This is a genomic window from Olleya sp. KJ81-1 (genome assembly GCF_055808135.1).
Genome location: NZ_CM147854.1, coordinates 412,672 through 528,014, shown reverse-complemented (window position 1 = coordinate 528,014; position 115,343 = coordinate 412,672). Strand labels below are relative to the sequence as shown.

The window sequence follows — 115,343 nt, the reverse complement described above, 5'->3', positions numbered from 1 at the left end:
GTTTCTATCCTTAACGCAGCTTATTAGTTATTGAATTGTAATTTTTGCACCATTAAATAGTTTTCCTTCAGCAGAAACAATGTATGCTTCGTTTGCATTTAAACCAGATAAAACTTCTACTTGATCCCCAAAAGTTCTGCCTAAACGCAACCATCGTAATAATGCGGTATTGCTTTGGCTTACTGTATAGACACCAGATAATTGCCCATTAGTTACAATAGCATCTTTAGGTATTAAAACCATTGATGACGTAGCTTTTCTTTCCACAGGAAATTGAACTGTTGTAAACATCCCTGATAAAATATTAGCTTCTGTTTTATCTAAATCTATTTTTACTAAATATTGCCCTCCCGTATTTTTAGCTGAAGTGCTGACCTCTTTTACTTTCCCTTTCAACGTTTTATTTATGGATTTTACTAAAACATCCACTGTAGTTCCGGATTTAATCTCTGAAATTTCAGTTTCAGGCACCATTGCCATGACTTCAAAATTTCCAGGTGTTTCTATACTTATTAATGGCACACCAGGATTTGCCATATTACCAGCTTCTACATTTTTACTAGTTACTGTTCCGCTAAAAGGTGCAGTAATATTACTGTATGCAAACTGTGCATTTATTTCGTTTTTCATTTGATTGGCACCTTCTACTCTAGCTTTCGCCATTTCGTAATTAGCAGTCATATCATCCATTTCCTTTTGAGATGCACTATTGTCTGCAAACAAGTTTTTAAAACGATTGTAATCTTTTTGCGCATTATTTAAAGCTGCATTAGCTTCGGTTATTCCTGCATTTATTTGAGCTTTCTTGGCTTGTAAATCGCTATTATTAATAGATACTAATAATTGTCCTTTACGGACTTTATCACCAACGTTAACATGTACTTTATTAACATAACCCATCATTCTAGTACTTAAATCTGCACTATTTGTCGCTTGTATTTTTCCGCTAACAGATAAAAAAGGACTGTTACTGTTTGCTGCTACTTGACTAGTTTTAACGCTAATTGCTGGCGTATTATCTACAACAGGTTTTTTGTCTTCGCTTCCACAACTTGCTACTAATAGCGCTACAGAAAGTGTTAGGATTGTATATATGTTTTTCATGGTTATTATTTTTTATTTAGGACACTTCGACAAGCTCAGTGTGACATTTTTTATAATTAAAAACTCTCGGAAATCAATCTAGATTCTTAGTTCTATATTCTTGTATCTTTTTTATTCTTTAGTTAAAAATTGCAAGTATGCTTGTGTGTAATTGTATTCAAAAATAGTTTGATAGTATTCCAATTGTTTTTGTGCATATTGCGTTTCGGCTAATAATAAATCAGACGTTTTTTCTAAACCTTCTTTAAATCTGTTGGTTCTTATACGTAAAGATTCTTCAGATTGTTGTAATGCTAAAGTTGTTAATTTCAACTTATTGTCAGCATCTATAAAGGCGCGTTTCGCTTTATTTAATTCTAAATTACTTTGTGATACATATTGCTTGTATTCTAATTTAGATTTTTCGAATTCCGATTTACTTTTTTGCGCTTTTCCAATACGTTTAGAGCCTTGAAATATATCCCAACTTAATTGTGCACCGAATAAGTATCCATTAGAACCGCCTTGAAAAATTTTATCGTCATACAACTCATAACTCCCAAACGCATTTAAACTTGGTAAAAACGCCATTTTATCAGCTTTATTCATCGCTTCATAAGCGTTTGAGGCCAATTGCATAGCTTTAATATCCGATCTATTTTCAGACACTGCTTTGTCTTCCATTGTAAATGTGCCAATGGTTAAATCGTCACTTGGCATATACACAACATAAGCCTCATCATTCATTAAAAAAGACAAATAATTAGATGCATTTTGCACATTACTTTTAGCGGTTTGTAATTGGTTTTGAACCTCAGTAACACGGACTTCAACATTTAACACATCTGCACGTTGTAAATACCCTTGTTTAAAGCTATCGTCAGCTAGTTTCTTATTCGCATTTGCTGCGTCCAAAGCTTTCTCTAAAACACTTACTGCTTTATAGGCTAATTGTAATTGCATATAAGCTTTATCTACTTCAAAAGCTAAATAATCCTGTGTGCGTTCTGTTTTTAAAGACATGGCTTCCATTTTAGATTTAGCAGCCTTACGTTGGTAAATACCGTCTAAATTTAGTAATGGTTGTTGGATTTCGAACTTGGTGGCATAGTTTTCAATTTGAGAAGGATCGTTTAACAACGCTGGATTAAAATCGTTTTGAGTTAAAATCTCCTGATTTAATTTACTTCCAAAAGCCATTAATGGATTAGTAGTCGCCATAGCTGTGTGACTTGCTGTAATATTTGGTAAAAACACAGCATTGGTTTGTCTATAATCTGCTCTGGCTTGTTTAAAATCTTCTTCAGAAATTTTTATGCTTGTATTGCGTTCTGACACTTTAGACAAAACATCAGATTTTGCAATAGGAACCACTTGTTGCGCTTGAACAGAAAGTGTTAACCCTAACAATAATAATGGTATATAAATGTGTTTTTTCATCAATTATTAATTTACAGTACAAATGTACATTACATAAATAGCCTAGTCGGTAACATAAGTTACCAAACCAAATGCAACATAAAACCGAAGTCTTGTTATAAATAAATTAGTATCTCTTACTTTTGCATGCTATATGGATTCATTAACACAAATAGTATTAGGAGCAGCTGTAGGCGAAGCTGTTTTAGGAAAAAAAGTTGGAAACAAAGCCATGCTTTATGGTGCTATTGCAGGAACCATTCCTGATTTAGATGTTTTAGCCTCCTTTTTTACGGACAATGTCACTGCGCTTTATGTACATCGTGGTTTTACACATTCTATTGTGTTTTCACTACTTTTTGCGCCCATTTTTGCATGGATTGTCACACGGTACGAAACTTATAAAAACTTTAAAAACTGGACTTGGTTATTCTTTTTAGCATTTGTAACCCATCCTATATTAGATGCTCACACCACTTGGGGAACGCAACTGTTTTGGCCTTTTGATTTACGATTAGCTTTTAAAAACATATTTGTAGTTGACCCATTGTACACAGTTCCTTTTCTGATATTTTTAATTTTAGCAATGCGTCAAAAACGTACCACTGCAAAACGACGTTTTTATAACAATATGGGATTAATTATAAGTACAACTTACTTAGCCATTACGCTACTTTTAAAATGGGCAGCTTACACAACATTTGAATCTGCTTTAAAAGAACAAAACATTGCTTATTTAGATATTGACACTAGACCATCTGCATTAAACACGATACTTTGGAGTGCTAATGTGCAAACTGAAGATGCTTATTTATTGGGGAATTATTCGTTTTTTGATAGCCAACCCATCACTTTTGAAAGCTATCCAAAAAACCACGACTTATTAGGTAGTCTTGTTGAAGATAAAAGTGTCAAGCAAATGATTGCCATAACAGAAGGTTGGTACACCATTACTAAAACAGAAAACACCCTTTATTTTAATGATTTACGTTTTGGATTATTAAGTTTAAAACCAAAATCAGAAAACTTTGTTTTTAAATACAAGTTAGAAGTTGATCCTTTTGGAAAGGTTTCATTTATTGAAGCTCCAAAAGATTCTAATGACGGTAAAAAATTGCTATCAGAACTTTGGCAACGTGTGAAAGGGAATTAATTTCGACTAAATAAAATTTTAAATATTTTAGAAAACTAAACTTAAAAATCATGGACATTACTGCTGCGTATACGGATCTATATCAAATAACAATGGCGCAAGTCTATTTTGTGACCAAACCAAATGGTAAAGCGGTGTTTGACTATTATTACCGTCGTAATCCTTTTGATAATGGCTATGCGATATTTACTGGATTAGAGGATGTTTTAGATATATTGGAGTCGCTTAAATTTTCAGAGTCTGATATTTCATATCTAAAACAAAAAGGATTTGAAAACGAATTTTTAGAGTATTTAAAAAACTTTAGTTTTAAAGGTAGTATCCGCTCTAGTAAAGAAGGTGATATTGTATTTCCTAACCGTCCTATTTTGCAAGTTGAAGCTAATATTATTGAAGCCCAAATTATAGAAACCCTTTTGCTTAATATTTTAAACTTTCAAACCTTAATTGCAACCAAAGCGAGCAGAATACGCTATAGCGCTAAAGATGCTATTTTGCTAGATATGGGATTACGTCGTGCCCATGCCACAGGTGGTTATTATGCGTCTAGAGCTGCTGCTATTGGTGGATTTGATAGTACAAGTAATGTGAAAGCTGCCGAAGATTATAATATTGCGTCTACAGGAACTATGGCACATTCGTTTATACAAAGTTATGATAATGAGCTAGATGCTTTTAGAGATTTTGCACAAGTACGACCTAAAAACTGTGTGCTTTTAATAGACACTTATAACACTCTAAAATTAGGACTTCCAAATGCGATTACAGTTGCTAAAGAAATGGAAGAAAAAGGTGAGAAACTTTTCGGAATCCGATTAGACAGTGGTGATTTAGCCTATTTATCTAAAAAAGCAAGAGCCATATTAGACGCTGCAGATTTAACCTATGTGAAAATTGTAGTGTCTAATCAGTTAGACGAATTTGTTATAAAAAGTTTAAAAGAACAACAGGCGCCAATTGACGTTTTTGGCGTAGGTACTAATTTGGTTACAGGACGACCAGATGCTGCGTTAGATGGTGTTTATAAATTATCTGAATATAATGGTGCTCCAAGAATTAAACTCTCTGAAAACATTATAAAAGTATCGTTACCGTTTAAAAAGCAAGTGTATCGTATGACTGATGCGGATGGGCTATTTTATGGTGCAGATGCTGTTGCTATGTATACTGAAGGTGAAATTGATCACATGGAACACCCATTTGATATTACTAAGCAAATAGATATTAGTGCACTAAAAAAAGAACCATTATTAGAGTTAGTCATGGAACATGGAAAACGTGTGGTACCTGCAAGAACGGTTACTGAAATTGCAGAATACTCGCAATCGCGTTTGGCGCAACTTCCTGATGAATATAAGCGTTTTCAAAACCCGCATACCTATAAAGTTGGATTGAGTAGTCAACTTAAAAAGGAACGAAATGATCTAATAAACAAGCATAAAAATTAAATTTACAACACGTCTTAAAAGCTCTAGCCTATTATATTAAAATAGTCAAACTATGAAAACACTTTTAGTCATTGATGTACAAAACGATTTTATGCCTGGAGGATCACTTCCTGTTCCTGATGGCAATACAATTGTACCTGTAATAAATAGCATACAAGATAAATTCGAATTGATTGTAGCAACACAAGATTGGCACCCAATAGCACATTCTAGCTTTGCTGTAAACCATGAAGGAAAATCTGATTTTGATAGTATTGAGTGGCGTGGACAAATGCAAACCTTATGGCCTAAACATTGTGTACAAGGCACTAAAGGTGCCCAATTACACTCTGAGTTAGACACCACAAAGTACGAGGCCATTTTTAGAAAAGGTACAGATATTAATATTGACAGTTATAGCGCCTTTTTTGATAATAACCATTTAAAATCAACTGGATTAGCTAGTTATTTAAAAGAAAAAGGAACTACAAAACTGTATTTTTGCGGTCTTGCATCAGATATTTGCGTTTACTTTTCTATTCGTGATGCTGTAAAAGCAGGGTTTGAATGCTATTTTATTGAAGATGCTTCAAAAGCTTTAAATACAAAAACTTTTGAAGCTATTAAAACTGAAATGATTGCTATGGGTGTACATATTATAACATCTAAATCACTAAAATAGCAATACATTTTGTACAGTAAAAGTCATTTAGCTTCTTGTACCACCATGTCCTCCTGCTACCACAACCATTATTTTTATACTTAAATAGATGAATTTAAAAAACTGGATGATTGGATTCATCATTTTAAATCTTTGATATTTTGATATTCTTTCTGTCATTTTGATAATTATTAAATTCTTGTAAAATTTTCATGATATCCTAAATTTCTCTTTGGTCTTTCAGGATAAAAAATTCATATCAATTAAAAATTAAGCGCGCTGTTTATTCCGGAATCAACCACCAAAATGGTCGCATTTTAGCTTTATAGATAAAAGCATAATGCAATGCTAGTTTTAACCAATGACCTGCTAAACCTATTTGCCCAAAGGTTTTTCCAAGTTGTCTACCTTGGGTTTTTGGATATTTCTCATAATCTGGAACAATTGGATACGTTGTAATACTTACTCCGCTTCCGGATAACATTCCGTAACCTGCTGAAGCTATACATGCTGCTCCCATATTACCTAAACTGCCTTTGTGATGTAAAGATTCTTTTCCACTTTTTATAGAATCTATAATATTATCTGCCACCAATTTTGCGGTAATACCTGATGGCATTCCGGTACGTGGTGGTGCTGGTGCAATTACAGTCCCATTTTTACTAGTTCTTGGTTTAGAAATGGCATGTGGTGGTGCAAATGCAATACCTGGAGCAAAAATGTTTTTATAACTCGGGTTTTGATACGTTTCTGGCCAATCTTTTACTGACCATTGTTCATATGGTTTTGGCGTGTAATCGGCATCAACAATCATAAAACCTTTGAAGAGCTTTTCTGTGATATCGTTTTCATTTTTATCATAGGCTTTAAACCCATGACCAGAAAACGAAGGAATTAACATTGCAAAATCATAAGTTTCTACTTTATATTCGCCTTCTAAATTTTCGTAATGCGCTATACCGTCTTCAATTTTGTTTACGCCTGCTCCAAGAATCCATTTGATGTCTCGGTCTTCAAAAACCATTTCGACCATTTCATGAGATTTCATGGTCATACTACCATAACTTAATAACATACCATCCATACCAAAATCGCCTAGTTGGTATTCGTTAGAAATCCAAGTGACTTCTGCCATGTCACGCACGTTATGCTTACGTAATTCTTGCTCAACATTTAAAATATATTCAAAAGCAGCACCTTGACAAGTCGATTTTGCATGTCCTGTACCGATTAAAATTTTAGCTTTTTTACCCGCTTTCATTTCTTGAATTAATGCTTTCAAACCTACCCAAGCATGATCTGCATGAGAGAATGTACACACTGAATACGCTTTGTTTTTACCAGGAATTAAACCCTCTGTAGCTTCAAAGTTTAATTTTGGACCCGTAGCATTAATTAAATAATCGTAGGTTATCTTTTCTTTTTGACCTTTATTGGTTCCTGCTACATATTCAGATAAAACATAAGGTTTTTCTTCTGTTTTATCTCCTTCAGGGAAAAAAGAAATCGCTTTGGCTTGTTTATATCCAATACCTTTCTTTTTATACAAAGGTGCTAATGGAAAGTAAATTTTTTCTGATTTCATTTTACCAATTCCTACCCAAATATTTGAAGGGACCCATTGGTAATTACTGTTAGGAGATACTACAATTACTTCATGATTTTTTGGCAGTTTTCTACGTAAATGAGTTGCTGCAACATGACCAGAAATACCGGCTCCTAAAATGACGATTTTAGACATAAACTGTTAATTTTTAATAAAGATATTACATCCTTAAAATCTGTACAGCTACTTATGTTACATAACTAATAACTAGTATCATCCAACTTAACTTTACCATGAAATGTTTTATATAAAAACAAGAAATAACCTGCTAATAATGGTGCTCCAATAGCTACAATGGTTAACATTATGCCTAAGGATTTTTGAGATGAAGCTGCATTATATATAGTTACACTGTATTTAGGATCTATAGTAGAAGGCAATAGTACTGGGTATAACTGAAACGCAACTAACATTAATAAAAAAGCCATAGTTAATGATGAAAAAACTAAAGCATTAGCGTATTTTTTCTTAGACACCAATCTAGGCACATTAGCTACTGCTAAAAATGCTAAAATAGGTAGTACAAAAAATACTGGATTTTCTTTAAATTTATCTGTAACTCCGTGTAAAAAAGTCAATGTATATAAAGATGTTACTGCAAAACTTATAATAAAGAAAATCATACCTTTTTTTAACAAAAAAGTTAATCTAGCATGCAAACGCCCTTCCGTTTTAAGTAATAAAAAAATAGCACCTTGTGTCATAAAAATAGACAATGTTGTAAACCCAACCATGATAGCATAAGGACTTAAAAAAGAGAAAAAAATACCACCTTTATAGGTTAGGTTTTCTCCTAATTCAAAACCTTGTAAAACATTTCCTAAAACGACACCTAATAAAAAAGCTATTAACGTGTTGGAAACAAAATAAATAATATCCCAGGTTTTTCGCCACCAAGTCATTTCTTCAGCACTTCTAAATTTTATTGCAGAAGATCTTAACACTAATAACATTAGAAATAACATAAAAGGAATATACATTGCGGACAACATAGTGGCATACATTACAGGAAAACCTGCAAATAAAGCACCTCCACCAATAATTAACCACACTTGATTTGCATCCCACAATGGACCAATAGCATTAATTGCAATACGACGACTTAAATCTTTTTTTAAAAATAAATGCCAAGCACCAGCACCATAATCAAAACCTTCTAAAATAGCATAACCCGAAAATAATAAGCCGACAACTAAATACCAAAGTGTTGGATAATCTATACCTAATATTGTTTCCATAGTTTTTTTATTAAACGTATTTTAAAAATTCATCAGGATTTTTAGCTTCATCATAAGGACCATGCTTTATCTTTTTATTGACAGAATAAAGGAATAATAAAAACAATATAGCATAGACTACTAAAAATAAAATTAAAGAGAATAAAATTTGATTAGAAGACACTTCTTGCGAAAATCCTTCATTAGTTCTTAAATGTCCATAAACAATCCATGGTTGTCGACCCATCTCTGCAGCAAACCATCCGACTTGATTGGCTATTTGTGGTAGTAATACCGAAAGTGCAAAGATTTTTAATAACCATCGTTTTTCAAACAATGTACCTTTCCACCATAAAAACGACGCATATAATGTTAACCCGATTAAAAACATTCCAATAGAAATCATAATATGATAAAATTGAAACACTGCATTAACTTGACCTGGTCTATCCTCTTCTGGAAAAGCATTTAATCCTGTAATTGGAGCTTCAAAATCTTGATGTACTAAAAACGATAATCCTCCTGGTATACCAATACCTGTAACCTCTTGAGTTTTATCATTAACCCAACCAAACAAATATAAATCAGCAGGTGCAGATTTGTCATAATGCCCTTCCATAGCAGCTAATTTTGCTGGCTGATTTACCGCTACTCCATCTGCCGAACTATGTCCTGAAAGTAATTGAGTTAACGAAACAATAGTTGCTAATCCCAAAGCAATTTTAAATGCTTTTTTTGAAATTTCTACATATCGACCATTAAGTAAATAGTAAGCATGCACACTCAAGACTAAAAAGGCACCTGCTAAAAATGCACCTTGCCAAACATGAATAATCCTATCTACACTAGATGGATTAAAAACCATTGCCCAAAAGTCTGTTACTTCTGCTCTAGCATTAAATCCCTCTCCTACAATATGATAACCAGCAGGTGTTTGCTGCCAACTATTAGCTACAACAATCCAAACTGCCGAAAACATGGAACCAAGAAAAACACCGATTGTAGATATAAAATGTACTTTAGGAGACACTCGGTTCCATCCAAAAATTAACACTCCCAAAAAGGCACTTTCCAACCCAAATGCAAATAAGCCTTCTGCTGCTAAAGCGCTTCCAAAAATATCACCAACATATCTTGAATATACTGCCCAATTGGTACCAAACTCAAACTCCATAATAATACCAGTTGCGACACCAATACCAAAAGTTATAGCAAAGATTTTTAACCAAAAGCGAGTTAATACTTCGTAATGCTTATTTCCTGTTTTAAGATATAATCCTTCCATAATCACCATAATTAGACCTATACCAATACTTAATGGAGGATAGATATAATGAAAGGCAATGGTGAAGGCAAATTGAATTCTGGCTAAAATTTCGGTATCCATAGCATGCTTATTTTAATACAAAAATACGACACAACGCTTAAACGCTGTGTAACTTTTATTACAAAAAAGCCTCAAAAAAGAGGCTTTTCAAAATTAATGTGTGTTATCTATTTTTAAGTTGTAAATGTTTTAACAGCATCACTTAAATCATATACAGGAACTGTTTTAGTTATATTAGAAATAATACTACTTCCTGCTGCGCTTCTGTAACCTCCTGCGCAATGCACCACAATAGGTTTATCCGTAGGAATTTGACTTTTAGAGGCTCTTAATTGATTTAAAGGAATTGAAATCGCAGTTTCAAAAATCTTACCTTCTGCTACCTCGCTTGCATTACGGATATCAATAATAGTATATTGATTTGGGTGTTTTTTAAAATCTTCAATATCTAACACTTTAAATGTTTCAAAGGTATTGGCACCTAACGTAACAATCGATTTGATTTGCTTTTCATAACCTATTTTAGCAATACGACTAAGTATTGTTTTTCTGTCGTTAATTGAGTTAATTACTAAATGAAACGCTTCATTAGGAGCAACGATAGAACCTAACCAAGTTTCTACTTTATCATCTTCCGTTTCTGCAATAATATTAATACTTCCTTTTAAGTGATTCTCTTTAAATTGTGATGCGCTTCTAACATCAATAATCAGACTGTCATCATTAATAAAATTGGTTATCCCGAATAAAAAAGGTATGCCACAAAATGTAGATTCAAAATTATCTGCACCTGTTTTGTTTATATCAACATTAAATCCAAAATAGGCAGGAATAAAAGGCTGATCCTTTAAAATATGATTCACAAATTGATCTTCAGTTAAATCTTTAAATGCCCAATTTTCAGTACGTTCTCTTCCTAAAGTGCTTGATGCATCTGTACTCATGTTTTTACCACATAACGATCCTGCACCATGCGCTGGATAAACAGTTGTTGTGTCTGGTAAATGATTAAATTTATGACGCATAGTATGATACATACTTTTAGCTAACTCCTCTCTTTTAGCTTTTATGTTACCTGCTTTTTCACGCAAATCTGGTCTTCCAACATCACCAATAAATAAGGTGTCTCCAGAAAACATCGCATAATTATTATCTGCATCATTAGCAATAATTGTAATACTATCTGGCGAGTGACCTGGCGAATTAATAGCCGAGAAAGTTACCGTTCCTAAATTAAGAGTATCTCCATCATCAAATGTTTGATGCGGATAATTAGCGCCAACCAATTTACTTACATAAATTTTTGCACCAGTTTCCTTATGTATTTGCAAATGACTACTCACAAAATCGGCATGTGGATGTGTTTCAAAAACAGCAATAATTTTAGCATTATGTTTTTCTGCTAAATCGTAATACAGTTTTACATCTCTTGATGGATCTACAAGTGCCATTTTACCATCACTAATTATTGCATAAGAATAGTGAGCTAATGGCTTATCTTCAAATTGTTTAATAATCATGATTTTTTTATTTAGATATTAAAATACAAAAAAGAGCCTTAATAAGAGGCTCTTTTTATAGGTAATTAGCTTACTTTTTTAAGATTGAATCCAATACTAAATCCTTATCTAATTTTTTAGTACAGAAAAACCAATCTTTACAGTCTAAATCCTCAGTAGAGGTCATACGCTCTTCTGCGACACCACAAGATCCAGCTGGAGATACAATTACATCGTCACCAGGATTCCAATCTGCTGGAGTAGCTACATTAAACTTGTCTGATGTTTGCATTGCAATTAAGGCTCTGTATAACTCATCAAAATTACGTCCTAAACTTAATGGATAGTAAATAATAGCTCTAACTGTTTCGTTTGGATCTACAAAAAAGACCGCTCTAACCGCTTGTGTTTTGCTTTCACCTGGTTGAATCATACCATATTTTTTGGCTACTTCCATGGAAATGTCTTCGATTAAAGGAAATTTAACTTCTATGTTTTTCATTCCGTTAAATTCAATTTTATCTTTAATCGTTCTTAACCATGCAATATGACTATATAAACCATCAATTGACAAACCGATAAGACTACAATTTGCTTTTTCAAATTTTTTTCTAAATGTGCAAATGTCATAAACTCAGACGTACAAACAGGCGTAAAATCTGCTGGATGACTAAATAATATAGACCATTTACCTTTATAATCCGATGGGTAATTAATATCTCCTTGTGTTGTTACTGCTGTAAACTCTGGTGCTTTATCACCAATTCTTGGCATTGCAAATGTTTCTTGTGGTGTTGTTTCTAAAGTATTCATAATATATAGATTTTTAAATTATTTATACTGTAAAATTACTTTACAAGGCTGTGGCTATGTGTAACATTTGTCACTTAAACAATACCTAAAGCTTATACCAAAATAAGATTTAGCTATAAACGTAAAATCTACGGTAATGTAACAAATGTCACCTTTTATGATAGTCTGTTATTTTATTTTTACACTAATGAAAATGAGTACGTATATATTCGCTTTAAGTGTAACCATTCTTATACTATTTAATAGTACAAGAGTATCCTTAACTTATGCCTATTATAAACTAGATCCTTTGGGTTTTATTGAGACTTTATGTGTTAATAAAGATAAACCTGAGTTACAATGTAATGGTAAATGTCATTTGAATAAGGTTTCAAAATCACTAGATAAAGATCAAGATACACCAGAAAATGTAGTTAATTTTAAAGAGCTTCTTTTATTTACGCTAACCATAGAAAAATTAGCATTCAAACCAATAAACGATCTAAAAAAACAAAACACTTCGATTTACAAAAACCTATATAGTTATAACAATATCAACGATTGTTTCCATCCTCCACAGGTATAATTTAACTTTTAAAATTGGTAGTTAATCTACCCCAAACATTTAAGTTAAATATAATATTACTATATATGAAAACAATAAATAGTGTGTTTTTATGCATACTTGTTTCAGCTATGTCTTTTGGTCAAAATGAGACTAAAAAAGACACTACAAATCAAAAAATAAACAAATTAGACGAAGTTATTGTTACAGGAAAATTAAACCAAGATCCTGTATTAACAGTTGTTGCCAATAATTATGACAAAGCTATTGTGCAACCCAAAAATGTTGCAGATTTATTTAACAACATCAATGGATTTTCAGTAATTAAACGAGGTAATTATGCTATAGATCCTTCTTTTAGAGCTTCACAATATGAGCAATTAAATATTCAGTATGATGGCGGAACCAAAGCAATGCATGCTTGCCCAAATAGAATGGATCCCATAACGACACATATTATTCCTGAAGAAATTTCTAAAATTGAAATTATTAAAGGACCATATACCGTACGTTATGGTGCTACTTTTGGAGGTATTATAAATCTAGTAACGCAAAAACCAGATTATGAAGATTATGGTTTACACGGAAAAATATCTGGTGGTTATGAAAGTAACGGAAACGCTTTAGTCAATTTAGTACAATTACAATACATTCAAGAAAAATATGATATTGTTGCTAATGCTGGCTATAGAGATTTCGGGAATTATAAAGATGGAAATGGTGTAGAAATACCGTCATCATTTAGAAGTACTGATTATGGAATAAAATTAGGGTATAATATTACAGAAGATCAACGTTTACAAGCCCATTGGAGGCAGTCTTTTGGTCGTGATGTCTTACATGCAGCTTTACCAATGGATACAGAATTTGATAACAGTAGCATTTTGTCTTTAGACTATAAATTGGATAATATAGGCGTTATAGCTAAGTCCTTAACCGCTAAAGTATACTACAGTTATGTGGATCACTTAATGACCAATAACAATAGACCGTCGTTTATGATGATGGAAGCATCATCTGCTGTAAACGCGACAACTGCAGGTGGTAAATTAGAATTAAACTGGAAACCACTTAAAAAATTAAATGTATTTACTGGACTAGATGCTATGCATATTGCTAGAGATGGAGGAAGAACAAGAACCGTTAAAGTTATGAATGGAAACATGCTAACAACACCCATAACGTTTAATGATAAGGTGTGGCAAGACTCATACATTGCAGATTTAGGAGTATTTACAGAAGCCAAATACTCTATAAATCCCAAAACAGTTGTAACAGCAGGTGTGCGTTATGATAATGTCACCTCAGATATTCAAGATCCAGAACCCGATTTTGAAGCTTTATATGATTTAAAAAAACGTACTGAACATAATATAAGCGGAACATTGTCTATTAAAAAGAAAGTAACGGACAACTTTACTTTAGAAGCTGCATATGGTCGTGGTGTGCGATCTGCCAATATGATCGAGCGTTTTATTAACCATTTTACTGTTGGACAAGACCCTTATGAATATGTAGGAAATCCTAATTTGAAAGCAGAAGTAAACAATCAATTTGAAATTGGATTTAAAGGTAAGCAACCCTTAAAAAATGGTTTTAATAGCTTTAAATACGAAACCTCTTTTTATTATTCCTTTTTTGAAAACTATATTGTTGGTGTTATAGATCCAACATTAACAAGAAAATTTAATCCAACTTCAGACCCAACCAATGTTAAAGTCTTTCAAAATATAAACGAAGCTTATAAAACTGGTTTTGAAGCTATGGCTGAAATCGAATTTTTAAATGATTATTACTTTAAAACTGAATTTGCTTATGTCTATGCTAAAAACAAAGATTTAGCAGAATCATTACCTTTAACACCTCCATTTAATACACGCATGGTTTTAGGTTTTAAGAAAGATAAATTTTGGGGAAATGCACAATATAACATCGTATCCAAACAAGATAATATTTCTAGAAGTTTTGGTGAAACCGAAACGGATGGATATCAAACTTTAGATATCAGATTTGGAGTAAATCCTGTTAAGAATATAACTTTAGGTGTTGCTGTAATTAATGCTTTTGATGAAGCTTATAATAACCATTTAAACTTTTCATTTACTAATCAGGAAGATTTTGGAAGAACACCAATAACAGAGCCTGGACGTAACTTTTCTGCTTTTTTACAGTATAAGTTTTAAAACAAAAAAAGTGTAAACAAAAAAGAAGGAGCCCATTTAATATGTGCTCCTTCTTTTTATTTATAAATATAACTAGACCTTATCTTTCTTTTGCTTCGTCATCTTTTCTGTCACTACTAGACATTGATTTTACTAAAAAACCAATAAGTAATAAACAAATTACTCCAAAAATAGCAATCATTACTACTCCGTTACTCCAACTATATAATGCGATGTTTTGAGAAATCATAATTTTAAAATTTTAGTATTTATCGTAAAGCACAAATTTACTGTTGTTGTTTAATATTTAATATGACAATTATCAGTTTTAAATAAGGTTTATAATTTTTATTTTTTCTGAATAACAAAAAACAATTCTTTTCCCGCTCTTGGCTTTATAGAGTTATAAGAGTCATCCATTATTTTTATATTAAAATAAGGTTTAAAATAGCCTAAATACTCTTTTTTACTACCTCCAAAAGGTGGATGAGTTGTATTTAAAGTCGCATCAAATAATAAGCCTGCAACTTTACCATTTACATTTAAAATGTCTGAAGCATTTTTAGCATAATCGGCTCTTAGGCTAGGATTAATTGCACAAAAAAAGTTTGCTCTATAATTAGATCAAACGTCATATTTAAATCAAAAAAATTATTTAAAATTAAATTTGATGATGGAAAATCAGGTACTCTAGCTATTAAGTTATCTAAAGCTGTTTGAGATAAATCAACAACATATACGTTTTTAAACCCTTTATTAAAAAGATATTCTGCCTCATAACTATTACCACCACCAGGAATTAAAATTTTTAAATCCAAATTGGTTAACTGATCAAAATAGGCTTTTAATGGCGGAGAAACAGCTCCTAAATCCCAACCAATATCATTAGATTTGTATCTATTATCCCAAAAATTTGCGCTTAAATCCATTAGTATGTTGCTGTAATAACATCAATCAATTCGTTTTTTTGTAGCACGCCAGATTGTCTCCAAACTTGTTTTCCTTTTTTGAATAACAATAACGTTGGCACACCTCTAACTTGATATTTAGATGCTAATTCTTGATTTTTATCTACATCAATTTTTATAATAGACACACGGTCTTTTAAGTTGTCTTTTACATCCTTTAAAATCGGACTCATAGTTTTACAAGGTCCACACCACTCTGCAAAAAAATCTACTAATACAGGTTGGTCTTGATTAATTATTTCTGAAAATTTACTCATTTATTGACATTATTTATTTATCAAAACTAATATTCCAAATACCTCTAACCTGATTTATAGAGTAACCTATTGCCTTATCCTTAGGGTATAAATTAGCAAGACTATTTAAGGTTGGTCTATTAATATCTTGATTTGGTTTACCATGACATTGCAAGCACATTGTATTTGTTGTAATTGGGTAATACACATGTACTTTATCGTCTAATAGATCAACTATTGGTTTTGGTTCAATATTATTTTTGATGTCGTTTTTAAAAGAATTAATATACGTCAATTCTTTATTATTTGCTAAATTATTTTGATTTCTTGGTTTGTCGGAAACTCTTTTTATGGATGCATTATGTATTACAGACATGCTATCTGTTAAAGGGTAAGCCTTTTCATTACAAAACGCCAAAGCTTCTAACGTCCCTTTTTTCTGGATAGTTCCCATTAAATTTTTACCCAAAACTGCTTTTGTTGATAAGGCATATTTTAATCCACGTTCTGCGTATGGTAAATCTTCAAAATTTGTTTCAGCCTGTTGTTTGTGCATACCATTTCCTTGTCCTTTTCCTTGTCCTTTATGGTTACCTTTTTCTTCATTAAAATGCTTTTCAAACCATTCTGGTTGATCAATATCATAATCAAACATATAATCTGCTATTTTAGCAATTGTCTCTTCTGGAAATGCTTGCTTTGGCATAACACCAAAACGTTTTACTGCTCCATGCATTTTAGCATCTTGTGCATTGGGATTTTTAATCCATGATTGTATATCTGCTATAAACTCTTCTTTTGTTGTATTGTCATCAATGTAATGCTTTTTAATAGCAATCATTGGTGGTCCAATCCTATCAGCTTGACTAGCTGATGGACTATGACATGTGTAACAGTTAGTTTCCATTAGCTTTTTTCCAGGATGCTTATTCGCTTCCATTTGAGTGTCAAAAGCAGATAGCTTTTTGTTTTTAGAATTGTTGCAGCTAACCAAAACCAACGATAATACTATAAGTAAGTAAACCTTTTTCATAACTATAATTTATTTAGATAGCTTACCAGTTGCACAACTAACAAAGGATTTAGCTTTAGAAACTAAGTTATTATCATCATCTATTGCTGGATAACCTAACGTTTTAAGGCGCTCTTTTACTGCTATAGCTTCCGTTTGGTTATTGTGATTAAACGTTACTATACTATTATCAACATCTATTGTAATCTCAGAGATATTTTCTAGTTCTGCTAATTTTGTAGTGATGGTGTTTGCACAACCACCACATTTTAAATTTTGTACTGTTATTGAAGTGTTCATTTTTTATATTATTTTAAATTTTGGTAAAATGTGTTCGCTAAAATGCTGGGTTCAATTTTAATATAAATTTGAGGTTTTGTAAAACTATTTCGCCGTAAGGCAAACCATTATATTAATAGATAAAGTTACCACAATATATACACCTGAACGGTAACTAATGTTACACAAAAAAGCGCGTATTACAATAATGCAATACGCGCCTTTACTAATAAAATTAATTATAATACTATTTTAATGTTGTAGGACAAACAAAATCTGTTCTTGGTATATCTGTCTTTTTAATGGCACCATAACCACCTGCTACATCTATTAAATTGTGGATACCTCTGCTTTTTAATATTGAAGCTGCAATTACAGATCTGTAACCACCAGCACAATGAATATAAAACGGTTTATCTTCTGGAAACTCGCTTAAATGACTGTTAATATTATCTAAAGCAGTATGTATAGCTCCATCGACATGCTCGGCAGTAAATTCGCCATCTTTTCTAACATCAAAAATCACGTCTTTATTGTCTTCGTATCGTTTTGCAAACTCTTCTGCAGAGATTGATGTTAAGGTGTCGTAGTCCATTCCTGCGTTTTTCCAAGCCTCAAAACTACCGTCTAAATACCCAATTACATTGTCAAAACCAACACGTGACAAACGTGTGATTACCTCTTCTTCTCTTCCTTCTGGAATGACCAATAAAATTGGTTGACTAACATCTGCAATTAATGCACCAACCCAAGGAGCAAATCCACCATCAATACCAATAAATATAGAACGTGGAATGTGTCCATTTACAAATTCTGATTGATTACGTACGTCTAAAACAATAGCTTCAGTCTCGTTAGCTGCTGCTTCAAAAGCCTTTGGTGTTAATGGTTTTTGAGATTTAGTCATTACTTTATCAAAGCTTTCATAACCTTTAATATTCATCATAACATTTTGAGGAAAATACGCTGGTGGTTCTGATAAACCATCTAATAATTCAGCAATAAATTCGTCTTTAGTCATGTCTGCACGCAAAGCGTAATTGACTTTTTTCTGATTTCCTAAAGTATCTGTAGTTTCTTTACTCATGTTTTTACCACAAGCTGAACCTGCACCATGATTAGGATACACTATTAAGTTGTCACTTAATGGCATTATTTTATTACGAAGTGAATCGAATAAATATCCTGCCAGTTTTTCTTGTGTTAAATCCGAAGCTATTTTTTGTGCTAAATCAGGACGACCAACATCGCCTATAAAAAGCGTATCTCCTGTAACTATACCATGTTCTTTACCATTTTGATCAATAACAAGGTATGTTGTACTTTCCATTGTATGACCTGGAGTGTGGATAGCTTTAATCTTGTAGTCTCCAACTTCAAATATTTGACCATCTGTTGCTATAACCGCATCATAAGATGGTTGTGCTGTAGGTCCAAATACGATTTGAGCACCTGTTTTTTCTTTTAAATCCAAATGTCCAGACACAAAATCTGCATGAAAATGCGTTTCAAAAATGTACTTTATTTTTGCGTTGTCTTTTTGTGCTCTTTTAATATATGGTTGCACTTCCCTTAATGGATCAATAATTGCTGCTTCTCCATTACTTTCTATATAATATGCTGCATGTGCTAAGCAACCTGTATAAATCTGCTCTATCTTCATTTTCAATTCTATTTTATGTTTTTGTAAAATGTGTTCGCCTTAATGGCTCGGTTCATTTTCAATTCTATTTTATGTTTTTGTAAAATGTGTTCGCCTTAATGGCTCGGTTCATTTTCAATTCTATTTTATGTTTTTGTAAAATGTGTTCGCCCTAATGGCTCGGTTCATTTTTAAATCTATTTTTCTTACTAAAAGAAATTCGCCGTAAGGCTAAAAAATCTTATTTAATTATTCAAATTTACTAATGTTTTTAAATTTTTACAGCAACTTTAGTTACATAATTAAAAAACTAACTCCTTTAAAATTATATAAATTGACATTACTAATACAAACCATCCAAAACTTTTTTTAAGTTTTTTACTAGAAATATATTTAGAAAAATAGCCTCCTACTAAAATACCAATTATTGTTAAAGTGGTAAATGATAGTAGAAATACCCAATCAATATCTAGGGTTTGCATATCTCCAGAAAAACCTATTAGCGAGTTTATTGCGACTATAATTAAGGATGTCCCTACTGCTTTTTTCATGTCTAATCCAGCCCACAATACTAGTGCTGGAACATATAAAAATCCTCCTCCTGCACCAATTAATCCTGTAATAACACCAATTATCACACCTTGTATAAATGTCTTGTAATAAGGTTGTGAGGTAGCGGTTGATTTTGTGTTTTGTTTAGTTTTAATCATTGAAAAAGCTGCCAAAAACATGATTATTGCAAAAAATATCATGATAGCCATATCCTTGGTCAAACTAAATGTACCAATAGATACTATAGTTTCTGGTATTGCTGGTACTACAAAACGTCTAGAAATATAAACAGCAATAAATGATGGAAAAGAAAACGCTAAACCTGTTTTAAAATCTACTAATCCTTCGCGATGCTTTTGAAAAACACCTACTAATGACGACGATCCAACGACAAATAAGGAATATGCTGTAGCAATTACTGGATTATAAGCCAAAAAATAAACTAATAATGGAACGGTTAGAATAGATCCACCTCCTCCAATTAGTCCTAATACTGCTCCAATTAAAAAAGCTGCTAAATATGTTATTACTTGTATAAAATCCATAATTTAATAATCTTATACAAACTTAAAATTTATATAGGAGATGGTTTGTAACAGTTGTTACGCTTATAAATCTAAAACCTTAATATTGTTTCTGTGCAATTCAATTTTACCATCAATTTCTAGTGTTTTTAGTAATCTTGAAATTACCACACGCGACGTATGCAAATCTCTAGCAATTTGTTGATGTGTCACATGGATTAACTCGTTATGATTGACCATTGCTTTGTCTTTTAGGTATTTAAATAAACGCTCGTCCATTTTTAAAAAAGCTATGGTGTCTATAGCTTCTAGCAACTCTGACATACGATTATGATAACTTTGTAAGACAAATTTTTGCCAAGTCTTATATTTACCTAACCACTCTTCCATTTTAGCAACAGGTATCATTATTAACTTAGTATCTGTTTCTGCTATGGCTCTGATTTCGCTTTTAGAATTTCCTAAACAACAAGATAATGTCATTGCACACGTATCTCCTTGCTCTATAAAATAAAGGATTAACTCATCACCATCTTCATCTTCTCTTAAAATTTTAATCGCTCCACTAACTAAAAGTGGCATTGTTTTTATGTAGTCACCAATTTCAATTAATTTAAATCCTTCAGGAATATCTTTATAAGTACCAACATTATTAATTTCTTGAATTAATTCATCTTCAAATAAATATCCGTAATGCTGTTGTAACTCTTCTAACATGGTTTGTTTTTTGTAATTGTAAAGTTAACTAATTTGAATTAATTTAACTTTGTTTTGGTTGTTGAAAACATAACGACAACATCTTATATAACTCAGGATGCTTTTGTTTAAATAACTTAGGACGTTCAAAAAAATACTCGGAAGCTACAGCAAAAAACTCAGCTTGACTTGTTCCTCCATACTTTCTAATATCAGAAGTATCGTTATTTATGTTTTCCATTTCGGTATGCATTAACTCTAACCAAGGTTGTATATATTCTTTACCTAAAAAATATTCAGGCACACCATCCGTTTCTCCATCCATTTTATCCAATAAATGGACAAATTCATGGACAGGTGTATTATGCTTATCTGTTTTATTATTAAAGGCTAAACGAATTGCTTTTTTGGATAAAATCATTTGTTTTTCATACCTACCTGTACCTACCATTCCTAAAATTTTTCTGTTTTTATCGATATCAGAAAATTGCAAATCTTCATTAAAACTGTCTGGATACACTATAATACCTGATAGGTTATTATAACTCCATTCTTTAAATCCAAAAACAGGAATAATAGCACTAGACGCAATTAGTAATTTATCAGTTTCATCAATTGTTGTATTTACACCATCAATATTTATTTCGGTTAAAAAAAGCGCTATTCGTTTTTTAAACACGTCTTGATTTGCTTTAGATAACTTTTTATAAAATAAAACCTTTTCTAATAGTATGGCGTGCCAATGTTTTGGAATTTGTTTTACTGTCCTTGGCCTCATTAGCACAAAAGCGTAAACTATAAACCCAATAAAAATTATAAAAACAATGGTGTAAATCATATTTTAAAAGTGTTGTCGCAAAATATTGTAATTATAATAGACTAAAAAATATATCTATGGTAAAAAACCACATATTAAGTATCTTCGCAAAAAACAAAACGTATGTTAAAAGCTGTGTTATTTGATATGGATGGTGTTATTGTTGACACCGAACCTTTACATAAAAAAGCCTACTTTAAAATGTTTGATCATTTTAAAATTGAAGTATCAGAGGCGTTGTATGAGTCTACTACAGGACAATCTACAATTAATGTTTGTAAACGTATGTGTGACCTATTTAAACTAGACAATGCGCCTGAGGAGTTAGTGCAATATAAACGTGATATATTTGTAAATCTTTTTCATAGTGATCCAAGTTTACAACTTATTGATGGTGTGTTGGATATAATACAAGACTATCATAGTAATGGATTAACCTTAGTTTTAGCTTCTTCGGCATCTATGCTAACTATAAATAATGTTTTTAAACGTTTTGATTTAGACCAATATTTTAAAGCTAAAATAAGTGGTGCAGAATTAAAAGCCTCAAAACCACATCCCGAAATATTTGAAAAAGCAGCACAATTAGCTGGTCATTTACAGCAACACTGTATAGTTATTGAAGACTCTACCAATGGTATTAAAGCAGCAAAAGCTGCAGGAAGCTATTGTATTGGTTATGATAGTTTTCATTCTAAAAACCAAGATTATACACAAGCAGATTTAGTTGTATCTCACTTTAAGGACATAAAGTATAACAAAATATACAATATTCTAAACTAAAACTAAAGCTTTACGACCTGTATGACATATGTCATATTTTAAAAGGCACAAGCCCATTAACTTTGACTTATCAAATAGTTAAAATATGTGCTTGTCTTTAGTTAATAAATATAATGTTGCTGGACCTAGATATACTAGTTATCCTACTGTTCCTTATTGGGATTTAGATACTTTTTCATTAAAAGAATGGAAACTAAGCCTTAAAAAAGCTTTTGACGAAAGCAACAGTACTGAAGGTATTAGCTTATACATACACTTACCTTTTTGCGAGAGTCTTTGTACGTTTTGCGGTTGTAATAAACGTATCACTAAACGTCATGATGTAGAGTTACCTTATATAAATGCAGTTTTAAAAGAATGGCAATTATACTGTGATTTATTGGGCGATAAACCTGTAATTAAAGAGCTGCATCTTGGTGGTGGAACACCTACTTTTTTTGATTCTGAAAATTTAAAAATTTTAATCAATGGTATTAAATACAAAGCTAAACTAGCAGATAATTACGAGTTTAGTTTTGAAGGTCACCCTAACAATACCACAAAAACACATTTACAAACGTTATTTGATTTAGGATTTAGACGTGTCAGTTTTGGAGTGCAAGACTACAACCCTATTGTACAAAAAGCCATACACAGATTTCAACCCTTTGAAAACGTAAAAAAAGTTACAGAATTAGCCAGAACAATAGGTTACACCTCTATTGGTCATGACATTATATTTGGTTTACCTTTTCAAACGGAAGCACATGTCGAAGACACCATAAAAAAACAAAACAATTATTGCCAGATCGTATTGCTTTTTATAGTTACGCACATGTCCCTTGGATAAAAGGAAATGGACAAAGAGGTTATAAAGACAGTGATTTACCAACACCAAGTATAAAACAAAACCAATATCAATTAGGTAAAAAACTATTAGCACAAGCAGGATATCATGATATTGGAATGGATCATTTTGCACTTAAAACAGATGGTTTGTATCAAGCAAGTCAAACCGAAACTATGCATCGCAATTTTATGGGTTATACAGCCTCAAAAACTAAAGTGATGATAGGGTTAGGTGTCTCATCTATTAGTGACAGTTGGTATGCTTTTGCACAAAACGTAAAAGGTATCGAAGAATATTATCATTTAATTGAAAACAACAGTATTCCTGTTTTTAGAGGACACATGTTATCCTCTGAAGATTTAATTATTAGACAGCACATTTTAAATTTAATGTGCCACTTTAAAACCAATTGGATGGCTAATAATTTATATTTTGAAGACATACCAGAAGTCCTATTAAAGCTTAAAGAAATGCAAGACGATGGTTTATTAAACATAGAATTAAATCAAATTTTTATTACAGAAAAAGGAAAACCGTTTGTTAGAAATATATGTATGGCTTTTGATTTGCTTTTACAGCGAAACAAACCAGAAACGCAATTATTTTCCATGACCATTTAGACTGTTAATTAATTTATAAAAGCTCGATAATTACCAACACAATCGATAACTTTAAAACATAAAACACAACCTTTAAAACTATCAATATGAAAAAAATAATAGTACCAGTAGACTTCTCTGAACATTCAAAATATGCTTTAGAATCAGCAGCTATATTGGCAAAAAAATATAATGCAGAAATATTTGCATTACACATGTTAGAAATTTCTGAAACCATCTTAACCCAAGGTGAAGCTGATATCCAATCAGAAACTATTTTCTTTTTAAAATTAGCCGAAAATAGATTTACAGAATTTTTAGATCAAGACTTTTTAAAAGATGTAAAAGTAACACCTGTAGTTAAACACTTTAAAGTTTTTAGTGAAGTAAACGATGTCGCTAAAGAACATAATGCAGACTTAATAGTTATGGGTTCTCATGGTAGTAGTGGTTTAAAAGAAATTTTTGTGGGCTCAAATACCGAAAAAGTAGTACGTCATGCAGAAATACCTGTACTTGTTGTTAAAAACAAACCAACAACTTTAAGTTTTGATAATGTTGTATTTGCTTCAGATTTTTCTGATGGAACAGTCACTCCGTATTTAAATGCTTCTAAGTTATTTGAAACTTTAGGTTCAAACTTACATTTAGTATATATCAATACTCCAGGAGATAACTTTAGTAGCACCTCTGAAATGGAAAAAACGGTTGCTAACTTTTTACAAAAAGCAGATGGTAATTTAGATAAATTATCAGAAGTACAGTTTATATCTGATTACTCAGTAGAAAAAGGAGTCTTAAATTACGCAAATGTTTCTGGTGCAGACGCTATAGCTGTTGCTACACATGGTCGTACTGGATTTACACACTTTTTATCAGGAAGTATCTCTGAAGACATTGCAAATCATGCTGCATTGCCTGTAGTCACTTTCCGTATTAAATAAATATTTTTTTTAGTTAGTTATATTAAGGGTATTAAAATGAATTATCATTTTAATACCCTTTTTTTGTAAAACTAATATATATCATATCCTATAAGATTTATATCAAATATCTTTAAGTAAACCTAAAACTTAAGGATATGAAACATATCTTACTACCTACTGATTTTTCTGATAATTCATGGAGTGCTATAGTTTACGCTGTAAAATTGTATAAATACGAAGTTTGTACATTTTACTTATTACATGCTAATCCGTTAACTGCATCTTCCCTATCCAATTTGTCAGATGTATATTTAAAAAACACCATACAGCAGTGTAAACGACAACTAGAAGAAGTTAAAGACCAAATAGAATCTAGTGATGCAAATGCTAATCACAGCTTTAAGACTGTTCTAAAATTAATTGATTTACAAGTTGCAGTAAAAGCACATATTGCAGAAAACCCAATAGACTTAATTATCATGGGTACAAAAGGTGCTTCAAGAAACAAACAACTGTTTTTTGGTAGTAATACAACGCGATTAGTTAACACCATTAAAGTATGCCCAATTTTAATTATACCTGATCAATATGATTATAAACCCTTAAAACAAATCGTTTTCTCTACAGATTTAAATAGGTTTTATACCGATTTAGAAATTAAAACTATCAATGATTTTACTTACGACAACAATGCCACCTTAAGGGTTGTAAACATTCAGGTTAATGATAACTTGGCACCTTTACAACAATATAATTTATCCATATTAAAAAAAGGACTTCAAGGTTTTAAAACGCATTACCATTCGGTACCCAATTATAACAAAAAAGCTGAGATCATAAATACATTTATACAAGATTTAAATATCGACTTACTTATTATGGTCAATTATAAACATAGTATAATGGAACGTTTTTTAAACGAACCTGTTATAAAAAAAATAGGCTTTAATCCCTCTATTCCTTTTTTAGTTATTCCAGATAACCAATAAAATATGACAAGACAAGACCTTTATATAAAAAAATCCTCCGGAGAACACGTTAAGTTTTCTATAGATAAACTTAAAAATTCTTTAATAAAATCTGGAGCAGACAAAGCATTAGCCCAAAAAATCACATCAAATGTTAGAGATGAGTTATACCAAGGGATATCTACTAAAGAAATTTACAATCGTGCTTTTGCTATGCTTAAGGCGACCAAAAGTCACTTGGCGTCTAAATACAAATTAAAAAAAGCTATTTATGAGTTAGGCCCTACGGGATTTCCGTTTGAACGTTATGTAGCAGCCATTTTAGAAGCCTCAGGTTATACAACTAAAGTTGGCGAGATTATTAATGGAAAATGTGTGAAGCATGAGGTCGATATTTTGGCAACAAAAGCCAATAATACTGTACTTGTCGAGTGCAAATTTCATGGTGAAGCTGGATTAAATTGCAATGTAAAAATACCGTTGTATATCTATTCTAGATTTCAGGATATTCAACTTAACTGGAATATCAAATATCACTCAAACACAACTATGACACAAGGTTGGGTAGTCACAAACACAAGATTTACAGAGGATGCAAAAACATATGGTAATTGTATTGGTTTACACTTATTAAGCTGGGATTACCCTTTAAATAATGGGTTAAAAGAGCGTATCGATCAATTAAAACTTTACCCTATTACAACATCCACATTATTAACTAAAAGAGAAAAACAGTTTTTATTAAACAGAGAGGTTGTCCTTTGCAAAGATTTATTAAATGACGCCTTTTATTTAGATCATTTAGGCGTCTCTGAAATACGTAAAAAAGAATTTTAAACGAAATTAAGTTACTATGTAATACCAAATAAAGCTATGAATAATCACGTTAACATTACCTTTTTAGGAGGAGCAAAAACAGTAACTGGATCCAAATATTTAATTGAAGCTTTTAAAACTTCAATATTAATAGATTGTGGATTGTTTCAAGGCTTAAAAGATTTACGACTTTTAAATTGGCAACCACTACCAATAGATGTGGCTTCCATACAAACTATATTATTAACTCATGGACATCTAGACCATGTTGGTTATTTACCTAGACTAATAAAACAAGGGTTTAAAGGCACTATAATTGGTACTGCTCCAACTTTGGCTATAGCCAAAATTATTTTAAAAGATAGCGCAAAAATAAACGAAGAAGAAGCCAAAAAGGCTAATGCAGAAAACTACACTAAACATAATCCAGCACTACCTTTTTATACGCAAAAAGAGGTAGAACAAATTGTGGCTAAATTTGAGGTACAAACCCAAGACAAATGGATTAGTATTAATAATCACATATCCTTTAGGTTTAATTATAATGGTCATATAATAGGTTCAACATTTATAGAATTAGATATTGATGGAAAACGCTTTGTATTTTCTGGAGATATAGGTAAAACAAATGATTATTTACTTAGCGACCCAAAACGTCCTGATAATGCAGACTATTTATTTATAGAAAGTACTTATGGAGATAAACTACATCCTAAAGAGGCTATTGAAGAAAAACTAACTGACATAATCAAACAAACCATAAACGATAGAGGTAATTTAATTATCCCAAGTTTTGCGGTTGAACGTTTACAGATGTTAATGTTTATTTTATTTAAATTATATCAAAAAAATAAAATTCCAAACATTCCAATATTTGTAGATAGCCCAATGGGAAACAATGTGTTAGAGGTTTTTAAAAAATTTCCAAAGTGGCATAAATTGTCAGCATCAGATTATGAGGCTATGTGTAATCATATTAATATTATTACCTCTTATGCAGATACCTGGAAAACCATAGATGATCCACGCTCTAAAATAATTATAGCAGGAAGTGGTATGGTAACAGGAGGACGCGTATTAACTTATTTGCAACAATTAATAGATCATGACAACACCACCATTTTACTTGTAGGTTACCAAGCAGAAGGTACCAGAGGACGCTTATTAAAAGAAGGCACACATGAGGTTAAATTTTATGGTAAATATTACCCTGTTAAAGCAAAAGTAAAACATATTGATAGTTTGTCTGCTCATGCAGATCAATCAGGTTTATTGGATTGGCTAAGTGCTATTAAAAATACACCAAAAGCCATTTATTTAGTCCATGGAGAGGCAACTGCACAACAAGCCTTTCATGTTAAATTAAAAGATATTTATGGATGGGACAGTTATTGTCCAGCGTTAAATGAAGTGATTAAAATAAAATTGTAAGCTGTTAGTTACATGATATATATCATAGTTTAAGACTAACAATAATAGTACCTTTAACTATAGAAAATAATAACTGAGTAGTAAGAGATTGCAATAATTAATACCACGACACGCTATTAATCAACAACAAAAATTATTTTTTTGTTAAACGGTTTACTAAGTCAAAGTAATACCAAAAAGTGGTACGTAAAGTTGTAATCAATAAACAGGAAGTTGACAATGTTATACTTCCTGTTTTTTTTAAAACAATAATTAAATTATGAAATCAGAAAAGAAAACCAAAATTGTAGAATGGTATAGTGCTGAAAGAATGCATAACATGTCTAAAACATGGTTATCAGAACTTAACTTTATAAAGGATGAACAAATCTTTTTAGAAGAATTACTGACCGATTATACACATAAAATAATTGAGGCAGAAATATTAGATAGAGCCAAAATAGTAACCACTGCTTTACTTAGAACTACCAGAGGTAATCAACTACTTATTAACGACTTAACAAAGCATGAAAAAGAATTAAGTTTAATGGTGGACGGTAAGGATGAAATAGAAAAAGAAGAACAATATAAAGAAGACCATAGAACGTTGACTAAGACACTGAGTTCCTTTTTTTACGACTATAAAGCGGTTAAGTTTGAAGTTTTTGAATTGGTAAAAAGACTAATGAAAACAGACAAAGACGAACACTTATTAAATAAATAATATGAAAAAAACATTACTTATATTATTACTTATATCTCTATATGCATGTGATAGCACGCAATTAAGAGAGCGTTGGATTAGTCCAGACGTCAACGATTACACATTACAAAAAGTTTTTATTGTGGCATTATCAAACAATCAAACTGCTAAATCACAATTTGAAAAAAATTACAAAAACAATTAATCGCTAGAGGGATTGATGCTTCTGTTAGCTTAGATAAGTTTGAAGCAGATTTTTTAGAATCAGAAAAAACTGATGCAGAATTAAAAGTGTTAGAAAATCAATTAATTGAGGAAGGTTTTGATGCTGTAATTTTTACTAAAGTAGCCGGAATAAAAAACAAAATTCAATACAAGAAAGACTATTCTAATTTTGATAAAAATCACAAAAAATTTAATGACGATTTTTTAATGTATCAAGATCAGGTTTTTAATCCGGATGCTTATAAAGAATATCAAGTGTATAATGCCGAAACGTCTGTGTATTGTCTATGTCCTACAAAAGACCGCACACTAATATGGAAAGGATATATTGACATTGTAGATCCAGAAAACATTGACCAAACAGTAAATGATTACTCTAAACTATTAACATTAGTCTTAGAAAACGATGGTATTATTCCTGAAATAGAATAAATACTTTTTAAACACACGCCTATTATTAGTCGTGTAATACAAATAAAGGAACACTAGCTATTTTACTATGTTTTGTTATTGGAGATCCCATAAACAAACGTTCTAAAAAGCTAGTTTTTTGTATTATAAACACTTCAAAGTCTATGGTGTTAGTTTGCAAATAAGTATCCACTACATGATGCATAGGTACACTAATAACTTGATGATAAATAAAATTATTTGTGTGCAATAGTTCGTTTAATAATTTCAAATCTTCTTGGTCTGAAGTTGCAGTTTCGGTTATTCGTAAAACATGATATTTGCTTGTACTCTTGTCCACTAGGTTCACGATTTGTTGCACTCTTTTTTCGTTTAAAACATCCTTATCATCTAACGGAAGTAAAACCGTTTCTGGTTTAGTAAACTTAAAGTGTTTAGGCACAACTAATGTTGGACAAGATACATTACGTATAACATGTAATGTATGACTTCCAAAAACAACCTCATCTGCTCCAGTCACACCATTTGTTCCCATTACGACTAAATCTATAGCGTTTTGTGTGATTATTTGATTGACTGCATCTGTAAATACATCGTAATCAATATGAGTTAAAAATGCGTGTCTATCGTTTTTATATTTTAAATGAAGTGCTGTAGCTAAATCCTCTAAATCTTCTTTAGGTGACTTTACTATGGAAGCATATAAGTTGGCATTACCAGTAGTCATTAAATCTGCAGATGTAAATGCTGATGCTTTATGTATATATACTAAATGAAACTGTGCGGTTTTAGATTTCAGTAATTGTAATGTATAATCTATAGCATTTTTTGAGCTTTCTGAAAAGTCTGTAAGTAATAAAACATTCTGCATTATAAAACTGATATTAAATTAATTAGCGTATTGTAATTTACAAAATAATAGTTAATATTATTTATGAAATTAAGTTTAAGTTGGCTTGGCTTTATTTCCGCGAAAGCGATAAATTTAAACGTTTTATTAATGGCAATCAATTGCACTATTAACCATCTGTACCACTGGACTTGGAGAGATATATGGAATACCTAATCCTAGTCCACGCAAAATAAATAAAGCACCAATTACTATTACAAATACTGGAATTGCTTTTTGGATGCGTTGTTTGACTTGTGCGTTTAAAAATTTACCTAAATAAATTGCTGTAGTCATTAATGGGATGGTACCTAAACCAAAAAAAGCCATGTACAAACTGCCTTGCCAAGCATTACCTGCAGCTATGGCTCCAAAAACTGCCATATATACTAAACCACATGGTAAAAAACCATTTAAAAATCCTATGGTTAAAAAGGTGTCTGCTGTTTTCTTTTTTAAGGCTTGACCCATTTGTTTTTTTACAAAGCCAACTGCTTTATAAATAGGCTTAACTATATAATTTTGTCCTAATTTTTTATAGGGAAAAAGGATTACCACTATCATTAAAACTCCTATTACGATAGATAATTTTTGTTGTAATCCAAAAATATATAAGCTTTTACCAATGACACCAAATATTAAACCAATGATGCTATAAGCTAATATACGTCCAAAATGATAAGCCGTAATTTGAGTTATTTTTTTAAAAGAATTACTTCTATCTACAGGCAGCATAAAAGCAATAGGACCACACATACCTACGCAGTGAAAACTTCCTAATAAACCAAATATGAGCGCTGTAAGTAACATTAATACAAGACGTCTTGTTTATACATGTAATTTGTACCTTTGTAATTCCAATCTATTTTAATGTTCCAACGACCATCTAACATACGTTTGTCAGGTATGAGCAAATTGTGATTAGACAACAAAATTGTGGTTTCGAAATCTAGTTGTTTGTTAGATGGTCTATATAGGAACACTTTACCTTTAATATTACTAAAGTCTAACTCTGAAGGAAAACTAATTAGCATACCTTCTGGTGTTTTTTTCCAGGTTATTTTAGAGTCAAGCTCTTTAGATTTTTTCTCTTTATTAATATCGTTTTGATACTCTAATTCTTGTTTGTAGTAATTATCATTAACCAAATCATGATCCAGATTTTTATCTGTATTCATGGCTATAACAAAATACATTATAAAGCTTATAAATAGTATAAATGCTATCACTACTCCTGTTCCCCAATTTAATTTCATTTTCTAATCTGTTTAATTGTAGCTTCTAGGTCCTAAGAAGTTAACTGTTGTAGTTTCGATTAATTTTGTATCACTATACACCTCTATGGTTAGCTTAGTTTTATCCTCTTTTAAAGCACTTTGATCAAGCTCTATAAATAAAGTTCCTTCAGCCAAACCTTGTGCTGGTACTAAAAAGCTGTTATCTGTAGATACTAACTTAATGGTTCCTTTATACTTTTTAAGTTTAAAGTTTACATTATCAATAGCCTGAGTTGTTTTATTTACAAGTTTATAGGTAAAAACATTACTTATTATATTATCAGCTTTATGCTCGAATAATTGACCTGGCAGCCTTAAAACACGTGCTTCTACATCGTTTCGTAACTGTAACATTGCAATTAAAACACCTGTTAATATAAATAAGACAACAACATAGGCTTTAAGTCTTAATGTAAATTTAAAAGGTTCTTTCTTTTCAATATTATTTTCACTTGCATAACGTATAAGTCCTTTAGGCAAGCCTACTTTTTCCATTATATCATCACACTCGTCTATACAAGCGGTACAGTTTACACACTCTAATTGTGTACCGTTTCTAATATCAATTCCTGTTGGACATACATGTACACATTGCATACAATCGATACAGTCTCCATGACCAAGTGCTTCTCTATCTTCGTTTTTTCTAAACTTTTTACGTCCATTCTCACCTTCTCCACGTTTATGGTCATAGGCAACAATAATAGATTGATTGTCTAATAATACACCTTGTAAACGTCCATAAGGACAAGCGATTATACAAACTTGCTCTCTAAACCAAGAAAATACAAAGTAAAATAATCCTGTAAAAATTAGCAACGGAAATAAAGTACTTAAATGCTTAAATGGTCCTTCTGTTATGTAATTTAATAGCTTATCACTACCTATTAAATAAGCTAAAAAGACATTAGCTATTAAAAAAGAAATGATAACAAAAATGGTATGTTTTAAAACACGTTTTCTGATTTTTTCTGGTGTCCATTTGGTTCTCTTTAATTTCATTTGAGCACCTCTGTCACCATCAATCCAGTATTCGATACGTCTAAAAACCATTTCTAAAAATGGTTTGTGGACAAATCCATCCACAAAATATACGACCAAATGCAACTGTAAATACAGTAATGAAGATAACACCAATAATCATTGAGATTACAAATAGGTGAAAATCTTGAGGCCAAAACGGAAAACCAAAAATATTAAAACGTCTTTCTAATACATTAAATAGTAAAAACTGGTTACCATTAATTTTAACAAATGGAGCTGCAAATAAAAAGGCTAAAAGAACATAACTTACTATTTTCCTATAATCGTAAAACTTTCCGCTTGGCTTTTTTGGAAATACCCAAGCACGTTTACCGTCTTCGTTTATAGTTGCTATTGAGTCTCTAAAACTCTCGTTATCTGGAGCTTCCATTGTATATGTATTAATTGTTCATTGAAACAGATTTCTCTACTTCTAAAACGTCTGTATCTTTTATTTCTGTTGGTATTTGCAAATCTTCTGCACCTTCTGGTTGCCAAAGATCACCTTCTGCCTCTTTAGGATTAGCAGGCGTTGTACCTTGTAAAGACAACACATAACTTGCTACTTGTGCCATTTCTACTGGTTTTAAATCTTTTTTCCAAGACACCATACCTTTACCAGAACGTCCACCTTCAGAGATTGTCTGGAATACATTTTTTATGCTTCCACCCAAAATCCAATGCTTATCTGTTAGGTTTGGTCCAATTCCTCCTCCACCATCTGCCATGTGACAAGCGATACAGTTTTCTGTAAATATTTTTTTACCGTTTTGTAAGTCTAAAGCATCTGTTAATAAAACTACTGAATTAACATCCACTAAGTTTTTAGCAGTTTTTTTGTATGCTTCAATTTCAATTTTTGCTTGTGCATACTCATTATCTAACTCTTCATATTGTGTGTCTGATGATCCTGTAACATGAAAATTAAACAAGTAGATTACAGCAAATACCATAGATGCGTACCATGAGTATAACCACCATGGTGGTAAGTTATTATCTAGCTCTTTAATACCATCGTAGTTATGGTCTAAAATAATTTCGTGCTCTTCCTCGATTGGTTTTTCATCACCTTTAAGTTTAGCATAAACAGCCTTTAACTTAGTAAATTGAGGGACTTTAGTTTGACTAGCTATATAGCGTTGTTTACCTGCTTCATCTAAACTTTGAAATAGTACGTTTTCAATAGAGCCTACAATCCCTTCTATTGCAATTAGTATCACTAAAACAAGTAATAAAAATAACATGATTATTGGATACTCTAAAAAAGCTGGTTTGTCTCCTGAGTCTACAAAAAACTCTACTAATCCAAAAATAATAAAGAATACAGCTGGTACTCTGACGTATGATGGAATTAAATGTCTCATAATTCGGTTTCGTTTTGGTTATCTAAGTCTAATGGTAAATTACTTACAGTGGTGATGTAGTCTTTTTTAGCGGTAATTACCCACCAAAAAAGGACTACAAAAAAACCAAAGAATATAAGTAATGAAAATATTGGATATATCTCTACACCTGCAATACTGTCTAAATGATTTTTTACAAATTTTAACATGACGTTCTATTTTTGTACTGTTGTTTCTTCTACTGTGTCTACTTTTATATCTGTACCTAAACGTTGTAAGTAAGCTATAACAGCTACAATTTCACGATTACGCATTTCAACAAAATCTGCTCCTCCGTTTTTCTTGCTATCTTCATAAGCTTTTGCAAAATCAGGATCACTATAAAGATTTTTTTCAATTTGCGTTCCTTGTTCTAACATTTGCGCTTGTGCATTTGCAATATCTTCTTCTGTATATGGTACACCTAGTTTTACCATAACTTCCATCTTAGCCTCAATTTGAGACTTATCTAAAGTGTTGTCAATTAGCCATTTGTAAGCTGGCATAATAGAACCTGAAGAGGTACTTTGTGGATCATACATATGGTTAAAGTGCCAGTTGTCGTTATACTTACCTCCTACTCGATGTAAATCTGGACCTGTACGCTTACTTCCCCATAAAAATGGATGGTCATATACAAACTCTCCTGCTTTACTATATTCTCCGTATCGCTCTACTTCACTTCTAAATGGTCTAACCATTTGTGAGTGACATCCAACACAACCTTCACGTATATATATATCACGACCTTCTAACTCTAATGGAGAGTATGGTTTAACACTACTAATAGTTGGTATATTAGATTTAACCATAATTGTTGGTACAATTTGTACAATACCTCCAATTAAAATAGCGATAGTTGCTCCAATAGTTAATCTTATTGGCTTACGCTCTAACCATGTGTGCCATCCTTCTCCAGATACACGTTTTTTAGATACACGTTGTAACGCAGCAGCTTCTGCTAATTCATCCTCAACAATACTACCTTTTCTAATAGTTGCAATAACGTTAAAGACTAAGATTAACATTCCTGTTAAGTATAGCGTACCACCTATTGCACGCATCCAATACATTGGTATAATCTCTGATACAGTTTCTAAAAAGTTACCATATTTTAAGTTTCCATCAGGATTAAACTGCTTCCACATACTAGCTTGTGTAAAACCTGCTACATACATTGGTAAGGCATACATAATAATACCTAAAGTTCCTATCCAAAAATGTAGATTTGCTAATGCTAATGAGTATAATTTTGTTTTAAATAATTTTGGTACTAAATAGTAAATCATACCAAATGTTAAAAACCCATTCCACGCTAATGCTCCAACGTGCACGTGTGCAATAATCCAATCTGTAAAGTGTGCAATTGCATTTACGTTTTTAAGGGATAACATTGGACCTTCAAATGTTGCCATACCATAACCAGTAATTGCAACAACCATAAATTTAAGTACTGGATCAACACGTACTTTATCCCAAGCACCACGAAGCGTTAATAATCCGTTTATCATTCCTCCCCAAGAAGGCATTAATAACATTACAGAAAATGCAACTCCTAAATTTTGAGCCCATTCTGGTAACGCTGTATATAATAAATGGTGTGGTCCAGCCCAAATGTATATAAAGATTAACGACCAAAAGTGTACAATAGATAGTCTGTATGAATACACAGGTCTATTAGCAGCTTTAGGTACAAAGTAATACATCAAACCTAAAAACGGTGTTGTTAAGAAAAAGGCAACCGCATTATGTCCATACCACCATTGTACTAAGGCATCTTGTACACCTGCGTAAACCGAGTAACTCTTCATACCAGTTAAACTAACAGGTAACTCTAAACTATTAAAAATATGTAATACTGCAACAGTAACAAACGTAGCGATGTAAAACCAGATAGCAACATATAAGTGACGTTGACGACGCTTTAACATTGTACCAATAAGGTTTGCACCAAAAGCAACCCAAATTAAGGCAATAGCAATATCAAAAGGCCATTCTAACTCGGCATACTCTTTAGATGTCGAATAACCTAAAGGTAACGTAATGGCAGCTCCAACAATTATTAATTGCCATCCCCAAAAATTAATATTACTTAACAAGTCGCTAAACATTCTAGCTTTAAGTAAACGTTGTGTCGAGTAATACACTCCTGCAAATATAGCGTTACCCACAAACGCGAAAATCACCGCATTGGTGTGTAATGGTCTTAAACGACCAAAGCTAAGCCATGAAATCCCATCTGTCATATTTGGGAATAAAAACATAAACGCTAAAAGGAGTCCTACAAGCATACCAACAACTCCCCAGAGTATAGTAGCGTAAAGAAACTTTTTAACAATCTTGTTATCGTAATAAAATTGCTGCATTTCCATAATTAATTGTGATTAGTCTTATTTTTGATTTTAGTTTTTTTATTGTTTTAACTGGCGTTTTAACCAATTCGTCTTCAAAAAGCATTCTTACAGATGGTGTGTAACCATCATCAAATTGTCCATTTTTAACAGCCATTATAAACGCTGTAAAAAACACAATCGCGATAATTATGCTTACTGTTAGTAAAATATATATAACACTCATACCTATTAGAAGTTATGCTACAAAAGTAATTTAGTAGGCTTGTTTAAAAGATGACATTTATCATGTTTAACCAAGTTTTGAACTTAATTTCAAAAATTTTTTAAGATTTTATTAAGATTTTTTTCGCTTTCGCGGAAAACTTGCAACACGTAATAACACTAAGCAAAAAATTGAAATAAACTTTACTTTATTTTACGTCCAATCCAATTGGTTGCAAGTGTTGTAAATAGGACTATACTAATCGAGCTTAAAGGCATTAAAATAGCTGCAATTACAGGAGCTAGCTGTCCTGTTACTGCAAAATACAAACCAATAACATTGTAGAATAATGATAATAAAAAACTCCATTTTATAATCTTTATAGCACTTTTAGAAGCCTTTATATATTGATACAATTGGTTAAACTTTGTAGCATCCAATATAGCATCACAAGCAGGAGAAAACACATTAACATTTTCTGAAATCGCGATACCAACATTACTTTGTGCCAAAGCACCTGCATCGTTTAAACCGTCTCCAACCATTAGTACTTTTGCACCTTCGGATTGATGGTATTTAATATACTCTAACTTATCATCTGGCTTCTGATTAAATAGCATTTTTGTTTTAGCAGGCAATAGTTTTTTAAGGTTTTCTAATTCACCTTCATTATCTCCAGACAAGATGACCAAATCAAAGTGCTTTTTAAGTTTGTTAAACAACTTAGACAAGCCTTTACGGTAACTATTATAAAATGTATATTTTCCTTTGTAACCTTTATTTGTACTAATATGTACTGCAGTATTTAAAACTGTACTATCGTTGTTAAAACCTACAAATTTAGCCGAACCTATTTTTATATTTTGGGTCGCATGAGACGCCTCAATACCTTGCCCTAAATGTTCTTCAAAATAATCTAAGGTTACAATATCATTATCTTTTAAAATATCATACAACCCTCTACTTAAAGGATGGTTTGAGCCTCTTAAGGTATTTTTCAATAATACTTCCTCATCTAAACTTAATGGCACACCTTCATATTTTGCATCACTTTTTTTATTAGACGTGATGGTTCCTGTTTTATCAAAAATAACAGTATCGATATGTGCTAACTGTTCTAAAACAGAAGCGTTTTTAAGATAAAATTTCTTTTTTCCAAAAATGCGTAACAAATTACCAAAAGTAAAAGGAGCTGCTAAAGCAATTGCACATGGACAAGCTATAATTAATACTGCTGTAAAGACATTTAAAGCTTTACTGCTATCCGCAAACATCCAATATGCAGTAGCTATAAAGGCAATACTTAAAACAGCAATTGTAAAACGTTTACTAATCGCATTGGTTAGGGTTGTAAAACCATCTTCCTTATTTTTACTAAAAACATCGTTACTCCATAATTGTGTCAAGTAACTTTGTTCTACAGATTTTATGGCCTCCATTTCTATGACGCCAGAGGTTTGTTTACCTCCAGCAAATAACTTGTCGCCAGAAATTTTCTTAACCGTTTCAGACTCACCTGTTACAAAGCTGTAATCTATTCTTGCGTTTCCGTTAATTAGTATACCATCGACAGGAATTAACTCGTGATTTCTAATTAATAATCGGTCTCCTTTTTTTATGTCATATACCTGAACTGGCACTTCTTCATTATTAAAAATTTTAGTAACTGCTATTGGAAAATACGATTTGTAATCGCGCTCAAAAGACAAAAACGAATAGGTTTTTTGCTGAAAAAACTTTCCTAATAATAAAAAGAAAACTAATCCTGTTAAACTATCAAAAAAACCAGAACCTATGTCAAAAATGATTTCGGAAGTACTTCTTAAAAACAAAACAACAACACCTAATGCAATAGGAATATCTATATTTAATATTCTTGTTTTGATGGCTTTAAAAGCCGAAATAAAATAATCTTGAGCTGCATAAAACACGACTGGTAATGAAAAAGCAAACATAATCCATCTAAAGACATGCTTGTATTGCTCCAACCAAAACTCATTTACCTCAAAATATTCAGGAAATGATAGAAACATCACATTTCCAAAAGCAAAACCTGCAACACCTAATTTATAAATTAAACTACGATTGACGTTTTCTTGTCCTGTTTTATAATCGTCCAAACTAATGTAAGGCTCATATCCAACAGAGCTTAATAGAAGGACCAATTGTTTTAGTGAAAATGCTGTGGTATTATATGAAACGCGTACTGTTTTTTTACCAAAATTGACTTGTGATAAAGAAATTGCTGGATTAAGTTTATTAAGATTTTCTAAAATCCATATACACGAACTGCAATGAATATGCGGAATATAAAGTGTAACTATTTGAGTTTTACCATCGTCAAACGCTACTAACTTTTCTATAATTTTATCTTGCGATAAAAAATCGTACTTCCCTTCTATCTCCTTTGGTATTGCTCCTGGAGACGATTGCAAGTCGTAGTAACACGTTAAGTCGCTTTCGGACAGTATTTCATAAACTGTTTTACAACCTTGACAACAAAAGGGTTTATCCTCTATTAGTATTGTTGTATCTGTACAATTATCGCCACAATGATAACATACTTTTGATTCCATAATTTGCTCTTTTACCTGTAACAAAGGTTACACTTTGACATCAATTATTATATGATATTTGTCATATCAGGTATTGTATACTTTTGGTATACTGCAACAAAATTAGGTATGAGTAAATGTGAACAATGTATTGTCAGGCAATTTAATAGTTTAAACACACTAACTAGAGATGAATTGGTGCGAGTATCTGCTTGCAAAACTGGACGAGTAGTAAAAAAAGGTGACATAATTTTTAGAGAAGGCGAAGCTTTAAATGGCATATATTGCATTAGGGAAGGCGTTTGTAAACTGACTAAATTAAGTGAAAATGGTAAAGATCAAGTCGTCAAATTATCTGTAAAAGGTGGTATGATGGGACAACGTTCCTTGGTTAGTAATGAAAGTTCAAACTTAACTGCTGTTGCCTTAAATGATATGCAAATTTGTTTTATACCCAAACAAGAAATATTAGAGGATTTACAGAAAAATGTAAACTTTTCTATGGATCTTTTAAAACGAATGGCTCAGGATTTAAGAGATGCAGATGATAGTCTTGTGGATATGGCCCAAAAAACAGTAAAGCAACGTTTAGCTGAAACTTTATTGTACGTAAAAAACAAATTTGATAATGATGCAGATGGTTATTTAGCCTTAACGCTATCTAGAGATGATTATGCCAGTATTGTTGGTACAGCAACAGAAAGTGCTATTAGGATTTTGTCTCAATTTAAAAAGGAAGGTATAATTAGTACTAAAGGAAAACAAATCAAAATTGAAGATGAGCAGGCTTTAAAACGTGTGGAGTAAAATAAAAATCAAATTATAAAAAAAGGATGTCAATAATGACATCCTTTTTTTATTTAAGGTAATTTAAACTATCAATCTAATATTATTTTATTTTAAACCTGAAACCTTTACATAATCAATAATAAACTCTTGTGGAAAAATGGAATCATCCACTTCTGGACCTCCAAAGTTACCTCCAATTGCAAGGTTTATTATTAAGTAAAAAGGTTTATCAAAAGGCCAGGTTTTTTCGTTTTTAATTTCTGGTGAAAAGGTGTACACTAAATTATCATCTATATAAAATGAAATATAGTCTTTAGTCCATTGTGTTTTATAATTATGAAATCCTTCCTCAATATCTTTTATTGTTGTGATTTTTGTATTAACAGATTTACCATAACTATCAGGCGTATGTAATGTCGTATGAATTTGATGTGGAGCCTTACCTACATATTCTAAAATATCAATTTCACCGCAAGCTGGCCAAGTATTAGTATCAATATCATTACCTAACATCCAAAATGCAGGCCATAATCCTGATCCTTTTGGCAGTTTAGCGCTAACCTCTACTGTACCATATTGAAATTCAATTTTATCCTTAGTAGTTATTTTACCTGAATAATACCCAACCGAGTCCTTGGTTGCTTTGATTACTAGTTTTCCGTCCTTTACTGTAATGTTTTCTTTAGTGTAAATTTGTCTTTCGTTGTTTCCCCAACCACATAAGTTTGGACAACCATCTCCTAAATCGTAATTCCAGTTAGCATCGTTTAATTGCGTCCCATCAAATTGATCAATAAAGCTAAACACTTGATTGTTGTTGTCTAACTTTGTGTCAAGCTTAGCTACTTCCTTGTTTTCTTCTTTACAAGCCAAACAAAGCAATGCGACTACTACTAATTTAAATACTTTTATCATAATTTAAATGTGTCTGTTAAAACAGTTTTAGAGCTTCCTCCAATATGGACTTCAAAATCTCCAGTTTCGACGTTAAACTCACCTTGATTATTGTAAAAACCAAGCTCTGCTTTAGTCAAAATTAATTGAATAGTTTTGGTTTCATTTGGATTTAATTCAACTAATTCAAACCCTTTTAATTCTTTAATTGGTCTTGTTACGCTAGCAAATAAATCCTTTAAATATAGCTGTACGACCTCTTTACCCTTAAATTTACCTGTATTAGTTAAGTCTACAGAAACTTTTATGGTTTCATCATCAGAAAAGGTATTATTAATTTTTAAATTACTATACTTAAATGTGGTATAACTTAAACCATGTCCAAAAACATATAATGGATCATTTGTTTCGTCTTGATAATGTGACCAAAACACCATGTCCTTACCTGGTAAAGTTGGCCTACCTGTACTTTTATAATTGTAATAAATTGGAACTTGTCCAACGTGTCTAGGAAAAGTCATTGGTAATTTACCACTTGGATTATAATCGCCATATAATACTTGAGCAATAGCGTTACCACTTTGTGTACCTAATTGCCATGCCTCTACAATTGCAGGAATATTATTATCTGCCCAAGTAATAGTTAAAGGTCTTCCATTGTTTAAAACTAAAACTATGTTTTTGTTAACTTTATAAACCGCTTCAAGTAACTGTTGTTGGACACCTGGTAAGCCTAAGTCTGTACGACTTCTACCTTCACCACTTTGATAACCATGTTCTCCTAAAACCATAATAACTACATCTGCTTGCTTTGCGTTTTTAATAGCTGCATCAAACTCACTTTTATCAGTGGTGTTTATGTTTACTTCAATCGCAAATTCGGTTTTACCTAAAGCGACATCTGCTCCTTTGGAATAGGTAATTGTGTTTCCTGAATATTGATTTAATCCCTCTAAAACAGAAACAGCTGTTCTATCCTTAGCAGCTATACGCCAACTTCCTAATGGACTTGTTTTATCTGAAGCCAAAGCACCAATAACTGCTATTTTTTGTCCTTCTTTTTTTAATGGTAAAAGGTTGTTTTCATTTTTAAGTAGTACAATGGACTTTTTAGCCATATCTAAAACTGCATCCTGAATTTCCTGGCTTCCAATGACTTGTTTTTCTCTAGTTTCATCCAAATATTTATAAGGATCATCAAATAGACCCAACTCAAATTTCACGCGTAAAATTCGGCTTACAGCATCATCAATAAGCTTGATATCTACTTTACCTTCGTTTACTAAACCTGCAAGTTCATCTACATACAAATAAGATTCCATATCCATATCAGAACCTGCATTAACTGCTAATTGGGCAGCTTGTTTACCATCTTTAGCATAACCATGAGCAATCATTTCTGTAATTGATCCCCAATCTGAAACCATAAAACCATCAAAACCCCATTTTCCTTTTAAAATATCGCGTTGTAAATATTTGTCTCCAGTTGCAGGAATACCGTTAAGCTCGTTAAACGAATTCATAAATGTCCTCACACCTGCATCTTTAGCAGCTTTAAAAGGTGGTAAAATAATATTATTTAAAGTAGAAGTCCCTACATCTGCAGTATTGTAATCACGTCCAGCCTCTGCAAACCCATAAGCTGCAAAGTGTTTAGCACATGCTGCAATTGAAAAATGAGAAGATAGGTCGTCACTTTGAAACCCTTTTACCCTAGCAATTGCAATTTTAGACCCTAAATAAGTATCTTCTCCTGCACCTTCCATAACGCGTCCCCAACGTGCATCTCTAGAAATGTCTACCATTGGCGCAAATGTCCAATTTATACCTGCTGCAGCAGCTTCTTTAGCTGCAACTTCTGAAGATTTTTTAATAGCTTCTAAATCCCAACTCGCGGATTCGGCTAATGGAATAGGACTCAAGGTTTCATAACCATGAATCACATCAAAACCAATGATTAATGGAATCCCTAAACGCGTCTCTTCTACTGCAATTTTCTGGACTGCTCTAACGTCTTTTACTCCTCTAACATTAAGCATTGAGCCTACATAACCTTTTCTTAAATGTTCGTATTTTTTTGCTTGGTCTCCATTTTCAGGGACAGGACCTGTTACATCCCAAAACCCATTATACTGGTTCATTTGACCTATTTTTTCTTCTAAAGTCATCTTTGCTAGCAAATCTGATACTTTAGTTTCGATATCCGAATTTTTAGAGGTCGTAGTCGTATTTAAAGCTAAGTTTTTCTCATTACCATTATTACAAGAGGTAATGAGAAAACTAGCTAAGACTAATACATAATATTTTATTATCTTCATATTTATTGATAAACTCTTACATATTCAATTTCCATAGACGATTGTGTAAATGCTGGATCTATGTCTCCACCAAAGGTTCCTCCCATTGCTACATTTAGAATTAGGAAAAATTCACTATTAAAAGGTGAAGCACTAGTATTTGTATAGGTATGATATACTGTATCATCTACCAATATTTTTATTACATCTGGAGTCCACTCTACTGTATAATTGTGAAATTGATCAGCAACAGCATCTACAACCGTTGTACTACCATCTGCACTACCTGCAAAAGCTTCTGGATAATGCAATGTACCATGTATGGTATTTTGTGCATTCCCTTTATGTTCCATAATATCAATTTCGCCACAAGCTGGCCAAGCATTAGTTTGATAGTTAGCACCTAACATCCAAATTGCAGGCCAAGTTCCTCCACCTGTTGGAAGCTTTGCTCTAACCTCTACACGACCATAAGTAAAATCATAAAGACCTTCTGATTTTAATCTTGCAGAAGTATAACCACTTCCTGTTGAGATTGCTGTAATTTTTAACATACCATCTGCTACTTCTGCGTTTTCTAAATTGTTGGTATAGCTTTGCGCCTCTTGATTACCCCAACCATCAGTACCATTACCTAAATCGTAAGTCCAATTTGCTGGGTTTGGTGCTCCATTGGTGTCAAACTCGTCTGACCAAACTAAATCTGTATAAATAGTTTCGAATCCTGTGGTGGCTCCTTCTTCTTCAGAAGTTATTATAAACCACCAATCAAACTCGCTGTTACCATCTGTTGTTCTAATAGTAAACTCGTTAGGTATATCACGACTAAAGATTTCATATTTATGATTACCACCTGTATAGTATCCAATAAAACCTAAGCCTGTAATGTTTATTGTTTCTGCTCCTCCAGGTGCTGTAATTACCCAGTTTTCTGAATAATCTTGATATGGATAGTTTTCTATATCTGCTCCAACAGGTGTCTCGCTGTGTGGACCTAATTCTGTAATTAAAGGTTCTCTTCCAAAAACAGTACCTGTTACATCCACTGAAGGATCGTCATTAGTGCTATTTACGATGTGTGTAAATGTACCATCTGCATTAAAAACATAACGATCATCATACATTCCTGTAGTTGCTTTCTCTCCAGGACCAGCTGCATACCACTCTGCAGCAACCTCTCCTCCAACTGGTCCAAGACCAAAATGCGCTTGCTTTTCTGACTTAATTCGCCACGTTTTAGAACCATCACCAACCAATGCATTTAATAAATCTGCTGGAGGAGCGTAAGTTGCTAACACATCAATATCTATAGTAGCTGTTGAAGAAACACCACCTGTACCATAAGCTACCACTACTACTGTGTACGTATTAACTCCTAAATTTGAATAGGTGTACGATGTTACTCCTGAAGGCGCATTTTGCTCTGCATTACCAAAACTGAATTTATAACTTAATGCATTATCTGCTGTTGCTGTAAAGTTAACCACACCACTACCATCTCCATTTGGATTAGTTGCATCTTGACCTACTATTTCTGGTACAATAACAATATTAGATGGTGCGACAATGTTTCCGAAAGTCTGATCTTCTTCTTGGCAACCTATAAACAAGGCTGTTACAAGAATGAATGCTATTATTTTAAATTTATTTTTCATTTTCTATTTTTTAATATTAACTGCTATAAATAAAGCATAGATAATTAATTAGTTGCTTGATAAAGAAACATCGTCAATATTAACCATACCTATTTGTGCTCCTAAATCAAAAAGAACACGAGCATCTGGTGCTCCAAAATCCGTAGCTACCAAAGTCAATGTATAAGTTGTTTTTGTTGTAGTAATATCAACGGTTTGTGTAGCATTAGACCAAGGGTCAGCACTTAAACCAATACCAGCAATAATTGCTCTATCTACATCTGACCAAGCATCAAAAGTTAATGTGTAAGTATTACCCTGAATAATTTCTAGCTTTTGACTAAGATTTACGTCATAAGAATTTCCTGCTGTTGCAACATCTACTGAATAATATGTATTACCTGCTACTGTAACCACTGGTATTACAGACGCATCATCAACACCTATTATCCAAGAATCACTTCCATTTTCAAAATCACCATTAACGACAGTGTTACCTGTGCCTATAATTAATGATACATTATCAATATTAACCATACCTACTTCTGCACCTAAATCAAAAATTACACGAGCATCAATAGCTCCAAAATCTGCAGCACTAAGTGTTAAAGAATATGTCGTGCTAGTCGTTGTAATGTCTACTGATTGAGAATCATTAGACCAAGGGTCTGCACTTAGACCAATTCCTGCAACAATAGCTCTATTTACATCTGACCATGCATTAAAAGTAAGTGTGTAAGTATTACCTTGAATAATCTCTACTTTTTGACTTAAATTGACATCGTATGAGTTTCCTGCAGAAGTAACATCTACAGAGTAGTAAGTATTACCACTATTAGTTACTACAGGAGCAAGAGCTGCATCATCTACACCAATTATCCAAGCCTCGCTTCCATTTTCAAAATCACCATTAATTAACAATCCATCGTCAAATGTTCCTGTAGAAGCACTTTGCTTATAAAAGTAAAAGTTGTCTATATAAACTATATCTGCAACAACATCTGCATCAATTAAGATTTGTGTAATTTTTTGAGTGTTAGCTAAATTTCCGCCATCAAAACCTGTCATGTCAATATCAATACTTTGCCAAGAACCACCAACGGTTGCTCCTAAAGATTCGACATCCTCACCACCATCAATGGTATTAACAATTTTAACTAATAATTCGTTTTCTGTTCCTGAAGGTACCCAATAATCGATATGTAACATTTCCATAGCTGAAACATCTACACCGTTATCATAGTTACTTACCATACCAATAAAGTCTAAATTGGTTAATCTCCAAACATTATCACTATCTACAGTAGTAGCCTCAAATCCAGAAGCAGACCAATCCGTAGGTAATTCGTTTAAAGTAATATTAGCATACGCATCACTAAAAATGGAAACTACATCACTAGCGTCTCTGTTAGGAGGCGTTGGAGCTGGCGTTAAAGGAGCTAATATTTCTGTTACTTCAAATTCTTCTGTGTATGAAATAGTATCTACAGACCCACTATTAGCTGTTACTGTAATTGTGTAAGTCCCAGCTGCATCATATACAAATGATGTTACGTCACCAATATTAGATGTTAAAACCGTTGCTGCTGCATCTCCAAATTCTACTTGATAAGACACTGCAAAATCTGCTGTAGCAGTTACATTTACTTGTCTAGACACTGTTGGGTCATTCTCTATGGTAACTACTAAGTTTTCTGGAGCTTGAAATGACACTACGATAGTTTGTGCAACAGTAGTTGTTTTACCATTTATACCTGAAGCAGCAATTACGATATCGTAAGTTCCTTCTAAATACGTATTTTGAGTACTTTGTCCAGGATTTAAAAGTCCTGAATCTGTACCTGAGTCATCACCATAATTAACTCTAAAATTAGCCACATTTTCTCCTGTTGGAGTAATGGTAACTAAACCAGAATTATCTTGAGCAATACTAATTACTGCTGCAACATTAGTTGGTGCTGGTAATGCACTAACATCTGGTAAATCATCATCTTGAGAGCAACCAATTACAGAAGCTACTACTATGAATAAACTAAGGATGTACTTAAAATTTTTCATGCTATGTTGTGTTTTAATTTTCATATTTATTTTTTTAATAACCAGAATTTTGTGTCCATCGATTACCTGTTAACTCTATTTCTATTTGTGGTATAGGAAAAACCTCATGTTTACCTGTCGTAAAACCATCAATTTCTGAAGCTGCACGACCTGTTCTAACTAAATCGAAAAAACGATGTCCTTCACCTACTAATTCCACACGACGTTCTTGGTAAATAGCATCTGTTAAGGCACTACCTGTAGCTGTAATGTTGTGATCCATATCTCCAAATGCGCGTTGTCTAACTTGATTTAAATAATTTTGAGCTCTGTCATCTGCTATAGACCCTCTATTTAAAGCTTCTGCAGCCATTAATAAGACGTCTGCATACCTAATGGCTCTGTAATTATTAGGGTTGGTCAAGTTTTGATCACCAATATTAGAATCGCCTTGACGCGCTATATATTTTCTGTTATAATACCCTGTGTGCTCATTACCTGTTCCAAAAGTTGCTCCTGTTGCAGTAGCCCAAGCATTAATATCTAAGATTGCAGTGTCTAATCTTGGATCATCACTCTCAAAAGCATCCACAGCTTCTTGAGTTGGCACATTAAAACTAAAACCAGAATCAAACAATGGTCCATTATAATTACGGATTCCGTTAAAACCAACAGCCACATTACCTTCACTACACTGTAAACAACCAAAGCCTGCACCTTCTAAATCTGCATATTGCACTTCAAATACAGACTCGATACTATTCTCATTATCGTTTTCAAAAATGGTTGTGTAATCTGCTACTAAATCATGAGGTCCAAAATTTATTAAGTCTTCTAAAACAAGAGCAGCAGCTCCAAATTTATTTTGATATAAATATACTTTACCCAATAATGCTTCAGCAGCTCCTTTAGTTACGCGTCCTAATTGTGTTTGCGTATATGGCAAATTATCTGCTGCATACATTAAGTCTAATTCAATTTGCGCATAAACTAATGCTTTAGGTGTACGGTCCACTTCAAATTGATCTCCAAACAAGAAACGTTGATCAACTACTAAAGGCACATCTCCAAACCATTTTACTAATTCAAAATAGTAATAGGCTCTTAAAAATCTAGCTTGTGCTAAAACATTTTCTTTTCCGCTAAAATCTATTTTGTCCTGAAACTCTAAGATGTAATTTGCACGATTAACACCTGCAAACATCCAGCCCCAAATTGAGCGTAACTGCTCGTTATTAGCAGTGTGAATCATATCATCAATTTGCTGTATTCCAGGTACATCTGTAGCACTTTCACCACCAGCTAAAGTATTATCTGAAGCGATTTCGCCTAACATAACATTTAAATAGGTTGATTGTAACAAATCATAAGCACCAATTAAAGCATCTTGGTAATCTTGCTCTGAATTAAAGTAGTTTTCTGAACTTTCATTTTGAGAAGCGACATCCACAAAATCATCACTACACGATATTACTGTAAAAGTCGAAACTAAAAAGACGATTATATATTTTATTTTTTTCATTGTTTAAAATTTTACGTTTGTTCCGATTAAAAATGTTCTTGGGTTTGGGTAAAAACCACTATCAATTCCGCCTCCAATTGAAGCTCCATTTGATGTCGTTGGGTCAAAACCTCTATATTTTGTTAATGTAAAAGCATTACTTACAGACGCATAAACCCTGATATTATCCAATCCTATATTTTGTAATTTATCTTGATTAAATGTGTATCCTAGTTGTACATTTTGAGCTCTGATGAATGAACCGTCTTCAACAAAATAATCTGAAAATACACTATTAGAAGTTGCGCTATTTGTTACTCTAGGATCTGTGTTTGATGTTCCTGGTCCAGTCCATCTATCTAAAACATAACTTGTAAGATTAGTTTTGGCGCTGTTTCTATCATAGTTTCTTACAATATCATTACCTACTGACGCAAAGAAATAAGTTTGAAAATCAAAGTTTTTATAATCAAAAGTCAAATTTAAACCCATTGTAACATCCGGAATTGGGTTACCTATAAATGTTCTGTCGTCTGCATCAATAACTCCATCTTGGTTAACATCCACAAATCTTAAATCACCAGGTTGTGCGTTAGCACCTAAGTCTAATTGTGAAGGATGTGCATCAACTTCGGTTTGGTTTTGAAAAATTCCATTGGTTTGCATTCCATAAAACACACCTATTGGCTGTCCTACTTGCATTCTAGAAGGTGGATTGGCTTGACCAATACCAAAGCTTCCTCCAACTTCATAACCTATGCTATTATTGACTTCAACTACATTATTATTTAAAGTTGAAATATTATAACTTACATTAAACTTGAAATTATCTGATAATTGATCTTTGTAAGATATTGCAAACTCTAATCCACTATTTTCTACTGTTCCAGCGTTTACAATAGGATTACCTGATCCTGGAGCAGCTCCTCCTAAAATTAACGAACTTTCAACAGGAAGTAATAAGTTTTCTGTAGTACGCTTAAAATAATCTGCAGTAATATCTATTTTGTTATTAAATAATCTTGTTTCAAAACCTACATCAAATGCTTTTTGCTCTTCCCATTTAATTTCTGGATTAGATATCGCACCAACTGCAGTACCAAGCGCTAATGCATCATCTAAAACATAAACACCTTCACCATCTAATAATGATTCAAATCTAAAACCAGGAATCCTATCATTTCCTAAAACACCATATGAACTTCTAAGTTTTAAGAAATCAATGGTATTGCTATTGGATAAAAAATCTTCGTCAGAGACAACCCAACCAATTGAACCTGAAGGGAAAATTCCGAATTTGTTTTCTGGTCCAAATGCTGTCGAACCATCACGTCTAACTACTGCAGAGAATAAGTATTTTCCTTTGTAGTTATATTGCAATCTTCCAAAATAGGATAATAATCTAGAATCGAAAAAACGATTACTTATTTGAGCGTAAGGGTCTGTTATTGTAGTTGCATCATTAATATCAGCATCGCTAAATACAGTGTTTTCAGGCATATTGTCTCCAATAGTCAAGTAATAATCTCCTGTTGATTTAAAAATTGACGTTCCTAAAGTTGCTTGAATATTATGAGTCTCATCATTTAAAGATGTTTCATAATTAACAAAAGCATCAAACGTATAATCTCTAAAAAAGTTTATACCTTCTGTGAATTGTAAATTTTCGGTATTATCAAATACAGAACCATTTCCATATTCTACTATAGGGTTAAGACCTCTTGTTCTAACTTCTGAGTAGTTCCATTGGTAGTTAGCTTCTGCACTAAAGCCATTTAAAAACTTATAGTTTAACCCAAAAACACCACTTAGTTTATCCACTTTTGTTCTATTAAATGTATTTTCGATTTGCTTTAATGGATTTACCACCTCAATTGGATAATTAGCTGAGGACGTATAATTTCCATTATCGTCTCTTGGCGCATCTGTTGGTGCAAAGTTAACTGCATTAAATAAAACAGACCCTAAGCCACCTTCAGGTAACGCTTTTCTTAATGTCCCAGTATATATAAGATTAGCTTTTAAGTTTAAACCTTTAATAATCTCTAATCCATAATTAGCACGTGTTGTGTAACGCGTAAAATTAGCTTTACTACCTCCTATAATACCATCTTGAGTTAATAAAGACGCTCCAAAAGAGTAGGTAGATTTTTCAGTACCACCACTTGCAGTAATAGCATTGTTAAATATTGGTGCAGTTTCAAATACCTCGTCTTGCCAATCTGTTCCTTTATTTAATCCAAATGTATCAGGAAAAGGTAAAGTACTTCCGCTAGTTGCAGCAGCTTCATTTTTAATTAAAGCATACTCTGTAGCATTTAGTAATGGTATTTTTCTAGTCGTTTGTTGAAAACCAACATACGAATCATACTGAAATGTCATTGGTTTATTTTTGCGACCAGTTTTAGTAGTAATTAAAATAACTCCGTTGGCAGCTCTTACACCATAGATACCTGCTGTGGCATCCTTAAGTACTGTATAACTTTCTATATCACCTGGATTTACAACACTTAAATCTTCAATAACATTACCATCTACTAAAATAAGTGGTCTATTGTCACCATTAGTGGATATACCTCTGATTCTAATATTAGATGCACTACCTGGAGCACCAGATTGTGATGTAATATTAACTCCAGCTACTTGACCTTGTAAGGCTTGTTCTATACGTGTAGGTTTAAGTGCTTCAATAGTTTCACTAGAAACCGTTGATACTGCTCCTGTTACTTCTTTACGTTTTTGAGAACCATACCCTATAATAACCACTTCTTCTAGTGCCTCAACATCTTCAGTTAGTTGCACATTAACTGGATTACCATTAGTTATTACTACCTCTTTTGTTTTATAACCTATATAGGAAAAAACTAAAGTTGAATTTTTAGATACGTTATTAATAGTATAATTACCATCAAAATCTGTGGTTACACCATTGGATGTATTTTTAACTAGTATATTAACCATAGGAATAGGTAATCCATCCTGTTGACTAGTTACATTTCCTGTTATTATATACTCCTGAGCAAAAGCAGAGAAAGTCATTAAGAATAACAAAAAGGAGAAAAAAGTTTTTTTCATGTTTAAAAGTTTTTGTGCTTTTATCAAATTTATGCAGATATAATGCTGATTTGATAATTTTAACCGCAACAAAAAACATACATCACAAAAAAAGTTGGTTTAATTATATAAATCTCATTAAAAACAAGCATTAACCTTATTTTAACATTTATATTATGAAAGCCCATTATTACAAGTAAAAATAGATTTGTTGTGGTAATGTATAGGTGTTTTAACTAATTGTAGTGTTATTATATACTTAAGATGTAGTCTGTTAAATTAACATCATGCTCTAATTCCATCTTTTTACGCAAACGATATCGTTTGACCTCTACACTTCTTGGAGAAATGTTAAGTAAAGGAGCGATCTCTTTTGATGATAAATTTAATCTTAGATAAGCACACAATCTTAAATCGTTAGATGTCAAGGCTGGATGTTTGGTTTTTACCTTTTTAAGAAAATCTTTATCTGCATTATTAAATGCTTCTTCAAACAAATTCCAGTCATCTTTATTATTAATATTTTTATCAATAATCCTAATTACAGATTTTAGATTAGCACTCTCTACTTTTTCATTTAGCTCGCTTTTGATTGTATTTAAAAATTCGTTCTTTTTAATCAAGCTCATGGTAGAAATTGCTAATTCTCGGTTTTTATTGTTAATTTCTTGTCTTAATTTATCATTATTTAAAGCCATTAATTGTTGTTTAGTCTCTAAATCTTTAAGCTCTAACTCACGTTTTGATTTTAGGACTAGTTTTTCTTTTTGCTTTCTGTAATACAGTTTATAAAAATAATTTATTAAAAGAATACTAATGAAACCTATCACACAATAGACCATTATCATAATGTTGGATAAAAACCAAGGCTTGTCTATTCTAAATGTAAAACTGTCTTGATTAGTCACTTCTACACCTCCTACTCTGGCTTTTACAACAAAAGTGTATTCGCCATAAGGTAAATTTTTATATAATACTTCTGCATTAGTATTCCAACTACTCCAATCATTATATAACCCATCTAGTTTATGCGAATATTCAGCTTCTAAATATTTATCATACTCTGCAACACTGTATTTAATTTCGATGTTATTCTCTTTATTTTTAAAAATAATTTCAACTTTTAAGCTAATTAACTGTTTAGACTTTTGAAGAGGTGTTTTATTTATTGTATTAATTTCAACTTGATACGTTTTAGGTTTTATTTTAGAAAGATTTAAAGTTATATAACCTTTAGAAGTCCCAAATAGATATAAATTAGGTTTTAGGTTAAAGATGCTTTCGTAACCTGATAAACCTTCCCTAAGCGAACTTGGCAACGCTATAAAGGAAATATCTGGCGTTGTGCTTAATTTACCTGGACTTACGTAATTAATCCCTTTTTTAGTAATTAACCATAGTGCATTATTTGCCTGATCTGTAATAATTTTACCCGAAGAATAGCCTTGCGTTTTATAAATATTGCTTAAAACAGTGTCTTTAACAAATGCATTATCCTCTAAGTGCTTTTTAAAAACACCTTTATCTGTTGCATAATACAACGTGTTGTTACTTGTTGTTAATGAAGAAAATAAGCCTTTTTCTAAAGTTTCAATTTTAGAAATTTGTGTTGTAGTTGTGTAATCTGAATCTATTTTAATTTTAAAAACACCTTTATACTCATGATTTACTAATATTTCATCCTTTTTAGAAAATACAAAAAATCTAGACGAATTATTAAATCCTTCAATCTTGTTTCTAAATTGCCAAAAACCTGCTTTTTTTTCTAAAATATTAAGACCATTATAGTTACCCTGTATTAATAAGTTTGGATTATCACTAATTGTTTTAATATCCCAAGTACCTTCTACTGATGCAATACGATTTGCTACATTGTTATTAATTATAAATGTGCCAGAATTATGACCGCAAAACAATTGGTTATCAATAATTTTAAGACTCCATACTTGACCATTAGTATTGACTACAGGTTTAAACGCTGTTTGATCTGCTTTTTTATAAAACAATCCTTGATTAGTACCTAAATACAACGTGTTGTCATAAATTAAAGAGGTATAAACAGTACCCAAAACACCCTGATCATCGTTAAATATTCTGAAAGGAGAGTTAATATTTACACAGTTTATACCATTGTCTAAAGCTAGCCAAATATTACTTTCTATATCCTGAAATATTGACAACACAGTATTATTGCCTAATCCATTGGCTTGGCTAATTTTTTGAAAAATATTACCGTTAGCATCAATTTGTATAATTCCGTTAGAGATAGTCCCTAGAATTAAGCTATCGTCATTTAATTGAAGGCTACTGTATATGCGATAATCTTTTAATTGTGAGTTTAAATTAGCATTCCAGTCTTGAACTAAATTGTTTTTTATTGTTACGATCCCATGATTTTGAGTAACAACAAGCAAATTGTTTTTTAGTGTATAAACACCAGCTATTATCTTATTTTTAAAATAATTAGATTGTAAAATAGCTTTAGGTTGTCCATTTTCCAATTTTAATAATCCTTCTATTCTATCCTGATAATAAATGCTATTATCAACCATAAACATCTTGATTATACCAGCTTTAGATTCTGTAATATTAAATTTATCGGTTTTAGTGTTATAAATATAAATGCGACTGAGCGATTGAAACAATATCCAATCATCTAAATGAGTTATTTTCCAAAATTGCTCGTCCTCCAATAAAGTACTTCTAATTTTTTTAGAAAGTGAGGTGTATTTTAAATCGCCAACATCTGTTCTGGTCCAATAACCAAACTCCATATAACTACCTGTATACACCTTATCACTAACAACATTAACAGATCTTATAATGGTTTGATTTGGTGATGAATATAAAATCCATTCTGAACCATTAAACTCTAATAATCCTTTAGAATTTGCGACATAAATATGTTTGCTCTTACATTGGGTAATTTCCCAATTTTGATTTTCGGCATGGTATTGTTTGGGAGAAAAATATTGTATAGGAGGTAAATCTTGTGCTACAGATTTAGTAAACAACATAAATAAACCTAGTAAAAACAAGGGTTTACTAAAGTTATACCAATTATTAGGATTAAATTTAAGCATTAAGCAATATACAACTTTGTATGGTTAAATTATACTACGTAATTAAACTATACTATTGCTTATGTGCTATTAAAATTACTTTTACATAATTGGTGGTGGTACCATTAAAGATAATATTGTAATAATTATGATTGTAATTACAATGATAAGACCATTAAATTTTCGGTTACTCATAACAAAATTTTTATTGGTGAACAGTTAAAACAGTGTTAGTGTGCAGTTGTTTTAAGGTTGAAAAAATGTCTGATTTAAACACTCCCATTTTTCTTAATAAATGCGGTTTTTTATCAATTATACACATAATACCATCTAAATGCGATTGCGCATAAGCCTTTAAATTATAAGAAGACGCTGTGTAGTGTAATGTTGCTGTATGTCCTGAAATTTCTTTTAGATAACCTAGCATAGTCTCTAAATTGTTAGATGCGCAATCGCTTATAGCATTTTGTTTTGCTAAGATTAAAACTGTAATTTCTAAATTGGTGTTTTCCAAAATATTTAAAAACTTGTCTATTTGACGCGTATTTATTTGCTGTTTAAAATCTGAGGCAATAGTTATATTAATCTTATTACTTGCTGAAGCATGTGGAGGCACTATTAATACTGGACAACATCTGATTTTTTCGACTATATTTTTTGTGATTTTTCCTAGATTTTGTTCCTTTTTACTTGTCAAAATAACCAGATCTATACTTAACTGTTTAATGTTTTTTTGAATGCTTAATACTAAATCAGAACAGTCAGATATTGCAAAAAACTGATGATTTAATGCTGTACAATTTAAAGTGTAGCGCTCAACTAGTTTACCTAATTGCTTTAGTGCATTCTGTTTAGGCTTATCAAACCAATCGTCGTCTGCTTGAAGCATTTGTATAGCATCTAAACCATTAACATTGTATGAATAAGTATTTAAAAAATAAAAGTCGCAAGTTTCGTTTTTAAATAGTTTTATCACATAATCTATAGTTTGAAAACTATTTAAAGTAAAATCTGTTGGAATCAATATTTTTTTCATCTTATTACATTTTAAATTAATATTTAGCCTATACTTTTAACTGAGTTAACGTTTAAATAACTACCGTTACTTTAGCTACCTTTTATACCTTGCTAGCATAGTATAAAACCTAATTCTAAAGTCATGAAGCTCTTTTAAAATTTGGATATACTGCTGCCTTTTTAATTCGTGCACCTTGGCACGACTATCATTATATTCTGTCTTTCCGTATTCTATTTCATTTATAATCTCTTGTTCATATTTGCAAAAATCAGCCATGCTTAAGGTGAATTTTCTGCGTAAAGCCAACATATTATTAGATGTCTCAATATTTTTTATTAGTTGTTTTTCTATAACATAAAAATGTTCAAACTCTTTAACCGCTAATTCTAGTACAGAAATCCAATGATTGGCCTCCTTACAATCTTTAACTAAGCACACGCGTCTGTGCGTCTCTATTTTATAGGCTGAAGCTGTATTCAATTATTAATTAACTTTTAAAAGCGTGAATTTACCTTGTACTTTATTAAAAAACTCGTCCTTAAGTCTTCTGTATTTATCTAAATGATACAGGTAACTGCGTCTATAACTTTCATGCTCTGTGATGTATATCATATCACATTGCGTGTCTTCACACTCGATGATATTTAATCTTGATTTAGAATAGGTATTTAAGGCGTTTAAAAGCGTTTCGTTTTCTATCTCTTTTTTCTCAAATTTATTTGCTACACTTTTGTCATCTAACTTATCTTTTAATTCGTTTTTACAAATATTGATAAGGTTAGACAATTCTTTTTTTATGTACTTTAAATGATTAATCCAATTGTCTAGCTCCATTGTATTAATTTTATGTGTCACATCTACATTAGTATCATGATCAAAAATTTGTATGTTTTCTGTTTTCATAATAATCTGTTTTAAATATTTATATCAACACCTTTTAAATCCTCCTGCTTTTGGACATCAATAATTTTAATTTTTTGTGCTCCACCAGGAAAATCCCAATCAATTGTATCATTTTTAGAATAGCCTAAAAGCGCTGCTCCCATTGGAGCTAAAACGGACACTTTGTTAAGTGCCACGTTTTTGTCCATTGGTATAACCACTTGTAATTCTTTTTCCCAACCATTATCCGACGCAATAGTCACTATACTATTAAAACGTACTATATCCTCTGGTACTTGGTCGTCATTTACAATTTGTGCAGTCTTTAACTCTTCTGATAACTTTACTAAAGATTTAGTGACGCTTGTATCATCTCCATAACCCGAAATATTGAGTATGCGTTTTAGGTACACATACTCTTTTTTTCTAATATTAAACTTCCGTACTTCATCTTCTTTGTTTTAAAATCAAGGAAAAATCCCTCTTTGTATGTATGCTTTTTCTATACGTTGTATGGCTATACAAAATGCAGCTGTACGTAAATCCACAGTTTCATTTATAGCATAATCAAACACTTTATTAAAAGATTCATTCATTTTTTTATCCAATTTGGCCATCACCTCGTCCAATTGCCAAATCTCTCCATTTCGGTTTTGTAACCACTCAAAATAACTACCTACAACACCTCCAGAATTACATAAAATATCAGGTATAATTGTAATACCTCTTTCTAATAAAATCTTTTCGCCTTCAACATTTGTAGGTCCATTAGCACCTTCTGCAATTAATTTTGCTTTAATTTTTGGTGCATTTTCTTTAGTAATTTGGTTTCCTAAGGCAGCAGGAATACAGATATCACAATCCAAAGCAAAAAACTTATTGCTATCTACTGTTTTAGAGTCTGGAAAGTTTACAATACTACCATCGTTAATTTGACTGTATTTAAATAAGTCTTCAACCTTGATACCATTTTGATTTTGAATACTTCCAGAAGCATCTTGTACTGCTACTAATTTTGCACCATCTTTTTCTAAAAAATGAGCTGCCCAATAGCCAACATTACCAAATCCCTGAACAATAAACTTTTTACCAACTAAACTAGTATTGCTTTTTTCTGCCCAAAATTTAATGGACAAATACACACCATAACCAGTTGCTCTGTCACGTCCTTCTAATCCGCCACTTGCATCAGGCTTACCTGTTACTACATGTTGATTTGCAGTACGTTCTGCTGGTGGACGCGTACTCATGTAAGTATCTGCAATCCATGCCATAGTTTGACTACTAGTGTTAACATCTGGAGCAGGAATATCATGCTCTGGCCCAATATTATCCGCTAACGCAAACGTAAAACGTCTTGTAATACGCTCTAACTCTGATTGCGAATATTTTGAAGGATCTATTTTAATACCACCTTTACCTCCACCATATGGCAAACCTGCTAATGATGTTTTCCAGGTCATCCACATCGCTAATGCTCTAGCAGCATCAATATCCACTGTTGGATGGTAACGTAAACCTCCTTTATATGGTCCTAATGCATTATTATGTTGCACTCTATAACCTGTAAAAATCTCGACGTCTCCATTATCCATTTTTACCGGAAAGTTGACTAAAATCTCGTTGTTAGTAATGCTTAATATTTTTCTAATATTTGGATGTAAATTAATATGGTCTGCAGCACTGTTAAACTGCTCCATTACATTATCCATCATACCTCTTACAGGTACTTTTTTTGTTACTTTTTTCAAATCTGCTGTTACTGTTGTCATTGTAAAGTGTTTATTATTTTATTTGAAATAGCGATTGATTATTGATCTTTCGTGATATTTTTGTGAGATATACTTATCTCTAGCTTGGCTTTTATTAGATTTTTTTCTAAAGAATTTTTACTGCCAAATACTGAAACTATTGTGTTAAAAAACATAGCTTTTATTATTAAATGATTAAACTAAAACTAACTCTTGTTCTGGTTGTTTTACTTGTTGTAAAGTTGGTTGGTTTGGTTTAAAGGCATCAAACTCGCTACAAGACCAAACGTTATCTTTTTGGGTTGTCAATACGCAAGAATTGCGATGGATACAATCTGGGCAAATATTAAAATGACTCATAGGTGTAAAATTTATAATCGATTATACACCAATTTGCAATGCTTGTGCCAAAGGAAATGCACACACTGCTACAAATGCAAAAAACCCTTTAAAATAAAGGGTTTATAGAATAATATAGTTTAAAATATAAAATAACGAGTGGCACATAATTACCCAACTGGGTAAAAACGCACCAGTTTTAAAAAGCTTATTCAGATAATTTTTGACGAATTGTTTTTCTGTCTATTTGAAGAATTTTGGCAGCTTTAGTTTTATTGTTTCCAGTTGCTCTTAATACTTTTTCTATGTATTGCTTTTCAATAACTTTTAAAGGTTGTAAGGTGTCTGAAGTGTGTTGTATTGTATACTTTAAATGCTCTGGTAAATGACTAACGTCAACGGTTTTATCGCTTAATATCACTGCACGTTGTATAATGTTTTCAAGTTCTCTAATATTTCCTGGCCAATCGTAACGCTCTAATATTTTTAAAGCATCTGGAGTTATTTTTACATAACCATCTTTATACTCGACGCCATATTTAAATAAAAACTTGTCAACCAATAATTTAATATCGTCTTTGCGCTGTCTTAAAGGAGCCACATCTATCTCTACTACTGTTAATCTGTAATACAAATCTTCCCTAAAAGTTTGCTTTTGAATCATGTCGCGTAAATCACTATTGGTTGCCGCAATTATTCGTAAATCTACTTTTTCAGCTTTTGTAGATCCTACTTTTACCACTTCTTTTTCTTGTAAAACACGTAGTAGTCTGGATTGCACAGTTAATGAAGCATTACCAATTTCGTCTAGAAAAATAGTACCTCCATTTGCTGCTTGAAAAAAACCTTCGCGATTAGTTTCTGCTCCTGTAAACGCACCTTTTAAATATCCAAATAGCTCTGCTTCAAGTAAATTTTCTGGTATTCCACCACAATTTACTGCGACAAAAGGCGCTTTAGAAAACTTACCTTGGTAATGGATGGCACGTGCGACAAGCTCTTTACCTGTACCGCTTTCACCTTTAATAAAAACTGTTGCTTTGTTGTTTTTAACACGTTCAATAACTTGAATTACAGTATTAATTTTGTCGGAATGACCTATAATTTCGCCGTAAGGCTTATTATTATTAATTACTGAATTTTTAGATGATTGTGCTAGATTATCTGCATTTACCAAATATTTGTCCAACGCCATTTTAAGCTCGTCTTTAGTAAATGGTTTGGTTAAATAATCTACTACACCTGATTTTATGGCAGCCAACGAATCCTGAACCGAGGGATAACCTGTTACCACTAATTTAGGTAATTTAGGATAATGCTCTGACACAAATTTAATAAGCTCTGAGCCATCCAACTCTGGCATTTTTAAATCGGTTATTAATAAATCTATAGTCGAATCCCTTAAAATACTAACCGCTTCTTTAACAGAAACCGCTTTAAACACATGATAATTCCAAGATTGTAAATGACGTTGTAATAACTCAAGGATATTAATATCGTCGTCAACTATAAGTATGTTTTCTTTACGTAATTGCATTAGAAAATATTATTTTGGGAGTGTTATGGTAAAGGTAACGCCTTTATTTTTATTATTTTTTGCGGTAATAGTTCCTTTATGTGATGCCACAATACCATGGACAACACTTAGTCCTAATCCAGAACCGTCACCTATAGGTTTGGTGGTAAAAAAGGGTTGAAAAATTTTATCTAAATCTGCTTGATTAACACCTTTACCTTCATCTTTAATTTTTAAAACAATTGCTTTTTTACTGGTTTTAGCCTCAATAGTGACCAACCCTTGTTTTGGTGAAAAATAAATAGCATTAATTAGAAGATTAAAAATAATTTGGGTTAATTGTATTGGATCTGCGCGCAGTAATAAGTTTTCTTCTTCTATTTTAACAATGTATTTGACCTCTTCTTTTCTAAAAGTAGCATCTAATAAATTTATGGCACTTTTAATGTTAGGCACCAAATTTACTTCTTTCATTTCCTGAGGCATTTCGCAAGCAAAAAACATTAATTTTTTAACTACTTCTCTAGAAAATATGGCGTTTTTAATAATCTTATCTATATCCTGAGAGGCATTTTTATCTGTTTTAAAATCCTCTTTTAGCAGCTCTGCAAAGCCTAAAATATTAGCCAAAGGTGTATTTAACTCGTGTGCTATTCCAGCTGTTATTTCGCCTAAAATACTTAAACGGTCTGCATGTTCCATCTGACGTTTCAAAGATGTTTCGTTTTTCTGAATTTCGATACGTTCTAGAAAACTTCCTATTTTTAAAGCTATATTATCTAACAGTAATTGCTCTTCGTTTAAAAAATCCTTTTGGGAATACTGTTCTTGATTTAAATAGGCAATTAACTGCCCTTTTTCTTCATTAAATAATTTTATTTTAGATTGAATACTAATGGTACTTTTTATAGCATTAGCGGTTGAAATGCTATTATTTTCAGTGTGAATCTGAATGTTTGTTTTTTTAGGATACTGAAATCCTTTTTTGACGCTAAACACTATGGCTTGCAGAGTATCCTCGATTAGCTCTTCGTTTGCATTTCCTATTATTGAAGATACCTCATAAAGACAAGTTAACTCCTTAATACGTTCTTTTAATGCTTTTTCAGTGGTATTCATTGACATTAATTTTAAAGCAATTATTTAATTTACGTTTTGAGTATCAACTTATATTTTTTTAAATATAGATATTCTGACGTTTTAAAAATCACGTAATAAAAAGCAAACAATAATTTAAAGCCAGATAGATTTGAGCCTAATTCTAGTTTTGATATAGCGTTTTGTTTTGTGTTAATTTTAAGCGGTTTTGTTTTGCACCAATCAATTTTTGCATACACTTCATTTTGAATAGTATCCACTTGAAAAGATTTGGTTTCTCCATCTCTAATAGTATCTATTTTTTTGTTATTTATATAAATTTCGATTGCTCTAGCTTTATTAGCGTATTGCTTTATTCGTTTAATCTCAATTATACTATTTGACATTTTGTAGTGACTTTTTATTTATTACAATAACCATCTAAAAATATAATAAACTGTTTATTTGACATACGACTTTAACTTTTAAACTTGATTTGAATTAAAACTATTAATAACAGAAAACAAAAAAGGTCTAACCTATAAGTATTAGATTAGACCTTTTTAAATGTATTATTTAAAATTGCTTTTACTGAATATAATTTTTCAGGATTTTTTTAGTAATGCGACATCCTCTGTAGTGTTGCGTTTTAATTTTCCTTTGTTATCCGTTTCAAATAAAGTGTAATCAATGGTCACTAAATTGATATCCTTTTTAGAAATCATTTCTTTTCTTCTGTGATTATACTTTTCTATTTGTTGACCTCTAGTGATACCACTTGTGGTTAACGCTTCTAATTTTTCTAATTGCGCTTCGGTTTTATTTTTCTTTTCAGCAAATTCAATGACTAAATTAGCGTCTTTATAAAAAGCAGCTACAGGTAACAATGTTCTTGTTTTACCTTTTTTATGCATATCTCCAAACAACCAAGCAAAGGTATGCTTACGTGATGCTTCTTCCTTTAAAACCTCATCACATAAATTAATGATGTAAAACTCGTCTGTACTTTCGCGTTTAGCTTTAGCAACGTCTTTTTTAGAAACTGTACTAATATTTTCGTTTTCCGGAAATGTAGCACCTTCTCTTAAAAAGTACCAATATGTTGCTGCTTCAGCACGTTCTGGATGTACCCTTGGTATAGCTTTTAGGTTGTCCTCTTTATCTAATACTCTCAGGATTTTTCTAAGTGGTAATCCCTTTTTTTGATCTTTTACAAAAACACCTGCTTTTATTAAATCAGACATGATATCTTTTGCTGGTATCCAATCTTTATCTGTATTAGTCGCAAAGTAATGATCTATTACTTTATTAATTTGAGCGACTTTATCCTCGTTATTACGATTATTATTCATTTTTATAACTTTTTATATTACTTGTAATAACTACAAATAAAACGCTGCAAGATAAGCCAATATTTTTTTGGATTAATTATCCTGATTATTTAATTAAAAAATAATTTTTAAACCAACTACTTAAGCGATATTAGACCTAAAATTGCTGGTTATTACATTTACAAACAACATAAAACCTTCTGTTAAAACTAACAGAAGGCCTTACTAACTTAACTAAAAAACTACTATTAATAAATTACTTGATATTAAGGTTTAAAGAAAATACAGATATAGAATCACTTCCAGATCCTACTAATCGCTGTCCCCAAATCTCAATATAATCACCTGGCACTAGCTCAACTGTTCCTGAAATAGACAAACTATTAATATCTGAGGTGTTATTTACACGCATAAGCGTATTAGTTTCTACTAGTGTCGTTCCCGTGACACCATTTTTTTTAATAAAAAATCCATAATAATCTCCAATAGATCCATCACCTCTTACTGATAATGAAGCACTAACTTGAAAGGTTCTTGTTTTTTTACCTAAATATTGTAGTCTATTATTTTGCGGAGAAGACATTCTTAATAAATTAACCGCTGTTGTTGAATTAGAAGATCCATTACCACTTAAATTAAATTCAAGATTATTTGATACTGATTGTAAAAATCCTGAGGTAATTGCTCCATTAAAATAAATATTACCAGAAGCTACTTGATCTGACTCCACTGGTATACCAGGACAATCAACTGTCCATGCATTATTAAAATTAAACCCTGTATACGATCCAGTGCCATAACGCTTAATGTATTGAGTACTTGTACCGCTAAAACTAACTCCTGTTAAAACACCATTACTTACCGCAGGATTGCTAGAAACATCAATCCCTATAGCAGAGCCATTAACCTCTGAAAAACCACCTTGTTTTTGAATAATATTAAAGGTCCCTGTAAATGTTTCATAAGTACCAGAATTTGAAGACAACCATCCCATATTACTTAATAATAAGTTGGTAATATTATTGTATATGATACCTGCTCCGTTTCCAACAAACTGAACAATACTTACAAATGCTAATCCAAAACCACTAACAGTACCAATAGATCCAGAACCATACACTACACAATCCCTAAAAATCAAATTTTGTGTATTTGCTCCCGATAAATTAAAAATAGTACCACCTGGAGCTGTCAAAGAAATCCCTTTGATACTTCCTCCTGTAGATCCAACAAACATTGTTCCTCCAGCTTTAGATAATACATCTTCGTTTGTATCAAACCCAACGATGTACGCGTTATTTAAATCAATTGGATGCAACAATGCAATTGTACCATTAATTTCGTATAACGTATCTGTAGATAAAAGATAAGTCGATCCTCCTCCTGCTGTAAGCTCTGCTGCTAAATCTGCTTCAGATTGAATTAATTTATGCATGCTTCGTTTTGCTGAATCTATTTTAGACCAAACGCTAGATTTGTAGAAATAAAAAGCATTTTCGGTTGTATCATATACTAATAATCCATTAGCTGGACTTGAAATTGCTATACGTTGCACAGAGGTCATTCTTGGTGCTAACATCCCTTTATCTGTGGATGATATATCTAACATTGACGATACTTCTGGGTTTACAGTACCAATACCAACTTGGGCAATAGCCACACTTGATACACCTGCAAATAATGCTAGTGTAAGTGTTATTAATTTTAGTTTTGAAATATCCATAATTTATAGTTTTTAAAATTTTATGAAATCGGTTTAATTATTGAATTTGTAGCGCGTTGAACTATTTAATTATTAAATTTAAAGAGACCAACAGTAGACTTCCTGCACCAGAATAACGTTCGGCCCAGACCTCTATATAATCGCCTTGATCTAACTTTACAGACCCAACAACAGATACAGCTCCTACATCGTTATTACTACCTACTTGTCTGTATACTTTTGAATCGTTTTGAACAACTCCGTTTTTTGCTATGTAAAAAATATAGATGGAACTGTTATTATCACCTTGGAAGGAAATGCTACTAGAAATCTGAAAACTTCTAGTTTTTACTCCATCATAAACCAATCTATTGTTGATTGGCGCACTAAATCTAAATAAGTTATTAGAATAAGATAAGCCTTCTAATTTTGTTGGCACTCCAGATCCTATTGATGTAAAATCTGTTTGAAAACCACTACCAATAGGAGATTCTAAATGTATATCTCCAATTGAGGCATCATCCGTTTCTAATTGTAAACCTGTTGCGTCTACATCCCAATTGCTATTAAATTTATAGCCTGCGTACGTGTTTTCTGTGTAGCCTTTTAACCTACTACCACCTCCTGTAAAACTTACTTGTGCAATAGATGCAGAAATATTAATAGTTGGGTTACTGCTTACATCTATTCCTGTTTCACCAGAATCTACCACTACGCGACCATTGGCTATTTGTAAGTTACTAAATATACCTGAAAACTTCAAAAATGTTCCACTATTTCCGTCTGTCCAAAAGACTTTATCCATATAATAATTAGAAATATTTGAAGCTGATATACCATCTCCAGTCCCTAATACTTGTAAAACTTCAAAGTAAAAAGTATTTAAATTGTTGAATGTTCCCACAGATGAAGCACCTACTATTACTAAGCTGTAGGCTATTAGATTTTCTGTTCCAGATCCTGAAATATTAAAGACTTGCTGGTTATTACCACGAATGACAATATCTTTAAAATGTCCACCTTTTGAGCCACTAAAAAAAGTTGCTCCAGAATTATTTACTAATGCATCTTCACCTGTATCACGACCGCTAACGTAAGCACCATTTAAATCGACTGGAAAATCAAAGTTGATATTTCCGTTTATTTCGTACAAGTAGTTTTCGTTTAATACATATTTTGATCCTCCACCTGAGACTAATTCATCTGCTAAGTCTGTAATGTCTTTAACTAACTTATAGTTACTACGTTTGATTTCTGCTTTTAAAGCTGTCCAAACATTGCCATCATAAAAGTAAAACACATTAATATCTGTATCAAACACTAACAATCCTTCCGCTGGATTAGAAATTGCTATACGTTGCGCAGAGGTCATTCTAGGTGCTAACATCCCTTTTTCTGTTGAGTTTACCTCTAACATAGCAGATGCATCCGGAGATAATGTTCCGATCCCAACTTGAGCTACTGCCTGAAAATTTACACTAATAAAAACTACTATTAGCACTATACTGATTTTTAGTTTTAATATACTCATAATTAGTAGTTTATTATTTTTTGAGTTAATTCACCTGTTGTTGTTACAACCTTTACAAAATATATTCCTTGGCTTTGATTAAAAGGAATTTGCACTCTGTTGGAATTATTTATATTATCATTTAACCTTAAAATTTCTTGCCCTAAAACATTGTATATCGCTATGTTTTTAAGTTGCATTCTGTCCTTATTATTAACTACTACATTTTTGTTTCCATCATAAAACACCGTAAGATTAGACAACGTCTGATCCGTTGTTGATAATGAGTTTTCAGGCACAAATACTAAAGAGTATCTGTCTAAGTGATTACCAATAGGCAGGTTTACATTAAAATTAGCATCAGATAAATTATGTGTTGTATTTAGAATATTATCTTTTAAGTAAATCGTGTGTTGAAAATTTTCAACCTCATCAATCATTATTTGATGTAATCCTGTTTCTGATATTAATATGCCTAAAGGAAACTCCATAGTATCGCTAAAAGCATCAACCCCTTGAATTGCATATTTTTTATCTAAATCTTGTTCAATTACAAAAAACATTTCATCATCTCTGCATATTTTAAGTAATGCATCATAACCTGGATTATAATTTACATCTGCAGTAGAATTTGGTAAAAAACCAAGAAGTAATTGCCTATGAAACCCTTCTGGATCTTCATAACCTAATCGTATAAATTGATCTTGATTTTCTGTTTGATCAATTTGATTTCTATAAAAAATAGCCTCTCCTTCTGACTCTTTTTTAAAGTCCCTTTGAGAGTTATTAAACACTATAGATCCTGACGCGTATGCTTTAATAAAAAAGCCTTGACCAATTGGTGCATATCTTTTTGGCACAGTTATACTTCCTGCAGAACCCAATCCTCCTATTAAAGTAGAAAACACTGAAGGTGGAGTTCCTCCTGTTAAATTTCTAATAGCATAACCACCTAAATAATTAGATAAAATATGTGATGTTGATCCACCATCAACCCAAAAGTATAATGCATCAAATACCGTAGCGTTATCCAAAATAAACTTATTTGTATCTAAAGCAGATGGATATGGATTACCTATTAAAGACTCCTCTCCTGCATTAATAGAAAATGTATACTCTCCATTATTAGGCGCACCATAAAACACGTAATTTTGATCAGCTCCTGAAGCTCCAGAACCTTTCATGGAGAAACCCTCTCCTGGATTTAATGCACTGTTTTGATCTAACGCTACCCAGTCATAATAAGATCCAGATCCTTGTATGTACTTGTATAACCACATTGTACTTAAGGATAATGGAGTTGTTACTTCTCCTGAAACATCAGTGATTGCAGGTAAACCGTTATAAGGAGAACCAGAAATAAATGCTATTTGTGAAGGTGCAAAAGGATTAATGTTAGCATCTGTGCCATCATACATACCTGATAATAATGAAAACGTTCCGCCATTATTAATAGGTGACGTCCAATAATTATATTTATAAGCCGAAGCATACCCTTGTTGATCCACTAATATTTTTCCTGAGGAAACTGCATTAGCGTCTAATCCAACGTGCGATTGTATTAATTGCGACTCTCCATTTAGTCTTACATCACCATTTACCAAATTTAGTCCATTAGAAATGTTTAATAAAAATCCATCCGAAACAGACAATCCTTTAGTATTTGCAGCTGTAATATCTACTTCTAGATTATTAAAGTTGATTGTATTTGAAGATCCAGAAATACTTAATAATGGGTTTGTATTGCTTTTAAAATAGGTTGTCCCTGAAGTGGACGTTGTTACTCCATTATTTATAAAACTATTGTTTAGGTATAGGTTACCGTTAGTACTTAGCGTAGCACTAACTTTGTTTGTATATTCATTTTCAAAATACACATCTGTTGCATTCGAAATTTGCAAAACACCTTCGTTTACAATTTGCGAATAAACACATAGTAGGTTAAAAATAATTAGACAATGAGATAGAACATATTTTTTTCTCATAAGTAGTAGGTTTGGGGATTAGTAAGGGATTAGTAAAAAATAGTTAGTTATTGTTAGTTTGTTTTACATCAGCTATCTTTATCGTATAATTCAATATTTTCAATACAATATTGCGTTGCTGTCTCAATATCATTACAAGTTATGTGTGGTGTTAAGGGATCGTATATTCTTTTATAAGAAGCTATTAATAATTTGGTTCCTATTGAATTTAATATAAATGCTTCAGAAATTCTTAATTTAATTAAGTCACTAGATTTAGCTATAAAGTTTGCAGCCTCTGTAGAGAATGTGCCATGAAACCCTCTTAAGTCTATTATAAAAGACATTGGTCTACCGTTACACAGGTCCTTTATTACGCTTACATATTTTTTAGCTGCAGTTAAATCAAAAATGTAATAGTCCTCAATACTATTAAATTTAAGATTTATAATATTATTATCATCTTTCCAAAATTTTGCATGTCCTACTGTTTGGATGTTTTTCATGTTATTTTTAGTTTAATGAGTTATACGTTCGGTTATCCTCTATGCAATACTGTATTGCCGACTTATTACATTTAAAAATTACATCAGGAAGTGCAGGATTACAAATAAAACTTTGAATGTTTAATAGCATTTTTAGTTTAAAGGAGTTAACTAAAAATGTTTTAGACAACACTAAAGATTTAATTAATGTATTTTTTGATAAAAACGTAAATACCTTAATAGCGTTTGAAAAATTTAACTCTTTTAGGTCAATTAAAATTGGCATGTGCACATCTTTAGAAAGCATAAATATTTTATTTAAAAAAATGTGCTCGATATCTTTTATTTTATTATCATCTAAATCAGTTAAATCATTCAAAATTTGGCAATAGATCACATCTTGATCTACCCAAAACTTGAAATTTTCAATTAATTTATCACCCTCCATAACTATTGATTTGTAAAGTTTAAACCAATACGGATGCCACAAATAATATTTGAGCAAAAAAATTACAAAACACTGATTTACAGTGTTTTATAATTTTTCAAAGATTTATTACTAATAAATAAAGTGTCGGTATTCCGTGTTTTACTTTTGTGTAAACAGGCAACTCACGGAATACCGTTAATTTTAATTAGGCTTAACTATCCCTAATTTGTTCATTTTATCGCGTAATGTGCTAGGTTTTAATCCTAATGCTTCAGAAGCACTGTTAGATCCACTAATTTTCCATTTACAATCTTCTAAGACTTGTAAGATATGATTGCGTAAAACTGTATCTAAATTTAGGTCTACACTGTTAATGCGTTGCTTAGATTTTTGATTAGTGGTTTCAAAACCAGGAATAATTAAAGTATCGCTGTTAGATAGTATTAATGCACGCTCAATTAAGTTTTCAAGCTCTCTAATATTTCCAGGCCAATTGTAAGCTTTAAGTTGAGACATCGCATCATCAGATATATATTTGATCTGTTTTTCATAAGTTTTACCAAATTTATCTACAAAATGCTCTACTAACAATGGAATATCATCCTTACGATCTCTTAAGGCTGGAACCGCAATTGGAAATACATTTAATCTAAAGTATAAATCTTCTCTAAATTGCTTTTTCTCTATCTCTGCTAATAAGTTTCTATTGGTTGCTGCAATAACGCGTACATCTAATTTTTTAGAACCCAATCCACCAACGACTTCAATTTCTCCTTCTTGTAAAAATCTTAAAATTTTAGGTTGCATGTCTAATGGTAGTTCTCCAATTTCATCTAAAAATAATGTACCACCATCCGCAAGTTCAAACTTACCAATTTTGTCACTAAAGGCTCCAGTAAACGACCCTTTTTTGTGACCAAACAATTCGCTTTCAATTAACTCTCTTGGTATTGCAGAACAATTAACTTTAATTAATGGCTTGCTGTTTCTGTTACTTATATTATGTACAGCTCTAGCCAACAACTCTTTACCTGTACCAGATTCTCCTAATAATAATACTGTAGCATTAGTAGGTGCGACTTTTTCTATTTCGTTTAACACATTACTAAATTCTACACTACCATAAACCATTTCTTCAAAGTTAAAAACCAGGTCAAGCTCGTTACGTAAATAGACGTTTTCTTGCTCTAATTGGTTTCTTAAAACGTTTAACTCTTTATTAACTTCTAATAGTTTTTCATTGGCTAGAGCTATTTTATTTTCAGCAATTTTACGTTCCGTACTTTCTACCATTAAAGAAATTATACTAGCAATGGACGTTACAAAACTCTCTTCGTCTGCATTAAAGGTTCTATTAGTGGCTTTAGTTTCAAAACTTAAAATACCGTAATGTTCATTCTGACCATAAATTACAACATCAATTCTTGAAGAAATATTAAGAGGCTCAAAAAATTGTTTAGCAAAAGCTTTTGTAATAGGATTAGCTCCTACATTGCTAATATTAATACTAGTTTTGTCTTCAAAAGCTTTAAAGTAATTGGGGAAACTTTCTTTTTTAATTAATAAACCTTCACTATCAAATATTTTATCTTCTGCATTGTAAAACAATTTACTGACTAACTCTGTTTTATCTGTTTTATACTTCCAAATGGTTACTAAATCTGCTTGCAAAGCTTCTGCAGATGTAATAGCAATCTTTTTTAAGGATGCCTCTAAATCTTCACCAATAAGACTTGCTAATTTTAATATAACATCTTTTTTCTGCGTGGATTTTAAAGCGATTTGTTTTAAAGTTTCTTTTATTTTTAGGTCTTCAGAGATGTCTTTTATAGTAGCAAATATTGCAATAACTTCATTTTGGTTATTATAAATAATACCTGCTAAAAACGACGCTATAAATCTGGTTCCATTTTTTCTAATAAATTCTAGTTGAAATGAAGGTGCTTCGCCTTTAGCTACTTTACCTTTAATCTCCATCATGAGCTCATAATCCTCTGACCTTGCGAAAGGATAAGGTAAATCCATGCCAAGAAGTTCCGCTTCGGCATATCCTAATAGATCACATAATGACTCATTAACCTTCATGATAGTACCATCAAGATTAACCATTAGCAAACCTTCTTGCATTGACATTACAAGACTTTCAGTAAAATCGTTTGCTATTTTTAAATCTATTTCTGCTTTTTTACGGTCGGTTATATCTTGGATTGTTCCAACAAAGCTTGATGGAATATCATCCACGTAAAAAATTTCTCCCAAACCATGAATCCATTTAACTTGTTTAGATTTGGTACTAATAATTCTATACTCTAAATCAAACTTTTTATTTAATTTTTCACTTTCTATTACTGCGTCTTTTATTATTGCTCTGTCATCAGGATGCACTATATTTTTCCAAAAATCAAATGATATTTTTTTGTCCGTTTCATATTCAACTATTTCATTAAAAGTATCCGAAGTTTTAGCGATTAAGTTTATTAAGTCAAGGTTAAAACTTCCTATTTTGGCTATTTTTTGAGCTGTTGATAGTGATTGTTCACTTTCTTGAATTTTGATTTCGGCTGTTTTACGCTCTGTTATATCTTGGATGGTTCCAAAAAAGCTTTTTGCTTTACCGTTATGATAAGACACTTCTCCTAAACCGTGTATCCATTTTAATTTATTATCGGTTTTAGAATAAATCCTATATTCCAAATCAAACTCTTGTCCTGTTCTTATACATTTTTCAATCTCAGCACTATTTTTTTGAGCATCTTCTGGGTGTGTGATATCCTTCCATAATTTTCGAGAAATGGTATACTCTTGCTCTAAACCAGCAATCTCTTTAAAGGTTATTGAGGCATGAGCTAAACTGGTTTCTAAATCTAAATAGTAACTTCCAATTTTTGCTATTTTTTGAGCTTCTAGTAATGATTTTTCATTTTTCTGAAGTTTTAATTCTACTGCTTTACGCTCAGTAATATCTTGCATGGTCCCTATCATTTTGATAGGGTTGGAATCGTCATCAAATAACAATTCACCTATACCTTGTACCCAAATTTCCTTTTTGGAATTAAATTGGATAAGGCGATACTCCTTATTAAATCGTGTATTGTTTTTTACACAGCTATCAAAATAGTTTAACACTTCTACTTTATCTTCAGTATGAATTAGATCAACCCAACTGTCTATTGTTTTAATATAGGACTCATCAATGCCTATAATTTGATACAAAACCTCAGTGCCTTCCCAAGTCATTGTTGTTAAGTCAACAACATACGACCCCAAATTAGCAACTATTTGAGATTGCTTTAAATTATATTCGCTTTCTAATAATTTGGCTTCTGCTTTTTTACGTTCAGAGACATCACGAACTATAGCTAGAACTTTGCCATCTTTTTGAAGTTTTGCAGAAATCTCAACATCTATTATTGTTTGATCTTTACACATTAGTTGTCTATCAAAAATAATAGCTTCGCCTTTAAGTATTGCGTCTCTTACAATATCATTTTGAATAACATCTCCAATAATAAAATCTTGAATTTTTAATTTTAAAAACTCTTTTTTAGTATACCCTAATGTTGTGTAGGTTGTCTCATTAAAGTTATGAATAACACCATCATAGGTATAGGTCAGGATTGCATCTGTGGCTTGCTCTACTAAAGACTCATAAGACTCTTCTTTTTTCTTTACTTCTTCAGCCATTTTAAACTTTACGATAGCCATTTTTGCTAAGCTTACTGCAGAGTTTAATTCTCTTATGTTTTCAAAAGTCGGAGTTTTTACACTGCTACTATAAATTGCAAAGGTACCAAAAACCTCATTTTTCTCAGAAAGTATTGGAATTGACCAACACGATTTTAAATCAAAACCAACTGTTAAGTGTTGGTAGTCTTTCCAAAGTGGGTCTGTAGTAATATCTGATACTATAATGGGCTTTTTTAAATATGCAGACGTACCACAAGATCCAACATTCTCGCCAATTTTTAAATTTTTAATCGTAGCACAGTAGTCTTTTGGCAAGTTTGGTGCAGAAATTAGCCTTAAATGCTCCTTATCATCTTCAAGTAAACTAATGGATAAATAAAATTCTGGACGTAAGGATTGGTAGTTATGTATAATGTGATTAAACACCTTTTTAATTGAGGTGTTATTGGCAATTAAATCTAATATTGCGTTTTCATTAGTTAGTTTTAACTCTATTTTGTTACGCTCAGTTATTTCTTTTTCTAATTCTAAATTTTTTTGTTCTAATTTACTTATTAGTCGTTTGCTATATAGTTTTAAAACTTCTTCTTCTGTAAACTCGGTATTATTTTTTGCTTTATTTTTTGGGTTTGACGTATCCAATAGTCTTTTTATTAAAGCTATTATGTGGTCTGGATCTGTTGGTTTTCTTAAAAAGCGTGCTGCACCTAATTTTAATGCAAAGTCTTCATCTACCTTTTCAGTATACGTAGAGGTATAAAATACAAATGGGATATCTTTTAATTTTTCATCTTTTTTACAAGCTTGACAAAACATGTAACCATCCATTACTGGCATTAATATGTCCGAAATTATTAAGTCTATCCTATTTTCGGTTAATTTATCTAATGCTTCTTTACCGTCATTAGCTTCTACCACATTATATCCTGCTTGTATAAGAATTACCCTTAATAAATATAGATTTTCAAAAACATCATCTACTATCAAAATTGTTTTCATACCTATTTATTTCTGTTTTTTTGCAAGATACATTTCTTGCATTTGTTTTATAAATGTATCTGGATTTATGGGTTTTTCTATATAACCATCCGCTCCTACTTGCATCGCTTTTTCTTTATCACCTTCCATTGCATATGAGGTTACTGCTATGATTGTGGTATTTTTTGGTAAATCACTATTTCTTAGCTGCTCACATATTGCATAACCATCCATGTCTGGCAACTGTATGTCTACCAATATTATTTCTGGATTATTTATGTTTGCTAATTTTAATCCTTCAGATCCATTGTAAGCTTTTAAGACTTGGTATTGATTTTTTTCAAGTAAATAAGATAACATATACATGTTTTGCTTGTTATCTTCAATTATTAAAATAGTAGGCATCATGGGCTTTGATGATTAAGAATGGTAATAGCTTTATAAATATATTATTTTTTAGTATTTAAAATAATTTTTGACAGTATTATTTACTACCAGAAGGCATTAATGGTAGTGAAAAGGTGAAATTACTACCTTCTCCTAAGGTGCTTTCTACAGATATTGTACCTCCTAGTTTTTCAATTAAGTTTTTACTAATTGATAAACCCAGACCTGTGCCTTCATGGTGTCTATCCAAACCACCTTCTAACTGAGTAAATGGCACAAACAGTTTTTTGATGTCATTTTTATGTATTCCAATACCTTGATCGATAACTTGTGTAATAAGATTATTGTCTTTTATATCTACTTTAACTGTTATGGTTCCTTTTTTTGAAAACTTTATAGCGTTAGACATTAGGTTTAATAATACTTGTTCCACTCTGACCTCATCACTATTTAAAACGATATCTAAGGTTGAAATTTGAGGTAAAATAGTAATTCCTTTTGCTGAAGCTTGAGGCTGTAAAAAGTTAATTGTATTTTCTAATGAAGCTAAGTAATCAAAATTATTATAAGTCACTTTTAATTTACCTGCTTCAATTTTAGAAATATCTAAAATATCGTTAATTAAACCTAGTAGATGCTCTCCACTATTTTTAACCATTTTAATTTGCTTTTTTTGTTCTGGATTTAATGGACCAGCTAACTCTTTTAGTAAAATACCTGTAAATCCTATAATAGAGTTCATTGGTGTCCTTAACTCATGCGACATTGTGGCTAAAAATGCGGATTTCATTAAATCTGCAGATTGTGCTTTAGCTTTTTCTTTTTCTAACTCTAAGGATTGAAAATTTAGATCCTCAAGAAGGTTTAGTAAAGCATCTTTACTGTCATTAAGCTCTTCTGTCCTGACGTTAACTAACTCTTCTAAATTGTTTTTATATTTTAATAATTCTTTCTCATTATTTATTCTTTCTGTAATGTCTGAGGCTATACCAATATATCCAAAAACATTATTTTCTTCATCTAAAAGCTTTGTAGCCTTTACGGTCAAAAATGTGATTTTACCTGTATTATCTTTAAATCTAAGATCTGTTTTAAATTTGATATTTGTTGACATTGCCTTTTCCCATTCTGCAATCACCTTTTTTTTATCCTCTGGATGAAAAGCTTCTAACCAACCTTGACCCATAGCGTCTTCAAAACTAATACCTGATAATTTAATCCAATGTTCGTTTACATAGGTACACTCGCCTTTATGATTTATGTTAAATATTGCAATTGGAGCGTTTGAGGTTAAACTACGATAAAGTAGTTCGCGTTTTTTAAGCACTTCTTCATTTTTTATTCGCGCTGTGACATCTTGAATTATTCCAAACGATTTTTCGGCAACTTGGTTTTCATCAAAAATAGTTTCGCATTGTTCATCTATATATTTAATTTGATCGTCCTCTAATTTTAAGCGGTAAGTGATACGATATGGTACTTTATTTATTAGTGAGTCAGAATATGTTTTGGACACAAAATCCCTGTCTTCTGGATGTATAATATCCAACATTGCTTGATGTGAAACTTTAAAGTGTTTTGGATTTTTTTAAAAATTCTAAACATTTGTTTAGACCAAGTAAGCTTGCTAGATTCTAGGCAAAGCTCCCAATTACCTAGTTTGGCTATACGTTGGGCTTTATTTAGGTTAGACTCACTTTTTTTAATTTGTTTCCTACTAGTTTGATAAACTTTAGTTAATTGTGACTTCTGCTTTTTAAGCTCGATGTTAATTAATTTATGAATGCGTTCTGAACGTCCTGCAAAGTACCAAACGCCAAAACTGCTTAATAGTGTTAATAAAAACCCGACGATAGCAAAAATAATTGCTGTATTAAAATCGTGTTTTGTGGGAATTACATATAGCTTCCACTCGCCAAATGTCATCTCTATTGGCACAGCATACGCTTTGTAACCAGAAACATCATTATCTAAAAAATAGTCCTCTTCTCCTGTCTTTTGGTTTACTCTAGATAATTGATAGATGTATTGCTTATTATTGGAAGGATCTATATTTAAATCTTTAAAAAAAGTTGATAATTTAGTAACCACCGCAGAAAACCCAGCAAATTTATAATCGATAATAATTGGTTGACGACTGACCATTCCAACACCTCCTTGTTTAAGGTTAACTGGTCCTGCTATAAAAAAATCGTTTCTTTTAATTGTTGCTAAAGCACCACTACTAGCCTCCTTACTATCTATAATATTAAACCCAATAACTTCATTATCTTTTAATGGATAGACATGGGTTATAAATCCTTGACTATCTACTAACTCTACAACATCAAAATATTTACTACGATTTAACAACTCTACAGCTATATCATCAAAATCATCAGGAATTCCGTTTCTTTCTACTATATATGCAAGAGATTTAGTTGCTGAATAACTGAACATAACTAAAGATTGTAATTTTTCTTTAATTAAATTTACTTGATTAGTAATTTCTTTTTTCTGATTATTTTCGTTGATGTAATATTTTTGAAACGTTATATATTGTGTTAAAAACAATAATAATGCAAACGTTACAAAACCAGCAACTAACGGTTTTTTTAATATTGAATAAAATGGGGTACGCTTCATATATAATTAAGAATCAATACAGTTAAAATATCACTATTTAGTTAAGTTATCGTTTTCCTCTTTTAGTTTACCAATTCTGTTTTTTAGTTCTTTCATTTTTAATTCTCGTCCAATAAACAATTTATTCATACGTTGTAATTCGGCATTTTTGATATTTATCTCTTCTGTCCTACTATTAACAAGCTCTTCTAATTGATGTCTATATAAATCTAATTCTACTTCTGTTTTTTTACGATTAGTAATATCCCTAATCGTACCAATTATAAATTTACTTCCATTTGTATCAACATATCTTGTTTTTCTTGTAGAAATAGTTCTAGTATCACTATTTTTAACTGTAAGGGTTTCCTCACTTATGTTTTCAATTCCCGTTTTTAAAACTTCTTTATCTACTTTTAAAAAAGCTTCTCGCTCTTGTTCTGTTACGTCTTCGGCTAATGTTTTACCAATTACAAATTCCCTATTAGTATCAAACATTTTACAAAAGGCATCATTTACTAAAATTAAACAGCTTTGGTCATCTTTTACAAATAATGGATCACCAATGTTATTAATTATTGCATTTAAATCGTTCTTGCTTTCAGATAATAATTCTTCTGTTTTTTCTTGATCAGAAATATCTAGAAAATAAATAGTTACACCTCCTTTAGCTGTTGGATAAAATCGGCAATCATACCATTTTTCATAAGGCTTAAAATGTCCTCTAAAATATTGTGTTGTTTGGGTTTCAAGTGCCTTGCAACATGTTTTGTAAAAAGGGTGTCCTATGATCTCTGGAAATGCTTTCCATATGTTTTCGCCAATTAAATCCACTCCTTTTTTACCTATTAATTCTATTGCTTTATCATTAATGTAGGTGTAACATAAATCTTCGTCTAAAGTGACAAATCCATCAGATATATTATTTAAAGTGATTTGTAATTGTTGATTTATTTTTCGCTCTAGTACTAAGTCTAAATATTTTTTTCTATAATTCAAAATTTTAAAAACTTCTTGATTATCAGATTGATTATTTAATGTTTTATAATCAACACCTTCTATATTTTGAATAAAGCCAATATAGGCTATGACCTTATCTTGATTGTTTTTAATGCTTGCAAAAAAGACAGTAACAGGAAAGCGTTTCCCGTTTTTGTGCATGTAAATAACTTTAAATTCTCGTTTAACATGTTCTTTTGAAAGCTTATTAAAAAGCAATTTATAATCGTCATGTAGCTCTGGAGGCCAAAAAGGGAAAGGTAATAAGGCTCCTGCCAATTCTGTTTTATCATAACCTGTTAAACGACATAAGGCATCATTTATTAAAACAATTTCGCCTTTAGGCGTTATTATTATTAATCCATCTTGAAGCGACTCTATAAAATTATCAGAAAATCCATATAGATGCTGTAATTGTTCTACTAATTTAGTGTTTGTATCGCTCATAAAAACATATTGTTACTCTTAAAACATTATATGACAATCCATTGATTAATTAAAAATTAAAAATCAACAATTTACACTTAAAAGATAAATGAATTTATTTAAAACCACGAATATTTTTTTGCAATCTTACTAAAAACAAGAGATAACAAGCACCAAATACGAACTACAACAATAATTTTAAATTATTGATTTACAGGTGTTTAAATTATTACCGAATTTGAAGTGCAACAATAAAAACTTAACCTAATAACAACCTACTTAATTTACTAATTGGTTGTTGGTTACTATTCTAAAGCATCGTTCTTGACCTAAAAACAAAGGATTACCATGTTTTTCAGACCAAAATCCCTCTAATATATCGTTAGTAATACACTTATAAACAACAACACCTTTATAAATTGCGTCATCTTCTCCTTTATAATTAAAATTTATAACAAGAATATTATCTTTAAAAAAACCTGTACCAAACTGTTCCTGACTATTATTAATTAACCATTTAGCTACTACTCGATTGTTTTGGTCTAAGGTCAGGCTTAATTGACCTTTATAGGTTACACCTTCCACATCTTGATTACTACCAATTATATTATAGGTTCCTGGAAGTTGGTTAATTGTCATTTTTAGAAATTGTGTTTTTAGTATTTTTTAGCCATTTATTTGCCAATACAGAAATTAGCAAAAATATTACCTAGTAAATCATCACTAGTGATTTCACCAGTAATTTCGCCAAAATGGTACAGCGCTTGTCTAATATCTATTGCCAATAAATCACCAGACAAACCAGACTCTAAACCATATTTTACTTTCTGTATTTCTTCAAAAGCTTTTAATAATGAGTCATAATGCCTTGTATTAGTAACAATTGTTTCGTTATTACGAAGTGCTCCTGTGTTTACAAAACCAATAAGTTTTGCTTTTAACTCCTCTACACCAAGACCAGATTTTGCGGATAGTAAATGGACATTTTCAAACTGAAGCTTTAGTCGATCTAATTCTTCCGAATTTAAAGTATCAACTTTATTGGCAATAATCAAAAGTGGCTTTAATGGAAATCTATTTTTAATTTTTTCGATTTCTACCTTAAGTCTTTTACTTTCTGTTTTAAACTCTTCTGCAGAAAATAGAAGCACAACCACTTGGGCTTGTTCCATTTTTTCAAAGGTTTTCTTTATTCCGATACTTTCAACAACATCCTTAGTTTCTCTAATTCCTGCAGTATCAATAAATCTAAAGCCTATACCATCAATAACTAACTCGTCTTCAATAGTATCTCTAGTTGTACCAGCAATATCGCTTACAATTGCTCTTTCTTCATTTAAAAGCGCATTTAAAAGGGTTGACTTTCCTACATTTGGTTCTCCTACAATAGCAACAGGAATTCCGTTTTTAATAACATTTCCTACAGCAAAACTGTCTATCAATCGTTTTAAAACAAAGGTGATTTTTTCAACTAAAGCCTGAAACTGCGTACGATCTGCAAACTCCACATCCTCTTCTGCAAAATCTAATTCTAATTCTATTAACGAAGCAAAATTCATTAATTCTGCTCTTAATTTAGCTATTTCGCTAGAAAAACCACCACGCATTTGTTGCATCGCAATTTGATGTGACGCTTCATTATCACTAGAAATTAAATCTGCCACAGCTTCTGCTTGACTTAAATCTAATTTCCCATTTAAAAATGAACGTAAAGTAAACTCTCCAGCATTAGCCATTCTACAACCATTTCTTAAAAATAATTGAATAATTTCTTGCTGAATATAAATAGAACCATGACAAGACACCTCTACAACGTCTTCACCTGTATACGAGTTTGGATTTTTAAAAACCGAAACCAAAACTTGATCTATAGTACGCTTGTCATCAACAATATGCCCTAAATGTATGGTATGTGTTTTTTGGTTTAAAAGTGTTTTATTACTTTTTACAGACTCAAAACTGCGGTCTGCAATAGCTATAGCATCCTTACCAGATAACCTAATAATGGCTACTGCTCCTGATCCTGAAGCGGTTGCTAATGCTACAATTGTATCGTTATAAATCATAATGCAAAAATAGACATAAAATATTCAATTTATATATTTTATATTTGTAAGAAATATTTAAATCATGAAACCATACATACTACTTTTACTAGTTGCAACATTAAGTTTTTCTTGTAAACAAGAACCTTCAAAACCACTTGTTTTTGGTACCGAAATTGGTGATTATGCTCCAACATTTACATCCAAAACTCCTGAAGGCAAAGACCTATCTTTAAATGATGTTGACGCTAAAGTAATTGTATTGGATTTTGGGCTAGCTGGTGTGGTCCTTGCAGACGCGAAAACCCAAATGTAGTTAGAATGTACAATCAATACCACGACAAAGGTTTAGAAATTGTTGGAATATCTCTAGATAAAAAAGGACAAGAAGACCGTTGGTTAAAAGCAATTGCACAAGACCAATTAACCTGGAAACACGTCTCTAGTTTAGAGGGATGGCAAGAACCAATCGCTGTAGCATATGGTGTAAGATCTATTCCTGCTACATACATTTTAGATGGTGATGGAAAAATTATTGCTAAAAACTTACGCGGAAAAGCTTTAGAAGATAAGATTGCAGAAATTTTAACTAACTAAATTTTACCTAATTTTTGCATAACAAATAATACTACAATTGGTATAGCTAAAACCAACACCATTGTCAAGTCAGTCTGTAACAACCAAGGTGCAATAATAAGTGTTGTAACGTAACCTCCTACAGCACCTCCAAAATGGGCATCGTGGCCAATGTTACCTATCTGTTTTTTCATTCCGTAAATAGAATACAATAAATATCCTATACCAAAAACCCAACCTGGAATTATAAAATTAATTTCCATCCAAGGATCAAACAAAATAGCAGAATAAATAACACCCATTACTGCTCCACTAGCTCCAACTGCACTGTAATGGTAATTGTCTTTATTAAACACCAAAGACAGTAAACTTCCTGCTACTAAACTAACTAAATAGATGATTATAAATTTAGTTTCGCCAATCCTAGCAATGACCAACCAAGCAAAAAAGTAAAGCGTAATCATGTTAAACAGCAAGTGCTGTGGATTAACATGTAAAAATCCAGAACTAAATATTCTAAACTGTTCACCTCTTTTTATAGCACCAACATTAAATTTATATTTTTCAAAAAAACTATAATCTTCAAACCCTTTGTAAGAGATAATAACATTAGCTGCAATTATTATTATAGTTATTAAATTTAAATTACCCATTGTCTAGTTTAACTTTATATCAAATATAGCATATATTTGCTCTCGCAAAATTAACAAGTATTCATGCAATTATTAGCTTATATTTTAATTTATCCTTTTTTATGGTTAATTTCTATACTTCCGTTTAGGCTTTTATATGCATTTTCTGATGGTTTATATTTTTTAATCTATTACATCATTGGCTACAGAAAAAAAACGGTTAAAGAGAATTTAAACCTAGTTTTCCCTGATAAGTCTGAGGACGAAATTAAAGACATAAGAAAAAAATTCTATCATCACTTATGTGATATGGTTGTAGAGGCTATTAAGTCTTTAACTATTACAGAAAAGCAAATGATGAAACGCATGACTTTTCCTAACATTGAAGAAGTTAATCAATACAGTAAATCTAATAAAAGTATTGTGTTAATGTGTGCGCACTATGGAAGTTGGGAATGGATTTTTATATTACAAAACCATGTAAATCACAAAGGTTATGCAGTATATAAAAAGTTAGAAAATAAATATTTTGACAAACTAGTTAAACGTATTAGAGCCAAATATAATTCTCATTTAATTACCACCAAAGAAACCTTTAGCACCTTACTACGTGCAAAAAATAATGGTGAATTAACTATTAATGGTTTTGTATCTGACCAAAGCCCAAAACCTTGGAAAGCTCACCATTGGTTAGAATTTATGGGTATTAACGTACCTGCTCATACAGGAGCCGAACTTTTAGCTAAGCAATTGGATATGGCTGTTGTATATTTTGCTGTAAAACGAATTAAAAGAGGTTACTACCAAACCACTTTTACAACTCTAGCTGAAAACCCAAACGACTTTAAAGACTACGAGATTACTGATGCTTTTTTTAAATTAGTAGAAAAACAAATACACGAAGCACCTCAATATTATTTATGGACACATAAACGATGGAAACATCGTGATAAAACTCCTGAGGATTTTAAATAAAAAAAACACTCACAATTTTTAAAGTTGTGAGTGTTTTTTTTAACGACAAACTGATTAATTTTAGTATATCTTATTCGTTTTTTAATTAAAGCTGAAACCAATCATTGACTCTTACATCGTTTTTAGGCACAAACGTTTTATGGATAAACTCGTTATTTGCTTTATTGTATTCATAGTCTTTAGCCCATTCTTCATGGTTTTCTGCTAAAGCTATTAAACTTTCACACACATAATCTATTTCATTACAGGTTGTTGTTGGGTGTATTGACATACGTATCCAACCTGGTTTACGAATTAAATCACCTAATGATATCTCATTAACCAAACTATGTGATTGCTCTTGGTCTACATGTAATAAATAATGGCCATAAGTACCTGCACAACTACAACCACCACGTGTTTGAATTCCGAATTTGTCGTTTAATAATTTTACGCCTAAATTAAAATGTAAATTATCGATGTAAAAGGAAACCACTCCTAATCGTTTTTTTTGATCTCCTGCTAATATTTTAATATTATCTACATGATCCAAGTTAGAAAATACTTGGTTTAGCAACTCATGCTCTCTATCTAACATATTTTTTACTCCCATTTGCTCCTTTAACTTTATGGCCAAAGCAGTCTTTATAGTTTGTAAAAAACCTGGAGTACCACCATCTTCTCGATCTTCTATATTGTCAATATATTTATGTTCTCCCCAAGGATTTGTCCAACTAACAGTACCTCCTCCTGGACAATCAGGTATCATGTTTTTATATAGTTTTTTATTAAAAACTAAAACACCAGAAGTACCAGGACCTCCTAAAAATTTGTGAGGCGAAAAGAATATAGCATCTAAAGCTTCGTCTTCATCTTCTGGATGCATATTAATATTTACGTAAGGTGCAGAACATGCAAAATCCACAAAGCATACACCTCCATTTTTATGCATTAATTTTGCAATTTGATGGTAAGGCGTCTCAATTCCTGTGACATTACTTCCTCCTATTACTGAAGCTATTTTAAGTGGGCAATCTTTATATTGTTCTAATAATATTTCAAGATTACTCAAGCTAAATAACCCATCTTCTCCTGCAGGAATAACCTCCACTTTAGCCATAGTTTCTAACCAAGATGTGTGATTAGAGTGATGCTCCATATGTGTTACAAATACCACAGGACGAATCTCGTCAGGAATAGTTGTAAATCTTTTTAAGTTTTCTGGAATTTTTAATCCTAAAATACGCTGAAACTTATTGACTACACTTGTCATTCCGTTTCCTGCTACAATTAAAACGTCGTCTGCATTAGTATTAACGTGTCCTTTAATAATCTGCCTAGCTTTATGATAGGCGTTTGTCATGGCTGTTCCAGAGACAGTAGTTTCGGTATGTGTATTAGCTACAAAAGGTCCAAATTGATTTAATAGTTTATCTTCAATTGGTCTATATAAACGTCCAGAAGCTGTCCAATCTGTATAGACCATTTTTTGTAATCCATAAGGCGATTCAAACTCTTGATTTATACCTACAATATGCTGTCTAAATTTAGAAAAATAAGCTTCTAATTCTGATTTCTCCGTTCTTTGGGCTTTTGTAACGTGCATAACTAACTACTTGTTAAATAAAAATACTAAATATTAGCAATTTCCTTGATTTCTGAAATAATTTTATCTGCTAGACTATCTGCTTCTGTTTGGCTTTTAGCTTCTGTGTAAATTCTAATTATTGGCTCTGTGTTACTTTTTCGTAAGTGTGCCCAACTTTCTGCAAAGTCTATTTTAACACCATCAATGGTTGTTAAATTTTCATTGCTGTATTTATCTTCCATTGCTTTTAAAATAGCATCAACATCCAAAGTTGGCGTTAATTCTATTTTTTTCTTACTCATAAAATAGCTTGTGTAAGTTTTTCTAAGTTCACTAACACTTAATTTTCTTTCGGCTAACAAACTTAAAAATAAAGCAACACCAACTAATGCATCACGTCCATAATGTGAATCTGGATATATAATTCCGCCATTACCTTCTCCTCCAATAACTGCATTATTTTTTTTCATTAAAGTAACTACATTAACCTCTCCAACTGCAGAAGCTTCATATGTACCTCCATGTTTTTCAGTCACATCACGCAACGCTCTGGTTGAGCTCATGTTGCTTACCGTATTACCTGGATTTTGACTTAAAACCCAGTCAGCACATGCAACTAAAGTGTACTCTTCACCAAACATTTCGCCATTTTCATCCATAAAAGCTAAGCGATCAACATCTGGATCGACAACAATTCCAAAATCGGCATTATGCTTTTTAACTTCGTTAGATAAATCTCCTAAATGCTCTTTTAACGGTTCTGGATTATGCGGAAAATGACCTGTTGGATCACAATATAATTTTACTGCCTCAACACCTAAACGCTCCAACAATAAAGGTATTGCAATTCCTCCTGTACTATTTACACCATCCACAACTACTTTAAAATTTGCGTTTTCTATTGCTTTTTGGTTTACATATTCCAATTCTAAAACCTCATCAATATGTATGTCTATATAAGCATCATTTTTTGTAATCTCTCCTAAATCATCAACTTCAGCAAAAGTCATGCTATCAGACTCTGCAATCTCTAAAATTTTCTGTCCTTCTGCACCATCTAAAAATTCACCTTTAGCATTTAATAATTTTAAAGCATTCCATTGTTTTGGATTATGACTGGCAGTCAATATTATCCCACCATCTGCATGTTCCATTGGCACAGCAATCTCAACTGTTGGTGTTGTTGATAAACCTAAGTCCACAACTTGAATACCTAATCCTACTAATGTATTCATTACCAAGTTTTGAATCATGTCTCCAGATAAACGTGCGTCACGACCAACGACCACTTTATAATCCTTTTTGTCGCGTTGTTGTTTTAGCCAAGTACCATAAGCTGATGCAAATTTTACTGCATCTATTGGTGTTAAATTATCACCAACTGATCCTCCAATTGTTCCTCTAATTCCTGATATAGATTTTATAAGTGTCATTCTCTAAATTTGTTTTTTAATTTTAAAAAATAGGTTTCAAAATATTTATAAGACAGATGTGCCATTATAATAGTAAATGCAAAAGTTAACATATAAATTAAAACTATTGTTAACCAGTCATTAAAAATTGTATCTATTTGTAGCTTCAAAAATAAGAAAACTACAGCGTTTAATGCGATTACATGAAACATATATAATCCATAAGATATTTGCCCTAAGTAATTAAGTGATTTATTTTGGATGTTAACACCTAGATTATTATAAGCTATCGTGTGGATAAACATCCCAAATAACACCATAGTTATTAGGTTAAATATATAAGTGTCTGTTGAATGAAATATATCTGTTACAAAATACAACAATACCAAAACGACTATTATTATTGGGTAAATCTTATTCTTTTTAAAAAACTGAAGCTTCTTTTTTCTTCTAAAACTGCTACAATTCCGCCAAAAAACAAAAAGAAAAAAACCATTTTAAAACTTTTAAGAAAACTAAAAAGGCTTAAATGAAATATTAAAAAGTACAAACCCGTTAGTCCTATTAAAAATTGTAAAACCCTATTTTTATTTACCAAAAATAAAGCTGGAGCAACTATAATATAAAATTGCTCCTCAATACCAATAGACCACAACACCTCCAATATCCCTCCAGGCATGTAAAGCTTAGCAAATACATTGGGTAAAAAAAACATGGACATTAATAAACCATCCCATAAAGGATAATTATTTGCAAATGGTATTTCTAATTCTGGTAAAATAATCCAATAAAACACAAAACCAAAAATGACTACCAAATAATACAACGGAAATATCCGTAATACACGACGCATGTAAAATTTACGTATAGAAAAAGCATCGCGCTGTTTACTACTATAAATAGTTTTAATTATTAAAAAACCACTTAATACAAAAAACATATATACTGCTTCTACTCCTCGATTAAATATAGGCGCATCCAAAAAGTACGGAAGTCCTTGATTACGACACAATTGTGGTAAATGAAAAAACACAACCAATGTGGCTAACACAAACCGTAATACATCTAAATTGGGTAATCGCTTCAAATTATAAAATTTACAGGGTAAAAATACATATATTTATAAGATGAATTTTCTAGCACACATTTATCTTTCCGGAAACGACAAAATGATTACCATTGGTAACTTTATAGCAGATGGTATAAGAGGAAAAAAATATAAAGATTACCCACAAGACATCCAAATTGGCATTTTATTACATAGACAAATCGACACTTTTACGGATGCACATCCTACAGTAAGAAAAAGCACAAAACGACTACACAAAAATTATGGACATTATTCTGGTGTGATAGTCGATATTTTATACGACCACTATTTAGCAAAAAACTGGTCAAAATACTCAGACGTGCCTTTAGCAGAGTATGTGGATGACTTTTACGATACGCTTGAAAATAATTTTGAAATCTTACCTTCCCGAATTCAAAAAATGATGCCTCATCTTTTAGCAGACAATTGGTTGCTAAGCTATGCGTCCATTGAGGGAATAACAAAAGTATTAGAAGGCATGAATAGACGTACTAAAAACCGTTCTAAAATGAATTTAGCTGTCAATGAATTAGAAGAATTTTATAGTGAATTTGAAACAGAATTTACTAGCTTTTTTGATGAGCTTATCACTTTTACCAAACAAACATTAAAGACTTTACAAACTAAGGACCAATGAAAAATTTAGCCATACTTTTTGTAATTTGTATTACTTTTTTTAGTTGTAAAAACAACAACAAACGTGGATTAATTACCAAACAGGCTATGGTTGTTTCTGCAAGAGAAGAAGCATCTAAAATTGGAACTGCTATTTTAAAACAAGGTGGAAATGTCTTTGACGCCATGATAGCTACAGATTTAGCATTAGCTGTTTGCTACCCTTATGCTGGCAATATTGGTGGTGGTGGTTTTATGGTTTATCGGTTGGAGGATGGTAGGATTGGCGCATTGGATTATCGCGAAAAGGCACCAAAGCTAGCAACCAAAAATATGTATTTAGACAGTTTAGGAAATGTTATTCCTAATCTAAGTACTCAAGGTGGACTTGCTGTTGGTGTGCCTGGTACAATCGCAGGATTATTTGAAGTGCACGAAAAATTTGGTTCTTTACCTATACAAGACATTATCCAGCCTGTCATTGATTTAGCAAATCGTGGTTTTGTGGTCTCACAAAAAGATCAAGCTGTATTAGAAGAAAAAAAGAAGCTTTTTTAGCAGTCAATAAAAGCGAAATATTATTCACAAAAAATTGGATAGCAAAAGACACCATTAAACAACCAAACTTAGCAAAAACACTGGAAGCCATAATGATAAATGGTCGTGACGAATTTTATAAAGGTAAAACCGCTAAAAAATTAGCAAGCTTTATACAAGCTAATGGTGGCGTAATTACGGTTGACGACTTAGCAAGTTATCAAGCCATATGGCGTAAACCTATTACATTTGAATACGATAATTTAAATATTATATCCATGTCACCTCCTTCAAGTGGTGGTATCTGTTTAGCTCAAATACTAAAGCAAATTGAAGATTTTAATTTAGATGAATTTGGACACAATAGTCTTAAAAGTATTCAGGTTATTACCGAAGCTGAGCGACGTGCGTACGCAGACCGTAGTTTTTATTTAGGAGATCCAGATTTTGTTACTATACCTCATGACCAATTGTTAAGTGATGCTTACCTAAAAAACAGAATGGCTGACTTCACCTTTGAAAAAGCGACACCTTCTAGTACTATTTCTCATGGAAAAGTTGATATTATTGAAAGTGATGAGACCACGCACTACTCCATCGTTGATCAATTTGGCAATGCTATAGCTGTGACAACCACCTTAAATTCTGGTTATGGTTCAAAATTATATAGTCAAGAATTAGGCTTTTTCTTTAATAACGAGATGGATGATTTTTCCAGCAAACCTGGAACGCCTAACGTGTATGGATTAATTGGTGCAGAAGCTAATAGCATCTTACCAGAAAAGCGTATGTTAAGCTCTATGACGCCAACGATTGTAGAAAAAAACGACAAACTATATATGACTTTAGGGACTCCTGGAGGATCCACAATAATAACATCTGTAATGCAAACTATTTTAAACGTGCATGAATATGATATGACCATGCAAGAAGCTGTAAATGCTCCCAGATTTCATCATCAATGGTTACCTGACCAAATTAGAATGGAACCTAACTCTTTCTCTAAAGATTTAGTCCTTCAATTACAGCAAAAAGGCTATTCCATTACCGAAAAAAATGCTGACGTTATTGGTAAAGTAGATGGTATCTTAGTTTTAGATAATGGTCAATTAGAAGGTGGTGCAGATAAGCGTGGTGATGACACTGCTATTGGATTTTAAACAGTTTACTAAATTTAAAACAAAATAATTTTTACAAAATGAAACTTAAAAAAGTACTAAAAATAATAGCTGGTGTAATCATCTTTTTTACATTACCAAGTTTGCTGTTTTTTGGATTTGTTTACTTTAAATATAACGAAGATTTACCTATTGGTAATCAAACAGAAAAAGCTGATATTTTAGCACATAAAATGCTAATATCCTTAAACGCTGACGCGTACAAAGCTACTAATAATTTAGAATGGACCTTTAGCCAAAAACACCACTACAAATGGAATAAAAAAGAGAATAGCTGTGAAATCTATTGGAAAAAAACAAAGTAATATTAGACCTTAACAATCCGTCTAAAAGTCAAGTTTTTATAAACAAACAAGACGTTAATACTAAAGAGAAGGAAGCACTTATTCAAACAGCAACAGATTACTTTAACAACGATTCCTTTTGGTTAGTTGCACCATATAAAGTATTTGACTATGGTACGTCTAGAAGCATTGTTAAGCATAATGGTAAAGATGCTTTAATGGTGACTTACTCTAAAGGAGGCTCTACTCCTGGAGATTCTTATTTATGGATTTTAGATGACAATTATAAACCTACAAAATTTAAAATGTGGGTTGATATTTTACCTATTGGAGGTTTGGAAGCCACATGGAGTGATTGGAAAACAACCGAGTCTAAAGCAGAGTTACCTACCAACCATCAATTATTATTTTTTGGTTTTGATATGGGAGACGTTAAAGGCACTAAATAACATAAGCAGTAGTTATCCTTTGACTAACATTAAAACGATAGCTACTGACTACTAAAAATTAAAAGCAAGCTTTACTACTTACTTTTTTGACCTACAAATTGCTGTTCTTTGGACTTAAATAACACATTAAAAGTGGTTAAGCTTCCATAAATTCGGGTTATGTATTGTTGTATATCTACTTTCTCTGATGGTTCTAGATTGCTAGAATTAACTTTTTGTTCCATCACTCTCAATCGGTCTCTAACCATAGTAATTTTATGAAAAAAGTCTTCAATTTTTATTACTTTACTTTTTAAGTTACTGTCGGCTGGTTTTAATTCTAAGACGCCTCCTTTCCACTTGTCGCCAATTGGCACAATTTCCGAGACATCGCTATATTTTTTAAGTATTCTAACCAAGCTACTTTCTACATCAAAAAGACTAATAGTGTCTACCTCATTTTCTGCAGCTTCAATAACTTCAAAATCATCATTTAAAGCAATGGTTTCTAATCCATTTTCAATAAAAGTAACCCAATAGTTTTTACTATCAATGTTAGTTACCACTCCTTTTCCGTGTTCTGGATGGTTAATTCTAGAGCCTATTCCTAATATTTTCATTATCGTTTTTTTTATAATTTCAAAAATAGTGATAATTAATAAAATCCTAACAAACACTATTTCTAAAAGAAATACAAAATGCGTATCTTTACAGCTTTGTCTATTTCTGGGCAAAAACACTTAAATGCTATGAGTAATTTTGAAGAAAACATAGAGGTTAAAGGTGCCAGAGCACATAACCTTAAAAATATTGATGTGACCATTCCTCGCGAAAAACTAGTTGTGATTACTGGTTTATCTGGTAGTGGTAAATCGTCATTAGCATTTGACACCATTTATGCTGAAGGACAACGTCGTTATATCGAAACGTTTTCTGCTTACGCGAGACAATTTTTAGGTGGTTTAGAGCGTCCTGATGTTGATAAAATTGATGGATTATCTCCTGTAATTGCTATTGAGCAAAAAACAACTAGTAAATCTCCAAGATCAACGGTTGGAACTATTACTGAGATTTATGATTTTTTACGTCTTTTATATGCTAGAGGTAGTGATGCTTACAGCTATAATACAGGCGAAAAAATGGTAAGCTACAGTGATGAGCAGATTAAAGAATTAATTACCGAAAGCTATAAAGGCAAGCGTATAAACATTTTAGCTCCTGTGGTACGTTCTAGAAAAGGACATTATCGCGAGTTATTTGAGCAAATTGCTAAACAAGGCTTTGTAAAAGTGCGTACTGATGGCGAAATCAAGGATTTAGTTAAAGGTATGAAGTTGGATCGTTACAAAAACCATGACATTGAAATTGTAATTGATAGACTTAAAATTGATGATGGTGTTGATAATGACAAACGTTTAACCGAAAGTATTAATACAGCCATGTATCATGGTGATGATGTGTTGATGGTTATTGACCAAGACACTCAGGAAACGCGCTATTTTAGTCGTAGTTTAATGTGTCCAACTTCTGGTGTTTCTTACCCAAATCCAGAACCTAATAATTTTTCGTTTAACTCGCCTAAAGGTGCTTGCGATAATTGTAATGGGATTGGAACATTATATCAGGTTAACGAAAAAAAGATTGTCCCAGACGATACTTTATCCATAAAAGGAGGTGCTTTGGCGCCTCATGGTCCTGAAAAAAAGAGCTGGATTTTTAAACAATTTGAAACCATTGCAGAACGCTATAATTTTAAATTAAGCGATCCATATAAATCAATACCACAAGAGGCTAAACAAGTAATTATGTTTGGTGGTAATGAAAAATTTTCGGTTGAAAGTAAAACCTTAGGCATAACCAGAGACTATAAAATAGACTTTGAAGGTGTTGCTAACTTTATTGAAAATCAATACAAAAATGCTGAATCAACCTCTTTAAAACGTTGGGCTAAAGACTATATGGACAAAATTGAATGTCCTGTCTGTGAAGGTGCTAGACTAAAAAAAGAGTCGTTATACTTTAAAGTAAATGGTAAAAATATTGCCGAATTAGCTAATCAAGATATAAGTGAATTAGCTAAGTGGTTTAAAACATTACCTCAGTATTTGACTGAAAAACAAGTCAAAATTGCTGAAGAAATTATAAAAGAAATTAGTGCCAGACTTCAGTTTTTATTAGATGTTGGTTTAGACTACTTGTCTTTAAACCGAAGCTCTAAATCGTTATCTGGTGGAGAAGCACAACGTATTAGATTAGCAACGCAAATTGGATCACAATTAGTTGGTGTACTGTATATATTAGACGAACCCAGTATTGGGTTACACCAACGTGATAACGAAAAACTTATTAATAGCCTAGTGTCTTTACGTGATATTGGTAACTCTGTTATTGTTGTAGAGCATGATAAAGACATGATTGAGCGTGCAGACCATGTTATAGATATTGGTCCAAGAGCAGGAAAACATGGAGGAGAAATTATTAGTCAAGGAACACCTAAACAGCTATTAAAAGAAAAAACACTTACTGCAGAATATTTAAATGGTAAAAGAGAAATTGAAATACCAAAAAAACGACGCGAAGGGAATGGACACTTTTTAGAGCTTAAAGGCTGTACAGGAAACAATTTAAAAAATGTGTCAGTTAAATTTCCATTAGCTAAAATGATTGGTGTGACAGGTGTCTCTGGTAGCGGAAAATCTACTTTAATTAACGAGACACTCTACCCTATTTTAAATGCACATTATTTTAATGGTGTAAAAAAACCAATGCCTTATAAAAGCATAAAAGGTTTAGAGCATATTGATAAAGTTATTGATATTAATCAATCGCCAATTGGTCGTACACCAAGAAGTAATCCTGCAACTTACACCAAAACATTTGACGAAATCCGTAGCCTTTTTGCTAAAATACCAGAAGCCATGATACGTGGTTATAAACCTGGACGTTTTAGTTTTAATGTTGCAGGAGGACGTTGCGAAACTTGTAAAGGTGGTGGTTTACGTGTTATTGAAATGAATTTTTTACCTGATGTGTATGTCGAGTGTGAAACTTGTCAAGGTAAACGTTTTAATCGCGAAACTTTAGAGATTAGATATAAAGGAAAAAGCATAAGTGATGTTTTAGACATGACCATTAATGAAGGGGTTGACTTTTTTGAAAACATTCCTAAAATTCATAAAAAACTAAAAACAATTAAAGATGTTGGATTAGGTTACATTACCTTGGGACAACAAAGTACAACGCTATCTGGTGGAGAAGCACAACGTATAAAATTGGCTACAGAGTTAAGTAAACGCGACACTGGTAATACCTTTTATATATTAGACGAACCAACTACAGGTCTTCATTTTGAAGATATTAGAGTGTTAATGATTGTATTAAACAAATTAGCAGACAAAGGAAACACAGTGTTAATTATAGAACATAATTTAGATGTCATTAAAACCGTAGATCATATTATTGATATTGGATATGAAGGCGGTAAAGGTGGTGGACAAGTTATTGTAGAAGGTACTCCAGAAGTAGTTGCTAAGCATAAAAAGAGCTACACAGCTAAATTTTTAAAGAAAGAATTAAAATAATATTGGGAATGAATTACATTTACAATAGACCAATATTTAAACACTAATAAATAGAAAATAAACAGTTATATAATGAGAGAAGAAAAACATCCAAAAGGTTGGAATGAGAAAAAAACAAATGATTCTTGGGCGATTTTTAAAATCATGGGAGAATTTGTAAATGGTTTTGAAAAGATGAGTGCCATAGGACCTTCTGTTTCAATCTTTGGTTCAGCACGTACTAAGCCTGACCATAAATATTACAAATTAGCAGAAAATATAGCTTCAAAAATAGTCGATGCTGGATATGGTGTAATTACAGGTGGTGGACCTGGTATAATGGAAGCTGGTAATAAAGGTGCACATTTAGCAGGTGGTACATCTGTTGGATTAAATATTGAATTACCGTTTGAGCAACATGACAACCCATATATCGATTCTGATAAAAGTTTAGACTTTGACTACTTTTTTGTTAGAAAAGTAATGTTTGTTAAATACAGCCAAGGATTTGTAGTAATGCCTGGTGGATTTGGAACTTTAGACGAATTGTTTGAAGCCATTACTTTAATACAAACTAATAAAATTGAAAAATTCCCAATTATACTTGTAGGTACTGACTTTTGGGAAGGTTTAATGGGATGGGTTAAAACTACCCTTTTAGATAGTTTTGCAAATATTAGCGAAGGTGACTTAGATTTAATACATTTAGTCGATTCTGCTGAAGAGGTTGTAGATATTTTAGACAACTTCTATAAGGATTATGGATTAAGTCCTAATTTCTAAAACAGTTAATGATAAAAAAGACATTATACTTATTTATACTACTTAGTTTTTCAGGTGTCTATGCACAAGACACCTTTAAAACTATGTTTTATAATTTATTAAATTTTCCGCTTCAAGAGCCTGCTAGTGATCGCTTAGACGAGCTAGACATTATATTATCCAATTATCAGCCAGATCTTTTTATGGTATGCGAGCTTAATAATAGCTCTGGAGCAAATGCTATTTTAAACATGATGCAACAAAGCATTAATGTCAATTATCAAATGGCTAATTTTGTACTTAACTCTAGTGATAATAATTTAGGAGACCAAAACGATTTACAAAACTTAATTTATTTTGACAGTTCTAAGTTTAGTTTAGAAGGACAAAATCAAGTCACTACAATTTACCGAGACTTTAATCATTACCAATTAAAGTTAAACACACTTACTCAGGACACAGACCCAATATATTTAAACGTGATTGTGTGTCACTTAAAAGCATCAAGTGGTACTACAAATCAGCAATTACGTTTTCAAATGGCTCAGGATTTAACAACTTACTTATCCACTTTTTCAAGTAATGATTATTTTTTATTAGCAGGAGATTTTAATGTATATACAAATTCCGAACCTGCTTTTCAAGAGTTTATCAATCCTACAAACAATATCACCTTTATAGATCCAGCAAACAGGATGGGTAGTTGGCACAATAACCAAAGTTATGTAGATGTTTTTACACAATCTACAAGGACAGCAACAGGACTTGGTGGTACTACAGGAGGTTTTGATGACAGGTTTGACTTTATACTAACTAGTACCTCTTTAACTAATAATCCGGAATTACAATTTACACCAAATAGTTATCAAGTATATGGTAACAATAACAACCCAAATTGCTGGAATAGCGCAATAAATAGTAGCGATTGTTCTGGTGTTTTGTTTTCAGAAAGTATTAGAGAGTCTTTACACAATTTTAGCGACCATCTTCCCGTTACTTTAAATATTGAAACCAATCAAAACTTTTTAAACGTACCTGATGTGGTAGTTAAAAAACCAGTTTTCGAGATCATTGGATCCAATATGGTTTCAAGTTTATTAAATTTAAAAATTAACGCATCGCTTAAAAACAACAATAACTTAAAGATTTACAATACGTTAGGTCAAGTCGTCAAAACAATTTTTATAAACGACAAAACTATTAACGTTGATATTTCGTATTTATCAAACGGAATATATTACATTTCACTTAACAATATTAATGTTCAACCTTTAAAGTTTGTAAAAGTCAATTGAAGCTAAACTATTATATTTTTATTTGTTTTATACTATTTAGTATTTCGGCTATAAGCCAAAATACTATTGACATTGAGGCTGTTTTTGATACTAAAAAAAATAGCATAAACGTAACGCAAAATATACAATATAAAAATAATAGTAATACGGTTTTAGACACTATCTATTTAAACGATTGGAGTCATAGCTATTCTTCAAAAACGACTCCACTTGCCGAGCGTTTTGCAGATGAGTTTAAAACAACATTTCATTTTGCAAATAATGAAGATCGTGGTTTTACTGCATTAACTAGTATTAAACAATCTAATCAAACCACGTTTTTTGAACGTTTAGCTAAACACCCAGATGTTATTAAGGTAGCTCTTAACACACCTTTACAACCCAATCAATCGTATAATATTACACTTACCTATATTGTTCAAATACCTCATAATAAATTTACAAGATATGGTGTCACTGACTTTGGTGATTACAACCTACGCTTTTGGTACATTACGCCTGCTGTGTTTGATGGATCTTGGCATTACTACAGTAATAAAGATTTAGAGGATTTATTTGTAGAACCTGCAAATATTACCCTTAAACTTACCTATCCAAATAATTTTACGCCAATATCTGAATTAAATATTTTAAATAATGAAGTTGGAACTGTTACAACCACTACTTTTAAAGGTGAAAATAGAATAAACTCTAAATTATCTCTAGTACAAAACAACGATTACAAGACAGTTGAGACAGATTTTTTTAATATTGAATCAAATATTGATACTGAAAATCTAGAACCTACTGAAGTGGCATTAGCATCCGATCGAGTTGCACAATTTATTACCAAAAACCTAGGTGATTATCCACATGAAAAAGTATTATTAACTTGGATTGATTACAAAAAAGACCCTATTTACGGTCTTAATTTACTTCCTGACTTTGTAAGACCTTTTGAGGACACGTTTCAATATGAATTAAAATTACTTAAAACCACATTAAAGGTATATTTAGAAAACACTTTGTTAATAAACCCAAGAAAAGAACAGTGGTTACTAGATGGTATTCAGGTGTATTATTTAATGAAATACGTCGAAAACTTTTATCCTAACCAAAAAATATTAGGAAAACTAGCTAATGTCTGGGGAGTAAGAGCGTTTCATGCAGCAGACTTAAATTTTAATGACCAATATTCATTTTTGTACATGCACATGGCACGTACAAATATTGACCAACCTATTGGTATGGCTAAGGACTCGTTATTAAAATTCAACAAAAACATTTCTAACAAATACAAAGCAGCAATTGGATTAAATTACTTGGATGATTACATAGGTGACTCCATAGTCTCTAAAACTTTAAGTGATTTTGTTAAACAATCTAAATTAAAACGTACAACACCAGCAGATTTTGAAACTATAATTAGATCTAAAACTCCTAAAAATATTGATTGGTTTTTTGAAGACTATGTTAGCACAAGTAAAAAGATAGATTTTAAAATCAAAAAGATAAAAAAATCAGAGGACTCCATTAAAATTACTCTTAAAAACCTAAGGGATAATAAAATGCCTGTTTCGCTTTTTACTTTAGAAAACGATAGTATAACCTCTAAATTTTGGATTGATGGTTTTAATGGTAATAAAACCATTACAATAGCAAATAAAGACGTGGACCAATTAGCGTTAAATTATGATAATATCATCCCGGAATTTAACCAACGTAACAATTTTAAAAAGTTAAATGGCTTTTTTCTAACCAATAAACCTTTACAATTTAGATTATTTAAAGACATTGAAGACCCAAACTATAACCAAGTCTTTTTTATGCCAGAGTTTGACTATAATTTTTATGATGGACTATCTCCTGGTTTAAAACTATACAATAAGACCCTTTTAAGTAAACGCTTTCTATACAAATTAAGTCCTAAATATGGATTTAAAAGTAATCAAGTTGTTGGTAGTGCCTCCTTGATTTATAATGCTAGACCAGAAGGTACAGACAATTTTAGAACACGCTATGGATTATCTGGTAACTATTACAATTATGCACCAAACTTAAGCTACACCTCTTTTACACCTTTTATTGATTATAATTTTAGAAACCATAAAGATTTAAGAGACAATAAACGTGAGTTTTTATCTTTTAGATATATAAATATAAATAGAGAAGTTGATCCAACAGGAGAATTTGAAACTGATGGAGAGCCAAAATACTCTGTCTTTAATGCTAAATATGGTCTTGTAGATAATAATTTAAAAGACTACGCGTCATTATTTACAGATTTACAAGTGGCTAAAAACTTTGGTAAAATATCTGCTACGTTAGAGTTTAGAAACCTAAACGAACGCAATAAACAGTTTAATTTACGTGTTTTTTCTGGTTTGTTTTTATACAATGATACGTATCAAGATTCTGACTTTTTTAGTTTTGCTTTAGACAGACCTACAGACTATTTATTTGACTATAATTATTTAGGTCGAAGCGAACAAACTGGAGTATTAAGTCAACAAATTATAATAGCCGAAGGTGGATTTAAATCAAAACTATCTCAGCCTTTTGCCAACCAATGGATGACAACCGTTAACACAAGCGCAACACTTTGGAGATATATTATGCTTTATGGTGATGCTGGAGTTATAAAAAATCAAAATTTTAGTCCAGAATTTGTTTATGATTCTGGTATTAGATTAAATCTAGTAGAAGATTATTTTGAGCTATACTTTCCGGTCTACTCTAACTTAGGTTGGGAAATAGGACAACCTAATTATGACGAAAAAATTAGGTTTATAGTTACCCTATCTCCAAAAACTTTATTAGGTCTATTTACTAGACGTTGGTATTAATAAATTCTTAGCAGATTAGTCTTTTTTACGATTAATTTATTAAATAACCCTACTTAAGGCTTAATTATTGAATAATTCACATTTTTTTAAGATTTTTTGATATTGCTAAACCGACAATTTTTGATTAAATTTGTTTCAAATAATTCCTTACACATGCAAACAAAAGTTAACAATAAAAAAGACTTGTCTTTTGAAGATTTTAAAACTGAAGTTCTTAAAGATTACCACATCGCTGTAACCAGTCGTGAATGTAGTCTATTAGGACGTCGTGAAGTGTTAACCGGAAAAGCTAAATTTGGAATATTTGGTGACGGTAAAGAAGTCCCTCAATTAGCTATGGCTAAAGCTTTTCAAAACGGAGATTTTAGATCAGGTTACTATCGTGATCAAACCTTTATGATGGCTATTGGAGAGCTAACAATTCAGCAGTTTTTTGCTGGATTATATGCCAATACAGATTTATCGCAAGAGCCTATGTCTGCAGGAAGACAAATGGGTGGTCATTTTGCAACGCATAGTGTGGATGAAAACGGAAATTGGAAAAATTTAACTCAGCAAAAAAACTCAAGTTCTGACATCTCACCTACAGCAGGTCAAATGCCAAGATTATTAGGTTTAGCGCAAGCATCAAAAATTTACAGAAATGTGAAAGGTATTGATACGACCAATTTTTCTGTTAATGGTAATGAAATTGCTTGGGGAACTATAGGAAACGCAAGTACAAGTGAGGGTTTGTTTTTTGAAACTATTAATGCTGCTGGTGTATTACAAGTACCAATGGTAATAAGCGTTTGGGATGATGAATACGGAATCTCTGTACATGCAAGACACCAAACAACAAAAGAAAATATTTCTGAAATCTTAAAAGGATTTCAACGTGATAAAGACAATAATGGTTATGAAATCCTAAGAGTTAAAGGTTGGGATTATGCTAATTTAATAGCGACTTATGAAGAAGCTGCAAAAATAGCAAGAGAAGAACACGTCCCTGTTTTAATTCATGTTAACGAGCTTACACAACCACAAGGTCACTCGACCTCAGGATCACATGAGCGTTACAAAGATAAAGACCGTTTAGAGTGGGAAGCTAATAACGATTGTAATCTTAAAATGCGTGCTTGGTTAATAGAAAACAGCATTGCAACTGACGAAGAATTACAAACCATTGAAAAAAACATTAAAAAGCAAGTTAGAGATGCTAAAAAAGCTGCATGGACTAATTATTTAAAACCTGCTTTAACAGAAAAAGAAGACTTAGTAGCGCTATTAAAAAATGTTGCTAACGCTAGTTCTAATAAGGTGTTTATTGAAAAAATTGCAAACGATTTAAGTGCTATTGGAGAGCCTAACAGAAAAGACTCTGTATCAGCTGCTAGAAAAGCGTTGCGTTATGTTATTGCTGAAAATTCTTCAGAAAAACAACAATTATTAGATTGGATTGACACCTTTTTTACCAAGGTACAACCCTTATATAGTTCTGATTTACATAATGAAAGTTCAACTTCTGCGATTCATATTAAAGAAATCAAACCAACTTACGATAGTAAAACAGAAGATGTTGATGGACGTGTTATTTTAAGAGAAAACTTTGATGCTATCTTTAATACATATCCTGAAACTTTAGTATTTGGAGAAGATGCTGGTAACATTGGAGATGTTAATCAAGGGTTAGAAGGTTTACAAGAAAAATATGGCGAATTACGCGTTGCTGATGTTGGTATTAGAGAAGCGACCATTTTAGGCCAAGGTATTGGTATGGCTATGCGTGGTTTACGTCCAATTGCCGAAATTCAATATTTAGATTATATCCTATATGCTTTACAAATTATAAGCGATGATTTAGCAACCTTACGTTACAGAACAAAAGGTCGTCAAAAAGCACCATTAATTATTCGTACTCGTGGACATAGACTAGAAGGTATATGGCATTCAGGTTCACAAATGGGTGGCGTTTTAAACCTAGTTAGAGGAATTCATGTATTGGTACCAAGAGACATGACCAAAGCTGCAGGTTTTTACAATACACTTTTAAAAAGTGACGAGCCTGCCTTAATTGTAGAGTGTCTTAACGGTTATAGATTAAAAGAGAAATTACCATCTAATATTGGAGAGTTTACAACACCTATTGGAGTTGTTGAAACTATCAAGGAAGGTGCAGATATTACTTTAGTATCTTATGGATCAACATTAAGAATTGTTCAACAAGCTGCCAAAGAACTAGCTGAAGTTGGTATTGATGCAGAAATTATTGACATACAATCTTTACTACCTTTTGATATTAATCACGACATTGTAAACAGCGTTAAAAAGACCAACCGCTTAATGGTTATAGATGAGGATGTTCCTGGTGGAGCATCTGCATATATATTAGATCAAATAATTAACACTCAAAATGCATATAAGCATTTAGACAGCCAACCTAAAACATTAGCTGCTAAACCACACAGACCAGCTTATGGTACAGATGGAGATTACTTCTCTAAACCTTCAACAGAAGATGTTTTTGAAGCAGTTTATGCTGTTATGCACGAGTCTAATCCTAGTCGTTTTCCTAAGTTAAGATAATTGGTCAAACACTATATACTATACAAAAAAGCTCATCTATAAATTAGATGAGCTTTTTACTTATATATTAGTTACCATTTACGATTTTAGAAAGTCAATTAAAATAGTATTTAATTGGTCCTTATGGGTAATATTTAAACCATGAGGTGCACCTTTAATGACTTTAAACACATTATCTGTAATACCTTTTGCTGCCTGATTAGAAGACGTTTTAATTGGGACAGTATTATCACTATCACCATGCACAATTAAAGTTGGCACATTTACATTTTTTAATTCATCTCTAAAATCTGTATGCATCCATGCTTTTGCAGTTTCGATTGTGGCTCTAGGCGAAGCGTGTGAAGCTACAACAAAATCATAGTCTAATTGTGCCTGACTAACCTTGTCTTTATTGTCTTCAAAATTATAAAACCCTTTAGAAAATTCTTTTAAAAAGCCTACTCTGTCTTCTTCTAAAGCATCTTGAATACCTTGCAAATCCTTTTCAGGGACACCATCTGGATTATCCTGTTTTTGCTTAACTAAAGGTATAATACTACTTATTAAAGCTGCTTTAGCAATTTTATCTGTGCCAAAATCTGTACAATATCTTACAACTTCTCCTCCTCCCATTGAAAATCCTACAACAATCACATCTTCAAGATCTAACTGAGCAATAATTTGTTCTAAATCGCTAGCTAATGCAGAATAGTCGTATCCATTCCAAGGTGTACTACTTATTCCGAAGCCTCTCCTATCGTAGGAAATACATCTATAACCTGATTCTACGATTTTCCACACTTGATGTTCCCATGATTTTCTACTTAATGGCCAACCATGAATTAAAATTACCGGTTGTCCGTTTCCATAATCTTCATAAAAAATATCTACGGTTTCTGCTGTGTTTTTGTTTGTAATAAATGGCATATCAATTTCTTTTTTTGGTTTACTTAAAGATAAAATATCAATGACTAAACAGTGTTAAACCAGACTTAAAGTATTATTAACAGGTCGTTAAATTGCAAAAAATAAAATATATAAATGTAATTATGCAGACAATAGGCATTAGCTAGAATAAATGACTCCTTTTTTTATACCTTTAAAATCTATTTAAAAATTATGATAGAACAAACCGATTTAACAACACGCGATTGGCTAGCTATTGAGCGTACCAAATTAGCTAACGAACGTACTTTTTTGGCTTATTTTAGAACTTTTTTAGTTATTTTAGGTACAGGAATTACCATACTTAAATTAGATTTACTGGCAGATTTAAAAACGTATGGTATCATATTAATAGCAATAGCTCCTATTATTTTAGTAATAGGTATTGTACGTCTATATGTAGTCAAACGCACTATAAAAAAACACTATAAAATTTAAATGAAAGCTGTATCTGTTGTTACAATCCGAAAAGAGTTAAAACATAAAACCAACGAAGAATTGGCAGAACTATGTTTAAGATTATCACGTTTTAAAAAAGAAAACAAAGAGCTGCTTACCTATTTATTATTTGAAGCAGATAGTGAAGCTGGTTATATTGAAACCGTCAAAGCTGAAATTGACGAACAATTTGAGCTAATAAATACAGATAGCTTTTTTTATATTAAAAAGAGTGTTAGAAAGATTTTACGAAACACAAAAAAATATATTAGATACTCGCTTAATAAAGAAACTGAAGTTGAATTACTGCTGTACTTTTGCAAAAAGTTAAAAACAATGAAACCGTCTATTTCTAGAAACACAACCTTAACTAATCTGTATGACCGAAACATTGAGGCGATTACTAAAAAAATATTAGCATTACATGAAGATTTACAATACGATTATACTACTGAATTAGAAGATATGTAGTTTAAGATTAAAACATAAAAAAAAGCCAACCTTAAAGGTTGGCTTTTATATTCAATCTATAAATAATTTATGCAGTTTGCATATTATGTTTACCCTCGTAAACTTCTTCAATTAATTTTTTATTAAAAGCTGGCAAATCGTTTGGATTACGACTTGTGACTAATCCCTCATCTACCACAACTTCGCTATCTTCCCACATGGCTCCTGCATTTACTAAATCTCTTTTAATAGAGCTAAATGATGTTACTTTACGTCCTTGCAATACACCTGCTTCAGCCAATAACCAAGGTGCATGACAAATAGCTGCTACTGGTTTTTTATTAGCAAAAAACGATTTAATAAATCTAATTGCATCTTCATTTCTTCTTAAAGTATCGGGATTAATGACTCCTCCTGGTAATACTAGCGCATTATAATCGTCTTGAGATACTTGATCTAAGGTTTTATCTACATCATAACTGTTACTCCAGTTTCCGTCTGCCCAACCTTTTATTTGACCTGATTTTTCAGAGACGATATGTACATCTGCTCCTGCTTCTTTTAAAGCATTCATTGGTTCTTTTAATTCACTTTCTTCAAATCCATTGGTTGCTAAAATTGCAACTTTCTTTCTATCTAAGTTTTCCATTTTATTTTTTGGTTTTTGTTATTAATAATTCGATTTACCTCTAAAGTACTATAATTACTAGCGTTAGACGAATTACAAAACCTGTTTAACTTCGATTTAATATCAAGTGTTAAATAATAATATGGAAGTGTTAAAACCCATTTAGCTTCGTTAAAAAAATTAACTATTTGGGTTCTATAATTAAATATACTGCAGTACTATCGCCAACATTTAGTACTTGATGCTCGCTAATTTCAGATTTAGACCAAGTCACTCCTGTTTTTACAAGAATAGTACGTGTACCTGTAGCATCTGTTATTTGAAAAGTGCTTCCTGCTAAAGTATAACCAAAATGTGGTTTATGATAATGCTTCTCATGACCAACATTAGGTGGAAACGTACATTTTAATATGCGCTGTTTTTTTGTGTCTTGTAATACTTTGCACACTTTATGTCCTTCCCAACCTGCTTCTAATGGATCTGGAAGTGTTTGTGCAGTTTTACAAGAAAAGCTTAAAAGTATTATTGCTATTATATAATATGGTTTCATGATGTTTTTTTAAAGTTCTAAATAAATGTTAGTACATAATCTTAACTAACATCTCTTTAAGCAAATCACCTTGTGGCACAGCATTACTGTCTACACCTTTACTTTTACCATCAAACTCACGCAAAATAGCAATAACTTGACTAACTTTTCGCATAGGATAATTGCGTGAAGCCTCTATATATTCGTTTACAAAATATGGGTTAACTCGCAATGCAGAGGCTACACTTCGTGGGTTTTTATCAGACATTCCATGTAAATGCAATAATTGAGAAAAAAAGCTAAACAATAAAGATACAGTTAAGACCATTGGATTATCCTTTGGGTTTTCTGCAAAATAATGGACAATTTTAAAAGCCTGAGCAGTATTTTTTGCACCAATAGCTTTACGTAACTCAAAGTTATTATAGTCTTTACTAATACCTATATTTTCTTCGATATGATCAGGAGTAATCTGTGTGTCTCTTGGTAAGACTATTTGTAGTTTATTTAACTCATTACTTAATTTACTCAAATCTGTACCTAAAAACTCCACTAACATTTGTGATGCTTTTGGAGTTATAGAATAGCCTTTTGGTGACAACACACGACTAATCCAATCTGGCACTTGGTTTTCGTAAAGCTTTTTACTTTCAAAAACTTGACCTGACTTTTTAATAGCTTTGTAAACCGCTTTACGTTTGTCTACAGATTTGTATTTATAACAAATAACTAAAACCGTTGTAGGTTGTGGGTTTTTGGCATAATCTGCTAATTGATCAATTGTCCTAGATAAATCTTGAGCTTCTTTAACAATCACCACTTGACGATCTGCCATCATAGGGTAACGCTTAGCATTACTTACAATATCGTCCACGCTAATATCACGACCATACAATACCATTTGGTTAAAGCCACGCTCCTCTTCCGTTAAAACGGTTTTTTCGATGTAATCTGAGATTTTATCAATGTAATAAGCCTCCTCACCCATTAATAAATAGATAGGTTTAAGCTGCTTATTTTTTATATCAGTAACTAACTGTTTGACTTCGTCCAAAGGAAAAAAATTTAAAAATTTGGTTTTTGACTTTTGAAGTTTAACTTTGAAAAAAACCGAATACCATTAAATGCAAGAGTTAAACTTTCCAAAGTTTGTGTTTCGATTCAAAAATAACGAAAATAAAGTATCTATTTTTGATGTTATACGTAAAAGATTTATGGTCTTACAACCTGAAGAATGGGTAAGACAACATTGTGTACATTACTTAATGGAAGTTAAAAAATATCCAATCTCTTTGATTAATGTCGAAAAAGAACTAAAAGTCAACGATTTAAAAAAGCGTTATGACATTGTTATTTTTAATACTGACGGAAGCATACATTTAATTGTAGAATGTAAAGCGCCTAAAATAGAAATCAAACAAAACACTTTTGACCAAATAGCACGTTATAACTTAGCATTAAATGCAACCTATTTGATGGTAACAAATGGTATTAATCACTATTATTGCAGTATGGATTTTAAAGCAGAACAGTATCACTTTTTAAAAGACATACCAGATTATCAAGAACACTAGTTTTTGTTTAGTCCAAAACATAAATAAAAAAACCAAAACGCCTTTAAAAAATTTGAAAATAGCAGTCGTTATATTAAACTGGAATGGAAGCGCATTGCTTGAGCAATTTTTACCATCTGTTATTACATACTCTAAAGATGCAACCATTTATGTGGCTGATAATGCGTCAACTGATGACTCTGTAACATTTATTAAAACAAACTATCCTGAGGTTATTATTATTCAAAACTCAGAAAATGGAGGCTATGTAAAAGGTTATAATGATGCTTTACCCTTTGTTAAAGAAGAAATTTATTGCTTATTAAATAGCGATATTGAAGTTACGCCTAATTGGTTAGTCCCTATTTTAAAAACATTTAAAGAGCAACCTGAAACAGCGATTATACAACCTAAAATTTTAGATTACAAAAGCAAAGAAAAGTATGAATACGCTGGAGCTGCTGGAGGTTTTATAGATAAATATGGCTATCCATATTGTAGAGGTCGTATTTTTAATACAATTGAAGTTGATACCAATCAATACCAAAACGAAACCATTTTTTGGGCATCAGGTGCTTGTTTATTTATTAGACAATCTACATTTAAGGCTTTGCAAGGATTTGACGAATCCTATTTTGCCCATATGGAAGAAATTGATTTGTGTTGGAGAGCGTTTAACAAGGGTTATTTAACCAAATACATAAATAATAGTACTGTGTATCACGTTGGTGGAGCAACCTTAAACGCAGGTAGTCCAAAAAAACCTATCTAAATTTTAGAAACAGTTTGTTTACTTTAACTAAAAACGCCAAAGGAAATATTGCATCATTAATTTTTGTAAGATTAGTACTTGATGGTATTGCTGCCTTAAAATTTTTAATAGAATTTAAGCCTAAACATTTAATAGCAATTTTAAAAGCACATGTATCTTTTTACAAACATTTACCTAAGCTATTAAAAAAGCGAAAAGCAATCTCGCAAAAAACTGGCTATTACCAGACAAAATCAATAGTTTACAACTATTTTGTTTTAAATAAAAAAACCTTTATCAAGTAAGTTTTGATTAAAAAAAAGAATAATTAAAAACTAAACGATATTTTATTTACGCTTTACTTATCTTAACAAATCGCTGATTATTAACTGATTAAATATTTTAATTAATATATTAAATTTTAACCGTCAGTTTTAAACCTTATTTGCTTTTAGTTTTAGCAAAAGTTTTGTTAAAGCGTATTTTAACATTTTAATTATTTATACTTTTGGTGTGTATAAATTTAATTTATCATTTAAAAATTATGAAAAAAATCCTTTTATTTAGTGCAGGTGCACTACTATTATTAAGCTCTTGTGTGTCTAAAAAAGAATTTGCTGCATTAGAAGCAAAACAAAAAGAAACACAGGATTTATTGAACACAGCAACTGTTAAACTTAACTCTTGTTTAGCTGACGAAGCAGCATCTGCAGCACGTTTAGCAGAATTACAAGCTCGTTTAGCAGACATGAAAGCAAATAATCTTGCATTGATTGAAAGCACAAAAGATATGACAATGTTAACCGCTCAAGGTGCTAAAAACGTTGAAAAATCTTTAGAAAGCTTAAAAGAAAAAGACTTAAGAATTACAAGATTACAAGATGCTTTAACTAAAAAAGATAGTGTAACACTAGCTTTAGTAACTAGCTTAAAGAAAGAAGTTGGATTAAACGATCCAGACATCGAAATCAATGTTGAAAAAAGCGTTGTTTTTATCTCTTTATCGGACAAGTTATTATTTAAGAGTGGAAGCTATAACATTACAACTAGAGCTAATGAAATCTTAGGAAAAGTAGCAACAGTAATTAATGGTAAGCCAAACTTTGAAGCAATGGTAGAAGGTCATACAGATAACGTACCTTACAACAAAGGTGGTGTATTAGTTGACAACTGGGACTTAAGTGTTAAGCGTAGTACAGCTATTGTTAGAGCTTTACAAGACTTAGGTGTTAAACCTCAACAATTAATTGCAGCTGGACGTGGTGATCATTTACCTTTAGTATCAAATGATACTGCAGAAAACAGAGCAATTAACAGAAGAACTAAGATTTACATCTTACCTAAGATTGATCAGTTTTATGAAATGATTGAAACTGAAATGAAAAGTTTATCTAAAGAGAACTAATTCTTTTTATTAGAATATAAAAGCCCAACCTTTCGGTTGGGCTTTTTTTGTTTAAAATCTTATTGTTTAAAAATCATGAGTTTGAAAATCGATAGTATTAATAGGATTAATAGTATGATTTATTTAAAACATGCTCTAAAAAATCTCAATACTACCTTTTCCTTCTCTTATTATTTCAGGTTGTTCACCTGACAAATCAATAATTGTTGATCCTTGATTACCTCCATAACCACCATCAATAACTAAATCTACTAGGTTATCCCATTTTTCTAAAATCAATTCAGGATCTGTGGTATACTCTAAAATAGTGTCATCATCTCTGATTGATGTGGACACAATTGGATTACCCAACGCCTTAACAATCTCTAATGCAATAGCGTTATTTGGCACTCTTATACCTACCTCTTTTTTCTTTTTAAAAGCTGCTGGCAACGTTTTGGATCCTGGTAAAATAAAAGTGTATGGTCCTGGCAAAGCACGTTTTAATATTTTAAAAGTTGTACTATCAATTTGCTTTACATAATCTGATAAATTACTAAGGTCATGGCATATAAAAGAAAAATTAGCTTTTTCTAACTTTACACCTTTAATCCTAGCGATACGCTCTAAAGCTTTTGAGTTAGTAATATCGCAGCCTAAACCATATACCGTATCTGTGGGATAAATAATAAGACCTCCTTTTTTAAGGATGTTTACTACCTTTTTAATTTCCTTTGGATTTGGATTTTCTTCATAAATTCTGATAAAGTCTGCCATAACAATTTTTTTAAATATTATCCTATAAGCTCTAATTTTGCAAACCGCAGTAAAAGCTTTTTCTTTCCTCCAAATTCAAAATCAATTTCAGCTTTAACATCTCCACCTTTACCTTCGATACTTAAAACATCACCTCTACCAAATTTTAAATGTTTAACGCGATTACCTACTGCTAAATCTCCATCAAACAGATTTGCTTCTGCTGAAGGCTTAACTTCTGAAGCCTTTTTAAGTTTTTTAGGAGCACTAATTTCAAAATTTACTGGCTTAGATTTGTCTTTCTTCTTCAATTTAGGTTGTATTGGTTTTTTAAATCTTACTTTATTAGGTGGTGTATCGCCAAAGATATCTGCAGACAGCATTGGGTTAATGCGACGCTCTTCTATTGGTGTTATAATGTCTAAAAATTGATCGTCAATTTCTTCAATAAATCTACTTGGTTCTGAGTCTACTAATTTTCCCCAACGATAACGCGATAACGCATAGGTTAGATATGCTTTTTTCTCTGCTCTGGTTAAAGCTACATAGAATAAACGACGCTCTTCTTCAAGCTCGCTTCTTGTATTCATACTCATTGCACTTGGAAACAAGTCTTCTTCCAAACCAACGATAAAGACATTACTAAACTCTAATCCTTTTGAAGAGTGAATAGTCATTAACGCTACATGATCCGGATCTCCTTTATCTCCATCAAGATCGGTTGCTAATGCGATATCTTCTAAAAACTCGGCTAAATCATCTTTAGAGTCTGCAATTTCCATTTGTCCTTCGACAAAATCCTTTATACCATTTAATAATTCTTCGACATTCTCTAAACGCGTGACACCTTCTGGAGTATTGTCTTTATTAAACTCTTTTATTAAACCACTAGTTTTAGTTACGTACTCTGCTAAATCAAAAGCATTGGCTGTTTGATTCATTACCTGATAGCTTTTAATAAGCGTGACAAAGTCTTTTAGCTTATTTTTTGTACCACCATTTATATTTATATCTGTACTATCAATGTTTTCTAATAGTCCAAAAATAGTTTTACCAGACTCATTAGCTGCAACCATTAATCTATCTATGGTTGTTTGACCAATACCACGTGCAGGATAATTAATAACACGTTTTAAGGCTTCTTCATCAGATGGATTTAAAATTAAACGTAAATATGCTGTAACATCTTTAATTTCTTTTCTTTGATAAAAAGACAAACCACCATATATACGATACGGAATACTTCTTTTACGCAAAGCTTCCTCCATTGCACGTGATTGTGAATTGGTACGATATAAAATCGCAAAATCACTATTTGGCACATGGTCTGTCATTTTAGTCTCCCAAATGGCACTAGCCACAAAACGACCTTCGTCACCATCTGTCAAACTGCGATGCACTTGCACTTTAGGTCCATCCACATTTGCAGTCCAAACTATTTTATCTAATTTAGTTTGGTTATGCTCTATTACAGAGTTTGCTGCTCCAACTATATTTTTTGTAGAACGGTAATTTTGTTCTAATCGGTACATTTTTACATCTTCATAATCCTTTTGGAAATTTAAGATGTTACTAATGTTTGCTCCTCTAAAGGCGTAAATACTTTGCGCATCATCACCTACCACACAAATGTTTTGAAAACGATCTGCTAAAGCACGTACAATTAAATACTGACTGTGGTTTGTATCTTGGTACTCATCCACTAATATATATCTAAACTTATCTTGATATTGCGCTAAAACTGAAGGAAAACGCGTTAACAGCTCGTTAGTACGAAGTAGTAAATCATCAAAATCCATTGCTCCTGCTTTAAAGCAACGCTCCACATAAGCTTGATAGATTTCTCCCATTTTTGGACGCCTAGCCATAGCATCAGCTTCCATTAATTCTGGGTTATTAAAATATGCCTTGACTGTAATTAAACTATTTTTGTAAGAAGAAATTCTGCTGTAAACCTGCTTGGTTTTATACAAGTCTTTGTCTAAACCCATTTCTCTAATTATACTACCCATTAATTTTTGAGAATCTTGAGTATCATAAATAGTAAAATTACTTGGATAACCTAAATGGTGACCTTCAAAACGTAATATTTTTGCAAAAACCGAGTGAAAGGTTCCCATCCACAAGTTTTTAGCCTCACTTGCACCTACAATTTCGGCAATTCTGCCTTTCATTTCTTTAGCTGCTTTGTTTGTAAAGGTTAGTGCCAAGATGTTGAAAGAGTCTACACCTTGATTCATTAAATAGGCTATTCTATAGGTTAGCACACGTGTTTTTCCAGAACCTGCACCTGCGATAATTATCATAGGTCCTTCTTTTTGAACTGTTGGCGCGTATTGTGCTTCGTTTAACTGACTTAAATATTTCTCCAATTTTTATTCTTTTTTAAAAAAGCAAAATTAACCAAACCCTCTGTTTTTACTCTAAAGATTTGTTATTAATTATAAACAATCAATCATCTTTTTTACCGTCACCTGCCATAGCAGAGATTAAACCTGCTTGAGCATTTTTCCAGACATAATTAAATATTGACTTAGTATTGTCGCGTTCCACTGTTTTAGTATTGCTGTTTCTAAAGTTATCTTTAGCGTCTTTGCTATCCTTTGAAACAAAAATGTTTATTATTTTGGATAGTATTTTATTTTTTTCGTTACCGTTTTCTTTAAGTAAAATAATATCAAAATTAGTGTACTTTGTTTTTAAATCCACATTAGACGTTATAGCATTTCCATCTATTGTAAACAGTGTTTGTATTAAATTACCTTCTAATTTTAAATTTAAATTAGGTTGCATAAATTGGTTTAAATGGTCTGCTTGTAAGTCTCCTAAATTTGCTTTAAAAACAAAGCCATCATTAGGATCATTAACATCAAACGACCAATCCACCTTAAGTGGTGTGCTTTGCATAAAGTTACAATCTATTTTAATTTCTGTTTTTTTAGGATTTAATTTGGTATTACTTACGTGGTCTAAGCTTGCATTAAAGTCACTAAAAGTAAGCTGACCTGCTGTTTTATCTTGATTAACTTTTTCTTGGTAAACAATTTTACCTTCCACAATATTTATATGTTTAATATCTAATTTAATATTAAGCGACCTCAACATTTTACTATATAGGTCTTTTTGTGTTAAGTCGTCCGCAACTAACTTATCTCTGTAAATTGTAAAATCAGGTTTTGTAAAGGTGATTATATCTGTACTAAATCCCGATAATATGGTATTATCAAAGTTAAAATCATAATTATCAATACGTATTTCTGGAGTAGCTAATTCAAAGTGATCACGCTCTGAAGTGATCACGTTTGATAATGCCACCTTATCATATTTTGTTTTTAAACTAAATCCAGATAAGGTCATTCTAGTATTATCTATTTTTAATTTATCAACACTTAAGTTTTCAAATTTGCTTATCTGATATTTTAAATTATTAGTGCTTAAAGTGCTAGATTTAAAATCGAAAAGCTTTGAAGACGCTAAATTATTATCAACAATAATCTGCGACATTGTAAAATCAAGATTGTTTGTACTTAATAAAACGGAATCATTTTTGACATTAAAAACCTCAACCGAAGCCTTATTAACGCTAAGATTTTTAATATAAATTGCTTTTTTTATGTTTTTAAAAACAGACTCACTGCCTTGATCTGTATCAGCCAACGGGTTGTGGTAATAAGTTACTTTTGGAGTATCAAAATTTAAGTGATCAAACTTTAAATTGTCATTAAATAAATAGTGCCAATAACTAAAATCTTTAATAGATAAACTATTTAACTTAACCTGAGCATTGATTTGATTTGTCGTTTTTCCTTTAACTGTCAGCAAAGGGGATTTTAAAGTAATATTACCTTGTAAAAGACTAACATCTAAATCGTCATACAATAAAGATATATGCTCTGGTAAATTAACGATATAGTTTTTAAGTTTATTTTTAGCTATAGTATTTGCTATTACTAGCGATAGTGTTGCCAAACCTATAAAGACAACAAATCCAATTACTAATTTTTTCTTTTTATGCTCATACTATAAAGATAAAACTAACAATCTTAAGTACCTCAATTTTTAAAAATCTTTAAGAAAACTTAATTGATTAAACTATCAGTTAAATAGACAAACACTTCAAAGTTTACTCATAAATCAAAAAAATATTATGATTTATTTGTAAGATAAATAGTAACTAAAAATAGAGATATTCGTTACTTTTGAAAAAAACCGATTTTAAAACATGGATACATTAACAAACCTGATTTCAAACATTTCTTGGTGGCTTTGGATTATAATAGTGTTAGTTATAATAGCTATTAGAGACATTGTTCAAAAAAACATACGATAAGTCATAATTTTCCAATTGTTGGACATTTTAGGTATATGTTAGAAAAAATTGGACCAGAATTAAGACAATATCTTGTAGCTAATAACAGAGAGGAGCTTCCTTTTAATCGTATTGAACGTGGTTGGATTTATGCGTCTGCAAAAAAAGAAAATAACTACGAAGGTTTTGGTACAGATAGAGATATATACGCACATCAACATATATTTATTAATAACGCAATGATGCCTTATAAGGTAGAAGCTAATCATCCACACGCAGCAGACATGTCGTTTTTACCTTGTGCTAAAGTTATGGGAGAATATAATAAACGTAAAAAACCTTTTAGACCAGGTTCTGTTATTAATGTATCTGCGATGAGTTTTGGCTCGCTTTCCGCGAAAGCGGTTGAATCTTTAAACAAAGGTGTAAAAATTGCTGGAGCTTACCATAATACTGGAGAAGGTGGTTTGTCTCCTTACCACAGTCATGGTGGAGACGTTGTGTTTCATTTTGGAACAGGATACTTTGGTGTACGTGCTGCAGATGGTGGATTCTCCATGGATAAAATGGTAAAATTAGTCGAAGACAATCCTTTTATTAAAGCTATTGAAGTAAAATTATCACAAGGTGCTAAACCAGGAAAAGGTGGTGTTTTACCAGGTGCAAAAATCACACCTCAAATTGCTGAAATCAGAGGTGTTGAAGTTGGTAAAGATGTATTATCACCTCCTAACCACAAAGCGTTTAGTAATGTTCCAGAATTAGTAGATTTTATAGAAGCTATTGCTGACAAAACTGGATTACCTGTTGGTATTAAAGCTGCTATTGGTAAATTAGAACAATGGGAAGAATTAGCTGATATCATGGTAAAAACTGGTAAAGGTCCAGATTTTATTACTGTTGATGGTGGCGAAGGTGGCACAGGTGCTGCTCCACCAAGTTTTGCAGATCATGTTAGTTTACCTTGGGTTTATGGTTTTGGAGATTTATATAAATTGTTTCAAAGTAAAGGATTAAGCGAGCGTATTGTATTTATTGGTAGTGGTAAATTAGGTTTTCCTGCTAAAGCTGCTATGGCATTTGCTATGGGAGCCGATTGTATAAATGTTGCTAGAGAAGCCATGATGAGTATTGGTTGTATCCAAGCACAAGTTTGTCATACCAATACCTGTCCAAGTGGTGTCGCAACACAAAATAAGTGGCTGCAAAACGGAATTGATCCAACGTTAAAATCAGAACGTCTAGCACAATATTTTAAAACCTTTAGAAAAGAATTTATCGAAATAACACATGCTGCTGGTTATGAGCATCCATGCCAATTTAAAATGACTGATATTGAAGTTAATGTGGATGACCACAACTTATCTAAAGAGCTAGACAGCACATATGGTTACAAAAAAACTGTGGTTCCGTTTAACGGAATACAAAGCTTAAAAGACTGTCGTTATCTAGGCGGAAAGGCTTAAAATGCTTTAAAGGGGTTTCAATCGAAACCTCTTTTTTTTATTTCTACTTAAAACGCCATACAAACAAGTAGCACTTCTTACTATTACATTATCAGTTTACTTGTACAATAATTTAAAACATATTAAGTTTGTTACTTAACTAAAATTTATCCCATGGAACAACAGCTTTTAAACTTACTAATGTATACAGTCCCTTCTATAATTACAGGAGCAATTGCCTATCTGTTTTTTAGAGAACATATGCAAAACGAAGAAGAGCGTCGTAAATTTAATATTGTCAAAACCTTAAGTAAAGAGTCTTTACCTGTAAGATTACAGGCTTATGAGCGTATCACACTGTTTTTAGAACGTATCTCTCCAAACAAACTTTTGTTACGTGTGGCACCTGTATCTTCAGACAAGCAAGCTTACGAGGATTTATTGATAAAAAACATCGAGCAAGAATTTGAACATAACCTATCACAACAAATCTATTTAAGCAATGACTGTTGGACTATTGTTAATGCATCAAAAAGTGCAACCATACAATTAATAAGAAAAGCAGGAATGAGTGATAAAATAGACTCTGCAAGCAAGCTTAGAGAAACCATTTTAAGTGAAATGATTGACAAGCCTGCACCAAGTAATGCTGGATTACATTATATTAAAAAGGAAGTTGGAGAAATCTGGTAACCAATTTTAAAATATAAAAAAGCCTTATCAATTGATAAGGCTTTTTTTATGCTTAATTATTAATTTACTATTTAAGGTATTGGCACTGTAGAGCTATATTCGTCATGATTATCATATTTACCTTGTGCGTATAAATACCCTTGCAACCACCACTCTTCCATTAATTTTTTATTAAAAATCAATGAGTTTTCTGTCAACTTAGTTGGTGTGTAGTATAAGTTTAACTTTACATTTCTGTGTTTTGCAACTAGTTTTCCAATTGCAATATCTCCTTTTTCTACTTGATCCAATAAGTGACCAAACAAGTTAATCATTAACGAGAACGGGTTTTTACCCAACACCTTATTGTATTCTAAGTTTTCACTTTCTAAAACAATAGCATCAACTTCTGTTGCACCACGCAAAATAGCTTCTCTTATTGGAATTACACAACCTAAACCACCATCTGCATATTCAAAACCATCTTTTATAGCCAAGGACATAAACGGTATATAATTACAGGATATCCAAACCCACTCGCAAAACTCTTCGTAGCTGTAATCGTTAATAGACTTATATTCTACTCTGTTTTTAGATAGGTTTGTTACCGTAACGACCACATCCTCTTTAGTGGCTTTGATAATATCATATTCGGCTTTAGTAAAATGCTCCTTGATATGTTTTTTTAAGTTTTTACTTTCGCCAAAGGTTCGTTTTCTTTTTATAAATTGTAAAGCAGTATTAAAATAGTTAATCGATACATATTCTCTGTCTCCTTTTTTCTTAATCACAAATGGATTTATACTAAAAATAGAATTCTGATTAACATGCGTGTAAATATCATAAAGCTTTCCAATGTTTCCGGTCGCTAAATGCGGAATCAACAAACTTCCAGTAGACGTACCCAAAAACATATCGTACTTTTTACCTTCCTGCTCTATTAAATGTTGCGCAACGCCACCTGCAAATGCACCTTTACTTCCTCCTCCAGATATAACTAATGCTTTCAAATTATTGTTTTTGGTTATCCTGCAAATTACTAATTATAGATTTATATTTTTCATTTTCAGATAACAATTCTAAAAGTTGTTTAGCAAAACTTTTAAATCTCCAATTATAATGTTTTGAAGCCTCTATTAAATTAACCAATGCTTTTTCATTAAACAAACCTAAAATAGCCAAAGTATCAAATGCGTTTTGCCTTAATGTAAAACTGTTTTTCAAATCTGTGTATTGCACTAATTCATTATAAAAAGCTTCAGTATTATTAGGTTCATAATCAGGAGTCGCAATAGCTAGCGCTAACCATAATACTCTAACATTATAATTATTAAAACCGTAAACCTTTTTAGTTTGGTCTAAATACAGGTTTCGCTTTCGCGGAAAATTAGCCCAGAGGTTATACAGTGCAGCTTCAATAGTTGTATAGGATTTATCTTGTAACAAAGATTCGTATTCCGATTGTAATGCCAACGGAATTTTGCGAACATGTTGTGCAATAGCTTGCCTTACTTTAACCGAATTTTCAAAATCCTTAGCCTGAATCTTATTTGGCATTTGACTAACCACTTTAATCTTAGCGTTATCAAATAAATAAGATGTTAAATAGTCCGAACATTTAGAAGAATACGCCTCACAATCAATTTGCAAATATCCATTTACAGCATCCGAAACCGATTTTAATTCCTCAATCATAACATCATATGGCAATAGCTTTGACTTTAACCAAAGATCAACAAAGTCTGTCAAATCCTGTCCCGAAGCTTTTTCAACTTCAATAATAAAATTTTTAGTCTCCACATTTTTAAAAGC

100 protein-coding genes and 5 pseudogenes (1 of these 105 running past the window's edge) are annotated in these 115,343 nt (G+C 31.7%); 34 read left to right on the top strand and 71 right to left on the bottom strand.

Going from position 1 to position 115,343, the window contains the following annotated elements; all coding sequences use genetic code 11:
• Positions 1-27: 27 nt before the first annotated feature.
• Both AC0L3M_RS02495 and AC0L3M_RS02490 read right to left on the bottom strand, forming a co-directional pair.
• Positions 28-1,104, bottom strand: coding sequence for an efflux RND transporter periplasmic adaptor subunit (locus tag AC0L3M_RS02495; protein ID WP_473431713.1), 1,077 nt, complete (start codon positions 1,102-1,104; stop codon positions 28-30).
• Between the two features lie 111 nt (positions 1,105-1,215).
• Positions 1,216-2,523, bottom strand: coding sequence for a TolC family protein (locus AC0L3M_RS02490; RefSeq protein ID WP_473431712.1), 1,308 nt, complete (start codon positions 2,521-2,523; stop codon positions 1,216-1,218).
• A 133-nt stretch (positions 2,524-2,656) separates the two neighbouring features.
• Here AC0L3M_RS02490 and AC0L3M_RS02485 point away from each other — a divergent pair, with 133 nt between their 5' ends.
• The 3 genes from AC0L3M_RS02485 to pncA are packed head-to-tail and all read left to right on the top strand — an operon-like array spanning position 2,657 to position 5,764.
• A complete protein-coding gene (locus tag AC0L3M_RS02485) occupies positions 2,657-3,655 on the top strand; it encodes a metal-dependent hydrolase (RefSeq protein WP_473431711.1) in 999 nt (332 codons plus the stop codon).
• Positions 3,656-3,702: 47 nt separating this feature from the next.
• Positions 3,703-5,103, top strand: coding sequence for a nicotinate phosphoribosyltransferase (locus AC0L3M_RS02480; protein ID WP_473432466.1), 1,401 nt, complete (start codon positions 3,703-3,705; stop codon positions 5,101-5,103).
• 52 nt (positions 5,104-5,155) lie between these two features.
• Positions 5,156-5,764, top strand: coding sequence for a bifunctional nicotinamidase/pyrazinamidase (pncA, locus tag AC0L3M_RS02475; protein ID WP_473431710.1), 609 nt, complete (start codon positions 5,156-5,158; stop codon positions 5,762-5,764).
• A 27-nt stretch (positions 5,765-5,791) separates the two neighbouring features.
• Here the strand turns inward: pncA and AC0L3M_RS02470 are convergent, their stop codons facing one another.
• From AC0L3M_RS02470 to AC0L3M_RS02440, 7 genes are all read right to left on the bottom strand, one after another.
• On the bottom strand, positions 5,792-5,923 hold the full coding sequence (locus tag AC0L3M_RS02470; RefSeq protein WP_261375294.1) for a hypothetical protein: 132 nt from the start codon (positions 5,921-5,923) through the stop codon (positions 5,792-5,794).
• Positions 5,924-6,026: 103 nt separating this feature from the next.
• Complete coding sequence (locus AC0L3M_RS02465) at positions 6,027-7,484, bottom strand: NAD(P)/FAD-dependent oxidoreductase (RefSeq protein ID WP_473431709.1); 1,458 nt, start codon at positions 7,482-7,484, stop codon at positions 6,027-6,029.
• A 65-nt stretch (positions 7,485-7,549) separates the two neighbouring features.
• Positions 7,550-8,587: a cytochrome d ubiquinol oxidase subunit II gene (gene cydB / locus AC0L3M_RS02460; protein ID WP_473431708.1), complete on the bottom strand. Its 1,038-nt coding sequence runs from the start codon at positions 8,585-8,587 to the stop codon at positions 7,550-7,552.
• A gap of 10 nt (positions 8,588-8,597) precedes the next feature.
• On the bottom strand, positions 8,598-9,953 hold the full coding sequence (locus AC0L3M_RS02455) for a cytochrome ubiquinol oxidase subunit I (RefSeq protein WP_473431707.1): 1,356 nt from the start codon (positions 9,951-9,953) through the stop codon (positions 8,598-8,600).
• A 113-nt stretch (positions 9,954-10,066) separates the two neighbouring features.
• Positions 10,067-11,413: an MBL fold metallo-hydrolase gene (locus tag AC0L3M_RS02450; protein ID WP_473431706.1), complete on the bottom strand. Its 1,347-nt coding sequence runs from the start codon at positions 11,411-11,413 to the stop codon at positions 10,067-10,069.
• A 70-nt stretch (positions 11,414-11,483) separates the two neighbouring features.
• The gene (locus AC0L3M_RS02445) at positions 11,484-11,966 is read right to left on the bottom strand and encodes a redoxin domain-containing protein (RefSeq protein WP_473431705.1); all 483 of its coding nucleotides are present in this window, start codon (positions 11,964-11,966) and stop codon (positions 11,484-11,486) included.
• On the bottom strand, positions 11,927-12,205 hold the full coding sequence (locus AC0L3M_RS02440) for a redoxin domain-containing protein (protein WP_473431704.1): 279 nt from the start codon (positions 12,203-12,205) through the stop codon (positions 11,927-11,929). Before AC0L3M_RS02440 ends, AC0L3M_RS02445 begins: the two co-directional genes overlap by 40 nt.
• A 193-nt stretch (positions 12,206-12,398) precedes the next feature.
• Between AC0L3M_RS02440 and AC0L3M_RS02435 the strand changes: the two genes are divergently transcribed.
• A complete protein-coding gene (locus AC0L3M_RS02435; RefSeq protein ID WP_473431703.1) occupies positions 12,399-12,770 on the top strand; it encodes a hypothetical protein in 372 nt (123 codons plus the stop codon).
• Between the two features lie 65 nt (positions 12,771-12,835).
• Positions 12,836-14,932, top strand: a complete 2,097-nt coding sequence (locus AC0L3M_RS02430) for a TonB-dependent receptor domain-containing protein (RefSeq protein WP_473431702.1) — start codon at positions 12,836-12,838, stop codon at positions 14,930-14,932.
• A 79-nt stretch (positions 14,933-15,011) separates the two neighbouring features.
• On the opposite strand, the gene AC0L3M_RS02425 is transcribed toward AC0L3M_RS02430, so the two are convergent.
• The 9 genes from AC0L3M_RS02425 to AC0L3M_RS02385 form a co-directional block, all read right to left on the bottom strand.
• On the bottom strand, positions 15,012-15,161 hold the full coding sequence (locus AC0L3M_RS02425) for a hypothetical protein (RefSeq protein WP_193600109.1): 150 nt from the start codon (positions 15,159-15,161) through the stop codon (positions 15,012-15,014).
• A gap of 328 nt (positions 15,162-15,489) precedes the next feature.
• Positions 15,490-15,840 carry a class I SAM-dependent methyltransferase gene (locus tag AC0L3M_RS02420; RefSeq protein ID WP_473431701.1) on the bottom strand — a complete coding sequence of 117 codons (351 nt, stop codon included), beginning with the start codon at positions 15,838-15,840 and terminating at the stop codon, positions 15,490-15,492.
• Positions 15,840-16,136, bottom strand: coding sequence for a thioredoxin (gene trxA, locus AC0L3M_RS02415; protein ID WP_473431700.1), 297 nt, complete (start codon positions 16,134-16,136; stop codon positions 15,840-15,842). Before trxA ends, AC0L3M_RS02420 begins: the two co-directional genes overlap by 1 nt.
• 13 nt (positions 16,137-16,149) lie before the next feature.
• Positions 16,150-17,148: a c-type heme family protein gene (locus AC0L3M_RS02410; protein WP_473431699.1), complete on the bottom strand. Its 999-nt coding sequence runs from the start codon at positions 17,146-17,148 to the stop codon at positions 16,150-16,152.
• Positions 17,149-17,157: 9 nt separating this feature from the next.
• The gene (locus AC0L3M_RS02405; protein WP_473431698.1) at positions 17,158-17,427 is read right to left on the bottom strand and encodes a heavy-metal-associated domain-containing protein; all 270 of its coding nucleotides are present in this window, start codon (positions 17,425-17,427) and stop codon (positions 17,158-17,160) included.
• 226 nt (positions 17,428-17,653) lie between these two features.
• Positions 17,654-19,069 carry an MBL fold metallo-hydrolase gene (locus tag AC0L3M_RS02400; RefSeq protein WP_473431697.1) on the bottom strand — a complete coding sequence of 472 codons (1,416 nt, stop codon included), beginning with the start codon at positions 19,067-19,069 and terminating at the stop codon, positions 17,654-17,656.
• A gap of 281 nt (positions 19,070-19,350) precedes the next feature.
• Positions 19,351-20,145 (bottom strand): sulfite exporter TauE/SafE family protein, encoded by a 795-nt coding sequence (locus AC0L3M_RS02395; RefSeq protein ID WP_473431696.1) that lies wholly within the window; start codon positions 20,143-20,145, stop codon positions 19,351-19,353.
• 63 nt (positions 20,146-20,208) lie between these two features.
• The gene (locus AC0L3M_RS02390) at positions 20,209-20,841 is read right to left on the bottom strand and encodes a Crp/Fnr family transcriptional regulator (RefSeq protein ID WP_145001399.1); all 633 of its coding nucleotides are present in this window, start codon (positions 20,839-20,841) and stop codon (positions 20,209-20,211) included.
• A 43-nt stretch (positions 20,842-20,884) separates the two neighbouring features.
• Complete coding sequence (locus tag AC0L3M_RS02385) at positions 20,885-21,658, bottom strand: M90 family metallopeptidase (RefSeq protein WP_473431695.1); 774 nt, start codon at positions 21,656-21,658, stop codon at positions 20,885-20,887.
• A gap of 102 nt (positions 21,659-21,760) precedes the next feature.
• Here AC0L3M_RS02385 and AC0L3M_RS02380 point away from each other — a divergent pair, with 102 nt between their 5' ends.
• From AC0L3M_RS02380 to AC0L3M_RS02340, 9 genes and pseudogenes are all read left to right on the top strand, one after another.
• Positions 21,761-22,420: an HAD family hydrolase gene (locus AC0L3M_RS02380; RefSeq protein ID WP_473431694.1), complete on the top strand. Its 660-nt coding sequence runs from the start codon at positions 21,761-21,763 to the stop codon at positions 22,418-22,420.
• 85 nt (positions 22,421-22,505) lie between these two features.
• Positions 22,506-23,869, top strand: a pseudogene (gene hemN, locus AC0L3M_RS02375) (oxygen-independent coproporphyrinogen III oxidase).
• An 86-nt stretch (positions 23,870-23,955) separates the two neighbouring features.
• Positions 23,956-24,792: a universal stress protein gene (locus AC0L3M_RS02370; RefSeq protein ID WP_145001391.1), complete on the top strand. Its 837-nt coding sequence runs from the start codon at positions 23,956-23,958 to the stop codon at positions 24,790-24,792.
• 137 nt (positions 24,793-24,929) lie between these two features.
• Entirely contained in the window at positions 24,930-25,763 is an 834-nt protein-coding gene (locus AC0L3M_RS02365; protein WP_473431693.1) for a universal stress protein, read from the top strand.
• A 3-nt stretch (positions 25,764-25,766) separates the two neighbouring features.
• The gene (locus tag AC0L3M_RS02360) at positions 25,767-26,579 is read left to right on the top strand and encodes an ATP cone domain-containing protein (protein ID WP_473431692.1); all 813 of its coding nucleotides are present in this window, start codon (positions 25,767-25,769) and stop codon (positions 26,577-26,579) included.
• Between the two features lie 36 nt (positions 26,580-26,615).
• Entirely contained in the window at positions 26,616-27,989 is a 1,374-nt protein-coding gene (locus tag AC0L3M_RS02355; RefSeq protein WP_473431691.1) for an MBL fold metallo-hydrolase RNA specificity domain-containing protein, read from the top strand.
• 259 nt (positions 27,990-28,248) lie between these two features.
• Positions 28,249-28,692 (top strand): hypothetical protein, encoded by a 444-nt coding sequence (locus AC0L3M_RS02350; protein WP_145001383.1) that lies wholly within the window; start codon positions 28,249-28,251, stop codon positions 28,690-28,692.
• A gap of 1 nt (position 28,693) precedes the next feature.
• The gene (locus AC0L3M_RS02345; RefSeq protein ID WP_473431690.1) at positions 28,694-28,876 is read left to right on the top strand and encodes a hypothetical protein; all 183 of its coding nucleotides are present in this window, start codon (positions 28,694-28,696) and stop codon (positions 28,874-28,876) included.
• A gap of 86 nt (positions 28,877-28,962) precedes the next feature.
• Positions 28,963-29,328, top strand: coding sequence for a hypothetical protein (locus AC0L3M_RS02340; RefSeq protein WP_473431689.1), 366 nt, complete (start codon positions 28,963-28,965; stop codon positions 29,326-29,328).
• Between the two features lie 25 nt (positions 29,329-29,353).
• On the opposite strand, the gene AC0L3M_RS02335 is transcribed toward AC0L3M_RS02340, so the two are convergent.
• The 9 genes and pseudogenes from AC0L3M_RS02335 to AC0L3M_RS02295 form a co-directional block, all read right to left on the bottom strand.
• Entirely contained in the window at positions 29,354-30,178 is an 825-nt protein-coding gene (locus AC0L3M_RS02335) for a universal stress protein (RefSeq protein ID WP_473431688.1), read from the bottom strand.
• 126 nt (positions 30,179-30,304) lie between these two features.
• Entirely contained in the window at positions 30,305-31,006 is a 702-nt protein-coding gene (locus AC0L3M_RS02330) for a sulfite exporter TauE/SafE family protein (protein WP_473431687.1), read from the bottom strand.
• On the bottom strand, positions 31,006-31,452 hold the full coding sequence (locus AC0L3M_RS02325; protein ID WP_145001374.1) for a FixH family protein: 447 nt from the start codon (positions 31,450-31,452) through the stop codon (positions 31,006-31,008). Before AC0L3M_RS02325 ends, AC0L3M_RS02330 begins: the two co-directional genes overlap by 1 nt.
• A gap of 12 nt (positions 31,453-31,464) precedes the next feature.
• Positions 31,465-32,887 (bottom strand): annotated as a pseudogene (gene ccoG / locus AC0L3M_RS02320) (cytochrome c oxidase accessory protein CcoG).
• A gap of 10 nt (positions 32,888-32,897) precedes the next feature.
• Complete coding sequence (locus tag AC0L3M_RS02315) at positions 32,898-33,860, bottom strand: cbb3-type cytochrome c oxidase N-terminal domain-containing protein (RefSeq protein ID WP_473431686.1); 963 nt, start codon at positions 33,858-33,860, stop codon at positions 32,898-32,900.
• Positions 33,857-34,048: a CcoQ/FixQ family Cbb3-type cytochrome c oxidase assembly chaperone gene (locus AC0L3M_RS02310; protein WP_145001367.1), complete on the bottom strand. Its 192-nt coding sequence runs from the start codon at positions 34,046-34,048 to the stop codon at positions 33,857-33,859. The genes AC0L3M_RS02315 and AC0L3M_RS02310 overlap by 4 nt, the downstream gene beginning before the upstream one ends.
• Positions 34,049-34,054: 6 nt before the next feature.
• Positions 34,055-36,250, bottom strand: a complete 2,196-nt coding sequence (gene ccoN / locus AC0L3M_RS02305; RefSeq protein WP_473431685.1) for a cytochrome-c oxidase, cbb3-type subunit I — start codon at positions 36,248-36,250, stop codon at positions 34,055-34,057.
• Positions 36,222-36,455 (bottom strand): cbb3-type cytochrome oxidase assembly protein CcoS, encoded by a 234-nt coding sequence (gene ccoS, locus AC0L3M_RS02300; protein WP_473431684.1) that lies wholly within the window; start codon positions 36,453-36,455, stop codon positions 36,222-36,224. Before ccoS ends, ccoN begins: the two co-directional genes overlap by 29 nt.
• A 182-nt stretch (positions 36,456-36,637) precedes the next feature.
• Positions 36,638-39,010, bottom strand: a complete 2,373-nt coding sequence (locus AC0L3M_RS02295) for a heavy metal translocating P-type ATPase (protein WP_473431683.1) — start codon at positions 39,008-39,010, stop codon at positions 36,638-36,640.
• Positions 39,011-39,061: 51 nt separating this feature from the next.
• Between AC0L3M_RS02295 and AC0L3M_RS02290 the strand changes: the two genes are divergently transcribed.
• Positions 39,062-39,796, top strand: a complete 735-nt coding sequence (locus AC0L3M_RS02290; protein WP_473431682.1) for a Crp/Fnr family transcriptional regulator — start codon at positions 39,062-39,064, stop codon at positions 39,794-39,796.
• Positions 39,797-39,883: 87 nt separating this feature from the next.
• Here AC0L3M_RS02290 and AC0L3M_RS02285 read toward each other — a convergent pair whose 3' ends face one another.
• From AC0L3M_RS02285 to mnmE, 29 genes are all read right to left on the bottom strand, one after another.
• Complete coding sequence (locus AC0L3M_RS02285; protein ID WP_473431681.1) at positions 39,884-40,693, bottom strand: glycoside hydrolase family 16 protein; 810 nt, start codon at positions 40,691-40,693, stop codon at positions 39,884-39,886.
• Positions 40,690-42,990: a beta-glucosidase BglX gene (gene bglX / locus AC0L3M_RS02280; RefSeq protein WP_473431680.1), complete on the bottom strand. Its 2,301-nt coding sequence runs from the start codon at positions 42,988-42,990 to the stop codon at positions 40,690-40,692. Before bglX ends, AC0L3M_RS02285 begins: the two co-directional genes overlap by 4 nt.
• 2 nt (positions 42,991-42,992) lie before the next feature.
• Positions 42,993-44,624, bottom strand: coding sequence for a glycoside hydrolase family 16 protein (locus AC0L3M_RS02275; protein WP_473431679.1), 1,632 nt, complete (start codon positions 44,622-44,624; stop codon positions 42,993-42,995).
• 48 nt (positions 44,625-44,672) lie between these two features.
• Positions 44,673-46,661 carry a carbohydrate binding domain-containing protein gene (locus AC0L3M_RS02270; protein WP_473431678.1) on the bottom strand — a complete coding sequence of 663 codons (1,989 nt, stop codon included), beginning with the start codon at positions 46,659-46,661 and terminating at the stop codon, positions 44,673-44,675.
• A 34-nt stretch (positions 46,662-46,695) separates the two neighbouring features.
• Positions 46,696-48,162, bottom strand: coding sequence for a RagB/SusD family nutrient uptake outer membrane protein (locus AC0L3M_RS02265; RefSeq protein WP_473431677.1), 1,467 nt, complete (start codon positions 48,160-48,162; stop codon positions 46,696-46,698).
• A 3-nt stretch (positions 48,163-48,165) separates the two neighbouring features.
• The gene (locus tag AC0L3M_RS02260) at positions 48,166-51,216 is read right to left on the bottom strand and encodes a SusC/RagA family TonB-linked outer membrane protein (RefSeq protein WP_473431676.1); all 3,051 of its coding nucleotides are present in this window, start codon (positions 51,214-51,216) and stop codon (positions 48,166-48,168) included.
• A 230-nt stretch (positions 51,217-51,446) separates the two neighbouring features.
• The gene (locus tag AC0L3M_RS02255; protein ID WP_473431675.1) at positions 51,447-54,278 is read right to left on the bottom strand and encodes a helix-turn-helix and ligand-binding sensor domain-containing protein; all 2,832 of its coding nucleotides are present in this window, start codon (positions 54,276-54,278) and stop codon (positions 51,447-51,449) included.
• 184 nt (positions 54,279-54,462) lie between these two features.
• A complete protein-coding gene (locus AC0L3M_RS02250; RefSeq protein WP_473431674.1) occupies positions 54,463-55,293 on the bottom strand; it encodes a universal stress protein in 831 nt (276 codons plus the stop codon).
• Between the two features lie 75 nt (positions 55,294-55,368).
• Positions 55,369-55,755 carry a hypothetical protein gene (locus AC0L3M_RS02245; protein ID WP_292949291.1) on the bottom strand — a complete coding sequence of 129 codons (387 nt, stop codon included), beginning with the start codon at positions 55,753-55,755 and terminating at the stop codon, positions 55,369-55,371.
• Positions 55,756-55,758: 3 nt separating this feature from the next.
• Positions 55,759-56,178, bottom strand: a complete 420-nt coding sequence (locus AC0L3M_RS02240; RefSeq protein ID WP_292949293.1) for a hypothetical protein — start codon at positions 56,176-56,178, stop codon at positions 55,759-55,761.
• 11 nt (positions 56,179-56,189) lie between these two features.
• Entirely contained in the window at positions 56,190-56,570 is a 381-nt protein-coding gene (locus AC0L3M_RS02235) for a GreA/GreB family elongation factor (protein ID WP_473431673.1), read from the bottom strand.
• A gap of 54 nt (positions 56,571-56,624) precedes the next feature.
• Entirely contained in the window at positions 56,625-57,929 is a 1,305-nt protein-coding gene (locus tag AC0L3M_RS02230; protein ID WP_292949296.1) for a Glu/Leu/Phe/Val family dehydrogenase, read from the bottom strand.
• A gap of 174 nt (positions 57,930-58,103) precedes the next feature.
• Positions 58,104-58,268 carry a hypothetical protein gene (locus AC0L3M_RS02225; RefSeq protein WP_292949298.1) on the bottom strand — a complete coding sequence of 55 codons (165 nt, stop codon included), beginning with the start codon at positions 58,266-58,268 and terminating at the stop codon, positions 58,104-58,106.
• 187 nt (positions 58,269-58,455) lie between these two features.
• On the bottom strand, positions 58,456-59,784 hold the full coding sequence (locus AC0L3M_RS02220) for a sigma-54-dependent transcriptional regulator (RefSeq protein ID WP_473431672.1): 1,329 nt from the start codon (positions 59,782-59,784) through the stop codon (positions 58,456-58,458).
• Positions 59,785-59,793: 9 nt separating this feature from the next.
• Complete coding sequence (locus AC0L3M_RS02215; RefSeq protein WP_473431671.1) at positions 59,794-60,882, bottom strand: sensor histidine kinase; 1,089 nt, start codon at positions 60,880-60,882, stop codon at positions 59,794-59,796.
• A 29-nt stretch (positions 60,883-60,911) separates the two neighbouring features.
• Positions 60,912-61,247 (bottom strand): hypothetical protein, encoded by a 336-nt coding sequence (locus AC0L3M_RS02210; protein ID WP_473431670.1) that lies wholly within the window; start codon positions 61,245-61,247, stop codon positions 60,912-60,914.
• A gap of 198 nt (positions 61,248-61,445) precedes the next feature.
• Positions 61,446-62,192, bottom strand: coding sequence for a hypothetical protein (locus tag AC0L3M_RS02205; protein ID WP_473431669.1), 747 nt, complete (start codon positions 62,190-62,192; stop codon positions 61,446-61,448).
• A 235-nt stretch (positions 62,193-62,427) separates the two neighbouring features.
• Complete coding sequence (locus AC0L3M_RS02200) at positions 62,428-63,894, bottom strand: hypothetical protein (protein ID WP_473431668.1); 1,467 nt, start codon at positions 63,892-63,894, stop codon at positions 62,428-62,430.
• A gap of 61 nt (positions 63,895-63,955) precedes the next feature.
• Positions 63,956-65,404 carry a cell wall anchor protein gene (locus AC0L3M_RS02195; protein ID WP_473431667.1) on the bottom strand — a complete coding sequence of 483 codons (1,449 nt, stop codon included), beginning with the start codon at positions 65,402-65,404 and terminating at the stop codon, positions 63,956-63,958.
• Positions 65,405-65,406: 2 nt separating this feature from the next.
• Positions 65,407-67,368 (bottom strand): T9SS type A sorting domain-containing protein, encoded by a 1,962-nt coding sequence (locus tag AC0L3M_RS02190; RefSeq protein ID WP_473431666.1) that lies wholly within the window; start codon positions 67,366-67,368, stop codon positions 65,407-65,409.
• Between the two features lie 68 nt (positions 67,369-67,436).
• Positions 67,437-67,853: a DUF7793 family protein gene (locus AC0L3M_RS02185; protein WP_473431665.1), complete on the bottom strand. Its 417-nt coding sequence runs from the start codon at positions 67,851-67,853 to the stop codon at positions 67,437-67,439.
• Positions 67,854-67,860: 7 nt separating this feature from the next.
• Positions 67,861-68,280: a hypothetical protein gene (locus AC0L3M_RS02180; RefSeq protein ID WP_473431664.1), complete on the bottom strand. Its 420-nt coding sequence runs from the start codon at positions 68,278-68,280 to the stop codon at positions 67,861-67,863.
• Between the two features lie 183 nt (positions 68,281-68,463).
• Positions 68,464-72,948, bottom strand: a complete 4,485-nt coding sequence (locus AC0L3M_RS02175; RefSeq protein WP_473431663.1) for a sigma 54-interacting transcriptional regulator — start codon at positions 72,946-72,948, stop codon at positions 68,464-68,466.
• A 6-nt stretch (positions 72,949-72,954) separates the two neighbouring features.
• Positions 72,955-73,335 (bottom strand): response regulator, encoded by a 381-nt coding sequence (locus AC0L3M_RS02170; RefSeq protein WP_473431662.1) that lies wholly within the window; start codon positions 73,333-73,335, stop codon positions 72,955-72,957.
• A 76-nt stretch (positions 73,336-73,411) separates the two neighbouring features.
• A complete protein-coding gene (locus tag AC0L3M_RS02165; protein ID WP_473431661.1) occupies positions 73,412-74,866 on the bottom strand; it encodes a PAS domain-containing sensor histidine kinase in 1,455 nt (484 codons plus the stop codon).
• Positions 74,803-75,939 (bottom strand): hypothetical protein, encoded by a 1,137-nt coding sequence (locus tag AC0L3M_RS02160; RefSeq protein ID WP_473431660.1) that lies wholly within the window; start codon positions 75,937-75,939, stop codon positions 74,803-74,805. The genes AC0L3M_RS02165 and AC0L3M_RS02160 overlap by 64 nt, the downstream gene beginning before the upstream one ends.
• Before the next feature lie 33 nt (positions 75,940-75,972).
• The gene (locus AC0L3M_RS02155; RefSeq protein ID WP_473431659.1) at positions 75,973-77,364 is read right to left on the bottom strand and encodes a PAS domain-containing protein; all 1,392 of its coding nucleotides are present in this window, start codon (positions 77,362-77,364) and stop codon (positions 75,973-75,975) included.
• A 258-nt stretch (positions 77,365-77,622) separates the two neighbouring features.
• Complete coding sequence (locus AC0L3M_RS02150; RefSeq protein ID WP_145001313.1) at positions 77,623-77,982, bottom strand: hypothetical protein; 360 nt, start codon at positions 77,980-77,982, stop codon at positions 77,623-77,625.
• A 35-nt stretch (positions 77,983-78,017) separates the two neighbouring features.
• Positions 78,018-79,409, bottom strand: a complete 1,392-nt coding sequence (gene mnmE / locus AC0L3M_RS02145; protein WP_473431658.1) for a tRNA uridine-5-carboxymethylaminomethyl(34) synthesis GTPase MnmE — start codon at positions 79,407-79,409, stop codon at positions 78,018-78,020.
• 64 nt (positions 79,410-79,473) lie between these two features.
• Here mnmE and AC0L3M_RS02140 point away from each other — a divergent pair, with 64 nt between their 5' ends.
• Positions 79,474-79,704, top strand: coding sequence for a hypothetical protein (locus tag AC0L3M_RS02140; RefSeq protein WP_473431657.1), 231 nt, complete (start codon positions 79,474-79,476; stop codon positions 79,702-79,704).
• Entirely contained in the window at positions 79,650-79,985 is a 336-nt protein-coding gene (locus tag AC0L3M_RS02135) for a peroxiredoxin family protein (protein ID WP_473432465.1), read from the top strand. The genes AC0L3M_RS02140 and AC0L3M_RS02135 overlap by 55 nt, the downstream gene beginning before the upstream one ends.
• On the opposite strand, the gene AC0L3M_RS02130 is transcribed toward AC0L3M_RS02135, so the two are convergent.
• A complete protein-coding gene (locus tag AC0L3M_RS02130) occupies positions 79,982-80,617 on the bottom strand; it encodes a rhomboid family intramembrane serine protease (protein WP_145001277.1) in 636 nt (211 codons plus the stop codon). The two genes, AC0L3M_RS02135 and AC0L3M_RS02130, sit on opposite strands and share 4 nt — an antisense overlap.
• A 63-nt stretch (positions 80,618-80,680) precedes the next feature.
• Here AC0L3M_RS02130 and AC0L3M_RS02125 point away from each other — a divergent pair, with 63 nt between their 5' ends.
• Positions 80,681-81,571 carry a lysophospholipid acyltransferase family protein gene (locus tag AC0L3M_RS02125; RefSeq protein WP_342862508.1) on the top strand — a complete coding sequence of 297 codons (891 nt, stop codon included), beginning with the start codon at positions 80,681-80,683 and terminating at the stop codon, positions 81,569-81,571.
• A gap of 85 nt (positions 81,572-81,656) precedes the next feature.
• Here AC0L3M_RS02125 and AC0L3M_RS02120 read toward each other — a convergent pair whose 3' ends face one another.
• From AC0L3M_RS02120 to AC0L3M_RS02105, 4 genes are read right to left on the bottom strand one after another with little or no spacing between them, the layout of a single operon-like run.
• A complete protein-coding gene (locus tag AC0L3M_RS02120; RefSeq protein WP_339808960.1) occupies positions 81,657-83,156 on the bottom strand; it encodes an aminotransferase class V-fold PLP-dependent enzyme in 1,500 nt (499 codons plus the stop codon).
• A 26-nt stretch (positions 83,157-83,182) separates the two neighbouring features.
• A complete protein-coding gene (gene glmM / locus AC0L3M_RS02115; protein ID WP_292949326.1) occupies positions 83,183-84,571 on the bottom strand; it encodes a phosphoglucosamine mutase in 1,389 nt (462 codons plus the stop codon).
• Positions 84,568-84,939, bottom strand: a complete 372-nt coding sequence (locus AC0L3M_RS02110; RefSeq protein WP_473431656.1) for an acyltransferase family protein — start codon at positions 84,937-84,939, stop codon at positions 84,568-84,570. Before AC0L3M_RS02110 ends, glmM begins: the two co-directional genes overlap by 4 nt.
• A gap of 11 nt (positions 84,940-84,950) precedes the next feature.
• Positions 84,951-85,637: an acyltransferase family protein gene (locus tag AC0L3M_RS02105; RefSeq protein ID WP_473431655.1), complete on the bottom strand. Its 687-nt coding sequence runs from the start codon at positions 85,635-85,637 to the stop codon at positions 84,951-84,953.
• 40 nt (positions 85,638-85,677) lie between these two features.
• Here AC0L3M_RS02105 and AC0L3M_RS02100 point away from each other — a divergent pair, with 40 nt between their 5' ends.
• From AC0L3M_RS02100 to AC0L3M_RS02085, 4 genes and pseudogenes are all read left to right on the top strand, one after another.
• Positions 85,678-86,277, top strand: coding sequence for an acyl carrier protein phosphodiesterase (locus AC0L3M_RS02100; protein ID WP_473431654.1), 600 nt, complete (start codon positions 85,678-85,680; stop codon positions 86,275-86,277).
• A pseudogene (ggt, locus tag AC0L3M_RS02095) lies at positions 86,274-87,952 on the top strand (gamma-glutamyltransferase). Before AC0L3M_RS02100 ends, ggt begins: the two are co-directional and overlap by 4 nt.
• Positions 87,953-87,990: 38 nt before the next feature.
• Complete coding sequence (locus tag AC0L3M_RS02090; RefSeq protein WP_473431653.1) at positions 87,991-88,275, top strand: hypothetical protein; 285 nt, start codon at positions 87,991-87,993, stop codon at positions 88,273-88,275.
• Positions 88,257-88,703, top strand: a complete 447-nt coding sequence (locus AC0L3M_RS02085; protein ID WP_473431652.1) for a hypothetical protein — start codon at positions 88,257-88,259, stop codon at positions 88,701-88,703. Before AC0L3M_RS02090 ends, AC0L3M_RS02085 begins: the two co-directional genes overlap by 19 nt.
• Before the next feature lie 74 nt (positions 88,704-88,777).
• Here AC0L3M_RS02085 and AC0L3M_RS02080 read toward each other — a convergent pair whose 3' ends face one another.
• Complete coding sequence (locus AC0L3M_RS02080) at positions 88,778-89,302, bottom strand: hypothetical protein (RefSeq protein ID WP_473431651.1); 525 nt, start codon at positions 89,300-89,302, stop codon at positions 88,778-88,780.
• Positions 89,303-89,431: 129 nt separating this feature from the next.
• On the opposite strand from AC0L3M_RS02080, the gene uvrA reads away from it, so the two are divergent.
• From uvrA to AC0L3M_RS02055, 5 genes are all read left to right on the top strand, one after another.
• Positions 89,432-92,263 carry an excinuclease ABC subunit UvrA gene (gene uvrA, locus AC0L3M_RS02075; RefSeq protein WP_473432464.1) on the top strand — a complete coding sequence of 944 codons (2,832 nt, stop codon included), beginning with the start codon at positions 89,432-89,434 and terminating at the stop codon, positions 92,261-92,263.
• 72 nt (positions 92,264-92,335) lie between these two features.
• A complete protein-coding gene (locus tag AC0L3M_RS02070) occupies positions 92,336-93,025 on the top strand; it encodes an LOG family protein (RefSeq protein WP_145001258.1) in 690 nt (229 codons plus the stop codon).
• 8 nt (positions 93,026-93,033) lie between these two features.
• Positions 93,034-94,299, top strand: a complete 1,266-nt coding sequence (locus AC0L3M_RS02065; RefSeq protein ID WP_473431650.1) for a T9SS type A sorting domain-containing protein — start codon at positions 93,034-93,036, stop codon at positions 94,297-94,299.
• Complete coding sequence (locus AC0L3M_RS02060; protein ID WP_473431649.1) at positions 94,296-97,124, top strand: gluzincin family metallopeptidase; 2,829 nt, start codon at positions 94,296-94,298, stop codon at positions 97,122-97,124. Before AC0L3M_RS02065 ends, AC0L3M_RS02060 begins: the two co-directional genes overlap by 4 nt.
• A gap of 153 nt (positions 97,125-97,277) precedes the next feature.
• Positions 97,278-99,689, top strand: coding sequence for an alpha-ketoacid dehydrogenase subunit alpha/beta (locus AC0L3M_RS02055; RefSeq protein WP_473431648.1), 2,412 nt, complete (start codon positions 97,278-97,280; stop codon positions 99,687-99,689).
• A 78-nt stretch (positions 99,690-99,767) separates the two neighbouring features.
• On the opposite strand, the gene AC0L3M_RS02050 is transcribed toward AC0L3M_RS02055, so the two are convergent.
• Positions 99,768-100,598, bottom strand: coding sequence for an alpha/beta fold hydrolase (locus AC0L3M_RS02050; protein WP_473431647.1), 831 nt, complete (start codon positions 100,596-100,598; stop codon positions 99,768-99,770).
• A 192-nt stretch (positions 100,599-100,790) separates the two neighbouring features.
• Between AC0L3M_RS02050 and AC0L3M_RS02045 the strand changes: the two genes are divergently transcribed.
• Positions 100,791-101,054, top strand: a complete 264-nt coding sequence (locus AC0L3M_RS02045) for a DUF202 domain-containing protein (RefSeq protein ID WP_473431646.1) — start codon at positions 100,791-100,793, stop codon at positions 101,052-101,054.
• The gene (locus AC0L3M_RS02040; protein ID WP_145001245.1) at positions 101,055-101,525 is read left to right on the top strand and encodes a hypothetical protein; all 471 of its coding nucleotides are present in this window, start codon (positions 101,055-101,057) and stop codon (positions 101,523-101,525) included. It abuts the gene before it with no gap.
• 67 nt (positions 101,526-101,592) lie between these two features.
• On the opposite strand, the gene AC0L3M_RS02035 is transcribed toward AC0L3M_RS02040, so the two are convergent.
• The 3 genes from AC0L3M_RS02035 to holA form a co-directional block, all read right to left on the bottom strand.
• A complete protein-coding gene (locus AC0L3M_RS02035) occupies positions 101,593-102,153 on the bottom strand; it encodes a type 1 glutamine amidotransferase domain-containing protein (RefSeq protein ID WP_473431645.1) in 561 nt (186 codons plus the stop codon).
• A gap of 163 nt (positions 102,154-102,316) precedes the next feature.
• Positions 102,317-102,682 carry a cupin domain-containing protein gene (locus tag AC0L3M_RS02030; RefSeq protein ID WP_473431644.1) on the bottom strand — a complete coding sequence of 122 codons (366 nt, stop codon included), beginning with the start codon at positions 102,680-102,682 and terminating at the stop codon, positions 102,317-102,319.
• A 28-nt stretch (positions 102,683-102,710) separates the two neighbouring features.
• On the bottom strand, positions 102,711-103,715 hold the full coding sequence (holA, locus tag AC0L3M_RS02025; RefSeq protein ID WP_145001239.1) for a DNA polymerase III subunit delta: 1,005 nt from the start codon (positions 103,713-103,715) through the stop codon (positions 102,711-102,713).
• A 70-nt stretch (positions 103,716-103,785) separates the two neighbouring features.
• Here holA and AC0L3M_RS02020 point away from each other — a divergent pair, with 70 nt between their 5' ends.
• The 3 genes and pseudogenes from AC0L3M_RS02020 (at position 103,786) to AC0L3M_RS02010 (ending at position 106,370) form a co-directional block, all read left to right on the top strand.
• Positions 103,786-104,235 (top strand): type I restriction enzyme HsdR N-terminal domain-containing protein, encoded by a 450-nt coding sequence (locus tag AC0L3M_RS02020; RefSeq protein ID WP_473431643.1) that lies wholly within the window; start codon positions 103,786-103,788, stop codon positions 104,233-104,235.
• Between the two features lie 52 nt (positions 104,236-104,287).
• Positions 104,288-105,270: pseudogene (locus AC0L3M_RS02015) on the top strand (glycosyltransferase family 2 protein).
• Between the two features lie 239 nt (positions 105,271-105,509).
• Entirely contained in the window at positions 105,510-106,370 is an 861-nt protein-coding gene (locus AC0L3M_RS02010; RefSeq protein ID WP_145001234.1) for an OmpA/MotB family protein, read from the top strand.
• A gap of 135 nt (positions 106,371-106,505) precedes the next feature.
• On the opposite strand, the gene AC0L3M_RS02005 is transcribed toward AC0L3M_RS02010, so the two are convergent.
• The 3 genes from AC0L3M_RS02005 to AC0L3M_RS01995 form a co-directional block, all read right to left on the bottom strand.
• Complete coding sequence (locus tag AC0L3M_RS02005; RefSeq protein ID WP_145001233.1) at positions 106,506-107,126, bottom strand: L-threonylcarbamoyladenylate synthase; 621 nt, start codon at positions 107,124-107,126, stop codon at positions 106,506-106,508.
• Positions 107,127-107,143: 17 nt separating this feature from the next.
• Complete coding sequence (locus AC0L3M_RS02000) at positions 107,144-109,477, bottom strand: ATP-dependent helicase (protein WP_473431642.1); 2,334 nt, start codon at positions 109,475-109,477, stop codon at positions 107,144-107,146.
• Positions 109,478-109,556: 79 nt separating this feature from the next.
• The gene (locus AC0L3M_RS01995) at positions 109,557-111,074 is read right to left on the bottom strand and encodes a hypothetical protein (protein ID WP_473431641.1); all 1,518 of its coding nucleotides are present in this window, start codon (positions 111,072-111,074) and stop codon (positions 109,557-109,559) included.
• Positions 111,075-111,327: 253 nt separating this feature from the next.
• On the opposite strand from AC0L3M_RS01995, the pseudogene AC0L3M_RS01990 reads away from it, so the two are divergent.
• Positions 111,328-112,880 (top strand): annotated as a pseudogene (locus AC0L3M_RS01990) (FMN-binding glutamate synthase family protein).
• Between the two features lie 153 nt (positions 112,881-113,033).
• A complete protein-coding gene (locus tag AC0L3M_RS01985; RefSeq protein ID WP_145001225.1) occupies positions 113,034-113,552 on the top strand; it encodes a DUF7935 family protein in 519 nt (172 codons plus the stop codon).
• A gap of 71 nt (positions 113,553-113,623) precedes the next feature.
• Here the strand turns inward: AC0L3M_RS01985 and AC0L3M_RS01980 are convergent, their stop codons facing one another.
• Both AC0L3M_RS01980 and AC0L3M_RS01975 read right to left on the bottom strand, forming a co-directional pair.
• Positions 113,624-114,541: a patatin-like phospholipase family protein gene (locus AC0L3M_RS01980; protein ID WP_473431640.1), complete on the bottom strand. Its 918-nt coding sequence runs from the start codon at positions 114,539-114,541 to the stop codon at positions 113,624-113,626.
• A 1-nt stretch (position 114,542) separates the two neighbouring features.
• Positions 114,543-115,343, bottom strand: the 3' portion of a protein-coding gene (locus AC0L3M_RS01975) for a M1 family aminopeptidase (RefSeq protein ID WP_473431639.1). The gene runs 645 nt beyond the window's last position; 801 of the gene's 1,446 nt are visible here — the last part of the coding sequence; the start codon falls outside the window, past its right edge; it ends in the stop codon at positions 114,543-114,545.

Excerpts from the sequence above, each read along its gene's own strand:
- AC0L3M_RS02495 (WP_473431713.1), bottom strand. The coding sequence starts at position 1,104 with ATGAAAAACATATATACAATCCTAACACTTTCTGTAGCGCTATTAGTA.
- AC0L3M_RS02490 (WP_473431712.1), bottom strand. The coding sequence starts at position 2,523 with ATGAAAAAACACATTTATATACCATTATTATTGTTAGGGTTAACACTT.
- AC0L3M_RS02485 (WP_473431711.1), top strand. The coding sequence starts at position 2,657 with ATGGATTCATTAACACAAATAGTATTAGGAGCAGCTGTAGGCGAAGCT.
- pncA (WP_473431710.1), top strand. The coding sequence starts at position 5,156 with ATGAAAACACTTTTAGTCATTGATGTACAAAACGATTTTATGCCTGGA.
- AC0L3M_RS02470 (WP_261375294.1), bottom strand. The coding sequence starts at position 5,923 with ATGACAGAAAGAATATCAAAATATCAAAGATTTAAAATGATGAATCCA.
- AC0L3M_RS02465 (WP_473431709.1), bottom strand. The coding sequence starts at position 7,484 with ATGTCTAAAATCGTCATTTTAGGAGCCGGTATTTCTGGTCATGTTGCA.
- cydB (WP_473431708.1), bottom strand. The coding sequence starts at position 8,587 with ATGGAAACAATATTAGGTATAGATTATCCAACACTTTGGTATTTAGTT.
- AC0L3M_RS02455 (WP_473431707.1), bottom strand. The coding sequence starts at position 9,953 with ATGGATACCGAAATTTTAGCCAGAATTCAATTTGCCTTCACCATTGCC.
- AC0L3M_RS02450 (WP_473431706.1), bottom strand. The coding sequence starts at position 11,413 with ATGATTATTAAACAATTTGAAGATAAGCCATTAGCTCACTATTCTTAT.
- AC0L3M_RS02440 (WP_473431704.1), bottom strand. The coding sequence starts at position 12,205 with ATGAATACTTTAGAAACAACACCACAAGAAACATTTGCAATGCCAAGA.
- AC0L3M_RS02435 (WP_473431703.1), top strand. The coding sequence starts at position 12,399 with ATGAGTACGTATATATTCGCTTTAAGTGTAACCATTCTTATACTATTT.
- AC0L3M_RS02430 (WP_473431702.1), top strand. The coding sequence starts at position 12,836 with ATGAAAACAATAAATAGTGTGTTTTTATGCATACTTGTTTCAGCTATG.
- AC0L3M_RS02425 (WP_193600109.1), bottom strand. The coding sequence starts at position 15,161 with ATGATTTCTCAAAACATCGCATTATATAGTTGGAGTAACGGAGTAGTA.
- AC0L3M_RS02420 (WP_473431701.1), bottom strand. The coding sequence starts at position 15,840 with ATGGATTTAAGCGCAAATTTTTGGGATAATAGATACAAATCTAATGAT.
- trxA (WP_473431700.1), bottom strand. The coding sequence starts at position 16,136 with ATGAGTAAATTTTCAGAAATAATTAATCAAGACCAACCTGTATTAGTA.
- AC0L3M_RS02410 (WP_473431699.1), bottom strand. The coding sequence starts at position 17,148 with ATGAAAAAGGTTTACTTACTTATAGTATTATCGTTGGTTTTGGTTAGC.
- AC0L3M_RS02405 (WP_473431698.1), bottom strand. The coding sequence starts at position 17,427 with ATGAACACTTCAATAACAGTACAAAATTTAAAATGTGGTGGTTGTGCA.
- AC0L3M_RS02400 (WP_473431697.1), bottom strand. The coding sequence starts at position 19,069 with ATGAAGATAGAGCAGATTTATACAGGTTGCTTAGCACATGCAGCATAT.
- AC0L3M_RS02395 (WP_473431696.1), bottom strand. The coding sequence starts at position 20,145 with ATGGATTTTATACAAGTAATAACATATTTAGCAGCTTTTTTAATTGGA.
- AC0L3M_RS02390 (WP_145001399.1), bottom strand. The coding sequence starts at position 20,841 with ATGTTAGAAGAGTTACAACAGCATTACGGATATTTATTTGAAGATGAA.
- AC0L3M_RS02385 (WP_473431695.1), bottom strand. The coding sequence starts at position 21,658 with ATGATTTACACCATTGTTTTTATAATTTTTATTGGGTTTATAGTTTAC.
- AC0L3M_RS02380 (WP_473431694.1), top strand. The coding sequence starts at position 21,761 with ATGTTAAAAGCTGTGTTATTTGATATGGATGGTGTTATTGTTGACACC.
- AC0L3M_RS02370 (WP_145001391.1), top strand. The coding sequence starts at position 23,956 with ATGAAAAAAATAATAGTACCAGTAGACTTCTCTGAACATTCAAAATAT.
- AC0L3M_RS02365 (WP_473431693.1), top strand. The coding sequence starts at position 24,930 with ATGAAACATATCTTACTACCTACTGATTTTTCTGATAATTCATGGAGT.
- AC0L3M_RS02360 (WP_473431692.1), top strand. The coding sequence starts at position 25,767 with ATGACAAGACAAGACCTTTATATAAAAAAATCCTCCGGAGAACACGTT.
- AC0L3M_RS02355 (WP_473431691.1), top strand. The coding sequence starts at position 26,616 with ATGAATAATCACGTTAACATTACCTTTTTAGGAGGAGCAAAAACAGTA.
- AC0L3M_RS02350 (WP_145001383.1), top strand. The coding sequence starts at position 28,249 with ATGAAATCAGAAAAGAAAACCAAAATTGTAGAATGGTATAGTGCTGAA.
- AC0L3M_RS02345 (WP_473431690.1), top strand. The coding sequence starts at position 28,694 with ATGAAAAAAACATTACTTATATTATTACTTATATCTCTATATGCATGT.
- AC0L3M_RS02335 (WP_473431688.1), bottom strand. The coding sequence starts at position 30,178 with ATGCAGAATGTTTTATTACTTACAGACTTTTCAGAAAGCTCAAAAAAT.
- AC0L3M_RS02330 (WP_473431687.1), bottom strand. The coding sequence starts at position 31,006 with ATGTTACTTACAGCGCTCATATTTGGTTTATTAGGAAGTTTTCACTGC.
- AC0L3M_RS02325 (WP_145001374.1), bottom strand. The coding sequence starts at position 31,452 with ATGAAATTAAATTGGGGAACAGGAGTAGTGATAGCATTTATACTATTT.
- AC0L3M_RS02315 (WP_473431686.1), bottom strand. The coding sequence starts at position 33,860 with ATGAGACATTTAATTCCATCATACGTCAGAGTACCAGCTGTATTCTTT.
- AC0L3M_RS02310 (WP_145001367.1), bottom strand. The coding sequence starts at position 34,048 with ATGTTAAAATTTGTAAAAAATCATTTAGACAGTATTGCAGGTGTAGAG.
- ccoN (WP_473431685.1), bottom strand. The coding sequence starts at position 36,250 with ATGGAAATGCAGCAATTTTATTACGATAACAAGATTGTTAAAAAGTTT.
- ccoS (WP_473431684.1), bottom strand. The coding sequence starts at position 36,455 with ATGAGTGTTATATATATTTTACTAACAGTAAGCATAATTATCGCGATT.
- AC0L3M_RS02295 (WP_473431683.1), bottom strand. The coding sequence starts at position 39,010 with ATGGAATCAAAAGTATGTTATCATTGTGGCGATAATTGTACAGATACA.
- AC0L3M_RS02290 (WP_473431682.1), top strand. The coding sequence starts at position 39,062 with ATGATATTTGTCATATCAGGTATTGTATACTTTTGGTATACTGCAACA.
- AC0L3M_RS02285 (WP_473431681.1), bottom strand. The coding sequence starts at position 40,693 with ATGATAAAAGTATTTAAATTAGTAGTAGTCGCATTGCTTTGTTTGGCT.
- bglX (WP_473431680.1), bottom strand. The coding sequence starts at position 42,990 with ATGAAGATAATAAAATATTATGTATTAGTCTTAGCTAGTTTTCTCATT.
- AC0L3M_RS02275 (WP_473431679.1), bottom strand. The coding sequence starts at position 44,624 with ATGAAAAATAAATTTAAAATAATAGCATTCATTCTTGTAACAGCCTTG.
- AC0L3M_RS02270 (WP_473431678.1), bottom strand. The coding sequence starts at position 46,661 with ATGAAAAATTTTAAGTACATCCTTAGTTTATTCATAGTAGTAGCTTCT.
- AC0L3M_RS02265 (WP_473431677.1), bottom strand. The coding sequence starts at position 48,162 with ATGAAAAAAATAAAATATATAATCGTCTTTTTAGTTTCGACTTTTACA.
- AC0L3M_RS02260 (WP_473431676.1), bottom strand. The coding sequence starts at position 51,216 with ATGAAAAAAACTTTTTTCTCCTTTTTGTTATTCTTAATGACTTTCTCT.
- AC0L3M_RS02255 (WP_473431675.1), bottom strand. The coding sequence starts at position 54,278 with ATGCTTAAATTTAATCCTAATAATTGGTATAACTTTAGTAAACCCTTG.
- AC0L3M_RS02250 (WP_473431674.1), bottom strand. The coding sequence starts at position 55,293 with ATGAAAAAAATATTGATTCCAACAGATTTTACTTTAAATAGTTTTCAA.
- AC0L3M_RS02240 (WP_292949293.1), bottom strand. The coding sequence starts at position 56,178 with ATGAAAACAGAAAACATACAAATTTTTGATCATGATACTAATGTAGAT.
- AC0L3M_RS02230 (WP_292949296.1), bottom strand. The coding sequence starts at position 57,929 with ATGACAACAGTAACAGCAGATTTGAAAAAAGTAACAAAAAAAGTACCT.
- AC0L3M_RS02225 (WP_292949298.1), bottom strand. The coding sequence starts at position 58,268 with ATGAGTCATTTTAATATTTGCCCAGATTGTATCCATCGCAATTCTTGC.
- AC0L3M_RS02220 (WP_473431672.1), bottom strand. The coding sequence starts at position 59,784 with ATGCAATTACGTAAAGAAAACATACTTATAGTTGACGACGATATTAAT.
- AC0L3M_RS02215 (WP_473431671.1), bottom strand. The coding sequence starts at position 60,882 with ATGAATACCACTGAAAAAGCATTAAAAGAACGTATTAAGGAGTTAACT.
- AC0L3M_RS02210 (WP_473431670.1), bottom strand. The coding sequence starts at position 61,247 with ATGTCAAATAGTATAATTGAGATTAAACGAATAAAGCAATACGCTAAT.
- AC0L3M_RS02205 (WP_473431669.1), bottom strand. The coding sequence starts at position 62,192 with ATGAATAATAATCGTAATAACGAGGATAAAGTCGCTCAAATTAATAAA.
- AC0L3M_RS02200 (WP_473431668.1), bottom strand. The coding sequence starts at position 63,894 with ATGGATATTTCAAAACTAAAATTAATAACACTTACACTAGCATTATTT.
- AC0L3M_RS02195 (WP_473431667.1), bottom strand. The coding sequence starts at position 65,404 with ATGAGTATATTAAAACTAAAAATCAGTATAGTGCTAATAGTAGTTTTT.
- AC0L3M_RS02190 (WP_473431666.1), bottom strand. The coding sequence starts at position 67,368 with ATGAGAAAAAAATATGTTCTATCTCATTGTCTAATTATTTTTAACCTA.
- AC0L3M_RS02185 (WP_473431665.1), bottom strand. The coding sequence starts at position 67,853 with ATGAAAAACATCCAAACAGTAGGACATGCAAAATTTTGGAAAGATGAT.
- AC0L3M_RS02180 (WP_473431664.1), bottom strand. The coding sequence starts at position 68,280 with ATGGAGGGTGATAAATTAATTGAAAATTTCAAGTTTTGGGTAGATCAA.
- AC0L3M_RS02175 (WP_473431663.1), bottom strand. The coding sequence starts at position 72,948 with ATGAAAACAATTTTGATAGTAGATGATGTTTTTGAAAATCTATATTTA.
- AC0L3M_RS02170 (WP_473431662.1), bottom strand. The coding sequence starts at position 73,335 with ATGATGCCTACTATTTTAATAATTGAAGATAACAAGCAAAACATGTAT.
- AC0L3M_RS02165 (WP_473431661.1), bottom strand. The coding sequence starts at position 74,866 with ATGTTGGATATTATACATCCAGAAGACAGGGATTTTGTGTCCAAAACA.
- AC0L3M_RS02160 (WP_473431660.1), bottom strand. The coding sequence starts at position 75,939 with ATGAAGCGTACCCCATTTTATTCAATATTAAAAAAACCGTTAGTTGCT.
- AC0L3M_RS02155 (WP_473431659.1), bottom strand. The coding sequence starts at position 77,364 with ATGAGCGATACAAACACTAAATTAGTAGAACAATTACAGCATCTATAT.
- AC0L3M_RS02150 (WP_145001313.1), bottom strand. The coding sequence starts at position 77,982 with ATGACAATTAACCAACTTCCAGGAACCTATAATATAATTGGTAGTAAT.
- mnmE (WP_473431658.1), bottom strand. The coding sequence starts at position 79,409 with ATGATTTATAACGATACAATTGTAGCATTAGCAACCGCTTCAGGATCA.
- AC0L3M_RS02140 (WP_473431657.1), top strand. The coding sequence starts at position 79,474 with ATGAAACCATACATACTACTTTTACTAGTTGCAACATTAAGTTTTTCT.
- AC0L3M_RS02130 (WP_145001277.1), bottom strand. The coding sequence starts at position 80,617 with ATGGGTAATTTAAATTTAATAACTATAATAATAATTGCAGCTAATGTT.
- AC0L3M_RS02125 (WP_342862508.1), top strand. The coding sequence starts at position 80,681 with ATGCAATTATTAGCTTATATTTTAATTTATCCTTTTTTATGGTTAATT.
- AC0L3M_RS02120 (WP_339808960.1), bottom strand. The coding sequence starts at position 83,156 with ATGCACGTTACAAAAGCCCAAAGAACGGAGAAATCAGAATTAGAAGCT.
- glmM (WP_292949326.1), bottom strand. The coding sequence starts at position 84,571 with ATGACACTTATAAAATCTATATCAGGAATTAGAGGAACAATTGGAGGA.
- AC0L3M_RS02100 (WP_473431654.1), top strand. The coding sequence starts at position 85,678 with ATGAATTTTCTAGCACACATTTATCTTTCCGGAAACGACAAAATGATT.
- AC0L3M_RS02090 (WP_473431653.1), top strand. The coding sequence starts at position 87,991 with ATGAAACTTAAAAAAGTACTAAAAATAATAGCTGGTGTAATCATCTTT.
- AC0L3M_RS02080 (WP_473431651.1), bottom strand. The coding sequence starts at position 89,302 with ATGAAAATATTAGGAATAGGCTCTAGAATTAACCATCCAGAACACGGA.
- uvrA (WP_473432464.1), top strand. The coding sequence starts at position 89,432 with ATGAGTAATTTTGAAGAAAACATAGAGGTTAAAGGTGCCAGAGCACAT.
- AC0L3M_RS02070 (WP_145001258.1), top strand. The coding sequence starts at position 92,336 with ATGAGAGAAGAAAAACATCCAAAAGGTTGGAATGAGAAAAAAACAAAT.
- AC0L3M_RS02065 (WP_473431650.1), top strand. The coding sequence starts at position 93,034 with ATGATAAAAAAGACATTATACTTATTTATACTACTTAGTTTTTCAGGT.
- AC0L3M_RS02055 (WP_473431648.1), top strand. The coding sequence starts at position 97,278 with ATGCAAACAAAAGTTAACAATAAAAAAGACTTGTCTTTTGAAGATTTT.
- AC0L3M_RS02050 (WP_473431647.1), bottom strand. The coding sequence starts at position 100,598 with ATGCCATTTATTACAAACAAAAACACAGCAGAAACCGTAGATATTTTT.
- AC0L3M_RS02045 (WP_473431646.1), top strand. The coding sequence starts at position 100,791 with ATGATAGAACAAACCGATTTAACAACACGCGATTGGCTAGCTATTGAG.
- AC0L3M_RS02040 (WP_145001245.1), top strand. The coding sequence starts at position 101,055 with ATGAAAGCTGTATCTGTTGTTACAATCCGAAAAGAGTTAAAACATAAA.
- AC0L3M_RS02035 (WP_473431645.1), bottom strand. The coding sequence starts at position 102,153 with ATGGAAAACTTAGATAGAAAGAAAGTTGCAATTTTAGCAACCAATGGA.
- AC0L3M_RS02030 (WP_473431644.1), bottom strand. The coding sequence starts at position 102,682 with ATGAAACCATATTATATAATAGCAATAATACTTTTAAGCTTTTCTTGT.
- AC0L3M_RS02020 (WP_473431643.1), top strand. The coding sequence starts at position 103,786 with ATGCAAGAGTTAAACTTTCCAAAGTTTGTGTTTCGATTCAAAAATAAC.
- AC0L3M_RS02010 (WP_145001234.1), top strand. The coding sequence starts at position 105,510 with ATGAAAAAAATCCTTTTATTTAGTGCAGGTGCACTACTATTATTAAGC.
- AC0L3M_RS02005 (WP_145001233.1), bottom strand. The coding sequence starts at position 107,126 with ATGGCAGACTTTATCAGAATTTATGAAGAAAATCCAAATCCAAAGGAA.
- AC0L3M_RS01985 (WP_145001225.1), top strand. The coding sequence starts at position 113,034 with ATGGAACAACAGCTTTTAAACTTACTAATGTATACAGTCCCTTCTATA.